At 41.6% G+C, this 115343-nt stretch carries 98 protein-coding genes and 1 pseudogene (2 of these 99 cut by a window edge); 83 read left to right on the plus strand and 16 right to left on the minus strand.

The features are described from left to right. Nucleotides 1–242: the 3' portion of a peptidase M56 gene (locus MKX60_RS14290; protein ID WP_341060136.1), read on the plus strand. 289 nt of this gene lie to the left of the window's left edge; 242 of the gene's 531 nt are visible here — the last part of the coding sequence; its start codon lies off the left edge, out of view; its stop codon occupies nt 240–242. On the opposite strand, the gene MKX60_RS14295 is transcribed toward MKX60_RS14290, so the two are convergent. Beyond that, nucleotides 212–760: a MepB family protein gene (locus tag MKX60_RS14295; RefSeq protein ID WP_341060137.1), complete on the minus strand. Its 549-nt coding sequence runs from the start codon at nt 758–760 to the stop codon at nt 212–214. The two genes, MKX60_RS14290 and MKX60_RS14295, sit on opposite strands and share 31 nt — an antisense overlap. Before the next feature lie 119 nt (nt 761–879). Here MKX60_RS14295 and MKX60_RS14300 point away from each other — a divergent pair, with 119 nt between their 5' ends. The 11 genes from MKX60_RS14300 (at nt 880) to MKX60_RS14345 (ending at nt 10503) form a co-directional block, all read left to right on the plus strand. Beyond that, nucleotides 880–1767: a phosphotransferase family protein gene (locus MKX60_RS14300; RefSeq protein ID WP_076286589.1), complete on the plus strand. Its 888-nt coding sequence runs from the start codon at nt 880–882 to the stop codon at nt 1765–1767. A gap of 191 nt (nt 1768–1958) precedes the next feature. Continuing rightward, complete coding sequence (locus tag MKX60_RS31695; RefSeq protein WP_218640906.1) at nt 1959–2156, plus strand: cysteine-rich CWC family protein; 198 nt, start codon at nt 1959–1961, stop codon at nt 2154–2156. A gap of 87 nt (nt 2157–2243) precedes the next feature. Beyond that, on the plus strand, nt 2244–2810 hold the full coding sequence (locus MKX60_RS14305; protein ID WP_341060138.1) for a 5' nucleotidase, NT5C type: 567 nt from the start codon (nt 2244–2246) through the stop codon (nt 2808–2810). A gap of 156 nt (nt 2811–2966) precedes the next feature. After that, nucleotides 2967–3293, plus strand: coding sequence for a PadR family transcriptional regulator (locus MKX60_RS14310; protein WP_042189881.1), 327 nt, complete (start codon nt 2967–2969; stop codon nt 3291–3293). 6 nt (nt 3294–3299) lie between these two features. Then, nucleotides 3300–4073 (plus strand): permease prefix domain 1-containing protein, encoded by a 774-nt coding sequence (locus tag MKX60_RS14315; protein ID WP_218640907.1) that lies wholly within the window; start codon nt 3300–3302, stop codon nt 4071–4073. Between the two features lie 334 nt (nt 4074–4407). Further along, nucleotides 4408–5031 carry a TetR/AcrR family transcriptional regulator gene (locus MKX60_RS14320; RefSeq protein ID WP_339242482.1) on the plus strand — a complete coding sequence of 208 codons (624 nt, stop codon included), beginning with the start codon at nt 4408–4410 and terminating at the stop codon, nt 5029–5031. Nucleotides 5032–5076: 45 nt separating this feature from the next. After that, on the plus strand, nt 5077–7416 hold the full coding sequence (locus MKX60_RS14325) for an ABC transporter permease (RefSeq protein ID WP_341060139.1): 2340 nt from the start codon (nt 5077–5079) through the stop codon (nt 7414–7416). Between the two features lie 15 nt (nt 7417–7431). Further along, on the plus strand, nt 7432–8196 hold the full coding sequence (locus tag MKX60_RS14330; RefSeq protein ID WP_042189875.1) for an ABC transporter ATP-binding protein: 765 nt from the start codon (nt 7432–7434) through the stop codon (nt 8194–8196). Nucleotides 8197–8219: 23 nt separating this feature from the next. Next, a complete protein-coding gene (locus tag MKX60_RS14335) occupies nt 8220–9251 on the plus strand; it encodes an aminoglycoside phosphotransferase family protein (RefSeq protein ID WP_341060140.1) in 1032 nt (343 codons plus the stop codon). A gap of 14 nt (nt 9252–9265) precedes the next feature. Next, nucleotides 9266–9754 carry a GNAT family N-acetyltransferase gene (locus MKX60_RS14340; protein WP_076286594.1) on the plus strand — a complete coding sequence of 163 codons (489 nt, stop codon included), beginning with the start codon at nt 9266–9268 and terminating at the stop codon, nt 9752–9754. After that, nucleotides 9751–10503: a hypothetical protein gene (locus MKX60_RS14345; RefSeq protein ID WP_341060141.1), complete on the plus strand. Its 753-nt coding sequence runs from the start codon at nt 9751–9753 to the stop codon at nt 10501–10503. The genes MKX60_RS14340 and MKX60_RS14345 overlap by 4 nt, the downstream gene beginning before the upstream one ends. A gap of 23 nt (nt 10504–10526) precedes the next feature. Here MKX60_RS14345 and MKX60_RS14350 read toward each other — a convergent pair whose 3' ends face one another. Next, nucleotides 10527–11792: an MFS transporter gene (locus MKX60_RS14350; RefSeq protein ID WP_341060142.1), complete on the minus strand. Its 1266-nt coding sequence runs from the start codon at nt 11790–11792 to the stop codon at nt 10527–10529. Nucleotides 11793–11841: 49 nt separating this feature from the next. Beyond that, entirely contained in the window at nt 11842–12753 is a 912-nt protein-coding gene (locus MKX60_RS14355; RefSeq protein WP_341060143.1) for a LacI family DNA-binding transcriptional regulator, read from the minus strand. A gap of 311 nt (nt 12754–13064) precedes the next feature. Here MKX60_RS14355 and MKX60_RS14360 point away from each other — a divergent pair, with 311 nt between their 5' ends. Both MKX60_RS14360 and MKX60_RS14365 read left to right on the plus strand, forming a co-directional pair. After that, nucleotides 13065–13616, plus strand: coding sequence for a polymer-forming cytoskeletal protein (locus MKX60_RS14360; protein ID WP_076286598.1), 552 nt, complete (start codon nt 13065–13067; stop codon nt 13614–13616). A gap of 138 nt (nt 13617–13754) precedes the next feature. After that, on the plus strand, nt 13755–14000 hold the full coding sequence (locus tag MKX60_RS14365; protein WP_042189863.1) for a hypothetical protein: 246 nt from the start codon (nt 13755–13757) through the stop codon (nt 13998–14000). Nucleotides 14001–14064: 64 nt separating this feature from the next. Here the strand turns inward: MKX60_RS14365 and MKX60_RS14370 are convergent, their stop codons facing one another. Continuing rightward, nucleotides 14065–14682 carry a histidine phosphatase family protein gene (locus MKX60_RS14370; protein WP_042189861.1) on the minus strand — a complete coding sequence of 206 codons (618 nt, stop codon included), beginning with the start codon at nt 14680–14682 and terminating at the stop codon, nt 14065–14067. Between the two features lie 156 nt (nt 14683–14838). Between MKX60_RS14370 and MKX60_RS14375 the strand changes: the two genes are divergently transcribed. Then, a complete protein-coding gene (locus MKX60_RS14375; protein ID WP_341060144.1) occupies nt 14839–15774 on the plus strand; it encodes a LysR family transcriptional regulator in 936 nt (311 codons plus the stop codon). Nucleotides 15775–15816: 42 nt separating this feature from the next. Here MKX60_RS14375 and MKX60_RS14380 read toward each other — a convergent pair whose 3' ends face one another. From MKX60_RS14380 to MKX60_RS14390, 3 genes are read right to left on the minus strand one after another with little or no spacing between them, the layout of a single operon-like run. Then, nucleotides 15817–17646, minus strand: coding sequence for an ABC transporter ATP-binding protein (locus MKX60_RS14380; RefSeq protein ID WP_341060145.1), 1830 nt, complete (start codon nt 17644–17646; stop codon nt 15817–15819). Next, entirely contained in the window at nt 17643–19484 is a 1842-nt protein-coding gene (locus MKX60_RS14385; RefSeq protein WP_341060146.1) for an ABC transporter ATP-binding protein, read from the minus strand. The genes MKX60_RS14380 and MKX60_RS14385 overlap by 4 nt, the downstream gene beginning before the upstream one ends. Before the next feature lie 42 nt (nt 19485–19526). Beyond that, nucleotides 19527–20654 (minus strand): helix-turn-helix domain-containing protein, encoded by a 1128-nt coding sequence (locus MKX60_RS14390; protein WP_341060147.1) that lies wholly within the window; start codon nt 20652–20654, stop codon nt 19527–19529. A gap of 183 nt (nt 20655–20837) precedes the next feature. On the opposite strand from MKX60_RS14390, the gene MKX60_RS14395 reads away from it, so the two are divergent. The 7 genes from MKX60_RS14395 to rbsB all read left to right on the plus strand — a co-directional run bounded on the left by MKX60_RS14395 (nt 20838) and on the right by rbsB (nt 27427). Beyond that, nucleotides 20838–21314 carry a DinB family protein gene (locus tag MKX60_RS14395; RefSeq protein WP_305953493.1) on the plus strand — a complete coding sequence of 159 codons (477 nt, stop codon included), beginning with the start codon at nt 20838–20840 and terminating at the stop codon, nt 21312–21314. Nucleotides 21315–21738: 424 nt separating this feature from the next. After that, nucleotides 21739–22719 carry a LacI family DNA-binding transcriptional regulator gene (locus tag MKX60_RS14400; RefSeq protein WP_076286636.1) on the plus strand — a complete coding sequence of 327 codons (981 nt, stop codon included), beginning with the start codon at nt 21739–21741 and terminating at the stop codon, nt 22717–22719. 27 nt (nt 22720–22746) lie between these two features. Next, nucleotides 22747–23625: a ribokinase gene (gene rbsK, locus MKX60_RS14405; protein ID WP_076286604.1), complete on the plus strand. Its 879-nt coding sequence runs from the start codon at nt 22747–22749 to the stop codon at nt 23623–23625. Between the two features lie 2 nt (nt 23626–23627). Continuing rightward, entirely contained in the window at nt 23628–24026 is a 399-nt protein-coding gene (rbsD, locus tag MKX60_RS14410) for a D-ribose pyranase (protein ID WP_076286605.1), read from the plus strand. An 18-nt stretch (nt 24027–24044) separates the two neighbouring features. Then, on the plus strand, nt 24045–25526 hold the full coding sequence (locus MKX60_RS14415) for a sugar ABC transporter ATP-binding protein (RefSeq protein ID WP_076286606.1): 1482 nt from the start codon (nt 24045–24047) through the stop codon (nt 25524–25526). Between the two features lie 2 nt (nt 25527–25528). After that, nucleotides 25529–26497, plus strand: coding sequence for an ABC transporter permease subunit (locus MKX60_RS14420; protein ID WP_341060148.1), 969 nt, complete (start codon nt 25529–25531; stop codon nt 26495–26497). A 12-nt stretch (nt 26498–26509) separates the two neighbouring features. After that, complete coding sequence (rbsB, locus tag MKX60_RS14425; RefSeq protein ID WP_076286607.1) at nt 26510–27427, plus strand: ribose ABC transporter substrate-binding protein RbsB; 918 nt, start codon at nt 26510–26512, stop codon at nt 27425–27427. Between the two features lie 68 nt (nt 27428–27495). Here rbsB and MKX60_RS14430 read toward each other — a convergent pair whose 3' ends face one another. Beyond that, nucleotides 27496–29364, minus strand: a complete 1869-nt coding sequence (locus tag MKX60_RS14430) for an LTA synthase family protein (RefSeq protein WP_341060149.1) — start codon at nt 29362–29364, stop codon at nt 27496–27498. A gap of 207 nt (nt 29365–29571) precedes the next feature. Between MKX60_RS14430 and MKX60_RS14435 the strand changes: the two genes are divergently transcribed. From MKX60_RS14435 to MKX60_RS14520, 18 genes are all read left to right on the plus strand, one after another. Beyond that, nucleotides 29572–30123 (plus strand): sigma-70 family RNA polymerase sigma factor, encoded by a 552-nt coding sequence (locus MKX60_RS14435; RefSeq protein WP_076300553.1) that lies wholly within the window; start codon nt 29572–29574, stop codon nt 30121–30123. After that, nucleotides 30113–31411 (plus strand): DUF4179 domain-containing protein, encoded by a 1299-nt coding sequence (locus MKX60_RS14440; RefSeq protein WP_341060150.1) that lies wholly within the window; start codon nt 30113–30115, stop codon nt 31409–31411. The genes MKX60_RS14435 and MKX60_RS14440 overlap by 11 nt, the downstream gene beginning before the upstream one ends. Before the next feature lie 68 nt (nt 31412–31479). Then, on the plus strand, nt 31480–31965 hold the full coding sequence (locus MKX60_RS14445; RefSeq protein ID WP_076120707.1) for a hypothetical protein: 486 nt from the start codon (nt 31480–31482) through the stop codon (nt 31963–31965). A gap of 195 nt (nt 31966–32160) precedes the next feature. Next, on the plus strand, nt 32161–34131 hold the full coding sequence (locus MKX60_RS14450) for a serine hydrolase (protein ID WP_341060151.1): 1971 nt from the start codon (nt 32161–32163) through the stop codon (nt 34129–34131). A 142-nt stretch (nt 34132–34273) separates the two neighbouring features. Continuing rightward, nucleotides 34274–35005: a class I SAM-dependent methyltransferase gene (locus tag MKX60_RS14455; RefSeq protein ID WP_341060152.1), complete on the plus strand. Its 732-nt coding sequence runs from the start codon at nt 34274–34276 to the stop codon at nt 35003–35005. Between the two features lie 65 nt (nt 35006–35070). Next, on the plus strand, nt 35071–35667 hold the full coding sequence (locus tag MKX60_RS14460; protein ID WP_341060153.1) for a hypothetical protein: 597 nt from the start codon (nt 35071–35073) through the stop codon (nt 35665–35667). Nucleotides 35668–35687: 20 nt separating this feature from the next. Beyond that, nucleotides 35688–36227, plus strand: a complete 540-nt coding sequence (cysC, locus tag MKX60_RS14465) for an adenylyl-sulfate kinase (RefSeq protein WP_256721766.1) — start codon at nt 35688–35690, stop codon at nt 36225–36227. A 190-nt stretch (nt 36228–36417) separates the two neighbouring features. Beyond that, nucleotides 36418–38397: an AraC family transcriptional regulator gene (locus tag MKX60_RS14470; protein ID WP_076286613.1), complete on the plus strand. Its 1980-nt coding sequence runs from the start codon at nt 36418–36420 to the stop codon at nt 38395–38397. Nucleotides 38398–38481: 84 nt separating this feature from the next. Further along, complete coding sequence (locus MKX60_RS14475) at nt 38482–39510, plus strand: FecCD family ABC transporter permease (RefSeq protein WP_042189822.1); 1029 nt, start codon at nt 38482–38484, stop codon at nt 39508–39510. Then, nucleotides 39503–40504 carry a FecCD family ABC transporter permease gene (locus MKX60_RS14480; RefSeq protein ID WP_076286614.1) on the plus strand — a complete coding sequence of 334 codons (1002 nt, stop codon included), beginning with the start codon at nt 39503–39505 and terminating at the stop codon, nt 40502–40504. The genes MKX60_RS14475 and MKX60_RS14480 overlap by 8 nt, the downstream gene beginning before the upstream one ends. Nucleotides 40505–40543: 39 nt before the next feature. Next, nucleotides 40544–41629 carry an NAD(P)/FAD-dependent oxidoreductase gene (locus tag MKX60_RS14485; RefSeq protein WP_341060154.1) on the plus strand — a complete coding sequence of 362 codons (1086 nt, stop codon included), beginning with the start codon at nt 40544–40546 and terminating at the stop codon, nt 41627–41629. 211 nt (nt 41630–41840) lie between these two features. Next, the gene (locus MKX60_RS14490) at nt 41841–42620 is read left to right on the plus strand and encodes an SDR family oxidoreductase (protein ID WP_076286617.1); all 780 of its coding nucleotides are present in this window, start codon (nt 41841–41843) and stop codon (nt 42618–42620) included. 138 nt (nt 42621–42758) lie between these two features. Beyond that, nucleotides 42759–43235 carry a GNAT family N-acetyltransferase gene (locus MKX60_RS14495; RefSeq protein WP_076300494.1) on the plus strand — a complete coding sequence of 159 codons (477 nt, stop codon included), beginning with the start codon at nt 42759–42761 and terminating at the stop codon, nt 43233–43235. 68 nt (nt 43236–43303) lie between these two features. Continuing rightward, complete coding sequence (locus MKX60_RS14500; protein WP_076300493.1) at nt 43304–44008, plus strand: class I SAM-dependent methyltransferase; 705 nt, start codon at nt 43304–43306, stop codon at nt 44006–44008. A gap of 19 nt (nt 44009–44027) precedes the next feature. Next, complete coding sequence (locus MKX60_RS14505; RefSeq protein ID WP_341060155.1) at nt 44028–44780, plus strand: DUF4184 family protein; 753 nt, start codon at nt 44028–44030, stop codon at nt 44778–44780. Nucleotides 44781–44949: 169 nt separating this feature from the next. After that, complete coding sequence (locus MKX60_RS14510) at nt 44950–46188, plus strand: ATP-binding protein (RefSeq protein ID WP_042189805.1); 1239 nt, start codon at nt 44950–44952, stop codon at nt 46186–46188. Nucleotides 46189–46313: 125 nt separating this feature from the next. Continuing rightward, nucleotides 46314–46976 carry a DUF421 domain-containing protein gene (locus MKX60_RS14515; protein ID WP_042189803.1) on the plus strand — a complete coding sequence of 221 codons (663 nt, stop codon included), beginning with the start codon at nt 46314–46316 and terminating at the stop codon, nt 46974–46976. A gap of 41 nt (nt 46977–47017) precedes the next feature. After that, nucleotides 47018–47491, plus strand: coding sequence for a GNAT family N-acetyltransferase (locus MKX60_RS14520; protein WP_076300490.1), 474 nt, complete (start codon nt 47018–47020; stop codon nt 47489–47491). 47 nt (nt 47492–47538) lie between these two features. On the opposite strand, the gene MKX60_RS14525 is transcribed toward MKX60_RS14520, so the two are convergent. After that, nucleotides 47539–48948 carry an MDR family MFS transporter gene (locus MKX60_RS14525; protein WP_341060156.1) on the minus strand — a complete coding sequence of 470 codons (1410 nt, stop codon included), beginning with the start codon at nt 48946–48948 and terminating at the stop codon, nt 47539–47541. 86 nt (nt 48949–49034) lie between these two features. Next, nucleotides 49035–49460, minus strand: coding sequence for a MarR family winged helix-turn-helix transcriptional regulator (locus MKX60_RS14530; RefSeq protein WP_076286624.1), 426 nt, complete (start codon nt 49458–49460; stop codon nt 49035–49037). A gap of 223 nt (nt 49461–49683) precedes the next feature. Between MKX60_RS14530 and MKX60_RS14535 the strand changes: the two genes are divergently transcribed. The 5 genes from MKX60_RS14535 to MKX60_RS14555 all read left to right on the plus strand — a co-directional run bounded on the left by MKX60_RS14535 (nt 49684) and on the right by MKX60_RS14555 (nt 54316). Then, a complete protein-coding gene (locus MKX60_RS14535) occupies nt 49684–50205 on the plus strand; it encodes a CAP domain-containing protein (RefSeq protein WP_341060157.1) in 522 nt (173 codons plus the stop codon). A gap of 170 nt (nt 50206–50375) precedes the next feature. Beyond that, nucleotides 50376–51620 carry a stalk domain-containing protein gene (locus MKX60_RS14540; RefSeq protein WP_341060158.1) on the plus strand — a complete coding sequence of 415 codons (1245 nt, stop codon included), beginning with the start codon at nt 50376–50378 and terminating at the stop codon, nt 51618–51620. Next, a complete protein-coding gene (locus MKX60_RS14545) occupies nt 51617–52447 on the plus strand; it encodes an AraC family transcriptional regulator (RefSeq protein ID WP_076286627.1) in 831 nt (276 codons plus the stop codon). The genes MKX60_RS14540 and MKX60_RS14545 overlap by 4 nt, the downstream gene beginning before the upstream one ends. Before the next feature lie 74 nt (nt 52448–52521). Continuing rightward, complete coding sequence (locus MKX60_RS14550) at nt 52522–53706, plus strand: multidrug efflux MFS transporter (protein ID WP_341060159.1); 1185 nt, start codon at nt 52522–52524, stop codon at nt 53704–53706. Nucleotides 53707–53722: 16 nt separating this feature from the next. Then, on the plus strand, nt 53723–54316 hold the full coding sequence (locus tag MKX60_RS14555; protein ID WP_341060160.1) for a hydrolase: 594 nt from the start codon (nt 53723–53725) through the stop codon (nt 54314–54316). 69 nt (nt 54317–54385) lie between these two features. Here the strand turns inward: MKX60_RS14555 and MKX60_RS14560 are convergent, their stop codons facing one another. After that, on the minus strand, nt 54386–55198 hold the full coding sequence (locus MKX60_RS14560; RefSeq protein ID WP_042189788.1) for an undecaprenyl-diphosphate phosphatase: 813 nt from the start codon (nt 55196–55198) through the stop codon (nt 54386–54388). A gap of 276 nt (nt 55199–55474) precedes the next feature. On the opposite strand from MKX60_RS14560, the gene MKX60_RS14565 reads away from it, so the two are divergent. From MKX60_RS14565 to MKX60_RS14585, 5 genes and pseudogenes are all read left to right on the plus strand, one after another. After that, nucleotides 55475–56041 (plus strand): GNAT family N-acetyltransferase, encoded by a 567-nt coding sequence (locus MKX60_RS14565; protein ID WP_341060161.1) that lies wholly within the window; start codon nt 55475–55477, stop codon nt 56039–56041. A gap of 149 nt (nt 56042–56190) precedes the next feature. After that, complete coding sequence (locus MKX60_RS14570; protein WP_341060162.1) at nt 56191–57696, plus strand: hypothetical protein; 1506 nt, start codon at nt 56191–56193, stop codon at nt 57694–57696. A 12-nt stretch (nt 57697–57708) separates the two neighbouring features. After that, complete coding sequence (locus MKX60_RS14575; protein WP_042189773.1) at nt 57709–58467, plus strand: DUF6063 family protein; 759 nt, start codon at nt 57709–57711, stop codon at nt 58465–58467. Then, complete coding sequence (locus tag MKX60_RS14580; protein WP_341060163.1) at nt 58454–62935, plus strand: hypothetical protein; 4482 nt, start codon at nt 58454–58456, stop codon at nt 62933–62935. Before MKX60_RS14575 ends, MKX60_RS14580 begins: the two co-directional genes overlap by 14 nt. A gap of 128 nt (nt 62936–63063) precedes the next feature. Further along, nucleotides 63064–64211: pseudogene (locus MKX60_RS14585) on the plus strand (IS3 family transposase). A gap of 569 nt (nt 64212–64780) precedes the next feature. Here the strand turns inward: MKX60_RS14585 and MKX60_RS14590 are convergent. Further along, nucleotides 64781–66244: an ATP-binding protein gene (locus MKX60_RS14590; protein ID WP_256721762.1), complete on the minus strand. Its 1464-nt coding sequence runs from the start codon at nt 66242–66244 to the stop codon at nt 64781–64783. 205 nt (nt 66245–66449) lie between these two features. On the opposite strand from MKX60_RS14590, the gene MKX60_RS14595 reads away from it, so the two are divergent. After that, the gene (locus MKX60_RS14595; RefSeq protein ID WP_076286559.1) at nt 66450–67172 is read left to right on the plus strand and encodes an MOSC domain-containing protein; all 723 of its coding nucleotides are present in this window, start codon (nt 66450–66452) and stop codon (nt 67170–67172) included. Between the two features lie 83 nt (nt 67173–67255). Continuing rightward, nucleotides 67256–69325 (plus strand): serine hydrolase domain-containing protein, encoded by a 2070-nt coding sequence (locus MKX60_RS14600; protein ID WP_341060164.1) that lies wholly within the window; start codon nt 67256–67258, stop codon nt 69323–69325. 44 nt (nt 69326–69369) lie between these two features. On the opposite strand, the gene MKX60_RS14605 is transcribed toward MKX60_RS14600, so the two are convergent. Continuing rightward, the gene (locus MKX60_RS14605) at nt 69370–69801 is read right to left on the minus strand and encodes a flavodoxin domain-containing protein (RefSeq protein WP_340971244.1); all 432 of its coding nucleotides are present in this window, start codon (nt 69799–69801) and stop codon (nt 69370–69372) included. Nucleotides 69802–70214: 413 nt separating this feature from the next. Between MKX60_RS14605 and MKX60_RS14610 the strand changes: the two genes are divergently transcribed. From MKX60_RS14610 to MKX60_RS14635, 6 genes are all read left to right on the plus strand, one after another. Continuing rightward, nucleotides 70215–70556, plus strand: a complete 342-nt coding sequence (locus tag MKX60_RS14610; RefSeq protein ID WP_340971242.1) for a DUF4181 domain-containing protein — start codon at nt 70215–70217, stop codon at nt 70554–70556. Nucleotides 70557–70782: 226 nt separating this feature from the next. Continuing rightward, entirely contained in the window at nt 70783–71688 is a 906-nt protein-coding gene (locus tag MKX60_RS14615) for a phosphatase PAP2 family protein (protein WP_341060165.1), read from the plus strand. Nucleotides 71689–71772: 84 nt separating this feature from the next. Beyond that, nucleotides 71773–73128 (plus strand): MFS transporter, encoded by a 1356-nt coding sequence (locus MKX60_RS14620; RefSeq protein ID WP_341060166.1) that lies wholly within the window; start codon nt 71773–71775, stop codon nt 73126–73128. A gap of 33 nt (nt 73129–73161) precedes the next feature. After that, the gene (locus MKX60_RS14625) at nt 73162–75426 is read left to right on the plus strand and encodes a beta-glucosidase family protein (RefSeq protein WP_341060167.1); all 2265 of its coding nucleotides are present in this window, start codon (nt 73162–73164) and stop codon (nt 75424–75426) included. A 24-nt stretch (nt 75427–75450) separates the two neighbouring features. After that, a complete protein-coding gene (locus MKX60_RS14630) occupies nt 75451–77151 on the plus strand; it encodes a glycoside hydrolase family 3 protein (protein ID WP_341060168.1) in 1701 nt (566 codons plus the stop codon). 123 nt (nt 77152–77274) lie between these two features. Further along, the gene (locus MKX60_RS14635) at nt 77275–79809 is read left to right on the plus strand and encodes a GH39 family glycosyl hydrolase (protein WP_341060169.1); all 2535 of its coding nucleotides are present in this window, start codon (nt 77275–77277) and stop codon (nt 79807–79809) included. Here the strand turns inward: MKX60_RS14635 and MKX60_RS14640 are convergent. Further along, nucleotides 79804–80601, minus strand: coding sequence for a lipase family protein (locus tag MKX60_RS14640; protein WP_341060170.1), 798 nt, complete (start codon nt 80599–80601; stop codon nt 79804–79806). The two genes, MKX60_RS14635 and MKX60_RS14640, sit on opposite strands and share 6 nt — an antisense overlap. 174 nt (nt 80602–80775) lie before the next feature. On the opposite strand from MKX60_RS14640, the gene MKX60_RS14645 reads away from it, so the two are divergent. The 13 genes from MKX60_RS14645 to nagA all read left to right on the plus strand — a co-directional run bounded on the left by MKX60_RS14645 (nt 80776) and on the right by nagA (nt 98142). Beyond that, nucleotides 80776–82578 carry a cache domain-containing sensor histidine kinase gene (locus MKX60_RS14645; RefSeq protein WP_042189748.1) on the plus strand — a complete coding sequence of 601 codons (1803 nt, stop codon included), beginning with the start codon at nt 80776–80778 and terminating at the stop codon, nt 82576–82578. Continuing rightward, nucleotides 82556–84199 carry a response regulator transcription factor gene (locus MKX60_RS14650; RefSeq protein ID WP_341060171.1) on the plus strand — a complete coding sequence of 548 codons (1644 nt, stop codon included), beginning with the start codon at nt 82556–82558 and terminating at the stop codon, nt 84197–84199. The genes MKX60_RS14645 and MKX60_RS14650 overlap by 23 nt, the downstream gene beginning before the upstream one ends. A gap of 22 nt (nt 84200–84221) precedes the next feature. Further along, nucleotides 84222–85601 (plus strand): carbohydrate ABC transporter substrate-binding protein, encoded by a 1380-nt coding sequence (locus MKX60_RS14655; protein WP_341060172.1) that lies wholly within the window; start codon nt 84222–84224, stop codon nt 85599–85601. A 114-nt stretch (nt 85602–85715) separates the two neighbouring features. After that, entirely contained in the window at nt 85716–87743 is a 2028-nt protein-coding gene (locus MKX60_RS14660) for a DUF5107 domain-containing protein (protein ID WP_341060173.1), read from the plus strand. Nucleotides 87744–87922: 179 nt separating this feature from the next. Then, nucleotides 87923–89335 carry an ABC transporter substrate-binding protein gene (locus MKX60_RS14665; protein WP_076299338.1) on the plus strand — a complete coding sequence of 471 codons (1413 nt, stop codon included), beginning with the start codon at nt 87923–87925 and terminating at the stop codon, nt 89333–89335. 490 nt (nt 89336–89825) lie between these two features. Next, nucleotides 89826–90731 (plus strand): carbohydrate ABC transporter permease, encoded by a 906-nt coding sequence (locus MKX60_RS14670; RefSeq protein ID WP_341060174.1) that lies wholly within the window; start codon nt 89826–89828, stop codon nt 90729–90731. A 15-nt stretch (nt 90732–90746) separates the two neighbouring features. After that, nucleotides 90747–91577 (plus strand): carbohydrate ABC transporter permease, encoded by an 831-nt coding sequence (locus tag MKX60_RS14675; protein WP_076286546.1) that lies wholly within the window; start codon nt 90747–90749, stop codon nt 91575–91577. A 160-nt stretch (nt 91578–91737) separates the two neighbouring features. Further along, entirely contained in the window at nt 91738–92445 is a 708-nt protein-coding gene (locus tag MKX60_RS14680) for a DNA alkylation repair protein (RefSeq protein ID WP_042189737.1), read from the plus strand. Nucleotides 92446–92556: 111 nt separating this feature from the next. Continuing rightward, a complete protein-coding gene (locus tag MKX60_RS14685; RefSeq protein WP_076299336.1) occupies nt 92557–93846 on the plus strand; it encodes an L-cysteine desulfidase family protein in 1290 nt (429 codons plus the stop codon). 196 nt (nt 93847–94042) lie between these two features. Further along, nucleotides 94043–95509, plus strand: a complete 1467-nt coding sequence (locus MKX60_RS14690) for a protein adenylyltransferase SelO (protein WP_341060175.1) — start codon at nt 94043–94045, stop codon at nt 95507–95509. Between the two features lie 38 nt (nt 95510–95547). Continuing rightward, complete coding sequence (locus MKX60_RS14695; RefSeq protein ID WP_341060176.1) at nt 95548–96027, plus strand: DinB family protein; 480 nt, start codon at nt 95548–95550, stop codon at nt 96025–96027. Between the two features lie 163 nt (nt 96028–96190). After that, nucleotides 96191–96976 (plus strand): DeoR/GlpR family DNA-binding transcription regulator, encoded by a 786-nt coding sequence (locus MKX60_RS14700; protein WP_341060311.1) that lies wholly within the window; start codon nt 96191–96193, stop codon nt 96974–96976. 23 nt (nt 96977–96999) lie between these two features. After that, the gene (gene nagA, locus MKX60_RS14705) at nt 97000–98142 is read left to right on the plus strand and encodes an N-acetylglucosamine-6-phosphate deacetylase (RefSeq protein ID WP_341060177.1); all 1143 of its coding nucleotides are present in this window, start codon (nt 97000–97002) and stop codon (nt 98140–98142) included. A gap of 27 nt (nt 98143–98169) precedes the next feature. On the opposite strand, the gene MKX60_RS14710 is transcribed toward nagA, so the two are convergent. Together MKX60_RS14710 and MKX60_RS14715 are read right to left on the minus strand one after the other, a co-directional pair. After that, complete coding sequence (locus tag MKX60_RS14710) at nt 98170–98943, minus strand: AraC family transcriptional regulator (RefSeq protein WP_076299332.1); 774 nt, start codon at nt 98941–98943, stop codon at nt 98170–98172. A gap of 18 nt (nt 98944–98961) precedes the next feature. After that, on the minus strand, nt 98962–99543 hold the full coding sequence (locus MKX60_RS14715; RefSeq protein ID WP_076299331.1) for a LysE family translocator: 582 nt from the start codon (nt 99541–99543) through the stop codon (nt 98962–98964). A gap of 86 nt (nt 99544–99629) precedes the next feature. Between MKX60_RS14715 and MKX60_RS14720 the strand changes: the two genes are divergently transcribed. From MKX60_RS14720 to MKX60_RS14775, 12 genes are all read left to right on the plus strand, one after another. After that, nucleotides 99630–100166 carry a GNAT family N-acetyltransferase gene (locus tag MKX60_RS14720; protein WP_341060178.1) on the plus strand — a complete coding sequence of 179 codons (537 nt, stop codon included), beginning with the start codon at nt 99630–99632 and terminating at the stop codon, nt 100164–100166. Nucleotides 100167–100318: 152 nt separating this feature from the next. Continuing rightward, nucleotides 100319–101323 (plus strand): Gfo/Idh/MocA family protein, encoded by a 1005-nt coding sequence (locus MKX60_RS14725; RefSeq protein WP_076286539.1) that lies wholly within the window; start codon nt 100319–100321, stop codon nt 101321–101323. Between the two features lie 30 nt (nt 101324–101353). Beyond that, the gene (locus MKX60_RS14730) at nt 101354–102271 is read left to right on the plus strand and encodes a helix-turn-helix domain-containing protein (protein WP_231573306.1); all 918 of its coding nucleotides are present in this window, start codon (nt 101354–101356) and stop codon (nt 102269–102271) included. Nucleotides 102272–102288: 17 nt separating this feature from the next. Next, nucleotides 102289–103371, plus strand: a complete 1083-nt coding sequence (locus MKX60_RS14735; protein WP_042189716.1) for a Gfo/Idh/MocA family protein — start codon at nt 102289–102291, stop codon at nt 103369–103371. 141 nt (nt 103372–103512) lie between these two features. Beyond that, on the plus strand, nt 103513–104217 hold the full coding sequence (locus tag MKX60_RS14740) for a response regulator transcription factor (protein WP_341060179.1): 705 nt from the start codon (nt 103513–103515) through the stop codon (nt 104215–104217). A gap of 3 nt (nt 104218–104220) precedes the next feature. Continuing rightward, entirely contained in the window at nt 104221–105603 is a 1383-nt protein-coding gene (locus MKX60_RS14745) for a sensor histidine kinase (RefSeq protein WP_341060180.1), read from the plus strand. 93 nt (nt 105604–105696) lie between these two features. Continuing rightward, nucleotides 105697–106230: a hypothetical protein gene (locus MKX60_RS14750; protein WP_341052972.1), complete on the plus strand. Its 534-nt coding sequence runs from the start codon at nt 105697–105699 to the stop codon at nt 106228–106230. Nucleotides 106231–106358: 128 nt separating this feature from the next. Next, nucleotides 106359–107480, plus strand: coding sequence for an FtsW/RodA/SpoVE family cell cycle protein (locus MKX60_RS14755; RefSeq protein ID WP_341060181.1), 1122 nt, complete (start codon nt 106359–106361; stop codon nt 107478–107480). Nucleotides 107481–107510: 30 nt separating this feature from the next. Beyond that, a complete protein-coding gene (locus tag MKX60_RS14760) occupies nt 107511–108530 on the plus strand; it encodes an LCP family protein (protein WP_149646981.1) in 1020 nt (339 codons plus the stop codon). 177 nt (nt 108531–108707) lie between these two features. Continuing rightward, the gene (locus tag MKX60_RS14765) at nt 108708–109883 is read left to right on the plus strand and encodes an MFS transporter (protein ID WP_341060182.1); all 1176 of its coding nucleotides are present in this window, start codon (nt 108708–108710) and stop codon (nt 109881–109883) included. Nucleotides 109884–110212: 329 nt separating this feature from the next. Continuing rightward, on the plus strand, nt 110213–113254 hold the full coding sequence (locus tag MKX60_RS14770; RefSeq protein ID WP_341060183.1) for an RCC1 domain-containing protein: 3042 nt from the start codon (nt 110213–110215) through the stop codon (nt 113252–113254). 270 nt (nt 113255–113524) lie between these two features. After that, nucleotides 113525–115343, plus strand: the 5' portion of a protein-coding gene (locus tag MKX60_RS14775) for a GNAT family N-acetyltransferase (RefSeq protein WP_341060184.1). The gene runs 1358 nt beyond the window's last position; 1819 of the gene's 3177 nt are visible here — the first part of the coding sequence; its start codon is at nt 113525–113527; its stop codon lies off the right edge, out of view.

Genomic DNA, 115343 nt, shown 5'->3' on the forward strand with positions numbered 1-115343 from the left:
ATGGCTCTGATCCACAAATCATTGAACTGACACTAGAGGGGTTAAAAGCGGAAGAGAAAGCACGATTGATTGTGCCTTCTGCTGATCAGGAAGAGGAATGGAATCATCAGGCCGCTATTATTTTGAAATATCCAGAAGCGGTGAAAATAGGAGATTCTTTGTACAATTATTTTATTTTATGGGCGGATATAAAACATGTGGAGGACATAGGTCAGACTGTTCGATTTACTGGAAAACCGTAAAGTGTTTGCACACGAAGAAAGTCTGCTGGCTTAATTACCGGTATTTCTAGGAAATATTCCAACTGCCATTTTTGTGTTTTTTGAGCTTGACGACTCGTGGGATTATCCCATGGCGGGTACACTCGTAGTGCTCTTTTGCCACCCTCACCTTTATTGGATAATATATCTTGTTTACCTAGCACAGCTTTTGGAAATACAAATTGACCAAAGTGATTCTCATTGCGCGTACTTATAACGAAGAGATCAGCAGTATCTGATATATCATAGGGTTGGATGGGGCCATCTCCAATTCTCTCCCATAACGTGACAAACTGCCCGATCTTTGTAGGTGTGATTTTTGCAACACGGAATCTAATGGATAGCGCGTTTAAATTAAATATATACGCCCCATAATCAGCATTGTGTGGTTCATGAATGAGGTCAGAGCAATCAAGATTACACGGGTTATATACAAGCTCTTGGGTAGCAAGCAGATCACTATGAATGATACCTGAAAAGCTGTGATTCTTAAATTTCATCTGTTCAAATCTCCCGGTTGAGTTCCTTAGAAACTCCTAATGTTCTCTATCTTAATGCAAGAATAGGGAGTTCACAACCGTGAACAGAGCACCTTTCCCTTGAGACTGGAGGTAGTCGTATGAAATCCATACATAAATTAATTGAAATTTTTAAGCTGAGTGTTTTGAATATAGAGTCTGTTCCAGAGTCGTTTAGTTCTGAAGTGTATAAACTTACTCTTAATAATCTAGACAACGTATACGTGAAAATTCCATACAACAGGGATAAACTGGTTCGCGAATTTGAGATGCTTGAAAGACTAAAGGGTGTTATACCTGTTCCAAAAGTATTGGATTTCTGGGACGGAGATAATAGAAGTGTCGGTGCATTGCTTCTCTCCGCTATAGATGGGGTGCCGTGTACGAGTAACATTGATCAGAGTCTGGCGTTTCAAATCGGTAATTATCATGCCATGCTTCATGAAGTTACCATGCCAGCGTATGGATGTTATGGATCCGATGGTTTTCAGATGGTAGAGAACAATAGCTGGAGATTATACCTGAAAAATAATTTTGAAAAGTGGAAAGAACCTTGTAAGGAACTCCTTCATCCTGATTTATTTGAGAAATGTATTACTCACTTTGATAGCGTATATTCGGCGTTACCTGAACCTGATGGGCCTTGTGTTGTTCATATGGATTTTCGACCAGGCAATATATTAATAAAAGATAATGAAGTCGTTGGTATAATTGATTACGAGAGCGCTCGTGGTGGTTCCTCTGAAATTGATTTTACAAAAATAAACCGATACGTCTGGGAAGTGAACCCGCTAACACGGCTCCCTTATGTGCAAGGCTACGAATCGGTTCGTCCTTTACTTGATCTGGAAGCTATAATACCGTTTTATAGTTTTTATGATGCTTTTAGTGCGGTAGTTTGGTGTAAAACCAGAGGGATTGAGAACAATAAGGCATTTCTTCAGGAAAGTATAGAGGTATTGCAAAGGTCTATAGAAGGAATGAATTGATGGGAAAAAATGTGAAATGACTTTATTGCATGTTGGGAAGTGCTGTGCTTGCTTTATTGAATAATCCTATGCTTGGTAACGCTAGACTTAGAATGTTCAGAGGCGGTTATGAAGGAAGTATTTGAATTTCAAGGAAAAGAAAAGTAAATAAATAGAAGTGAAATGTTTAATCGTATGGGGGAGTAGAAGCTTTGGAAATAAAAAATAAACAAGTTGAACAACGGTATTGTCCTTTATGTAAAGAATTAAATCATTGTGGTGCTAATAGTGGTGATTGTTGGTGTTTTCATACGGAAATTCCTGCAGAACTACTAGAAAGGGTGCCTTTGGAACTGAGAGGTAAAGCCTGTATCTGTCAAAGATGCGTAGAGGCGTTTAAAAAACATTAAATTGAAATTTAACTAACTCAAGACGAAAACAGTAATTATATTGTGTATACTTAAATAGTAATATAAAAAAACATATGGGGGACACAGATGAGAAAGCCTATAATTGCAGTTGATATGGATGACACGATATGCCATCTAGTCAAACGAGCTATATACCATAACAACAATGATTTCCCCACTCATGTACTGAAGTACGAGGAAATGCTTGATTGGAATACGGATCATTTACGTCATCCAGATTGTACACAAGATGTATTCTATGGGCGGCCTGGTTTATATGAGGAGCTTGAATTATTCGACGAGCATGTTGTAGGTGAAATGGAGAAGCTGCACAATGCTTATGATGTTATTATTGTTACGGCGGCCCAGCCCAATGCAGTTGTTGAAAAATGGAACTGGCTGCAGAAGCATATGCCGTTTATTCCCATCGAAAATTTCTTCCCATGCAAACGAAAGAATCTTATTAATTATGATCTTCTGATCGATGACGGGGTTCACAACTTGGTTCCTGCATTGCAGGACGGAAGGAAAGTACTCTGTATTCCGCATCCATGGAATTTGAGAGCTCGTGAACAATATGGATTTCCATTATTGACCTCCTGGGAAGGTGCGAAAGAGAAGATTGATCAGATTTTTGGAAATTCAAGAGACTAGCTGATTTGAGGAGAGTTGCTCATATAGAGCAATTCTCTTTTTTTATGCTTTTTAGATTTTTTTGCCTATTTTTTTCGTGACTACTTCATCTGTCGTAGTAATTATGGTATACTGCAACTACTACGACAGATGAAGTAATCATAGGGGGTACCATTTTTGATCAGCAGTGATGTTATACGTGGTTACAATGATACGATGATCCTCTACATGCTGCTCGATGGGGAATCCTACGGGTACGAGATTTCTAAGAATATCAGGCAGCTGACTCAGGAGAAGTATGTCATGAAGGAAACAACGCTGTATTCCGCCTTTACCCGGCTGGAGAAGAACGGGTACATTGAATCCTTTTATCTGGATGAGAGTCTTGGCAAGCGGCGCACATATTACCGGATTACCCCGCTGGGTCTCGCCTATTACCGAGAAAAATGTGAGGAATGGAAGGTTACGCAGGAAGTTGTAAACCAATTTATCAAGGAGTGGTGATAGTGCATGGAGACGATCATAGTATATCTGGATAATATGTTTGCGGGTCTACCGAAGACTCCGGAACTGGAGCATTTGAAGCAGGAGCTGCTGTCCGGGATGGAAGATAAGTACCTGGAGCTGAAGCGGGATGGCAAGTCTGAGAATGAGGCGATCGGTATCGTTATTTCGGAATTCGGCAATATTGAGGAGCTGACTGCTGAGCTAGGCATCCGTCCAGCCGGACAGGAGAAGACTGTGCCCATGCTTAGTGAAGAAGAGGTTTATGCTTATGCGGCTGCCAAACGTAGCTCTGGATTATGGACCGGTCTCGGTGTTTTTCTCTGCGCATGCGGGGTGGCGCTGTTGATTACTCTTAGTACATTGTTTGAAAATAATGCTGATATGGCTGATAAAGGTTCGATGCTGGGGATGGTCGGAATGTTCGTGCTGGTCGCTGTGGCCGTTGGGATGTTCATTTATAGCGGCATGAAACTCGAGCGCTTCGAAAGTCTAGAGCAAGGCTTTCAGCTACCTTATGCGCTCAAAACGGCGCTTCAGCGCAGTCAAGCCCTTTATGCTCCGACTTATCGCCTTGCTTTGATTGTGGGCGTCTGTCTTTGTGTGCTGTCGCCGACCTTTATCTTCGCAACTTCTTATGTCAACGATGATTTCGCTGCTTATGGAGTTTCTGCCTTTCTAGTGATTGCAGCAACTGCGGTGTTCTTGTTCGTCTATTATGGAAATATCCAAGAAACTTATACGAAGCTACTGAATGAGCCACATATCGATGCAAAGTAGAAGGGAAAAGAACAATTTGTGAGAGGGCTGTGTTGTGGCCGTTGGCGACGGCGATTTTTCTGTTTACGGGCTTTGTCTATGGGCGATGGGACGTTAACTGGGCTGTATTCCCAATTGCTGGCATCCTGTCCGGTATGTTCAGCAATGTGTATCATATTCTAAAGCGCAAAAAAGTCTCCTGATTATGCTGACTGCACATTAAGGTAACCTCATCCTTTGGAGGTTACCTTTTTTCTTTTGTCCAATTTGCTGGAACATCATTGACATGATGTATTAAATGTATTTAAATGGAATAGACCGACGGTCGGTCTATAAAAAGGAGGACTCAGAATAAATGAGAATTTCCAAAGAAGCGGAAGAACGCAGAAATGAAATATTAGATAAGGCAGAAATGCTTTTTTTTACGAAAGGTTATGCGAGAACTACAGTGAACGACATCTTGCAGGAGATCGGGATTGCCAAGGGCACGTTCTACTATTATTTCAAGTCGAAGGAGGAGGTTATGGAAGCAGTGGTCACACGATTCATCGATGCTGGAGTAGACGTTGCGAAGATCATTGCTGCTGATTCAAAGCTCTCCGTACATGAAAAGCTACTACAAATCATAATGGCACAGAAACCTGATTCGGAGAGAAAAGGTCACATGATTGAACAGTTTCATCAAGCTGAGAATGCACTAATCCATCAGAAAAGCTTGGCTGAAACTATTTTGAAGCTAACACCTGTGTTGACAGAGGTGATTGAGCAGGGAATCGAGGAGAGCTTGTTTCACTGTCCTTATCCTAAAGAAACGATGGAATTTCTGTTGGTTGCTTCACAATTTTTATTGGATGAAGGGATTTTCAAGTGGCAGCCGGAAGAGATCATTCTCAAAATTCAGAGCTTTATTTATATTATGGAGACTACGTTGGGAGCTGAAAAAGGAAGCTTTTCCTACGTAACGCAAATGTTTGAGTAAGGTCCGTGCAGGGAGGATGAATGAGACGTAGGGGAGAGATCGTCAATGCTGCTACAAATTGTGAAAAAAGATTTTCAAAGAAATAAAATCATAACGATCGTCTTATTTATTTTTATGATGTTATCGGCGTTACTTGCTGCTTGTGCTTCTCAAGTCATTATGGAATTGTCCGGTTCTTTAAGTCATTTGCTGGATAAATCAAAGGCTCCCCATTTTGTTCAAATGCATGCTGGTCCAATAGATAACGCAGGTATTCAAAAATTCGCCTCTACAAATCCACTTGTTAAGAATCAACAGACAGTAGAAATGCTAAGGATAGATGGCTCGAAGATTGTCTTGGGTAACAGCAATAAGTCGGAAGAGAACAGCGTAATGGATATAGGTTTTGTTAAGCAGAACCCATCATTTGATTTGCTGCTGAACTTAGAGAATCAAGTGATTAGGGTAGCTGAAGGAGAAATCGCAGTTCCTATTTATTATATGAAGCAGAATGATCTGAACATTGGTGATCAGGTTACCCTTTCCAATGGACAGTTAGATCAAAAATTTATTGTTACGGATTTTGTTCGAGACATCCAAATGAATCCAGCTATTGTTAGCTCTAAGCGCTTTGTCGTAAATGACACGGATTATAATGTACTTAAGAAGAACCATGGAGAAGTTGAGTACTTAATTGAATTTCAAATCACCGATTTAAGTAGACTTAGCGAGTTCCGGAATATCTATCAATCCTCAGATATGCCCGCTAAAGGACCAATGATAGACTATCCTTTGTTTAAGACGCTGAATGCGCTGACAGATGGGATTATTGCAGTTGTCATTATTTTGGTAAGTATCCTTCTTATGATTATTGCCGTCCTATGTTTAAGGTTCACGATGATCGCGACTTTAGAGGAGGATTATAGAGAGATTGGCGTCATGAAAGCAATTGGGATCTCACAGCGAGATATTAGAAGGATCTATTTGGCAAAATATATGGTGATGGCAGCATGCGCTTCACTGCTAGGATATTTATTATCTTTGGGTGTGGTGCGATTGTTTACAGCGAATATCACATTGTATTTGGGGACTGCTCCGAAAACGATCCTTCAGCCTATTGTTCCAGTCTTAGCGGTCGGTTTGATCTTCGGCATGATTGTGTTCTTTTGCAGAGTTATTCTTAGAAGGTTTAATCGTATAACAGTAGTAGAGGCTTTAAGGTCAGGGACTGTGGGGGAGTTGAAAGGCAATAAAAGTAGAATGGTGCTGAGTAAGCGCAGGCATATAAATGTGAATGTTTTTCTTGGCCTAAAGGATGTTTATGGACGCTTCACCATATTCGGATTGCTATTCTTCGTATTTGTGATCTGTCTGTTTATCATTCTTGTGCCAGTGAATATATTAAATACCCTTCAGTCCCCTCGGTTTATTTCTTATATGGGTGTAGGTCAGAGTGACATGAGAATCGATTTACAGCCATCTGATCAAATAGAGAAGCGATTTAATGAACTGATAACGACGCTAAATAAGGACTCCGATATAGCTGAATTCTCACCATTAATTACTTCTCGATTTAAAGTGCTAGGCAGCGATGGCGTATGGGAGAATATTAATGTTGAAACAGGAGATTTCTCTATTTTTCCGCTCACCTATGTTAACGGAGGAACCCCTGAAAGTGGGGATGAGATTGCCCTTTCTGATCTGAATGCCAAGGAATGGAACAAAAGGGTTGGGGATAGCGTTCTTTTGGAGGTAGATGGCACTTCGAAAAAATTGACGGTTAGCGGGATCTACCAAGATATAACGAATGGAGGTCGAACTGCAAAAGCCCGATTACCTTATGACCCGAAGTCCGTGCTATGGTATATCGTAGCTTTAGATGTGAATCCGAATGTTTCCGTTCAGGAGAAAATGGATCAATATGCAAAGTTATTTTATCCAGCCAAAGTTACTCATCTAGAAAGCTATTTATCTCAGACGCTCGGGAATACGATTCGCCAATTAAAGCTGGTCACTGGCTTATCCATTGCCATCTCGATATCAATTTCAGTATTGATTACAGCTTTATTTCTAAAAATGCTGCTAGCGAAGGACGTCTCGCAAATTGCAATTTTGAGAAGCATTGGCTTTACGTTAGAAGATATTCGAAAGCAATATCAGGTAAGGCTACTACTGGTTTCTGGTCTTGGAATCATTCTCGGAACCTTTGCAGCTAATACCATCGGTCAAAAATTCACTCAATTACTCGGATCCTTTATGGGAGCATCCCAAATACAGTTTGTAGTTAATCCGGTAATAGCTTATCTTGTTCTCCCTCTTTTTTTCATGCTCATTGTAGCACTCACAACCGTAGTAAGCACGATATCGATGAAGAAATCCAATTTATCTAAACTGATTGTCGAATGAGGGTGAGGTGGTAGTATGTTCATATTAGAGACGAAGGGTTTAAATAAAACCTTTGTAACCGGGCAAGGAACCCCGCAGACGGTATTAAAAGATGTTCATCTACAGGTATCAAAGGGAGAATTCGTAGCTATAATGGGGCCTTCTGGCTCAGGGAAATCAACATTGCTCTATACGATCAGCGGTATGGACCGGATGACTTCAGGAAGTGTTGTTTTTAAAGGGCAGGACATCAGTGGTCTTTCTGAGAGTGAATTAGCTGAACTGCGTTTAAATCAAATGGGATTTATTTTTCAGCAGATGCATCTTTTAAAAAACCTGACTATTCGGGACAATATCATCTTATCCGCTTATCGAGCTAAAATCGTTAGTCGTAGAACCATCAATAACAGAGCCGCTGAGTTAATGAAAAAAACCGGAATCTCCGCACTCGCTGAGCGTGATATTACACAAGTGTCGGGTGGACAACTGCAAAGAGCAGCGATCTGCAGGTCAATCATCAATGAGCCTGATATTCTATTTGGTGATGAGCCAACAGGTGCACTGAACTCTAAAGCTGCTAGTGAAATTATGGAGATATTAATAGATATTAATCAGACGGGTACAACGATTCTACTGGCTACACATGATGCGAAAGTCGCTGCTCAGGCAGAACGTGTCCTGTATATGCTGGATGGCAGCATAGCTTCTGAGCAATGGCTTGGTAAATTCAATCGCATAAATGGGGACTTAAAAGAGCGGGAAGAGAAGTTGTCGGCTTGGTTATTGAAGTTGGGATTCTGATTGATAGGAAAGGGATACATAACATGGGAAATCTGAATTATAACTTAAATTTCGAAATGCTATGTGCAAAATACGGGTTAGGTCATTTAAAAAATGAACCAGAACAGGTAACAGGTGGTCTTCTACACAGAATGTATCGTCTACAAACGGACAAAGCGCTCTATGCAGTGAAAGCTCTAAATCCTCAAATTATGCATCGGGATACAGCCATGAACAACTATACTCTTTCTGAAAAGGTTGCAAATATGGCTTATCAAAATGGGATAAATGCAGTACCAGCTATCGTGTCCAAAGATAGTTTTATGCATGAATTCGAGGGTCAATTCTATTTATTATTTCCATGGGTCGAAGGTAAGGCATTGCCATCAGGAGGTATTAATATAGGGTGTTGTAAAAAGATTGGCGAAAACCTTGCTAAAATTCATAAGATCGATTTCGCTACACTTCTTGATCATCATCCTAATGAAAATCTTGAGGCAGTAAATACATCCACTGTTCGTTGGAATGAATATGCACTAAAAGCAAAACAGGATGGTTTGGAATGGTCTAGCTTGCTAATAGATAACCTGAACCAAATAAATCATTGGGAACAACTTGTAGATTCTTCAGCGGAACAATTATTAAATCATATGATTATCAGCCATCGGGATTTAGATCAAAAAAATGTACTATGGGATGAGCATCAGATACCCGTTATTATTGACTGGGAAGCAGCAGGACCTATCCATCCAACCCAAGAGCTAATAGATGTAGCCCTTTATTGGTCAGGCTTTGAATCGGGAAGTGTAAGCAAAGATGCTTTCTGCACGCTCATTAGTACCTATCGGGAGCAAGGTGGCGAGATTTATGCTAACTGGTCCGACGGGCTAAACTATGGTTTTCATGGGAAGCTAGAATGGTTAGCTTATAATGTCAGACGATCACTCGGACTGGAGAGTACAGATGATGCGGAGCGAGAGCTTGGAACCCGTGAAGTAATAAATACAATCACTGCTTTAAATGACTATGATCACTTTATTCCTCAGTGTATCGAATGGTGTAACCAAGACTACTAAAGGAGAACTTATATATGAATGTAGTAAACGCTACTATGGAGGATATAAGAGGATGGCTGGAGCTGGCGGCAGAGGTGGAGTCCCTTTTTGGGCCGATGGTAGATGATCCGAATTTCACTCTAGCGTTAGAAAAAAATATCAGACGACAAAGCGCTTTTTGTGTACGAGAAAACAATGGTTCGCCAGGTTCAAGATTACTTGGAGCTGTGTTATTCTCTTCATCCAATGCCCCTAATTACAAGATTGGGTGGTTATCTGTTTCAGCAATAGAGAGAAATAAGGGTGTAGCGACAGTACTTCTTAACTATATTATCGAAAGTATCGAAACCCCAGCAGAGATATTCGTTACTACTTTTGGTGAGGATCATCCAGAGGGCCAACCTGCTAGAAGATTTTATCAGAAGTTTGGTTTCTTTCCTTTGCAGGATGGGGTTCCAAATGGCCTCGAAGGTGGCTCAAGACAAAATTTCAAGCTGACGATCGCTCACAAGGATTCATTATGAAAAAAATAATTTATTTATCGGTGATTTCATTTTTCTTGCTAGCGATTTCTTTCAGCCCATTGTTCAACTATATCCGTGAGTATATGATTTCAGATCAAATCAATCAGCGTTATGAGATCAACCATGCTGAGAAAGGGTATAACACGTTAAACGTTCAAGAACTAACGGTTGATGATAAGCATATTAAGATCCAAGAAGAAAATACAGGCAGGAAAGCAGAGTTGACACTTTGGGATGAAGAGGAGAGTGTCCCGCCTGGAGATATTGTGAATGTTCAGTTTTTATTAAATGGTCAAAAAATCTCAACCCCTGATGAAATATGGTTGTCTAATCGGGAACGAGGAAGCAGATATTTCTCATGGATAGATATCCTTACTGTTACGGATCGAAAGACTGGCGAGAAAGAAATTAATATAGTCCAAAGACTTACAGATGATAGTCAGCCGATGGAAAAGAGAAAATGGAAAATAATCACGATCTCACATGACGGCAGTATAGAAGAAAAGATGCTGAGTTATGCTCAAAGAAGTGACAATCATCTAGGGGTGAAGCTTATCGAGTTCTCGGGTACATCACTTATGGGTATGGGCTACTATTCGGATATTACTAAAAGTTATCCAAGTGTATTTTTCCCTCTAATTTATCCATTTTTAACAGGTGTCGTGGGAATCTTCTTATTGATCATTATAGTTGTTCAATTACTGATCGAGCTTCATAATAGGCGCGTTATTAGGAAAAATGGGCGATAACGGTCATAAGATATGTTCTAAAATTACTTATAATTTCGAATCACCTTTAACTTGGTCAAGGTTAATAAAGCAAACAGTAGTAGCAGGACTCCGATGGAACCCATGACAGGGGCTGGACTGAAGTGATCGGACAGGAATGAAACAGCTGTAAGACCAAGTGAGGGTGCTACACTCATAATGGAGCCTAATACACCGAAGACTCTACCTTGTATATCCTCCGAAACTTCCAGTCTGAGGATTGTATTTATCAGCAATGTACAGAATGAGAACATAAAGCCAATTAGAAGAATGATGGGAATGGCTAAGGCAGCAGTAGTGACGAACGATAGCAGGAGGTACAGGGGACCCAGACATAGCAGTCCAGTCATGATAAAGAAGCCGCGATTCTTTAATTTAGAGCCGAGAAACAAGATCATGCTGGAACCAATCATATAACCTAGAGGAATACAGGCTTCCATGAGTCCAAACTGAAAGGGACTAGAATTCCATACTTTGACGGCCATAACTTGCGTTAGCATCAGTGAAGGCATAAAGAACAAAGTGAGCGTAGGAAGCATGATGATTATTGCTCGGGCGAAGGGGTATCTCCAAATATAACGAACGCCATCCGCAAGATCCTGTGTGAATTTTCTTTCTTCTTTAGGTCCGGTATTCACTCGGTTTGGGAGTGGAAGGGAGCGGACAGCAAGAACTAGTAGAAAGGAAACTAAAAATGTAGCTCCATCAAATAATATGGCATCTGCCGCTCCAAAACTTGCTACAAAAATACCTCCAGCCGAATACCCAATCGTCCTACAGATGTTCTCCGACAGGTTCAGAATCCCGACTGCTTTTTGCACATGTTCTTTTCCAACTACAGTGGTAATTGAAGCTTGATACGCAGGGGATTGGAATAATGCTGAGACTGTCGTAAGTCCCGTTAATATGGCCACGATAATGAATGATGTAGAAGACATGGAAATGGTCAGAGCAAGCGTAACTGCTAGACCGCAGCTTATCAAATCAGTGATTAACATAATGGTTCTGCGATTGATCCTGTCTGCGAGTGTGCCTCCTATCGATCCGAGTAAAGAACTGAGCAATAGATTGATTATCGTAATAATGGCAATCATTTTAGCGCTTCCGGTCGTCTGAAGTACCCATAAACTTAAAGCAATGCTGTGAAAGGTATTTCCAAACAAAGAAATGGAATAGGAGCTGAGTAGCAGCATAAATCTCCGGTTTCCCCAAAGGGTTGGGTAGGATTGAGCGGTGGTGGATGCATGTTTTGCTAATACAGGATCTGTCATGGGTAACTCTCCTCTCGACTTAAACGCTTAAGTGAATATCGAAAAAAAATTAATCAACAAAATAACGATTATTCTCTTGTTTGGAGTAGTCAGGACGATGTAATAACTCCTGCATTAGTTCAAAAGCAGTGGCTGATTTATCCCCAGTGAATATGAATTTCTGAACGTCTTCTCCAAGCATTTCTGGGCAATTACAGGTACATAGAACAGAAAGACGTGCGAATACCCCGGATTTTTCAACACAACTTCCGATAAACTCATTAATAACTATGGCCTCTTTGTAGATCCCCTCCGATAAGATTGTATTCAATTCTTCCATATTTTGAACTTTGAATATTGCTTTCTCAGGTAAAGGAAGACTATCTTGGATAAAGTTAGTGAGCAGGGAGTTATTTAAGCTCTCCATAATTAAACAAACCTGTGAAAGATCCTCCGGCATTACCTTCCGTAGAGCTGAACGATAATTGTAAAGAACTTGCTTAAACAGCTTATCTTCAATCATGCTGTCGATCAAAATCAAGGGGATACCTTCTACAAAATGTTTGGAAATCGAATAGAAGGATTCATCGTGCACATCGATCAGAAAGACGGCTTCGAGCTTTCTTTCAACGATGATATTCAGAGAAGGATGGTCAGTACCAAGAGAATATAGCAGCGTATGATATCCGGCATCCGTTAAACGCTGTTCCAAAGCACGAATAAATGTGAATTGGGCATAGAGTTTCCAAGGTGGCATATAAGCAGAATTATGGACAAGTACCCCTACTAATCCCGTTTTTTTATTGGCAAGCGAACGGGCTGCTAGATTAGGAATGTAATGAAGTTCTTCGGCAAGTGACAGAATTTGATTGCGGGTCTTCTCAGGAATGGTTTGGTTATCGACGCGGTTCAGAACATAGCTTACAGTCGCAACGGAGACATTAGCTTGTAGCGCGATGTCTTTCATTGTAGTCTTTTTCACCAGTAAACTTCTCCCTTGCTGAGATATTTATTTCCAAATATTATCATTAACACTTGAAAAGAGTCAACGATTGACTTTATACCAAGAAGCAAATGATGCTTGTGTTCATTTTTATAATTTGGGTAAATAGATATAAGAACCTAAATCAGTCAGCGAGAAGAGGTGTGACTCATGGGAACGAATCTTAATCGGGAAGAGAGCGCGCTGTGAAACCGCTTTAGATATTGACACAAATTTGTGAAATTATTCACTTAATTATTAAGAATTTTAATATATAATTAATTCATAATCAAAATTAGGGGGAATCGAAAATGAGACTATTTAAAATGATTTTAGTGGCTGGGGTTTCGGTAGCAGTATTGGCAGGTTGTGGAGCAAATGAGGATAAAGCAAACAATTCGGCGGCAACTTCAGCTCCGGCTGCTGAGCAGACAGATGCTGTCACTACAGCTTCGATCGTGAATCAAGCAGATGCGTTTACTAAGGCTGTTAGCAAAGATGGAAACTGGATTGTTGCGATTCTAAATGATGTAACGATTTCTGATGAGGTTGTTGTAGCTGGAGAATTCCGAAATAAAGGAGCCGCAGATGGCGACATCTACCGTAAGATTGCCCTTTATTCGCAAGATGCTGATCACAAGATCACTGCTACTTATACACTAACCGTGCCAAAGTTTACAGTACAAAGTGAGAATTTGAAAGTTGAAGGCGGAACGATTAAAGGCGATGTTTATGTAGAAGCGAAAGGCTTTACTCTGCCTGAAACCGCCACTATTGATGGTAACCTCTATTTCGCAAGCGAAGATCTGAAAACATCAGCTGTTATTGATGGAAAAGTGACTGGAACAACAGAAGTTAAATAATTTCGTAATCAACTTATACAGTAGAAGCCAATCCATAGACTATGGGTTGGCTTTTTTCTTTTTGTGATTATGTGATCTTCAGTTGATTTTCTTAATATTGAACTTATAATATTACTACCACTACTAGGAGGAACACATATGTCTAAGGAGTATTCACGCACATATATCGAAAGTGTAAAGCTTGAAATGTTAAATAGATTGGGACTTAAGCAAGTGTTCTTTAAGGAGCAAATAGGTGACGGCCTGATTTTTGAAGCGGTTGGTTTTGATAAAGGGAGCAAGCATCGTTTTTGTGTTAGACCGAAGACGAAAACAATTGACGAATTTATTTCAGGAAAATGGATGAAGGTCCGCAGCTTTACAATCAAAAGTGTGGAAATTTAAAATTGAAGTCTAAAAAGGGAACCCCATTTAAATCGGAGTTTCCTTTTTTATTTTTGAGAAGGATTCATTGATAATGTGAAGTATCGCCGTACAGATCGATGGTTGTATTGTTGTCAGTTAGGGTTACTTTACACAATGCTGTAGAGAGAATATCCGGTAGTTCCCCTAATTCCTGCAATGATTTATTGAGAAAATGAGCCATAATTACTTTCAGGGTCATCCGATGCGTGACAATAAGTACCTCATGTCCTTCATTATCGTTAATGATACGCTCAATAGTCGGCGTTACTCTTTGTTCAAGCTGACTATAGGTCTCACCTGGGGCTAGAGGAATAAAAAGATCAGGTCTGGTGAAAAAATGGGTGTACTGTAATGGATATTCTTGTTCAATCTGATCTGTGTTCATTCCTTCCCAAATGCCCATGTTAATTTCCATTAATGAAGCTTGCTGTTGAATCGGTAAACTCCGATTTCCTCGTAAAATCTGCGCAGTATGCAATGCTCTTGGACTAGTACTAGAATAAATGGCTCCTAAATTCTCACCTTCCAAACGTTCTCTCAACCATTCCGCTTGCTGTTCACCCAAGGTTGTTAACGCTGAATTTTGATGTCCTTGCATTCTTTTCTGCAAATTCCATTCGGTCTGCCCGTGACGGGTTAGAAATAATACTGTCTCTTTCATTAACGAAACCTCCCTTTTGAATAGTTGTAAGTATAAGATAAATAATTATAAATAAACAATATATAATAGTTAATATTCATAATGTATAGTTATAGTAAGAAAGCCGAAAGTCCGTTAAACAATGATTTTATTTTATATAGTTAGGAAGAAATCAGGATGAACTATCATGTATTAAAATTGTTTTATTATGTTGCAATAACAGGGAGTGTGACCAAAGCCTCTGAACGTTTGCACATCAGTCAACCCGCTATATCAGCGCAGATCCGCAAATTTGAACGGGAGAATAATATCGTATTATTAGAGGTCATAGGAAAGAGAATGGTGCTAACACCGATTGGGAGAAAACTGATCGAACCACTTGAAAAGTTATTTGCTATGGGTGAACAGGTACAGCAGATTATTGAGGATTATCATAAATTTCCTGCGGGCCATATTCGGATTGCAGGTAATTACCTGGCCACAAGCATACTCATCCCCCGGTGGGCATCATTATACAAACAATCTTTTCCGGAGGTTAAAATTCAGATCTCTACTGCTAATTCTCATGAAGTCATGGAACAATTAAATAACTTTGAAGCAGATGTGGCGATTTATAGTGATATGGCGTTTCCTTCTCATCATACAGGGGTGTTCGAACATCGTGAGTTGTACAAGGACGAGTATGTGTTCGTAGTTTCTTCAAATCATTCTTTAGCCAAGCAGGAGGTTAGCTTTGAGGAAGTGATGGCTGAGGCATTTATTATGAGGGAGGAAGGTAGTGCAGCCAGAGAGAGAATTGTACAATTATGTGAAGAAAGAAAGGTACAACAACCGAAGATCGAACTGCAATTTAATGGAGTAAATGAGGTTATTCAAGCCGTGATTGCCGGTTATGGGATTAGTTTTGTATCTGCGTTGTTAGCAAAGCCTTATCTTGATCAGGGTATGTTAGCCAAGGTCGAAGTGGAAAATGTAATCTCAAAGCATTCGATATGGATGAGCCACAGAAAGAAAGAGCTTCAAGAAAGCTATATCCAGTCATTTATTAAGCTCGTCATGAAACAATTAAAAGAAGCGGATAATTTATACTCGGTTCCAACGCATACACCTTAATTAAAATAACTTATGAATTACGATGTATGCATTGAACTGAGATCAAAGATTGGAATGTAATTGAAGCAACTCAGGTGCACTAATGTCTTCTGCTTCAGAAGATTTAAATTGAATGTTATATAATTGTGAGTATAGCCCATTCATTTCTAATAAAGACTCATGTGTACCTTCCTCAACAATCGAACCCTGATTTAACACGATAATTCTAGATGCTTCACGTATGGTGGATAGTCTGTGTGCAATAACCAATGTGGTTCGATTCTTCATTAACAAATCAAGAGATTGCTGAATCATTCGCTCAGATTCGTTATCGAGTGCGGAAGTTGCTTCATCTAGAAGAAGGAGTGGAGCATCACGAAGAAAAGCTCTGGCAATGGCTATGCGTTGTCTTTGTCCACCAGATAAAGTCGATCCATGTTCACCTAGGATAGTGTCATAACCATGGGGCATCTTCGTAATAAACTCTTCTGCACCTGCGAGCCGAGCGGCTTCTCGAATATCCTCTTCGCTAGCTGTACTAGAACTGAAGGCGATATTGTCTCGTATAGTTCCTGAGAACAAATAAGGGGTTTGGGGAACATAGGTAATCATTGCACGTGCTTCTTCAAGCTGATCATGTACAGACTTTCCATAAACCGTGATGCTTCCTGCAGTAGGCTCATAAAGTCCATTACATAATCGAACGAGCGTCGTCTTCCCTGACCCGCTTGGCCCGACAACCGCGATAGTTTCTCCATGTTGTATATGAATATTAAGCCCTGTAAATAGGGAGGCTTCATTATCCGTTTTACCCGAATAGTTGTAGTGGACATCCTCTATTTGTAATGCAGCTACCTCTACGGAAGCGAATGTTGATGAGCTGGATTCTGGCAAAGGATGAGTAGCTCCTTCATCAGGTGCATCAAGTATAGCGAATACGCGGTCAGCTGCACCTAAAGCCTCCTGGACACCTCCCCATGTTTGAGACATATGGACAAAAGGCCATTGAACCCTACCCATCAAAATAATAAAAGCGAGTACTTCACCTGCTGATGTTCCGCCACTTAGAGCTGATAACGCAATTAAAGCGGCGCATGTCACCATTACGAGATTGTTGATAAAGGCAGAAGATTGCCATAAGAGACCATTTAGAAGCGATTTTCGCAGCTGCATTCTTCTTAACTGCTCACGTTCTAACGCATATTTATTTAAGAGAGTTTCTTCAAGCGAAAAGGCTCTTACGACCTTCATTCCTTGAAGCGTTTCTTGTAAGATTCCTCGTAATTCCGCCTCTTTTGCATATATTTGAGTAGATAATTTTCGTAATCTGCGATCAAAGAAACGTCCGGAAAGAAAAACAAGGGGACCCGATCCAAGAGCTAACAGGGCGATCCAGACATCCATTTTAGCCAAATATAGAAAGGAAATGAAACATAGAAGTAGATTATAGCCTAGATCGTATACGATGCTGTTTATCATCCCCATGGCCATCCCTGCATCCTTAGTGTTACGAGAAGTCAAATCACCTGAATGCATGGACTGAAGGTAACGGAATGGAAGTCGGTGACTTTTATCAAACAGCTTCGCACGAATATCCCAAGCCATCCGACTTTGCATAACAAAGCGGAAGTAATGCTGCACCATAAGACAGCAGATAATGATGACACAAGCAATGGCACAGATTACAGTTATACGTGTTAATGCATCCATATTGGCGTTGTTGATCGTATCAATAAATACTTGCTGAATGGCTGCAAATCCTATGTCCATTACGAGTTTAGCAGAGAGCAGGAGTACAGCCACAATAAATCCAATTCGATAAGGGCTAGCGTAAGAGATTAATCTACGCAGAGCATACCCCAATTTTAGATTCTTGGATTCCATCTCATTCATATCTCTACCTCCCTGACCAGAGTAGAAATATCAGCCTTCTTCATTGAGGTCTCAACCATATTGTAATACTGTCCTTGTAAAGTCATTAACTCCAGATGAGTCCCAGCTTCAACAATAGAACCCGCCTCCATATAATAAATGTGATCTGCATCTCTGATGGTAGATAGTCTATGCGCGATAACAACCGTTGTACGATCATGCATGAGTTCTTGCAGGGCCTGGCCGACAATCTCCTCATTATGGCTATCAAGTGCAGCTGTGGGTTCATCAAGAAGGAGAAGCTTAGGCGCTCGGACAAACGCTCTGGCAATAGATAGCCGCTGCCTTTCACCGCCAGATAAGGTATGGCCCCGTTCCCCAATGGAAGTCTGATATTGAAGGGGGGTTCTCATAATAAATTCATGTATCCCCGCACTTTTTGCTGCTTTAATAATTTCTTCATAGGTTGCGTCAGGTCTTCCCCATGCAATATTTTCATATAGAGTTCCAGTGAACAGATAAGGCTCTTGAGAAACATAAGCCAAATGATTACGCCAAGACCGAGGGGGAATGCTGCTTAACGGCAACTTACCAGATTGGATGACCCCTTCATTAGGTTCATAGGTTGCGAGTATTAATTGAAGGAGGGTGCTTTTTCCACTGCCACTAGGACCGGCAAACGCAGTTACTTTACCTGGTTCTATGGTTAGATTAACGTTAGTTAATACTTGATGATTACCATAATGAAAACCTACATTCTCAAAGGTGATAGGGTACAAGCCACTAATTGCTTGGTTGTTATTCATCGACATTTCTTTATGAGAATCTTCCTGATTACATTCACGGCTTGCGTCTTCTTCTGGTAAATCAATGACTTCAAACAATCGTTTACCTTGCGCCAGCGAGGCTTGTAATTCTGTCCATAGATTAGCCAGCTTTGATACAGGGTTTGTAATTTGCTCGAAACAAATCAGAAATGCCGCCACTGCTCCCACATCCAATCTCCCTTGGATAACTAGATATCCGCCGTAGGAGAGAACATATAGCAATCCACTAAGAATAACGGCAAAGGGCATATTATAGCCCACAGCTTCTAAGCGTGTGACAGGTAAATGAATGTTGAAATATTGCCTAACACGTTGTGTGAATTGATTATGCAGCTTAGGTACAAGGGAGAAGGCACGCACAACCTCAGCACCCTGTACCGTATCTTGAATAAACATTTGTTGAGCGGTTTCAATTTGCTGTCTTTGCTCGTGCATGGAACGTAGGCGGGAAGTGAAGGGAATCATCACAAGTGGAACAAGCGAGCAAATCAATATAGTTCCGAGCGTTAAGACATATTGGAGTGAGAGCAGATAAGTTAGGAGAAATGTAATTTGCATCAGATTACTGAATAGTTCAATGGTCTTCTGATTGATACCTTGCTGAGCAGCTGGGGCAGAATCATTGATACGACTAATGAGATCAGCAGAATGATAACGATCCAAATCTTTCATCTGTACGTTTAATAATCTAGCTAGCAGTGATACCTGAAGCTTGGAGGTCGACTTGAATTCAAGCACACCTGATAAATAAGTCAATAAGAAGCTGGCTAAAGCATCTACAATAACGATTATTAGAGCAAAGATAGCACCAGACATCAAAAAGGACATGTTCTGATTCGTAGCAGCGTTGATTATACGTCGTAAAGATTCGGCTATCCCAACTGTTGCAAGGGAAACGACGGCAGCTAAGAGACATAATATGAGGTACCAGCCTAAATAGGGTTTTCCAAGTTTCAGTAAACGCATAAAAGTGTTAGAAACTACTTTGGATTTTTTGATCGAGTCTGCTTCTATGTTTGTAGATCCATTCAATTTAGACCCTCCCCACTATGGTTTTAATTTGCTGTGGTTCACTTAAAAGATAGGAGGTTCCTCATCGAGCATGACTTTTGTGGTGACGGCAAGTAATTCTCTCAATTTATCCATTCGAAGATGGTAATATAATCGATGATCGGTTCTTTTTAGTTCGATAAGGTCTAAAAAAAATAGGAAGTTGGCATGATAAGTTACTGCCGCGGGCGTTATGCCAAGTGCTGATGCAATTTCTTGTCCATAGTGAGGGCGATTCCTTAAGAGCAGCAAGAAGTCTAAACGTCGTTTATCCGAGAATGCTTTTAAAAAAAGTTCAGTTTTCTCTCGATCAGCAGCTGGTCCGAATACATGATCATTAAAAATGCCGAATATAACCCAAGCGATACGAGAACTTCCTGCGTAAAAGAAGAGAACATGATTCCCAACTTGTGAGAAAAAGCTGACATGAAAAGTAGTGGGAACATCATAAACTGCAGGTTCATTTTTGTTGATATCACGAATGAATCTTTCAGGATTCGCTAGGAACAAACCTTCATAACGCTGAGAGGCTTGTTCAGACTCCCTTCTTAACTCCTCTTTCCAAAGTGAAAAAACATCCTTGTAGAACTGGTTTAAGAGCTGCATATAACGTAGCTTAGTTTCTTCGGGATAAGCAAGGCACTCTAGTAATGGCCCCTGCGCTTCAATCACATCCAGCTGCGGTTTTGTTCTTGCCACAAGCTCAGCCATTAAGCGGGTATCCTTCTTGACGATTTCCCAATCGTTTCCTTCTAGCAACTCATCTAATTTATCGTAATACACACCATATACCATTTCAGCGACTACCTTTTCTGCAGGACTCTTTTCCAGTCGATTTATCCATGCTTCAGCTGTTTGTGGTTCTGGACAAGTGCAAATGGATTCATAGAAAGCAAAATCGAGTGCTTTATGAAAAAAGTTGTACTGGAAAAAAAACTGAAGTTCTCGGTAGGAGTGAGGTGACAACCGTGCTCGTGCATCTTTATGATAAGACAACGCTTGTGGGTCCATTTCAAGTTTGTAATCCTCAGCTGCCTTAAGCAACTGCTCTTCACAAGCAATCATTCCCATAGAAACAATGAATTCCAAAGCTTCGTTGTACGCAAATTTTATGTTCGAAAGTAAGGTGTCTTTCATGTTATCTTCCATCATAACCTCCAATATTTCTCGTTATAGAATTTAAATGTTGGGATGATACGACTAATATTTAATGATGACTTAATGTTAAAATAAACCATTCATTTTCTTTTGTAAAGGAATATTTTACAATTCGTACTAACTGCTAGGATTCGGTTGTCGTGCATGGTAAACTATGGATAAAAAATAGGAGGGGCCATGATGGAGCCAATCGTGTTCAAACAAATTGAATTTGTACGTAGTGTTACTGTTCGTGCAGTTGAAGAACTTTCCGAGGAACTACTAGATATCATTCCACAGGGCTTTAATAACAACGTTAGATGGAACTTGGGACATATTTATTTGGTGCAAGAGAAGTTCGCTTTTCATTCCGCTAGGGAGCTTATGCAATTGCCGGAAAGCTTTGAACGATTATTTGCAAAAGGTACTAAACCTGCAGAGTGGAGCGAGAAACCACCAACACTTGAAGTGTTAATTGAGATGCTTTCGGAGCAACCCAAACGTATTCAGGAAGCTATGCACAATCGCTTAAGTGAGCAAGTAACCCCTCTTACAACGGGTAGTGGATTAACCTTAAATACAATCGGAGAATTCATAAATTTCACGCTTTACCATGAAGGGATGCATTTTAATACAATCAAACTATTAAATCGATTTGCTGATAAAAGACTTTAGAGATCTTTAGTAGACAAAAGTCTAAGGTCAAGGAGGTATTCGATGGAGGTTGGAAGAATTTTAGGTATTGCATATAATGTGATCCCAGTTAAAGACTTGGAGAAATCTGCAGCTTGGTTTGTGAAACATTTGTCGTATCACTTCATAACAATTTGAGTTCTGAAGATGTGAAAGTCGGAAACATTAGCGATGAAGGTGAGTATGGGAAGTTTTTTGTATTTGAAGATCTGGATGGTAATTTATTTGATGTCTGGGAACACCATGATTGTGAACTGGTTTATTAGCCTCACAAAGGATAGCGAGTTCAATCGATATCCTTTGTTATATATTGGAATGAAAAAAAATTTGTAATGAAAACGGTTTTATGATAATCTAGTTAATGTAATACATGTAACCGGTTACACATTGGGGGATGAAATGAATGATGATGACGATTAAAGATGTTGCTAAAATAGCTGGAGTATCGGTGGCAACCGTTTCTAGGGTGTTAAATGATTCTGGTTATGTGAATATCGATACTCGAAAAAAGGTTGAGGCAGCAATCAAAGAAATGAATTATACCCCTAATGAGGTTGCAAGGTCTTTGTATAAACGGAAATCCAAATTAATCGGACTTCTATTACCTGACATTACGAACCCATTCTTCCCGCAATTAGCACGTGGGATAGAAGATCAGATGCAGGAGCATGGTTATCGGATAATCTTTGGTAATAGTGATGAGAACGAGGAAAAGGAATTCGATTATATTCAAACCTTTATCCAAAATAATGTCATTGGCATGATCTCATCCACTAATTTTCCTGAGAAAGATATTTATTCTAATTTAAAAATTCCGGTTGTATTTCTTGACCGTACTTCTAATGACAGTCCCTCCGTATATGCAGATGGCAGAAAAGGCGGACGCCTTGCTGCTCAAGAAATCATTGCACGGGGAAGCACCAAGATTACAGTCATGCAAGGACCGGCGCATATTAAACCGGCGCAGGATCGATTTCAAGGTGCGATTGAAGTACTTGATGAAATGGGAATCACTTATCAAGTGATCCAGACTTCATCTTTCTCCCACACGGAAGCGGAACAATGGGCTGTAGAGTTATTTGATAAATATATAGACACAGACGGCGTAATTGCAAGTAATGATATCGTGGCGACAGCAGTTATTCATGAAGCACATCGCTTAGGTAAAAGAGTGCCACAGGATCTCCAAATCATTGGATTCGATGATATCCCACTTAGCAGCCTGTTGTCTCCTTCGTTATCCACTATCCGTCAGCCTGCACATGACATGGGCCGTGAAGCGGCTGGTTTACTTATTAAGTTAATTGAGCAAGATAAAGTAGAAGATAAAATCATTCAATTACCCGTCAGCTTTGTGGAGCGGGAAACAACAAGAAGTAAAGAATAGATGACAACATAAGAAAGGTTGATGGACATGGCTAAGATTTGTGTAATTGGAAGTTGTTCAATGGATTTGGTGGTAACCTCATCTAAGCGACCTCACGCAGGAGAAACTGTTCTTGGAGAGAGCTTCGCTACCGTTCCAGGAGGCAAGGGAGCGAATCAGGCCGTAGCTGCTTCGCGTTTAGGGGCAGAAGTTATGATGGTTGGTTGTGTAGGTGAAGATTTCTATGGTACGGAGATCATGGAGAATCTTAAGAGAAATCGGGTTCTTACCACCAATGTGGAACCGGTTACACATACCAAAAGCGGTACTGCTCACATCATTTTAGCAGAAGGTGATAATAGTATTATCGTTGTAAAAGGAGCTAATGATTCAGTTACTCCTGCTTTGGTTGAGCGAGCACTTGATGCTATTAAAGGATCTGATATGGTGCTAATCCAACAAGAAATACCCGAAGAAACGGTGTCTTTTGTAAGCGAACTTTGTCATAAATTTAATATCCCTATGCTGCTTAATCCGGCACCTGCGCGTCCCATTAGTGACGCGATTATAGAAAATGCCGCCTATCTGACACCTAATGAACATGAATGTACGATTTTATTCCCTGGGATGAGTACTACAGATGCCTTACGGAAATATCCAAACAAGCTGTTTATCACAGAGGGAAGCAATGGCGTACGATTTTACGATGGAGAACAAGAAGTTCTGGTTCCTACTTACAAAGTTAACGCTATAGATACGACAGGTGCTGGAGATACTTTTAATGCGGCATTTGCAGTTGCTTTAGCTGAAGGCAGCTCCATTCTGGATAGTGTAAAGTTTGCCAATCGAGCGGCTTCCTTATCCGTTACTAAATTTGGTGCACAAGGTGGCATGCCGACAAGAGCAGAAGTGGAGGCGAATCTTTAGTTATGAAGAAACAAGGGATATTAAACAGTCATATTTCCAAAGTGCTTACTGACTTAGGCCACACTGATACAATTGTCATCGCAGATGTGGGGCTTCCAGTTCCACCAGGTGTTCCGAAGATTGATTTGGCGGTTAAACTAGGGGTTCCTAGCTTCCAAGATATCGTTGATATCATTTCGGAGGATATGGTCATCGAAAAGGTGATCGTTGCAGAGGAATTAGAGACTGATAATAAAGTCACCTCTCAATACTTGAATAATAAATTTAAGGAAATACCGATAGAAGCATATTCACATGAGCAATTTAAGCAGCTGACGATGCAGGCTAAGGTTATTATTCGCACGGGTGAAGCTAAGCCGTATGCAAACTGTATTCTACAAGCTGGGGTCTATTTTGGATAAAAAGGGGGTTCTAAGTGTATGCACATTACGATGAAAGATATTCATAAGTCTTTTGGCGCTAACCGTGTATTGACCGGTGTGGATTTTGAACTTAAGGATGGTGAAGTTCATGCCCTGATGGGTGAGAATGGCGCAGGTAAGTCTACGCTGATGAATATTCTGATCGGTCTGCACCAACGTGACCAAGGCACCATTCGTATAGATGATCAGGAGAAATACTTTACGAATCCCAAAGAGGCAGAACAATATGGAATCGCATTTATCCATCAGGAGCTAAATGTATGGCCAGATATGACGGTTCTGGATAATCTGTTCATTGGCAAGGAACGAACATCCAAATTCGGCCTGTTAAATAGGAAAGAGATGAAAGCGTTAGCAAATGAACAGTTTGCTAAGCTCTCTGTGACCATTCCTTTGAACCAAGAGGCGGGGGAATGTTCAGTAGGTGAAAAACAGATGATTGAGATCGCTAAAGCGCTTATGACTCATGCGAAAGTTATTGTTATGGACGAACCTACCGCTGCATTAACCGAGAGAGAAATACAGAAACTATTTGAAGTCATTGCCTCGTTAAAGAAAGAAGGCGTCTCTATCGTCTATATTTCGCATCGGATGGAAGAGATTTTTACGATATGTGATCGAATCACCGTTATGCGAGACGGGAAAACCGTAGACACGAAGCCCATTCCTGAAACTAATTTTGACGATGTAGTTCGGAAGATGGTAGGTCGTGAATTAACGGACCGGTTCCCTGAGCGTACTTCTAAACCCGGAGAAGTGGTTCTTGAAGTTAAGAATGCTTCAAAGAAAGGGCAATTTAAAAATGCTAATTTCTCTGTGCGAGCTGGCGAAATCATAGGATTCTCTGGATTAATGGGATCTGGACGTACAGAGATGATGAGAACCTTATTCGGATTAGAATCATTAGACCAAGGTGAGATTTGGGTGAAGGGACAGAAGATTACCATTCGGAATCCCAATGACGCTATGCAAGCTGGAATCGGCTTTGTTACAGAAGACCGCAAAGATGAGGGGTTAATCCTAGATTTCTCTATTCGAGATAATATGGTACTGACGAATTTATACGACTTTGCCCCTAAAGGTGTAATCAATGCTAAGAAGGAACAAGAATTCGTGGACATGCTTATTAAACGGCTACACATTAAGACACAATCATCATCCACTTTGGTCCGGAATTTATCTGGGGGTAATCAACAGAAAGTAGTTATCGCCAAATGGATTGGTATTGGCCTCAGTGTTCTTATCCTTGATGAGCCTACACGCGGCGTCGATGTTGGGGCAAAACGGGAAATTTATCAGCTTATGAACGAATTAACTGAACGTGGTGTCGCCATTATTATGGTATCCTCAGAACTTCCTGAAGTCTTAGGGATGAGTGACCGCATCGTAGTTGTTCATGAAGGGGAAATCAGTGGAGAACTTTCACAACAGGAAGCTACGCAAGAAAAAATCATGACGTTAGCTACAGGGGGGCAATAGCAATGACTACTATCAAAGATGAGAGTGTAAAGAAAGGTTTCCAAATCGGGCAAATCACGCAGAAATTAGGGCCATTACTAGGGTTAATCATTCTAATTATTATCGTAACCGTGCTGAACCCAAGCTTTATGGAACCCCTTAATATACTGAACTTGCTTAGACAAGTCGCAATTAATGCGCTTATCGCTTTTGGGATGACTTTTGTTATTCTAACGGGTGGTATCGATTTATCAGTAGGGTCTATTCTAGCTTTATCCAGTACCTTCACAGCCAACTTGATGTTGTCAGGCTGGGATCCAATCTTAGCTATTGTTGTGGGTTGTTTAGCGGGTGGACTGATGGGGATGGTCAACGGACTGATGATTACGAAAGGCAGAATGGCGCCGTTTATTGCTACACTGGCGACCATGACTATTTTCCGCGGATTAACGCTTGTATACACGGACGGTAATCCGATCACAGGTCTTGGTGACAGCATGACGTTCCAATTGTTTGGTCGTGGATATTTACTAGGAATACCTGTACCTGCTATCACGATGATTATAGTATTCGCTGTGTTGTGGATTGTACTGCATAAAACGCCATTTGGCCGTAAAACGTATGCTATTGGGGGTAATGAGAAAGCTTCCATTATTTCAGGGATCAAAGTAGACCGCATCAAAATAATGATCTATTCCTTAACCGGTATGTTATCAGCATTGGCTGGTGCCATCTTGACCTCTAGATTGAACTCAGCGCAACCAACAGCAGGTACATCCTATGAGTTGGATGCGATCGCGGCAGTAGTATTAGGGGGGACGAGCTTAACAGGTGGCCGTGGACGTATCGTAGGCACATTAATTGGTGCTCTTATTATCGGGATTCTGAACAATGGCTTGAACTTGCTCGGCGTATCATCATTTTACCAAATGGTAGTTAAAGGGATCGTTATTGCGATTGCTGTACTCATAGACCGTAAGAAAGCCGTATAAGGGGGATTCCATATGAAAAAGCTCACATTAATTTTTACTTCCTTACTCTTGATTCTTATGACGGGCTGTTCCTTAGAGCCTCCAGAGTGGGCAAAGCCGAACAGCGGCGGGGGCCCAGGGAATATGAAGATTGGATTATCCATTTCTACCTTGAACAATCCGTTCTTTGTATCTGTTAAAGATGGAGTTTTGGCAGAAGCTAAGAAGCTTGGTATGGAGGTTCTCGTTATCGATGCGCAGAATGATTCGGCCAAGCAAAGTAATGACGTTGAAGATTTAATGCAAAAAGGTGTAAATGCGCTGTTGATCAATCCAGTAGACTCTTCAGCGATCTCGACGGTTGTTCAGACAGCTAACAGTCTAGATATTCCAGTCGTTACTTTGGACCGTTCTGCAGATAAGGGAGACATTAAAGCCCTTGTTGCCTCTGATAATGTAAAAGGTGGATCAATGGCAGCTGAATATATTGTAGAGCAGCTTGGAAAAGGTGCAAAGGTTATAGAACTAGAAGGATCACCGGGAGCATCAGCTACCCGTGAACGCGGGAAAGGATTCCATGAAATTGCCGACACGCAGCTTGAGGTGATTGCGAAGCAAACTGCTGATTTTGACCGTACGAAAGGGTTGACCGTTATGGAGAACCTTCTCCAAGGAAATCCAGATGTACAAGCGGTTTTCGCTCATAATGATGAAATGGCTCTTGGTGCTATAGAAGCGATTCAGAGTTCAGGTAAGAATATTCCTGTCATCGGTTTTGATGGAAATGAAGATGCACTTAAATCCATTGAGGCGGGTAAACTCACAGGAACCGTTGCTCAGCAGCCTGCATTAATTGGGCAGTTAGCGATTCAAGCAGCGAAAGACGTATTAGATGGCAAGACGGTTGAGAAACTGATTGCCGCACCTCTAAAACTGGTCGTAAAAGAATAAGTAAATGACTATAGAAAAACACTGCATTCGCCGATTTGGTGAGTGCAGTGTTTTTGATATATATAAGCTTATTTTTCCTCAATTACTCTATCCGGTAACTGTGTTACATAACTATCTGATAGATGGAGAAGCTCTAAAGCACGATCGAACTCATCCTCGGTCGTTTGTTGCGTGTGGTTACCATCTCCAGATAAGGTATAATGCTGACCATCCTCGAAGCCACTGCCAGATAGGAAGAGCTCTTCATTATTTACGAACGATCCTGTTGGCAAATAATAGCGCTGAGGAAGTAGGTTATAAGTTGATTGATTCAATAAATCTTGTCCGAAATGAATATGATCCGCAAGAGAAACACCCAATAAATTAGATACAGTAGGCAAAATATCCACTTGACCGCCCAACTGTTCTTTTACACTTGGCGTTGTAATCCCCGTCGCTGATAGGATCAACGGAATATTAATTAATTCGCGTTCCGTATATTCATGACCAAGGATTTCCTGTAATAAGACGTGATCGCCCTCTTTTAGAGAGAAGATAGGAAGTCCGCGGTGATCTCCGTACAATGCAATCAAGCTGTTATCCCATACCCCATTTTGTTTGAGCTCATCAATAAAAAGTCCAAGTGCATAGTCAGCATAATTTTGAGCACGAATATAATCCCCGACTAATGTTCCTTCGAATCGTTCTGGAAGGGCCATTTTGTATTTATCCTCAGGGATCGAGAACGGATTATGCGCTGACATCGAAATAACATGGGAGTAGAATGGCTGATCCTTCTGATCCATCCTTGCTAGCTCTGCAGCTGTTTTCTCATACAACACCTCATCAGAAGCTCCATAAAATACCGTGTCCTCTTCACCATAATATTCCTTATCGTAATATCGATTAAATCCTAAGGCAGTATAAAGCTCGCCACGGTTCCAAAAGTCGACTTCATTGGTATGGAATGTTGCCGTATCATAACCTTGCGCTTGAAGCAGCTTAGGTAAGCTTGGAAGCTCTTTTGGCGCATACATTTGAGTGGCTGGACCATCAGGTGGAACATAGAAAGAAGTATTTACAATGAATTCGGCGTCAGAAGTATTTCCTTGTCCAACCTGCTGGTAGAAACGCGGAAAGTAATAACTGCTAGCCGCAAGCTTATTCATATTCGGCGTAATTTCTACTCCATCAATCTTTAGATTGATTAAGAAGTTCTGGAAAGACTCCATCTGAAGAATGACCAGGTTCTTTCCTTTGGCGGCTCCAAATTGAACCGGATTTGAGGTTGCTTGAATTCCTTTGGTCTCGTTAATCGCTGCTTGTGTAATCTTAGCGACGTCGATTTGTTCTTCTTCTTGATTGGCTAATAGAGAGTAAGCTTCATAATTGAGAATGCCCATTTGCTCGGCTTTAACGGTTTCGTTCATACTGGCTCGGTTAGGAAAAATATTCATTGCGCAAATGACGATGGAAACACAGAATAAGATCGCAACCGCTTTCCGGTTACTTTTACGCGACATGGCTTTTTTCCAATTAAGTGCCTTCTGTTTTCTCAACATGACCAAACCAATGACAATGATATCCACAAAAATAAGCATATATTGCGGACGCATGACCGAGAAAATACTTTTCTTAACGGCTCCAACTTGCTTGACCTGATCTAATACTTGTGAAGTAGCAATAATGCCAAAATGATTATGATATACAATGAGTGAGAAAAATAGTGTAGTGATCAACACATTGACCAGCATGTAGATGGCAATTTTTCGTTTCGTTGCGAACCATTCAATCAAGCAAAAGACTAGAAGCACAAAAGGGATTTCTTTAAGCCATGTGGTCCACGTAGGCCCGTCTTCAAAGAGAAAATACCAAGCAAAATAACTTTTAACTAGCATAATGAGAGAGAAAAATAATAGGGATCTTTTACTGAGTGTACGAGGTTCTTTAAACGGCATCTCTTATGCCCATCCTTTTCTTTTAGATTAGTTCATTCTATTACTTGAAGTGTTTAAAATCAACTAGATTGGGGTATAGAAGAGACTTATTTTCCTTAATATTACATTTAGGTGAATGAAACCATACATAGTATAAAAAAAGTTATTTTTATGGGAAATGAACTTTTTAAGTTACTCCTAACTCTTATAGGGGAGAGAGGTGAAGGCATGGATGTTGCTCGTTGGGTGAAAAAAGCCAAAAAGGGGAATAAAGAAGCATTGCTCCACTTAATCATGTCTGAAAAAGACGTTTATTATAGGCTAGCGTTCAGCTATATGGGGAATGCGCATGATGCCATGGATGCCATGGAGGAAATGATCGTCACACTTTATGAAAAGATCGGTCAACTAAAGAAAGAGGAAGCATTTTATAGCTGGAGTAAGACGATTTTGGTGAATGGCTGTAAACGACTACTTCATAAGCGCGGCAAGCTGGTGCTGTTAGAGGATTGGAGTAAGGTTGACGATAGGGAAATAGGCCAAGTAGTGAGTAGTAATGATCCTTATCGCAGAAGTGAGCAGCAAATGGATATGGAGACCTTGTTGTTACAAGTAAATGAACATCAGAGAGAAGCGATTCAATTAAAGTATTTTCATGATCTCGATTATCAAACGATAGCTGACATTACGAAGGTTCCGATAGGAACGGTTAAATCAAGAATTTACCATGGATTACAAACGCTCAAAAATCAGTACAGAGGTGATGTTGATGAACAATAACGTCGAGCAACAATTAGCTGATGAAAAGACACGCATAGCGTCCATTACCGCACCTGAAGAATTAGAAATGAGATTAAGAAAGGCTTTGAATTCGGATCCCGCAAAAAGAACGAAAAGAATAGCACCGATTTGGAAGGTTGTTGCGGTTGTTTTATTGGTGACAGTGATTTCTGGACAAAACTACAATGCTTTTGCTTATTATGGAAAACAGCTTTTTGGCTTTGATGAATTGCTTAATGGCACAACTTTACAACAGCTAAATGAAAAAGGGTTGGGCCAAAACATCAACAAGAAAACTACGTTACTAGACGGAACAACTCTTACCATTAACGGAATTATGGCGGACGCCAATCAATTCATTATGTATTACACCTTAACTAACCCAAATGGACTAGAGGATATGTCTGTAGACGCTTTTAGACCCTCAAAAATAAGTGGTTTTTTAACCGATTCTAACGTAGTAAGTGGTACATCATTAATCAATGAAGGTCATACGGAGATTAAAGGTCAGATGTCGTTTGACAGCGTAAATCCATTTTCAAAAAAACTAACGTTACACTTTTGGCAGCAGCTAGTAGAGAACGGCCAGATGAGCGAAGGAACAGTTACGTTCCCTTATAACCCTAATGAGGCCATGGAAACTCAGATTAAACAATCGATCAATAAAAAGATTAAAGTCGACAAAGGTACGATTACCTTCAAATCAATCACAGCTACACCAACGATGACTGTAGTAAAAGGGAAGCTGGATGTCGATAGTTTTGATCGAGTGAAGCTTGGATTACATGGGATACAATTAATTGTCGATGGAACACCTGTTGAGATCCTGGGTAGTGGTAATCAAACCTCATTAGGTGGAAGAACATTTGATATTCGCTTCGACACATTGCCTAAGGAGCTACATTCCATGCAGCTAGTCGTTAAAGAGTTTCCTGGATATCAAAAGCTGGAAGCAAAGTATTCCCTGACTTCCCTTAGTGATAAGCCATTTATGTTGGGTGATAAAGAATTATGGTTAAAAGATGTCTCCAAAACCTCTCAAGGCATCGAAATAACAATCGCTTCTGACGATGATGTAATGCTGGATGGTGTGTCTATAGAAACGAACAACGAGAGTACATCTTTAAAAACAACGATTAATCAAAAAGAGACAAAGCAAGTGGACGGCAAACTAATGAAAGAACGAACTTTATTATTTGATACACAAGCAGAGCCTGAGTCACTACTAATAGAAGGGATGCACTATTTGAAGATATACAATAAAGTGATTGAGATTCCAGTAAAGTGAAGAAATGTGCAATATCCATTTTTTATAACATATGGTAATCTATATGGACGTGAGAAAAGGAGGGGCACATGGATAATACAGAGGTTTATAGAGTGAGGCGTCCGTCGTTAATACCACTTCTGGTGTATATCAGTCTGCTAATGGGGATTCAATTATTTCAAATTTATAATCTAAACTATCGCTATACAAGTAGTGACAACTTAGTGCTTTCTTGTTTACTTTATGGTCAGGCTATTTTGTGTTTCATTGTTGCAATTGTTTTAGTCTACAGGATATTTACGATCAGAAGAGTTGTTGAAATTCAGATTCAACCGGAATCTATATTAATAGAAGATCTAGGAATAGAAGCAGAGCGGATTAATGACATATATATAAAAGGATATTTTAGTCCTGTAGTTGGGATTAGACCTAAAGTGAATAAATTTGTTCCTTATAAATTATGCTTTAATTTTCTGTCACAAAAAGATGAAGATGAAATAATGAAACAGTTAAAAGCTTGGGCCGAACGAAATCAGATCAAAGTAACTCATAAAAATTTTTCGAGATGGTTATAAGCTCTTCTAGACTAATATACGAAATGAAAGACACTGACTCCTTGTTGGTGTCTTTTTTTTGATTAAATCGTTATGTCATATGACATGTAACGAAGCTAATTGGTGACAGAACGTTTCTAGCTAGAATGACAATCCGTTTGTGATACTCAGAACAGGTTTACTATTTACAACTAACCCTATAGAGGAGAATGGATTATGAAGAAAAAGACACGCAAGCTTAGCGTCATCGCACTATTATTATCAACAGCTGTATTTACAGCATGTTCAGCACCAGTCTCCACTAACGCAACCAGTTCGAAAGGATCTTTTAATGGAAAAGAAATCGAGGCTTTCGCGGACCCTATATTTGCGCAGAAAATGAAGGAATACAATGTGAACGGATCCAATTTTGTAGTGGTTAAAGACGGAAAGGTGCTCGTGAATAAAGGGTACGGATATGCGGACAAAGAAAAGAAAACCCTTGTTGATAAGAATACCGTCTTTCAGATCGCATCCGTGTCGAAGACATTTACCGCTTTAGCAGCTTTGCAGCTAGTGGAACAAGGAAAGATGAATCTTGATCACGATATCAATGCGTATCTTGGCGGAATGAAAGTACCAAATGAAACGGAAACTCCGTTAACCTTAAGAAATATGTTATCTTACACAACGGGCTTTGATTACCCGGATAAAGCTAACTTTGTTGCACCGGAATATGTAGATCAGGACATCCCCATGAAAAAGTTTATGACGGAGCATATGCCGACTGTCGTTCGGACGCCGGGTGAAGCGTATACCTATGATAATTTTGCCTTTTTACTTGCGGGCTATGCGATTGAGAACGTAAGTGGTACCCCGTTTTATAAGTATATGGAGAACCATGTGTTCAAACCGTTAGGAATGAACTCTACTAGTGCTCGATTTACCCCAGAGCTTTTAGCTAGAATGGCCACGCATTATGGACCAGATGGTAAACCTCATCCAACCTTTGGGCATGCGCCTACCGATGGGCCACAGGGCAGCATCCTTTCCACAGGAGAAGATATGGCTAAATATTTAACTCTGTTTCAACAACAAGGTAGTGTGAATGGGAAGCAAATCATTAGTAAAGAAACCACGAAGATGATGCAAACCTACTCTGTATTTGCGAATGAATCGCTTCCGATGACGACGGTTGGAGGATTTGAAGGGTATCGTAATGATCTGATGAATGGCTATCATGTGGTTCTCAAAGGCGGAAATATGCCTGGTCATCAATCACTGATCGTATTATTGCCAGAGGAGAATACCGCTTTCTACATGTCCTATAACAATGACACAATGATGAGCTTAGACATTTATGAAGCCTTGATGGATCACTATTTTCCTGAAAAGAAAGCACCAGAGGCGCCAACGTATCTCCCATTGCCTGCATCAGAAGCTACTAAATATACTGGAACTTATTTGAACACCAGATTCTATTTCTTGAAATCGAACTTCACCTATGCAGATGGCAATCTGATTATGGAGACTGGAACAAGCGGTACACATACGTTACGAATGATTAATCCGCTATTGTTCGAAGATGAATTAGGTAACAAATTGGCCTTTAAAAAAGATCATAAAGATCAGATCGAATACTTTTATTATACGAATCCTAATAGCCCAGACTTTGTTTCAGATGCTCGTAAGGTTCACACGAAGCCAGCATTCGCTGATGTATCTGAGGAGAGCGTTTATAAATCTTACATCGACAACCTGTATTCGCTTGATGTGATAAGTGCTAAATCTGGCAACAATTTCGAACCACAGGGAACGATGACGCAAGGTGAGTTTATGGATGCTCTAATTCTTGCCCATGGATGGTACGGCTTTCCTCATTTAATTGAGGGGAATAAAGAATTAACGAAAAAAGGAATCCCTGGTTTTGATCGTAATGCTGTCATCACAAGACAAGTAGCAGCCGTTATGATTCAAAATCTAAAACAAGCTAAGCAAGCTTCAGAAATTACGCTTAAAGGTGACACAGACTCATGGGCCACTGATTCGATCATAGCATTAGTGTCACAAGGCATTGTAGATCCTGATACAAAAGTGAATGATGACGGGTCTGTCGATTTTCGTTCTAAAAAGCCTTTGCTTCGCCAAGAAGCGAGTGCTTTACTTGATCTTGCTTTTGGATACTATACGTTGCCAATCAAACACTAAGAATTGGACACCTCAGAGAGACTCTTTGGGGTGTTTTTTTTAATGATAGGTTTAAGAGCTAAATGAAATTATCGGTAGTATAAGGTTGTTTTAAATGCTAAAATTACCCAAAAGAATTTTCTTACAGCAAGGAGGTATTCTGTTGGATTACAAAGGGTCATCGGTGTATGACAATGAAGATTTTTTCTATAACTATTTATTGAGAAGAAACAGAGCGGATAGCCCAAATAACATTATTGAAAAGCCGGTTATATATGATCTTATGGGCGATGTACTTGGGAAAAAGGTGCTCGATTTAGGATGCGGGGATGCTAAGTTCGGATATGAGTTGCTTGAGCAGGGATGTAACTTTTACGAAGGTGTGGAAGGTTCAAGTACTATGGTCAAAGCGGCAAAAGAACTGTTAAATACATCTAAACGTGAGATTCACCATGCTACTATGGAGAGTTGGAATTACCCAAAAGAGAAATATGATTTGGTAATCTCTCGATTGGCTATTCATTATTTACAAGACCTAGAACCAATCTTTGATAGTATCCGTAGTGCGCTTATCCCTAATGGTCAGTTTATTTTTAGTGTACAGCATCCGGTTCTAACATCATCCATGAAAAGTGCAACAACTTCCGAAAGAAAGTCGGACTGGATCGTCGATAACTATTTTGAAATGGGTAAGAGAATGGAGCCTTGGATTGGAGAAAGTGTAGTTAAGTACCACAGAACTTTTGAAGAGTATTTTCAGTCACTGAAACATGTTGGATTTAAAATAGAGGATATTAGAGAATGTAAACCAAATCCTCAGTTTTTTAATAGTGAAGGAGAGTATAATAGAAGGATGAGGATCCCACTTTTTCTCGTGTTTAAATGTATAAAATAGTTTGTTGAAGTAACGCTAGTCTAATGAGCATATGAATGAAAAGAATTGCAATAAGGAGGACTAAGATGAAACGGATGCAGTACATACGCCCAACCGAGCATTACGATCAAAGAATTACTGATATCGATGAGCAGATTTGTGCATTGATAAAACAACGTAAGGAACGCTCGGATAATAATCCAGGATTCCCATCTTTTGAGTATATTTCAGATTGGGCGGCGAAGTTTGAACTCTACGAGGATTTCTTGAAAACGGTATTTGGGACATTATTTGGTGAAGATCATTTTAAGCCGATGGTCGAGCCAACGGATTTTAGAAAACATATTGCTGTTCTACAATCTATTGAGGCAGATGAGTTCTTCTATACACTGACCTCTATACGACAATACAGTAATGCAAGTGTTGTCACGCTTAGTATAGATTGGGATATTACCTCTGAATTATTTGCCAATAAACTTAACCATTTTGAGCTGTGTATAGGAGAAGCGTATGACAGTAGAATGACGAATGCCGGAAGTTCATCAGGACATGCAGCTTATAACTACGTAGTATCTCCGCCCCTCCCCGACGATATCTCCGGTATTAAATTAGAGTTCAGGGAATTTAGTTCACCCTTAAAGAAGGACGGGACAGGTACTGAAATTGTGTTTAAGCTAGAATAACTATACAAAGTATTTTAACAATAGAATCTAGCAGGAAGAGGTACGTATCTATGAATCAAATGATCTGGCTAACTGGACTATCGGGTTCAGGTAAATCTACGCTTGCAGAGGAACTGAAAAATCACATTGAGAATTGCTACATTCTGGATGGTGATACATTGAGGAGAGGTATTAATCAGGATCTTCAATTTAGCGAAGAAGATCGATTGGAAGTTGGTAGAAGAATTGGTGAGATTGGTAAGATTCTGCTTGATGCGAACCTGAATGTGATCGTTGCCTCGATCTCTCCCTACCGCTCTACACGCGATAAGGTCCGTTCTCTCATAGGGGATTCCTACAAGGAAGTTTATGTTCAATGTCCTTTGGAAGTATGTGAGGAGAGAGATCCGAAAGGTCTATATAAACAAGCAAGAGCCGGACAAATCAAGCATTTTACGGGTATTGATTCTCCATATGAGGAGCCCGTTAGCCCGGATGTGATCGTAGAGACAGACAAGTTTTCCTTAGATGAATGTGTGTCGAAAATCCTTCAACACACATCAGCTATGGGGAGCAAATAAAACATTTATTAAATTTGATAGAAAAGACGAGCAAACCATCAACGGTTGCTCGTCTTATTTACGTTCCATTGTCAGTAACACCGCTGGAAAATAGTTCTGCGAATATCATTGTAAATGATAATCATTATCATATATGATGGGGGTATAAATCTCTCAACATGGAGTGATAGAGAAGGGGGAGCGCAAGACGGTGACATTGAATGATCAAGCTTTGCTATGGAATCAGGCATTCATCAAGATCATAGATATACGACATAGAAGAATGGAACAAGACGAGGAGCTGCATGCGTACAGAATGCCCTCAAGCGTCTTCTTATATGTGACTAGAGGTAGCGCACATCTCCAACTGGACGGCATAGCACACCGCGTCAGCCGGTTTTCCTTGCTCCATGGGGGCAAGGGTCTCTACCTTGATATTACGGCAGATGAGCTGCTGGAATACTATATTATTTTGTATAAAGCGGTACTAGCACTACCATCCCGTCAAGAAACGATCAAGCTGATGGAGAAGCACAATCCGTTTCAAATGCAATATGTATTTAAGCCCCATTATCCGATTTCCGTTTTCCATCATGTCACCTCCATGAGCAAGGAGTGGCATCGTTCAGATCTACTCAATAAGCTTCAAGTTAAAGCGATATTTTATCAAATGGTTTATGAAATTCTAGAGCAGATGGAACGCCAGAATATCATAGCCGTTAAGCCTGACTTGGTGGCCCAAGCGGTTCGTTATATTCATGAACGCTATCGGGAGCCGATAACGCTTGAGACGCTGCTTGAACACCTTAGTTGCAGCTCCAGACAGCTACTGCACGCCTTTAAGAAGCAAGTGAGAACGAGCCCGATCGATTATTTGATTCAATTGCGGATGAGCAAAGCGAAGCAGTTGCTTCTATCCACAGATTTCACGCTGAAGGAAATTGCCGAGAGTGTAGGCTATACCGACAGCTATTATTTCAGCCGTATCTTCAAGAAATACGAGGGTGTTTCTCCCACCAGCTTTAAAGAAGCAGCGTTGCAACAGGAGCAGCGTCGAAATAATCCATCCTTCGTGTTCAGATCTCCCATTGTTGCTAGAAGGCAGCAACGTTATATTGGTAATGAGTTTGAGAATCATTATCAATATAAAAGAGAAGGGGAAATACCGATGTATCGTAAGTCAAGAACAACAATGGCAGCAACCTTATTATTTTGTTTCGTTCTCTTTTTGAGTGCATGCTCGACAGGGGGAACGAATGTCACACCGACAAGCAACAGCACTTCTACTAATAATGTTGCAACTTCCGCAAGTCCAGCTGCGAGTCCGTCGACGGATGTAAGTAATGACACAAGAGTGATTAAGCATGCGATGGGGGAAGAAACGCTTACCGGCGCCCCTGAACGTGTTGTCATATTGACCAATGAAGGAACAGAGGCACTTTTGGCACTGGGCATCAAACCGGTCGGAGCCGTTCAGTCTTGGATTGGTGACCCTTGGTACGACCATATCAAGAAAGACATGGAAGGCGTTACGGTTGTGGGAGACGAGCTTCAGCCGAATATTGAATTGATCGCGAGCCTCAAGCCGGATCTGATTATCGGTAATAAGGTCAGACAAGAGAAAATCTACGATCAATTAAAGCAGATAGCTCCGACGATATTCTCCGATGACCTGGCAGGAGATTGGAAGATTAATTTCAAGCTCTACTCCGAAGCTTTAAACAAGCAGGAAGAAGGAGCGCAGGCGATGGCGGACTTCGATAAACGAGTTGCGGAAGTCAAGGCGAAGCTCGGTAGCAAAGCAGACACGAAAGTGTCGGTGGTGCGCTTCTCCGCGAAACAAGTGCGTATTTATCAGAAGCAAACGTTCTCCGGCGTGCTCTTGAGCCAATTAGGAATTGCACGGCCTGAATCGCAGGATAAAGACTCCTTTATCGAAGTTATGACCAAAGAGACGATTCCTAGCATGGATGGTGATGTTCTCTTCTATTTCGTGTCGGAGACTCCGGGCAAGGACGATGCATCGAAGGTCGTGGAGGAATGGAAAAAAGATCCGTTGTTCCAAAATTTGAGCGTTTCAAAGAACAAAAAGGTGATTCAAGTCGATGAAGCAATCTGGAACTCGGCAGGCGGATATGAAGCAGCCAATCTGTTGCTGGACGAACTCGTTAAATACTTTGATGTGAAATAATAAAGGCGGATCGAATCAACAAGCTGGCGCTGTATTCGCGTCAGCTTGTTGACGATTCCGGCAGTTTAGTTGTTAAGACTGCCAATGAATAGGAGGCTCGGTGCAGACGTGAATGGTTCTTTCCTAAGCAAGCGAAAGCTCGCCGGCCTAGTTGTCGGTGCAATTTTGCTTCTAATTAGTATGTTATGCAGTGTATTGTATGGTCTTCATCAATTCAGCTTGAAAGATCTATGGCTGGCTTACAGTCAATTCAACGGTTCGAACGAACATCTTATTCTGACGAAGGTTCGTGTTCCCCGAACCCTGATTGCGGCACTGGTGGGGGCAAGTTTAGCAGTAGCCGGGGCAATTATGCAGGTTCTGACAAGAAATCCGCTGGCTTCGCCCTCTGTCTTCGGTGTAAATGCGGGCGCTGTGCTATTTATTGTCATCGGGCTACTCGTATTCGGTTCCTCGTTAACGATGAGCGGCATGGTCTGGCTTGCTTTCGCAGGTGCGGTCGCAACATCGGCGGTTGTCTATACGCTTGGATTGCAAGGAGGCGGTTTCGAGCCTGTAAAGCTGACCTTGGCCGGCGCTTGTATGGCAGCTTTCGCTTCCTCTATTACATCCGGCATTATTCTAATTAATAAGCAGTCGTTGGAATCAGCCCTATTCTGGATGATCGGCTCTGTAGAAGGAAGAAATCTGGAGCATTTATTGATGGTTCTGCCTTATATGGCAATAGGAATGACGATCTCACTATTACTATCGGGCTCGTTAAATATTATGGCGATTGGAGACGATAGCGCGAAGAGCTTGGGACAGCGTCTAACGCTGGTCCGCGTGCTGTCGGCTACGGCAATTGTACTATTGGCGGGAAGCTCGGTAGCAGCAGCTGGTCCGATTGCTTTCATAGGACTTATTGTCCCTCACTTATGCAGATACATCGTTGGGCATGATTTTAGATGGCTGCTTCCTTATACCGCATTAGTTGGGGCGATTCTTTTGGTGACTGCGGATTTAGCATCGCGCTTTATTCTGGAATCCAGAGAAGTTCCGGTTGGTGTCGCAACGGCGATTATCGGCGTTCCCTTTCTGATCCATGTGGCTAGGAGGAAACAGCATGCTTAAAGCGCGTATAGCGAAGCATTCGTTCTTGTTGTTTTTAGGTTTAACTTGTATCGTTGCCGCCTTGTCGCTCCTTAGTTTATCCGTTGGGGGAGTTAGCGTACCATTAAAAGAGGTACTTGCTTCTCTTACGGGGCGAAACGCAGAAGCCAGTAACCTGATCATTATGCAGTTCCGTTTGCCTCGAATAGTAGCCGCTATACTCATTGGCGCAGCATTGGCAGTAGCGGGTGCGCTATTACAGGGCGTCATCCGCAATCCTCTCGCTTCGCCCGATCTGCTGGGTGTAACCGGAGGGGCATCGGTAGCTGTGGTTGCCTTCATGACTTTCGTGACCGGGTACAGTATCCACTGGGTACCGTTCATTGCCATCGGCGGCGCGTTGGTTGCGACAACTATTAATTATGTATTTGCTTGGAAAAAAGGTGTTTCGCCGTTTCGGCTGGTGCTGATCGGTATTGGCATTTCTACCGCAATGGGCGCGCTCACTACGTTTCTGCTAATTAGCGGGCCGGCTTATTTGGCCGCACAAGTGCTGAATTGGATGACGGGAAGCATCTACGGCACCAATTGGAGTTATATTGAAGTGCTGTGGCCGTGGGTAGCGGTATTCATTCCTTTATCGCTACTGCTCGCGAAGGAATTAAATGTGCAATCCTTAGGTGAGGATGTCGCTCGCGGGCTTGGAAGCAGGCTTCAGTTAAGTCGGATGATTCTCTTATTTTATAGCGTTGCACTTGCCGGTGCTGCAGTTGGCGTAGCCGGGACGATATCGTTCATCGGATTGATGGCACCGCATATCTCCAGAATGCTTGTTGGAAATTCTTACAAGCTGATCATCCCGGTATCCGCGTTAATAGGTGCAATCATTCTACTGTTGGCGGATTTGGCAGGAAGAATGCTTTTTCAACCGCTAGATGTTCCGGCAGGCGTGTTCACAGCAGGCATTGGAGCTCCTTTTTTCATGTATCTGCTGTTTAAGCGCAAGAAGATTTAGATCTTCTTTCAAGAGGATGAGAACAGAGGGAGGCAAAGAATGGGTCAAAAATTGGAGCTTTTTGACGTAACTATAATCGGTGGAGGACCGGCAGGGTTGTATGCTGCCTTTTACAGTGGAATGCGCGACATGAAGACGAAACTGATTGAGGCGAGAGAGGAACTCGGAGGAAGGACATTAATGTATCCGGAGAAGATCGTCTGGGATGTCGGCGGCATGGCCCCCGTTCGCGCAGCACAGCTGACAAAGCTCATGATCCAGCAAGCTCAAACTTTTGATCCGACCATTGTACTGGGTCAACAAATTACCGGGTTAGAGAGATTGGTGGATGGCACGATGCGTATAACATCTGCGACCGGAGAGCAGCATTGGAGCCGGACGCTGATTTTGGCCATAGGCCATGGTGCGCTAAAGCTTGCTAAGCTTAACCTGCCCGGAGCGGAAAATTACGAAAAGGATAATCTCCATTATAACGTTACGGATGTGGCAAGCTTTCGCGGTAAAAGAGTGCTAATCTCTGGAGGCGGTGATTCAGCTGTAGATTGGGCTAATGAACTAGTAGGAATCGCTTCAGCGGTCACGCTCGTGCATAGGCGGGATCGATTCAGTGGTATGGAACGGAATGTGAGGCGGATGAAGGCATCGAACGTTCAAGTTCTTACGCCATATGCCATTAAGAATTTATACGGGAATGGCAATCGCCTTGATGCTGTTTCAATCGCCCCATTAAATGCGGACGGGGAATGGACGGATGAAACAGAACAGGAGCGTCTTGCGGTGGATGCCGTCCTAATTAATCATGGGCTACGCGGGGATTTAGGTCCTATTGTAGATTGGGGGTTAGTGAGAGAGAATTGGAATTTTAATGCGGACGAGAAGCTGGCAACCAATCTTCCGGGAGTGTTCGTGGCTGGAGATACGGCAAATTACGGCAGCAAGCTTTATCTTATTGCCGGAGCTTTTACGGATGCAGCGTTAGCCGTGAACAGCGCCAAGTTGTATATCGAGCCGGATGCGTCAACAAGAGCGCAGGTCTCCTCACATAACAGTAAGTTTGATGTGAAGAACAGGGCGTTAGAAATTGTAGAGGAACGAAGCCGAAGGGATGACTTACAAGAGGTTTAACTTCATTAATTATTTTGGAAATTTTATCTATGTTTGATGCAGAATTTCAGCTACTATTGTTAAAGGATAGAACAGTAACTGTTCCTGCATTAATGCACATAATTAATAAGACGGTACACTATCTCCCTTATAGTTTAGTGATGCTGAATCTGCTTATGTCTATGGATCTCTACCTATCTATCCTTCTAATTTATGATCGGAGATGGTATAGATGAACTCATTGAAAAATAAAATTGCAATCGTTACTGGAGCAAGCAGATCCACAGGAATCGGAACAGCCATATGCCGTTCACTTGCAAGCCAGGGGGCAGATATTTTCTTTACGCATTGGCATCCTTTTGATGAAACAGAAGGGAATGGTGGAGAAAAGGAATGGCCGGAGCAACTTTGTGCAGAACTGAAAAGCTTGGGAGTCAGGGCGAGTCACATGGAAGCAGATTTTTCCAATCCTGAAATCTCAATAAAGATTATGGATCAGGTAGAACAAACTTTAGGAAATGCTTCCATTTTGATTAACAATGCAGCTTATTGCGTGCCCACGAATTATCAGAACCTGAGCATCACTTCGTTAGATCAACACTATGTAGTGAACAATCGTGGCACGGTTTTACTCAGTACTGAATTTGCCAGAAGATTCGAAAAGAATCATTCAAAGGGGACTCCAGGTAGAATTATTTTTATGGTTTCTAAAGGGCCTGACCCTGATAACCTGGCTTATATATTGACAAAGGGTGCATTAATTGGATTAATTGAACCTCTTTCTGTTGGTTTAGCTCCGCTACATATCACAGTTAATGGTTTTGATCCGGGTCCTACGGATTCCGGGTGGATAACGAATGAGATGAAAACTCATTTTTTGCCTATGTTTCCAATGGGAAGAATCGGGTTGCCTGAAGATGCAGCTAGAGGCATTAGTTTCTTAGCGAGTGATGATTCGCAGTGGATTACGGGGCAAGTGATAAAGTCTGAAGGTGGATTTCTAGGAAAATAAAGACATGAGTATTTCATCCTGGCTACCGATTGAACGGTAGCCTTTTTTAGTTAGTGGGCAGACTATCGCTACAAAACATGGAAATTGATGATATAATATCCAAACTCAATAATTTAGATATGAAGGGAGAAGCCCATCATGATTACTCTCAGAAAGATCACACTAGAAAACCGACGTGCCATTTTCAATTTGGAGGTTTCAGACGATCAACGTCGCTTCGTAGCTTCCAATTTATCAAGCATGGCTTCGTGTTATGTCCTTGTAACCAATGGTGGTCATCCATTTCCGTTTGCGATTTACGCGGATGAAGAGCCGGTTGGTTTTGTGATGATGACTTATGGAATCACTGGATATGAAGTGCCATCCTTTGTAAATGATAGCTATTGTATCCTGCGACTAATGATTGATAAACGATACCAGAATCAGGGGTACGGCCGAGAAGCCATGACAAGAATTTTAGAATTTATCCGCACTTTACCGGCTGGCCCCGCACAATATTGTTGGATTTCTTATAAGGCTGATAACTTGCCCGCTAAAAGGCTCTATGAAAGCTTCGGTTTCCGTGACAGCGGCGAAATTATTGAAGAAGAGCTAACAACCATATTGCGACTTTGATTTGTTTTCCACTTTTCAAAGGTAGTTTCTTCAGCATTATGCTTAATTTAGAAAGCCCGAGGTGTGATATGGAAAGAGTAGCGAATATTAGAACGGAAGAGAAGAGATATCATGACATGTGTTACGATAGTTATAATTTATTCGAGCCAGGTTCCTGGCTACATAGACCCGTACAAACGGCAATCGATCTTTTAGAAGCCTACACCGATCAAGAATATTTAAGTGTACTAGATTTAGGATCTGGGATTGGTAGGAATAGTATACCTATAGCGGAATCCATGAAAAATAGAAATGGTAAGGTTGTTTGCGTGGATTTATTGGAGTCGGCCATAGAAAAATTAGAGAGTTATAGTCAGAAATTTGGGGTAGAACCCTTTATTGTGACAAAATTATCAGACATTGAACATTTCGTTATCGATAAGGAAAAGTATGACATTATTTTAGCAGTGTCTTCTTTGGAACATGTAAGTTCGGAAAAGGTACTTCACAGAAAACTTAATGAAATGATTTGTGGAACAAAAACAAATGGGACCAATTGCATTATTATCGGATCGAACATACAAGAGGTAAACCTTGAAAATGGACAAGAATTAGATCCAATGTTTGAAGTGAATTTATCTACAGAAAAAATGCTGGACTTATTAGTTCATCAGTACACTGAATGGGAAGTTCAACAACAATTTGTAAAACAATTAGAATATGAAATTGAAAGAAACGGACAAGCTGTAAAACTTACAATAGATTGTATTACCTTTGTTGCTAAGAAGTTATAAATAACACTAGGAGATGGTTATGCCTTTTACCTTTGCTCATCCTATATTTGCACTTCCGTTTAAATATGTGAAACCAAAATATTTTAGTACTACAGGCTTGATATTAGGAAGTATGTCGCCTGATTTTGAGTATTTTATTATGCTTGAGCCCTATCAAAGTATAGGCCATTCTATAACAGGACTATTTTTGCAGGCGATTCCCCTATGTGTGATCCTTGCAGTGATTTTCCATGTCATCGTAAAGGAAATATTAGTATTGCATCTTCCTTCAACTTATAATATTGATCAACGAGCATACAATACCTTAAGCAAGTGGAGATTGAATCCTAAGGGCTGGGTAGTGTTTATCCTATCTGTGATAATTGGTTTTTTAACTCATGTGTTCATCGATGGATTTACACATTTCAATGGTTACTTTGTTGAGCGATACTCCCCTCTAAGAGACCTAATGATTTATAATTTCCCTCTTTATAAAATACTGCAGCATTCTTTTTCGGCATTCGGATTAATCATGCTAACCTGGATGATAATTAGTTCTTTGTATCGACACCATGAAACGATAACGACAATACCAGCGGTTTCTACGAAACAAAAGATTGTTTTCTGGACATTAGTAGTTGTTGTAGCAGTTGTTTTGTCCAGTATAAAGTTATTTTTTAGTTCGAGCGGGAATATAATCGGTATTCTTGTGGTTTCACCTATAACGGGGATATGCTTAGGAATTGTACTTGCATCGCTCATTATAAGCGTGCTACAAACAACAAAACAATAAAAATCATCGCTTCATCAAAGCATCCATAGGGTGCTTTTGTTTTTTATTATTTTAAAAATGGTTGAGAAATACATAGTTAATAAGGGGAACTTTACTTATAATATTATTTTAGCGTATTTTTCCAGTACGCTGTATTTTAAGCAACACTAGGCTGAAAGGAAGTTATCCCTTGTTTGAGACTTTGCTTTTGAATTTCTTGTTTTTATTGTTTCCAATCTTAATTTTTCTACTTTTCTTTGAAAATCGTGCTTTTGCTTATAATAGTAAGATTCTAGTTCTACTGTCGGCAGTGACCATGTGTCTCTGTATAGCCAAACCTTTTAAACTCGATATGGGCTTTATTTTTGATTTGAGATATATCCCGTTTATCATTGTGGCTCTTTTTGGTGGATACAAGAACGTTCTACCGCTATATATCCTTTTAAATATCTATCGATTCTATGTGGGGGGAGAGGGTACGTTACAATCCTTTCTTTTCGCCACTTCAATCCTGATTCTGGTTCCTCTATATAGTAAAAAGTTCTTAAAACTAGATTCGAAAAGTCGCATCATCGCGGCAACAATAATTTCTTTTCTGACGATGGGATTTTACCTAATTATATTAGGTTTTACACAGGGGAGTTTAAATAGGGAATATTGGTTTCTTACCTTAAATGCCTTTACGACGCATGTCGGGGTGATGTGTATCAATATGATCTTAATAGAAAAGATTATTACTAATATTAAGAATCGCGACCGAATTATGCAATCTGAAAGATTAAATGTCGTGAGTGAGCTAGCGGCAAGTGTATCACATGAAATCAGAAACCCGCTTACAGTGACCAGCGGTTTTTTGCAGCTGTTGAATAAATCGAAGACGATCACAAGGGAGGAGAAACAGTACGTAGAGTTATCTCTATTAGAATTACAGAGGGCTGAAAAAATCGTGAGTGACTATCTCTCATTTGCTAAGCCGCAATCTGATAATATGGTTTATTCCAACATGCAGGAGGAGGCAGAATATACTAAAAATATCATCATGCCTTATGCCACTATGCACAAAGTAGAGGTTAAATTTAATTTTAATAATTCACTATTCAAAAATTATGATCGGAACCAAATACAGCAATGTCTTATTAATCTATATAAAAACGGAATCGAAGCCATGAAGGAAAAGGACGGTGGTACGCTGTTCATCGATATTTCGGAAAAAAAACAAAATATTATTATCAGTATTCGCGATACTGGCATTGGAATGACAAAGGAAGAAATATCGCGTCTCGGTAAACCGTATTATTCGACCAAAGCCGAAGGGACAGGACTGGGAATGCTTATGGTCTACAGTACCATTGATAAAGTGAAAGGCATTGTTGAAGTTGATAGTGAAAAAGGTAAAGGCACAACGTTCCTTATCACCATTCCAACATAAGGGCAAGTTGCAGAGCGTCTCGTTTGCTGTTTATCCCCCACTAGGAGTGTGTAATACCTTTCATGAAAGGATTTCGTGTCATAAGGGCAATGACCCTGTGCGAAGTCCCATCTGGAGGTGCAGTAATGGAGATATTTGTAACTATAGGTGTCAAACTGATCATTAGTTTCTTTGGTTTGTGGATCATTACCTTTATTACTGGCCGCAAGACGCTTAGTCAATTGACGCCACTTGATTTCCTGTCATCATTGATTTTAAGTGAGATTGTAGGGAATACGATATATGATAATGAGGTGAAGATCTGGCATCTGCTGTTTGCGCTTTTCATCTGGACCGCTTTGTCTTATTTGTTTGAAAAGGCAACGACCCATTTTGTGAAGTTCGGGAACATGGCGGAAGGCCGGACGGTGTTGCTTATTGACGATGGCAAAGTGAATCAGGATTTGATGGAGAAATACGATATTGAGTTTACCCAACTGCTGTTTATGCTGCGGCAGCAAAATATTTTTTCTCTAAGTGAAGTGAAGTATGCTCTGCTCGAAACGAATGGCTCTCTGTCGATTATGCGCAAGTCTGAAGAGGAGCAATCGGAGCAGTCTTCCTCTTTTTCCATTACAGTTATTGATAAAGGTAGGCTGCTGGAAGATTCGATGCGTGGCAGACCGATGAATAAGATACAGATCCAGGAATGGATCAGGGAGCATGGCTATCAATGCGTTGAGGACATTGCTTATGCTGAATACAAGGAAGACGGATCACTCTATATCATACCTAAAAACAAACCATAAACCTTGTTAATAGTAATATATTTTAATGGAGGTACATCTTTATGGGGATTTCTTTATGTAAAGCAGACGTAAGTGATGCGGAATTTATTCATCAAATGCAAGTCAAAGCCTTTATGCCATTACTGGAGAAATATAAGGATTATGAAACCAGCCCAGCCAATGAATCCGTAGAACAAATGATAAACCGAATTAATCAGTCTTTTACAGATTATTATATAATTAAGACTTCTGATATTGCTGTGGGCGGTGTCCGAATCGTTAAAAAGGAAAACAATACTTACCGTGTCAGCCCCATATTTATTATGCCAGAATACCAGGGGATGGGGATCGCTCAGCAGGTTTTTGCAATCATTGAACAGAGATATAATGACGCGAAAAAATGGGAGCTGGATAGTATTGAGCAAGAGCAGAGGAACTGTTATTTATATGAAAAGGTAGGATATAAACGAACAGAAGAAACAAAGCGAATAAACAATAAATTAACTTTAGTATTTTATGAAAAATATATGGATTAAAATTTAGACAGCGGACAGCTCGTGTCCACTGTCTTTTTTGATTAAAATTAATAAACTCTAATACGCTTCACAAATAACGATAAAATTAATCCGATAACTGCAATTGTTGCGATAAATAAGTATGCATGTGTAATTCCTGCGGTTAAAATTTCAGGCTGTGCAGCAGTTGGATGTGTATTAGCGAATCGTGTTTGTCCGCTAGACATTAGTGTAACAGCGAACGTTGTACCAAGAGCACCTGCGATTTGTTGAAGTGTGTTCATAACAGCAGCCCCATCCGGATAGTATTTCACGGGTAACTGATTTAAGCCATTGGTTTGAGCGGGCATAATGACCATAGCTAATCCGATAAACATAGCGCAGTGTATTAAAATAAAGGTCAGGTTACTGGTTTCAGTAGAATTGCTTGTAAATAGAAAACCTGCAATGGTTGCGATGGAGAATCCAAGCGGCAGCAATAATTTCGGACCGAATTTATCAAATATTCTACCCGTAACTGGAGCCATAGCTCCGTTAATCACACTGCCTGGAAGGAGTAGAATTCCTGCAGCTGTAGCTGATAACAATAAACCTCCTTTTAAATATAACGGTAATAAAATGGCAGAGGATAAGATGATCATCATTCCTAAAAAGACCATTATCAGACCTATTGTAAACATAGGATATTTAAACACTCGTAAATTTAGCATCGGCGTTTCCAACTTAAACTGTCTTAATACAAACAGGATTAAGCTGATGACACCAACGATAAGAGGCAGATAGACAATGATTTCACTTAAATCATGATCAGCGATGTTGCTAAATCCAAATACGATGCCACCAAATCCGAAAGTAGAAAGTAGAATAGATAAAATATCTATTTTAGGTTTAGAGATTTTGGCTACATTTTTGATAAATGTTAATCCGAAACCAAATGTAAATAATAATAAAGGTAAACTTGTCCAAAAGATAAACTCCCAGCCAAAATGATCCACGATCAAACCAGACAAAGTTGGTCCGATGGCCGGTGCACACATAATAACAAGTCCCATCATCCCCATGACAGTTCCACGTTTATGTGCAGGGAAAATTATTAGAATAATGTTCGTCATTAGGGGCAGCAATAAACCAGTTCCCAAGGCTTGCACTAAACGCGCAATTAATAAGGAGGTGAAATTGGGGGAGAGGGCAGCAATTAAAGTACCAATGATAGATAATAACAAGGATGCTGTGAATAATTGTCTAGTGGTAAACCATTGCATTAATAGGGCGGATATCGGAACGAGGATACCTAATACAAGTAAATATCCTGTGGTTAGCCATTGAACCGTTGAGGCGTTGATTGAAAATTCATCCATTAAGTTGGTAAAAGCCATATTTAAGGCGGTTTCACTAAATAGCCCGACGAATGCACCTAGCATAAGTGAGAAGGCCATTAGGGCGGGACGTTTAACTTGAACAGCTGCTGTTGATTCCATGATAGGGATAAACCTCTTTTCAGAATTGATTCGTATTATTTTTGAAGAATAGATGATATGTCAACTATAGAGCGGAGGATATGCATTTATGCCTCACTTACATTATTCTGCACACGAGTTAACAAAGTTGTTAGCGCTGAGTACTCCGCAGGAGAGAATCCTGTCGCTATAATTTCGTTTAATTTGATTGTCACCTCATTGATTGTAGTCTCTAATTTCCTGCCTTCGTCTGTGACAAAAACATTTACCGAACGACGGTCTTGCATACTTGTTACTTTATGAATGTACCCTTTGTTCTCTAAGCTAGCGATCATTCGGGCAACACTGGCTTTATCCTTCCCAAGTTTATTAGCAATCTCGTTCTGAGATAGACCTTCTTTCTCAAGCAACAAAGCCATAAGTAAATGTTGTTCAGGCGCAAGCCGAACGGGTGCAAGCAATTTCGTTAAATAATTGGCTATTTCTAAGTGTAAATCTCGAATCACTAATCCTAGTGGGTCTTTGGAATCCATGTGATCTCTCCTAATCAAAATATAGATGATATATCAACGTTCATGATTTGTTTATATTAACATAAAGTAACTAATACAAGTCAAGTTAAAGAAAAATCAAGTTAATAATTCCTCGGTACTAGCTCACGAATAGTAGATCTATTAAAAATTTATAGATTTTAGTACAAGCGTGAAGACCTCTTCCACAATATATTGTTATAAATACATTGCTGGAGGGGAATTTATGAGAAAAAGAATATCATCAATAAGAGGAGTCAAGAGTTCACTTTCTAAAGGATCAACGCTGAAACGCACTTCGAGTAAACCGACGAAAAGAGTAGGGAAGTCAAGAATTCATATTAGACAAGCTAATGCGTTTGAACTACAAGTATTTAGATTGGTCAACGAAGAACGGACGAGTAGAGGAATTGCTGCCTTAACTCTAAATACGCAGCTTACTGATCTTGCAGTTTTGAAATCAAGAGATATGAGGGATAATAATTATTTTAGCCATACCTCTCCAACTTATGGCACCCCATCTCAAATGTTAGATCGATTTGGAGTGGCTTGGCGTGCTTATGGAGAAAATATCGCGGCGGGCCAAGCAACACCTGAAGCAGTAATGAGAACGTGGATGAACAGTACTGGTCATAGAGCTAATATTTTGGATCCTCGCTTTACGGATATTGGGGTTGGTTATGTAGGGGGAACTGCTACAAGTCAATATCAACATTATTGGACACAACTGTTTATTCAGAAACCATAAGAGATTACAGAGAAGCCACTCTATAATGAAATACGCCTCTGATTGTGTGTCTAACCATTGAGGTGAAGTTCATTTATGGGGTGGTTTGTCTTGTGTTTTTGAACTGCTTTACAGAAACCTTTCTGGAAGAATGTCGTCTAACAAGATATGGAATTTTGAGGAGGGGAACTATGCGTAAAAAATGGATACTTATAGGCGTCTTGCTGCTTATGGCAATCACTCCATTGATTGATGTCACAAAGGTACAAGCCGCAAAAGTATTGTTTGACGGAACTAGTAGTGCGGAGCAACTAAAAGCACTAGCTTCGATTAATAAAATTCGGCAACAAATGGGGTTGGATGATGTGAAACTTGATCCTGCCCTCGTTAAGGCGGCGATTAATCATGCTCGCTACGCTAATGCTAATTTTACGATAAAGTCTGAAGGCGATTTATCTATAGAAGTGAAAGGTCGTGAGTTCTTTACCCAACAAACGCCTAAAGAGAGAGTGTTAACTTCGGGTTTTAGCGGAGAAGTACCGGAGATTATGGAAACCGTATATATGAAAGAGCGGGCCTATGATGAATTTGATATGGCTTCAGAGATTAACGAGCTAGCAGTTATGCATGATCGCAGGGAAGTGATGCTGACCCCGGCAGTTGCTTCTATTGGCATTGCACGAGTGGGTAAGTCTACCGTGATTGTTGGTGCTGTGAAGTCAGAAGGCGTAATGATTACACCAGCGACTGCGAGCGTATTTCCTTATGATGGAATGACGCGAGTGTGGGCAGGCAACATTTACAAAATGAATGCACAGCAGTTAATTCAAGGAGAAGCTACAACACTTACGGTGTTTAGTAGTCTACGGGATGTAGCAGACCTAAAGGCTAAACTAAGCACACAGGCAGGCAACCGCCACATTAGTATCCCGCTTAGTGTGAAGAAACTCAATTCTGGTTACGGGTATGTACTAACAGCGCAGCGTCAGTTGAGGGGGGATCGGGAGTATACCGCGGAGGTTTCATTTCAATCTGGTGGCAAAACGCTAGTGAAAAAATGGACCTTTAAGACAAGCCCATTCCTGTATCAGTTGAACATTGATGATATGCCACTTCTATCAGCACCGCCGCTAAACATTGTGAATGGCATTTCAGAAGTGCCCATGCGTTATCTCTTTGAGTTATTTGGAGCCAGGGTAGAATGGAACAAGGCAACTCGCACGATTACCGCTGAAAAAAATGGACTTTCTCTGAAGATGACCATCGACGATCATACAGCCTACATTAATGGACAAGCTGTGCAGATGAATAGCCCACCTCATCTATACGGTTACGCGACCTATGTTCCTCTCCGATTTATATCCGAAACGTTCGGATATGATGTAGAATACGATCCGATCGAACGTTCGGTGGACATTTGGACAGGTCTTTTATGAATATAAATAATCTATTTTTCCACATACTATATTGTAATTATAGATACTTCAACGACCCCAAGAGAAATTGGAGCAAGCTCGTTAGAACCCTTCAGCATCATGAACTTCTCTTAGTGACTGGAGGGAAGGGCAGTTTTATGATGGAGCGAAAACGACATTCGTTTAAAGCTGGTATGTTATTCTATATTTCTCCAGATGTTAAGCATTCAATAGAGATAGATGCTGAAGATCCCTTATGCTTTCTGTCCGTTCATTTCAACTATGCGAAGGTGAGCGTGAACGAGGAGAACTGGGGAATTAGTGGTGATGTGGATTCACTCCATTTGCAAGCTGTATCCGAATTGAAGGATTATTATCAAGTGGAAGATATCTTCGGACAAATGATTCAGAGCTGGAATACTAAGCTGCCAGGGTATGAATTTGTAGCGAAGACTTTGTTACAGCAGCTTATCATTGCAATTGCTCAAAATACACAAAAACAAAGTCAAAATTACTCCACTTCATTAAAGGTGGAAAAAATTATTAATTATATGCATCAAAAGATCAATGAGAAAGTTAGCTTGAGCGAATTGTCAGATTTGGTACAGCTTTCACCTGCTTATTTATCGAGAGCATTCAAAGAGATTACAGGTTATTCGATCATTGAGTTTTTTAATAAAATGAAAATTGATAAAGCGAAAGAGCTGATTCTTGAAGGGGACATAAAAATCAAAGCGGTTGCGCAAACCCTTGGATTTACGGATGAATTTTATTTCAGCAGAATTTTTAAAAGAATGATAGGCATCAGCCCTTCGGAATTTCAGAGCAAAAATGTCCATGGAGTTTAGAATAATGCATGGTATAGAGCCAATCTGACTGTTAATATGAGGTTGTTATTGTTAGCAGAAAGAAGGCTTTTTTTATGTCCATGTGGAAAAGGAATTTGATCGTTTGCTGGTTTGGTATGTTTGTAACGGGTGTAGGTATGAGCCAGATTGCGCCAGTATTGCCACTTTACATTAAGCATCTTGGCGTGGATAATGCCGATTCCGTTGCTCAGTTTTCTGGCATTGCTTTTGGGATTACCTTTATCGTTTCAGCCATATTTTCACCCATTTGGGGACTGGCGGCAGACAGGTTCGGACGGAAACCAATGCTTTTGCGGGCAAGTCTTGGGATGGCGATTGTGATCAGCTGTATGGGTTTTGCACCTAATGTGTATGTATTAATTGCACTAAGATTATTACAGGGCACAATAACGGGTTATAGTACAGCTTGTACTACATTAATCGCAACTCAGACGGATAAGGAACATGCAGGATATGCTTTAGGAACCCTTTCAACAGCCAGTATTGCTGGAGCCTTGCTTGGCCCAACGATTGGTGGTTTCATTGCAGAAAGCATGGGTTTACAAAGTTCATTTTTTGTTACGGGTGGACTGATGTTGGTTGCCTTCATTACAACGGCTTTGTTCGTGAAGGAATCTTTTCATCGTGAAGATAAAAAGACGCTAAGTATCAAGGAGGTCTGGAGCAGTGTTCCAGAGAAAAGCCTAACGCTAACCTTGTTTGTAACCTTCTTTATTCTAACTGTTGCTTTATACTCTGTAGAACCAATTATTACGGTATATGTTACTCAGCTCTCCAAGAGTGCTAGTCATGTGGCTCTGCTTGCAGGGATGACCTTCTCAGCTTCAGGGCTGGCTAACATTATTGCTGCACCAAGGCTTGGCAAGTTGTCTGACCGAATAGGTGCTCAAAAAGTTATACTAGTTGCGCTTATAGCGGCAGGACTTCTGTTTATCCCACAAGCGTTTGTTCAGAATCCTTGGCAGTTAATGGGTCTGCGTTTTCTACTAGGATTAGCGGCAGGTGGGTTAATACCTTCTGTGAATATCCTCGTTAAGAAAATAACACCAGATGCGCTTACAGGCAGAGTGTTTGGATTTAACATGTCGGCAGGTTATCTTGGCACATTTGCGGGTTCGGTTCTAGGTGGGCAAGTGGCAGCCTGGTTTGGGATCCGAGATGTATTCTTTATTACGAGTGTTTTGCTATTGATAAATGCAGGCTGGGTTTATTTTAAAGTATATAAAAAACTAAGCTAAAATGGGAGAGAAGACAATGGAAGACTTAAAGAGATCAGAAACTGAATGTATTGATGCAAAGAAAACGGCGCTGGTTGTAATCGACTTGCAAAATGGAATTGTTAACATGCCGAATAAGGCTCCACATACAGGTGAGCAGGTGGTTCAGAAGGGCAGCAGTTTAGTTCAAGCCTTCACGGAAAAGGGGGCATTTGTGGTACTTGTAAGAGTATCCTCGTTAGATGGACAGGATATGTTAAGACCTCAAACAGATCTGAACATGAATGCAGGAGCCATTCCAGAAGGTTGGGATACCTTGGTACCTGAATTATCTGACTTCAAAAACGCACATGTGATATCTAAACGTCAGTGGGGGGCATTCTTCGGAACGGATCTTGATTTACAGCTACGGCGTCGTGGTATAGATACAATTGTCTTGTGTGGTATTTCTACATCCATAGGTGTGGATACGACAGCTAGAGAAGCTTATCAGCTTGGTTACAACCAAGTTTTTGTGGAAGATGCAATGACTGCTTCTACGAAAGTAGAGCATGACTATGTGTGTAAAACCATTTTCCCTAGGATCGGCAAGATTCGGTCGAGTGTTGAAGTAATATCCCTGTTAAAATAGGATGAAAAGCCCTCATGCTCTCTGTAATCCCAGAGATTGTCATGAGGGCTTTTGTTTGAAATCATGTACTTACATGAAGATAAGGAGTAGTATCCCAGCCAAGAAGCAGTAATAAGAGAAGTACTTCAAATTACCTTTAGCCATAATCCCCATAAACCAGCGCATAGAAAAATACGTAACGATTAGTGTAGTGATAAATGCAATTAAGTATGGAATTGCTAGTTGCGCTCGGTTCGGGTCACTGGCAATATCAGATGCCCCCATAACAAGTCCGCCCAGACTGATTGGAATATACAGCATAAAAGAAAAGCGTAAAGCAGTTTCTTGCTTCATTCCCACAGCAATGGAAGAGATGACCGTTGCGCCTGAGCGACTTATTCCAGGAATAAGAGCTACAGCTTGGGCAAGTCCGACTATGACTGCATCCTTCGCTTTTAAATCCCCATCTTGTTTACGACCGCGAAGATTACGAATTAACCATAAAGCAACCCCGGTTACCAGCAAGGCGATGGACACGGTGTGTACTGACGAGAAGATCTCCTCAATTTGGTCCTTAAAGAACAAGGCTACGATAACCGCAGGCATGGTGCCAATGATAATGTACAAAGAGAACATAAAATCTGACTTATATTCCTCTTTGCGGGTCAGAATAAATTGAACGAATCCAGTGATCAATCTTCCGATATCTTTGCGGAAAATAAAGCAAATCGCAATTAGAGAAGCCGTATTTGTTAGGATTTCAAATGATAGCCCATTCTGTTTTAAGCCTAGCAATTTCTGCGCGATGATTAAATGGCCGCTCGAGGAAACGGGGATTGGCTCAGTTGCCCCTTGAACAAACCCTAGAAACAAGTATTTAAGCCACAGTATAATATCTTCCATTTTTCCTCCCAGTATTTTTGTAATCTTTTTAATCATATCTCATTCAATGAAGAAATGACAATAGAACCATCGTGCCATATCTAAGTTCATCCCCTTAAATGAGGACTTGACTGAACCAGTTATAATATTCTTGAATGGCTTGTACACTAACCGAGCCTATCGCGAAAGTAAACTAAATGAGGTGGAACTATTTGTAGTTCATTAATTAAAATTCATCGGCAGGGCATTCCGAAAGCCGCCAGCGTTCTGGCAGAAGCCTTCGCAAAGGATGATCCATTGTATCAGCATATTTTGCCTGATGAAACAACCAGACTCCGCGTTTTAAACATTTTTTTTCATCGTTATATTGAGATGTTGTATCCTTATTCGGATTTACTAACGACGTCAACAAATTATGAAGCTGTCGCCTTGGTGTTCCATTCGGAGCGTCAGAGCGGGACATTGATTTCGAACGTCAACTATATGAAACAAATTGGGCTTGCGGTTCTCAAGTGTTTACCGATTTGCCGAATCATTGGTGTGCGAGGATTTATTCGAGGGTTAGCCACTTTGAACAGTATGAGCTCCTTATGGTTATCGATGTTTGGAGATCAGAAGTATATGCATTTGGATATGCTTGTAGTGCAAGAACGTTACCGTGGGCAAGGATATGTATCAAAAATTATGATGCCGCTGCTCGCCGAGTGCCGCGAGAAGAATGCATTATGCACGTTAGAGACACAGACGCCAAGCAATCTACCTATCTATGAGCATTTTCAGTTCCGCACAGTTAAGGTTATCCCCTTACCCAACAGTACATTAGAGCAGTATTGCATGGCATGTACTCTAGATTCTGCAGAGTAGAAATGCGTGGATAGAATCTATTATTTTGTTTAACAATAAATAGCATAACCTTCGATGAATTGATATAATAGAAACATATATTCGCGTACTTCAGAACCCTATACGGATGTATACGGGTTTTATTTTTATTTGGTGAGGATGGCAGAAAGATGAATTGGTCGGATTTTGGCGAACGAAATAAACGATTGAATCCCCTATGGAATCTGGGGGCTGGGATGAACCTTGGCGAAATCCAACCGTACAAAGAAATGATATCTTTAAGCATCTTGTTGCAAGTCTATTATTTGGAGCTAGAATCCAATGAGAGAAGATCCAAGGAAGATATAATAGCGTTGACTTGGACTGCATTGGAACGGTTCAATATTGCGAATCTCGGGACTACCGAATCCGTAGAACGTTTAGTAGATGGCCTGCTCTGGAGCGGAAATGGTGGGGATTTCGAATCCTATTATTATGATGATGCGGCTCGGCAAATGTCTGTGCAGAAATATAAGTATTTCATGGTGGATGAGGATGCGACCCGCAGTAGCTGGGAAGAGAGCGGCAGAACAATCTATCGTCTCTCCGAATATGCCATGGAGCTTATTTTTATGAGTCATGAGATTATTGAAGAGTTCCAGATCAGCATCAAGCTGCTCGAGATTCAGATGCATATTAAGCATGGACGTGTAACTCGGGCGCTTCAGGATGTGAATGAGCTTATCTCCCGGGTTAGGAAGATGACTCATGAGCAGCAGGAATACCGGAATGCATTGCGCCGTAACCCGAAGCATATTTTTAGTGAATTCGGAGTGGCCCGGCATCAGAGACTTGAAGAAATTCATCAGCAATTCGATGAAGAACGCAAGCATTTTGATAATATTCATCGTTCTCTGGCCCGGCTAGCCAATGACGAGAAAGATGTGATCGACTTTAATGAGATCCGTATTCTTTCTGAACGAGTCGAGCTCTCAAGGCGTGTACACGATGAGCTGGCTGAGATAGTCTTGAATATTTTCGAGGTGGAGACCAACTTAAGATTGAACTTCCCTGAACTATTCTGGGGAGCCGCCGGCTTTAATTTTCGTACGCATGTATGGGAGGAATGGGTTAAAGAAGAGGGTCTGCCAAGCGGTGACAGCTTTGAACTGCTGCTCGGCGGATTGTTTGCTCCGAATCAGGATTTTGTCTATCCACTTCCTTGGGCTTGGGAGGAACAAGAGGTTGGTTTTATCCCGGATATAGTAATAGATGAACTTGAAGATGAGCACTATGCTGAGAATGCTCAATATATTCCTAAAGGTATTCCATGGACGGAAGTCGTTGAACTGTGGAAGCCTGTGTTCAGTGCACTAGCCCAGCGAGGGAGCTTTACGTTTACTACAGAAGCTTTTACCGAGGAGGAATTAACAAGATGGGCACGCACACCAGATGCTGTCGATCTGTGGGTGCAGTTTTTTCATTCAGAGATTGTAGTACAGGAACAGGCTCCGGAGAACAGCAACGGATCTGATGAATGCCAGCTGCTAATCAGGTACGTACTAGCGGATGATCCTCAACTGGAGAGCTTGCACGGCAAGCTGTTGCGGACGAGCATTGCGCAAGAATCAGCCCTAAGGGTACGCTGGTCTGGTCTAGACATGAGCCCATATACTATTACGATCGTGGAGAGGTGAGAGGTTACTAGCATGAGTTATACACTAGAACAGGTACAGCAAGCTTCACGGCTATTTTTTGAATTACTTCGTAAAAAAGTAATCCCTCTCGATGATCCTGCGGCAGCGGAATGCCTGCAGGATGCAGGAACATATGATGCGCTTCAATATGTTGCCAAGGAGGCAGGCTGCCGAGTGATGAATTCGGGACACCGTCTCCATTTGTTGGTCAATCCACTCGGGTCAGTGTTCGCCACCAACTTTACCCAGTTGAAGAATAAATACTCACGAATTGAACGCAAAACTCATTTACATATCATTAATATCATCATCCTTGTGTTTCTGGCCGAGATGGATCAGGACGAGACTCACTTTAAGTCCGGGCAGGACAGTATGTCCTATATACAGATATCCGATCAGGTGTCTTCACTTTTCCAAGCATGGATGCAGATGGATGATGAAGGCCGGTTTAGTCAGCAGTGGCGCTTGGATATCCAAGCGATGTCGAAGGTGTGGACTAACCTCTATATGCAAACTAAGAGTCAGGAAGAGAGCGATCTTCTGACAAGAGGCGCAGGCTCACGAATTGGGCTGATTCATGAAGGCATGAAGCTCCTGGAAGAGGAGAAGCTCGTGTTCATCTCGGAGTCAGAGAAGCGGATATTCCCACGGGAAGAGCTTTATGAGAGAATGCGGTATTTATATCATGATGTTGACCGGTATCAGGAATTGAAGAAACTCATCGGACGAACTTTAGCTGAGAAAGACGGTGCTATTAATGCCGCGGATTGAACGCATACGGATTACAGGACTTAAATATGAGAAAATGCTCAAGAAATATGATGATATGATTCTGGACCTCTGTAACGAAGAGGGGCCAAGCAATACGCTTATTACGCTTATGAATGGTGGCGGGAAGGGCGTACTGCTGCAATCCATATTTCAGTTATTAATGCCTAAAACACCATGGGGAAAAGACAGTGAGAACCAGGTGGAAGCATTTTTTCATAATCATAAAAAACAACTTAAACCTTATACCTTTCATGTAGCTATCGAATGGCATCTGGACAACAATGAGCGTAATGAATATATGACGACTGGTATTGCTATGACGGCACATAACTCACTGGATCAGCAGGATATTAAAGTGGATTACCTTCTATACGCACTTACCGATTATGGCGATGCGTCTGAACTCACCCTTTCGACGTTGCCACTCTTCGATGAAGAGACTGCTGAACCTACGAGTTTTGAAACGATCCAGCAATTTATACGAGATCGGCGGGGAGAAATTGTACCTTTCGGTAGCCATAGCTCGGATTTAAAAAGATATTATGATTTCCTGGCTACCCGGGATATCCATATCGCCGAGTGGCGCAATATGCGGCGGATCAATGGGGAAGAGGGTGGTATTAAAGGTTATTTTAAAAAGAATGACGCCTTTACCAACCATAACTTATTCGAAAAGCTAATTATCCCTGAGATTGGCTCCAGTCTAAATGAGGGACCCAAAGAAGAAGACAATACGCTGCAGCGGATGTTTATTGACACGGCGACAGTAGCTCAACGTCTACCGATGCTTGAACAGCGGGAACAGGTCTATACAGAGTTTCTTGGCATGGCTGCACCTTTATACGAGCTGGTGAAGCTAGGAGTAGAGGCAGAGAGTGTTGTTCAAGAAACTGAACTTCGTGGGCGTCAGATCTATACGGTTATTCATGAAGAACAGAGAAATGCGGAAGAAGAGCGAAGTAAGGTTGGTAATGAACTGGCTGGTCGTTATCAGGATGCGAAGCAATTGCGATTTGAGACGGACAATCTAAAGTATTTGCGCAGTAAGGAAGAAATGGAACTGAAACAGGAAGAGTTCAAAAAGCTTAGTGATGATCAGAGACGTGCACGTGGACGGCTGGACGATTCCAAGACTCAGGAGAAAAAGCTTGAAGTGGCTCATTTCTTAGCTAAACGTATGCTCCACACACGACAAATTGAGCAATGGCAGAAAGAAATTCAAGCGATCGAAGGATCTCTGGAGATGAAAGAACGTCAAGAGGTCATTCAGACGGCTAAAGAAAAGCTTCGTAAACAATGGGATGTGGTGTCAAGCCTCTGGCAACAAACGATCAGAGGATTTGGAAACGCTGAGCGAGCACTGACGACTGAAGAAAAAGGTCTGCGCAAGGAGCGGGAGAGCTTCCTGTTGGAGTTAGCAGGCCTGGATATCCAGATTAATGAATTGACGCTATCTATCCGTCAATATACAGAAGAACTCGGAACATTCGCAGCTCAGCATGGTCAGGACGCTGCACATGCTCCGGTGGCGGCGCTTCAACGTACGATTTCAGCTGCCAAAACGATACTTCTGGATATGGAAGTGCTAGACGAACAGCATAAAGAGGCAGAGAACCGAAAGCTGGCACTGCATAAGAATCACGCAGAACTCAGCGAGAAGCATCGCTCTTATGAACGAGAGGTAGACGAGCTCGGGGCACTGCTTGATTCGCAGACCTATAAAGAATCACAATTATGGTCACAGATTGTTGTTCTACTGGAAATGTTTGATGAACATAATCGTTTGGGAGCTACTGGCCTTTTTGAAGAGCAGGATACGATTCAACTACGATTTATCCGAAAAATGGATGAAGTGGAGCAGCAAACAAAACGTTCCAGACGAGAGTACTACAATCAGCTTATGGACGTGGAACTTCAGAATCAATCCTACTGGCTGCCGAATTCAGATATTCTCGCGGTCAAGGATACACTCGATTCGCTCAAGATTCAATCCACACCGGGCAGTTCCTATTTAAATGATCGTCCATACCTTGAACGTGAGGAAGAACTAGAGCGCCATCCACTCCTTCCTTATAGTCTGATTGTTACCCGGCGCGAAGCTGATAAAATCAAACCGGATTTGCTGAAGGACACGCTGCTGAAATCAGCGGTGCCAATCTTTATCCGTGAAGAGATGGTAGCTTCAGATCCAGTATCTTTTAAGCTTCTAGCTAACCAAGGCCCACAAATGGTACTGGAGCCAGATCGGTTCTTAAACTTTAAGAGCGGTATTCAGGCAAAGCTTAAGGAGCAAGAACAAGTGCTTCAGGACGCGGAGGCTTATTTATCGAAGTTGAAATCTGTGCGTCAGGAATATGAGCGGTTATATCAAACAGAGAACACTGTGACGATTACAGCCAAACGCAATACCCTTATGAAACTGCAGAGTGAACTTCAGCAGAGCATTATCAGTCTGAGCAACGAGATTAATGAGAACGATAGCACGCTTGCTCGGATCGGTCGGGAACTTATCGAGAATAAAGCGCTTAGTGCAGAGCATGAGCAGAGAGCAGCAGCGTTGCAAGGTTGGATTGAACGTTCGAAGAAACATGAGCAGGATCAAAAGGAGAAGAAAAAGTATACAGATCGTAAGAGTCTAGTGAGCAAAGAGCTTGCGAGTAAGGACCAGCAACTCGAGCATCTTGAAGCGCAAATGGTAAGCCTTGGCGGAGAGCGTGAGAAATGGATGGGTGATGCCAAGTATGCTCTGTTCCCTAGACTGCAGCATTGGTTCCCTGAAATTGTATTTCCGACATATCATCAGCTTTCGGATGATATGGAACCCACATCAATAGATCCCGTAGAGCAGAACCTTCTGTTGCAACAGCTCAGTACCGTTGAAAGTCTGCAGCAATCGCTGACGGAGAATGAGCTTGAAATTCGAACAAGAGCCGCCCAGATTAAAGCGGCGAGCGAAAATCTAACGGAGCTTGAAGCCAGCCTGAATCAAGTGGATGAGAATTGGCGGAAGGTAACAGAGCCTGCTGAATCTACTGAATCCATTATGGCTGCAAGAAACCGTCAAAAGTCGGAAACTGCTTCACTGGAAGAAGACTATCAGATGGTTCACGATTCTTTCATCCGTTGCCAGACCGAATTGGAGAATTTGCAGAAGGAATTGCGTAAGGTAGAAAAAGGAATCAAAGAGAAACATGAGCGTGCCGTGGAAATTTGGAATGAGCAACTCGAGCAAAAAGAGGCGGACATTCAGGAGCGTTTCCAAGAGAATGAGCTCATGCTTAACCAGTGTAAACGATCTTTGGAACGAATGGATGCGTTTATTCAGACGTTATCCAATCAAATCAAGATCATGAATGCGCATATTGAGGATCGGGTCAATCTACGGACTGTGCCAGAAGAATTAATGCTGAGCGTAAGAGAAGGCTGTGAGTCACTGGTTGCTGACTGGCTTCTTCGTATTAAGGATAGCCGAGTTAGACGGGACGAGGTTTCCAGAAAGGTGAAGGAAGAGAAAAATTCATTAACCGGAAAACTTGCCAAAAACGAACGGAATTCTGAACTGGAGACCAAGATTCTAGATCGATTAAATACGGTTCATTGGGATAACTTCGCTATTGCTCAGCAAGTTCTAGATTCGATGTTACGTAGTTCACGCGATCAGATTGAGAGCATTCAAAGCGATAAGGAGGATATGGATCTGTCCCGCAAGATGTGGGTAGCCCGTGCTTCTTATCGTGTAGTACAAATCATTGATATTATGAAGCGAATGGAACGTCGGATGATTATTCATAATGAGAATAATTATGCCTTCCCGCTAGTACGCCTGAATTATAAGAATATCAATATACCGAGATCAAGCGATGAGGTAGAGCCGATGGTCAGCGACTATTTCAATCGTTGTATCCATGAATTGCTCTCAAAATATCCAAAGATTGAACAAGTGCCAACACTTATAATCAAAGAGGTTATTAATGACGGACGAATCGTCTATGCGGCGCTTCAGAATCGCTTCCCGATTCTTCAGGTATATAAACCAGTAACGGAAAATTACTTCCTCTACGCCGCTCCGGAAGACTACCATTATTCCGACTGGGAAATCATCAATCGGGGTGCGCTGGATGAGGCTGTCGGCAGTGGTGGACAGCGCCAATCTGTACAGCTGCTGGTAGCAATGATGATCATGACACATAAACGTGTGAATCGTGAGAACAAAGGGTGGACGGTCTTTTTATATGACAATCCTTTTGGAGAAATGGTTTCTAATAACGTGCTTGATCCCGTATTTGAAATTTCTAAGGCTCTAAAATTTCAGTGGCTGATTGTAACACCACCGGAGCTAGTGAAGAATGACGTTAGCGTTCGCTTTGGTGTGTACTGGCAGCTCTATTTCGGAGGCGTTAAAGGGGATATGTTAGAATCCACCCTAGTCAAGGGAGGAAGAAAGCTCATTCCTGTTTCACTTTTTTGACCCCTTGTATCCATAATGAAAGAAGCTCTAGTAGCATAATGCTGCTGGTATTATCCCCTCATGGTTGACAGTGAAAAAAGAGCACATGGTATCATGTGTTTAACACAGTCGACCGGAGGGGATTTTTCATGGCTAAAAAGGGGCAGACGTTTACGAAGTATTCAGAAGAATTGAAGAACGAGGCGGTTCGACTTCACTTAGAGGAGCATATGAGCTATTCACAAATTCTAGAAAAACTCGACATCAAGAGCGATGCTCAGTTGGTGAGGTGGATACGTAAATTTAAAAGTGGGGAGACCTTTGAGGACCGACGTGGAAAAGGTGGAAGGAAACATTTTGACAGTAAAGACGAAGAAATCGCGTATTTGAAGGCACAGGTCGAATACTTAAAAAAGCTCAATCCCAATCTACATGGGGAGGGAAGTTGGATACAAATACCCGGTGCCAATCCATTCAAGAAATGAGCGAGCGATACCCGATTGTTTGGCTGTGCAAACTGGCTGAATTGTCCCGGGCTGCATACTACAAATGGAAAAAGACCTCTGACCTGCGGGAAGCACGCCAAGAGAAGGATACGAACCTTAAGGAACATATCTTAGCCATTCATCGGTTACGTCCTGCCTATGGCTATAAGCGAATGCGTACAGCGCTTCGAAAAGAGGGATTTCCCGTAAACCATAAGAAAGTTCGCAGGTTGATGAGAGAGCTAGGCATCCAATCAGTGATTCGCAAGAAACGCCCGTTTGCCGGGCGTAAGCCTTCTGTCTTATTTCCAAACGTACTCAACCAGGAATTCACAGCCCACGCTCTTCAGTAAAAGTTAGTCACGGATATTACCTATATCCGTACAGGCCACGAATTTGTCTACTTATCTGTAGTGATGGATCTGTACAACAACGAGGTTGTGGCTTGGAGAATCTCTGTCCGTAATGACTTGAAGCTAGTGGTAGATACTGTGAAATCTCTCCAAGACTCAAAGGCTCTCCTGCACTCTGACCAGGGCTTTCAGTACACTACTCGGACGTATGCCCAGATTTTAGAGGACAAGGGTTTGGTCGGTAGCCACTCCCGGCGGGGGAATTGCTACGACAATGCTTGTATAGAGTCATTCTTCTCTCACCTTAAGACCGAAAAATTGTATTTGGAGAAACCCAAGAATCTTGAAGATGCTGAACATTTGGTTAAGGAGTACATCCTTTACTACAACAAGGAACGCTTCCAGAAAAAACTCGGCGACCTGTCTCCGGAAGAGTACCGGAACCAGATCGCCGCTTAAAAGGCTTCTTTTTTACTGTCTACTTGACGGGGCTATGACCACTGCTGGAGCTTCTTTTTCGTTATACATTATCCTTATCTTTCTCGCTTATAACGCTTACCGGCCTTAAAGGACGCCGAAGGCGTATATGCTTACTATAATAGAATTAATAAAATTTCGAGACTGCGGAGAAATGTATGCGAAAAACCGAATACAATGTGCCGCCGGTAACGTAAACGAGCCGAATGTATGCGGAAAACCGAATACAATGTGCCGACAGTATCGTTAACGAGCCAAATGTATGCGAAAAACCGAATACAATGTGCCGCCGTAACGTAAACGAGCAGAATGTATGCGAAAAACCGAATACAATGTGCCGCCGTAACGTAAACGAGCAGAATGTATGCGAAAAACCGAATACAATGTGCCGCCGGTAAGGTAAACGAGCCAGCACCGTTATTCTCCCCAAATTACCCGGGAATGGGCTTGTTATTAGGGAATAAGTGCAATATGGTCCGTTAAGCGGAACCTCACTACGAAGGTATGGATACTAGTATGAATGAGGATCATTCATTGCGGCACTTCATATGCTATACCGCAGCTTCCTCTGGCTCTAAAATTTTTGGAATGGTTACCGTAAATGTAGTGCCTTGCTCAGGAACACTTTCTACACTGATCGCTCCGCCATGATTATGTACAATATTCTGCGTGATCATAAATCCAAGGCCTGTTCCTGTTTCTTTTGTCGTATAAAATGGTTTACCAAGTGCTTTAATCTGTTCCTCTGTCATCCCGCAACCTTCATCTTGCACGCTGATTCGGGCTTCACTTTCATTTGTAAGCACATGAATATATATGTTTCCTCCACTATTCATTGCTTCCATCGCATTTTTGAGTAAATTAATAAATACCTGTTTCAGCTGATAAGCCTCACCATGGATCCAAATGGAGTGATCTGTACAGACAGGGAGGATCTGAAGGTTTTTCAGTGCAGCTTGTCCATTCATTAGTGTGGTGACTTGTTCTAGTAAAGATAATAAATCCACTGGTTTACTGATATGCGTCGTTTGTGGCTTGGATAAGACCAGCAGCTCGTTAACGATAAATTCGATGCGTTTCAATTCTGACTCAATAATGAAAAAATATTTATCATTCATGCGCTCGGAAGAGCGAAGCAGCTTCATGAAGCCGTTAATGGCGGTAAGCGGATTTCTGATTTCATGCGCGATTCCAGCAGCTAATTGCCCTGCAGTAGATAATTTCTCGGATTGGATTAGCCGTTCTTCTTCCAGCATTTGCTGAGAGACATCTTTAAAAATTCCGATAAATGCCATGTTTCCATTGAAAATAATCGGTAATGTGAATCCATCCACAAATTTCTGCTGACCGTTTAAGCAATTAATTAAGTAGCAAACAGAGCCAATCGTGTCACCACTGTAATACCTTTCCCTTCGTTCTTGGAGGATTGCATGGTTGGTAAGGTCTACAATATTAGTAGTGGATGTACCCACCAATTGATTCAGGCTCTCCGCATGGATTAACTGTAAGCCCGCTGAATTCACATACTGAATAATCCCTTTTGCTGTAATAACAACGGTCAGAGGTAATCCCTCCAGGAGTTGCAGGAATGATTTATCTTTTTCTAGTAGACTGCTTTCCGCTTCTTGTAGCTGAGTTTCTATATGCCTGATCAAGGTCTTGTTCTCAAATTGAGTAAAATAATATAGGGGTGCACCATTAGCTCCCGAAACGATAGATATGGAGATCTCTATTGATAACAGCTGTCCGGTTGGTAGGTAGTAGGCCTGTTGGAATCGATGCGGATGGATGTTCATAGAGGAAAGAGACCTTCCAAGCTCAGCAATTTCATGGATCTGACTTAGAAGGGTTCGGACGGATGGTGAAGGTGTTATTAACTCGTTATGATCATATCCCAATAGGGTACTTAGGGCTGAATTCCATTTTAGGAACGTTCCATCTAACGAAACTAGAGCCATTCCAATTACAGCATGTGTAAAAGCAAAATCAAAACTTTGGAATTCATTGGACCGCACTGCTATTCACCTCTCATATTCTTTCCACTATATGTAATAGTCATAGTATAAAACATATAATCAAATAAAATATATAAATTTTTATGTGATCGAGAATCGTTCGAAATAGCTATGTGTTGTTGTGAAAATAAGGGTGCAAGAGTCAAACGATTTCAGTTAGAATTAAAGGATATGTTGTATTTTTAGAAAGTGGAGGCGTTGTGCCGTGGAATCAATCGTTGGTGAAATCAGAGAAATTAATCGCTATCCAGTCAAGTCATTTGCAGGTGAACGATTGGAAACCTGTGTAATAGAACCGTATGGAATGTTAGGTGATCGCTTCTGTGCCTTTTATGATGAGTCAAAAGAGGGCTGGTGGCGGTATTTTACGGCTAGAAATAATCCTAAAATGCTTACCTACCAAGCGCAATTTATCAATGGAGAAATTCATGTAAGGGCTTCGGATGGACGAACCTTTGGGTGGGATGAGCATTTATTGGAAGAAATCCAAAGCCAAACTAAAACGCGAATTACCATGTCTAGTATAAAAGCTTCACATCCACAGCCAGAGCACCCGCAATTGTTATCGGTGGATGGCGCCAGTATTTTACTCATTACGGATGCTAGTTTGAAGAAGCTAGAGGCTGCGTGGGGACATTCCTTAGATCAGCGCCGGTTTCGTGGGAACTTTGTTATAGCTCTAAGCGATGAATCTCTTTTCGAAGGGGATTGGATCGGGCGGCAGCTCTCCATAGGAGATGTTCAGCTACAGGTAGATAGTTTTTGTGAGAGATGTATGGTTATCACGATGGACCCGGATAGTCAGGAAAGAGACCCTAAATTATTGAAAAAACTAAACCAAGAATTTGAACTACACTTCGGAGTGTACGCTTCTGTAGTTAAGACAGGGGAAATCAGAATTGGAGACAAAGTAGAATTAATGGATTAGATAATGATATAAACGTCCTTTACATTCTCATATGGATAATTTACCCTTTAAAGGAATGGAAAATTCATAGCGGGAGGGAATGTATGAAGAAGAAAATAATATCCCTGTTGATGGTATCTTTACTTTTAGTAGTTTATCTTCCAACGAATGCATTAGCAGCGGATAGTAGCAAAACGCAAACATATGTGAACACTCAGAAGGTCGCAGCAGAGAAGGCAGCATTCTTAACGGAAAAGATAGGAACGACAAGTCTCCAATATGCTCTTATCGATGGCGATAATATCGTTATGAGCGGCACAGCTGGATACAGCCATGTGGAGAGCAAGACAGCACCAAGCACTACAACGATGTATGGAATTGGCTCGACGAGTAAAATGTATACGACCGCTTCTATTATGAAGCTCGTTGATCAAGGAAAGGTAGATTTGGATGCACCTGTCGTATCGTATCTGAATAATTTTACAATGGAAGATTCACGCTATAAGCAAATCACCGTACGAATGCTGCTGAATCATTCATCAGGTCTTGGGGGTTCGAACTTATCAAACTCTTTCTTATTCAATGATTCTGATTCTATCGCCAAAGATAATTTGCTAGCGACTTTGACAACTCAACGCCTAAAGGCAGATCCAGGAGCCTACTCAGTATATTGTAATGATGGATTTACGCTGGCGGAGTTGATTGTTGAGAAAGTTAGTGGAATGGACTTCACTACATTCATCCATCAGAATTTTATAGGTCCTTTAGGGCTTGGGCATACGAAAACGCCAGTAGATTCTGTGGATTCTAGACAGCTGGCAAGTGTATACAATGCTACCTACCCTGCCGCTTTACCCCAAGAGACGATTAACGTGATTGGAACAGGGGGCATCTATTCTACGGCTGAAGATTTGGTGCGATTTGCAACTATTTTCACTGGAGGATCGAAAGAACTTCTATCAGAAAAATCAGTAAAAGCGATGGAGCAAGAGGAGTACAAGCGTGGAATGTGGCCAAAAGGAAAAGATAATTCGTTTGCGTATGGATTGGGCTGGGACAGTGTAAATTTATATCCATTCAATCAGTACGAGATCAAAGCTCTGACAAAGGGTGGGGATACAACTCTGTATCATACTTCACTTGTTGTATTGCCTGATCAGCAGATGGCAGCAGCTGTGGTATCTTCTGGTGGGGATAGCACAACCGATCAGATGCTTGCTAACGAAATATTGCTCAGTGCGCTACAAGAAAAGGGAGTTATCAAGGAATTAAAACCTACACCTACATTTAAAGCTTCGAACAAAGAGGTTATGCCGCAGGAATTGCTGGATTATGCTGGTGTCTATGCGGATTCTACACAACTGATGAAGATAGAGATTAGTAAAGCTGGGGAATTGAGTGTATCTTCGATTATGGCACCTACATTTCCAGGTCAGAAATTTTCGTATAATACAAACGGTGAATTCTTAGATGCAACGGGTACTAATAAAGTCAGCTTTGTGAAGGAAAGCAATGGACGTGTCTACCTTTGGATTCAAGGGTATGGGGTCATTCCAGGGCTTGGTGAGACTGCTCTTTCTCAATATTCAGCTGAAAAGCTAGAGGCAAACGCTTTATCCAATGAGGTCTTGTCAGCTTGGCAGCAGCGTCAAGGGAAATTGTATTTTGATGTCAGCGAGAAGTATAGCTCACAATTTTACATGAGTATGCCAGTAGCTGGAATTGCTATGTTCCCTGATGCACCGGGCTATATGGGCTCAAATAAAATAACTGGGCCGAATAAAGCTGAAATGACCGTGCAAATTCCAACTTTAGGTGGGCGCGATCTTGCGGATATTGTTTTTGAAAATAAAGAGGGCGTGGAGTATCTCAAGATTGGAAACCAATTATTTATAACGCAGGATGCCATTAAACCTATCTATGCCGGCCCGCAATCATTGGTAACCATTCAAGCAGATGGATATGCGAGATGGTATGAAGTACCTGAGACAGCATCAGGCAAGTTGATGACAGTAGGGCTACCACCTAAAGGTTCCTTTGCTGTTTATGATGCGAATGGTGTGTGTATAAATTTCTCTACTGTCAGTGGTCTTACGAAAGTTAAACTTCCGAATAACGGGAAAATTGTATTTGTAAGCGATGTGGGTGCGAAGTTTGAATTGACAATCAAGTAGTAATAAACCATTCAATTATATTTTATTAGAAAATTCTATATTCCCTATTTAAAATTCTTAGAAAACTCTTTTATTTTATCTACAAAAATCCCCTTGAGCTGATCAGTACCTTCTTTGGGAGCCTTATAGGCTTTATAACCGCCAAAGGATTCGATGCAAACCGCAGCTTTCTTTAGATCATCCGGAAAATTCTTCTCAATTAATTCCTCCGTAGTCTTTGGTTTTTCGTTACAAATATAGTAGCCCATCTTCTTATTTAGTAACTCATCTTTATTTTTTTTGATAAAATCACGAATCGCTTTATATATTTTCTCGTCTCTTACTCCAGCACCTAAAATAATGCTATCAAATGCCTCAAGACTTGGCTTCTCTATTTCAATATTACAGATCTTACTCTGAGGAAGCTCTTCTGATAATACCTTTGCGCATTGCTCTGTTGCCCCTGATTTTGTAGCGTATAGAATAAGTACTGCCATTGTGGTCCCTCTTTTCAGTTTAAATTGTTCAGGTTTCAAAATACCCTCGCAAATCGAATATCTTGATAATCGAGATATTATCTATACTATCGAAAATGCAGATCTTTTGTCAAGTTAGCAATAAGTTCTCATGCGTTAATCAAACACCCTTATTATGGTATCATAGGGATAATTACGCTATCACTAACTACATCTTTTAAGAATCAAACGATAAAGAGGGGAGTGGAGATAAGTTGAGTATTATCGTAATGCTAGTCATCTATTTTTTGCTTGGAGTATTCGTGATTAAATTAGGCATCGATAACTCTAGAAGTACGCAAATATCAAAAGAAATATTAAATGAGTTAAGAGAAATCAAAGAACTAATGATAAGAAATAAATATGAATAACTTCTTAGAAGGAGGGCATCAGGATTGATCATTCCATTTTTATTATTAATTATTGCTTTTTCTGGTTTTTTTCTAAGGATATGGATTGTTGGCCCGGATAAAGAAAAACTTTCTGACGAAGGTAATGAGCTAAATATAAAAGGTAAATTAATACTCGGACTTATTGGATTAATTTCGGTAATTGTCATAATGATAGCTGATGGCGTACAGGGGATGGGAATGAAGTGGTTTTGGATTGTATTCATAATTATTTCCCTAGGATTTCAGTCATTTATTGATTGGAAATTTTTAAAGCATACGAAACAACATATCGTTTCACTGATTTTGTTAGTTGAAGGTGTGGTGTTAGTTTATTTCCTTTTCTAATCGTTTGTACCATAAAGCCTAATCTCCTGTCGCGTGCACAAGGGATTAGGCTTTTTTGCTTATTGTAGATAAACGATCCTTTTGATGTATTGATCACTTTTTCACATAAGAGGAGGGTTAAAATCTACCCTAGTTTTAGTTATTATTCGCCTATCCGAATTCATGAATGGAGCTTTATAATCTCAAATGTAAGCGTTTCCTAAATGGCTACAAAGGGGATGAGGAGATGACGACAAAAGGGACAAAACGTTTTATATGGGGATTTCTTATAGTATGGGTCATGTTAATGACGATCTTTACGTTTAATGATCTGAATCTATCCAAAGCTCTGTATAACGAACATGAATCGTTGTTTGGTTGGTTTTTTGAGGTATATGGAGAACATCCAGCTTTTCTAGTGTTATTCGCAGCTGGAAGTATTCTATTTAGTACGGTTAGAAATGAACGGTTGATAAAGAAGATTATGGTCCGTCTGGTGTCCGGATTATTCATCCTACTTAGTGGATTTGGTATTATAACGATTACTTTAACTCGTGGGTATGGGCTGGATGGGGATCATGTTATGATCAACAGTTTAATTATAACCGTACTCTTTGCAACGTTGTGTCAATGGCTATTGAACCGTATAGCTGTTCAAACGCTAAGACAGTATAATCGTGCTGCTTGGGCAGCTATCGTGATCGTATTCGCGGAGATTCTGCTTGTAAATGTCCTCAAAATCTTTTGGGGAAGGATGCGTTTTCGTAATATGGAGGGCGATTATTCTCTATTTACAAGCTGGTTTCTCCCCCAAGGCATTCAAGAGAACGGCGTCACAACGGAAGCATACAAATCCTTTCCTTCGGGTCACTCTGCCAATGGCTGGACCATGATGCTGTGGATGATGTTTATGCCTTTCGCTAATAAATGGCGCAATATCATGCTTGTCTGTGCGGTAGTGTGGGGAATCAGCACCTCGACTAGCCGCGTCATTATGGGAGATCATTTTGCAACGGATGTATTATTTGGAGCGTTTATTACAATTACTTGTATGCTGCTGTTCTGTAAGCTCTTTAAGGTTGATCTGTATCCTAATAGTCAGCCTAACGCTACCGCTCTGTTAAAAGATAAAAATGCCCCCTATTTTCGTTAAAATACGGACAGTTTAAAAGAATCAGCTTCAGTACAATGCAATTAAGAAAGCGCTAACAAAATGCGGCGCAGGGGAGATGGTAGTATGAATGAAAATCAAATGCCATGGAGAGAGCGAATCAGTTATGGGCTAGGGGATACCGCGTCAAATCTGATATTCCAGATGACAACACTTTACCTCATGTACTTCTATACGGATGTGTTTGGTCTGAACCCTGGTGCGGTAGCTGTGGTATTTCTTGTTGCACGGGTAATCGACGCGATCGTCGAGCCGTTCATTGGTGCCATGATTGACCGCACGCAAACAAAGTGGGGGAAATGCAGACCCTATTTTCTTTGGCTTGCTGTTCCTTTCAGCTTGACTGCAGTACTTATGTTTTTGACGCCGGATTTTGGTGATACGGGCAAACTTGTATACGCATACATTTCGTACACCGTGCTCGGTATTATGTATTCCGGTATTAATCTACCACTGTCTGCAATCCTGCCAAGTCTGACTAGTAATTCTAATGAACGTACAGTGATCAATACGGTTCGTATGATATTCGCCGTGATTGGGGTTGTTACAGTTAGTGCTGGAACGATGCCGCTTGTGAAAGCTTTTGGTGGTGGCGATCAAGCAAAGGGTTTTCTGGTCACCATGATCTTGTTCTCAAGCATTGCACTGCTGCTGTTTCTAAACATGTTTGCGAACACTAAAGAACGCGTAAAAGCCATTGATGAAAAACCGCTTCCGATGCGAGAAGGTGTTAAAGCGCTCAAAGGCAATGTACCTTGGTTGATCATGCTTCTGATGAGCTTGTTCTTGTGGATCACAACATCGATACAAGGACAGACCAGCATTTATTATATGACCTATTATATGAAAAAGCCTGAACTCATTCCTATCGTGAATTCCATGCAATTATTGATGATATTTTCGATGGTGATCGCTCCTTTTGTAGTGAAGAAAATTGGGAAAAGGAACACAATTATTATGGGATCAGTGGTTTCTATCATTGGCTACCTTATTGCAATTACTGGGGGGAATGCCCTTTCTGTTCCGGTGCTGTTGGCAGGGCTTCTTATAAGCGGGCTTGGCATGGGAGTAGGAGCAGGTCTGATTTTTGCAATGATGGCCGACACGGTTGATTATGGGGAGTGGAAATCAGGTGTTCGGGCACAAGGCCTACTTTATTCAGCTGCTAGTTTTGGGGTTAAGGTGGGGATGGGACTCGGTGGAGCACTTGGTGGGGTGATATTGTCGATGGGTGGTTATGTAGCTAACTCCACGGCGCAGTCAGAATCCGCATTAGATGCGATTTCATTTAACTATTTGTGGGCACCGATTATTGGCCAAATTATTATGATTACTTTGCTGTTGTTCTATCGTCTTGACAAGGATCAACCCGTTATGATGCGTGAGCTTGAGGAACGTCGCAATTCTTCTATCGCTATGTAAAGAAACTAGTCATTCATAAGGAGTGAAATGAACATGGTACCTAACATTCAAGAAATTATTGCACAAATGACTTTAGAGGAAAAAGCAGGTCTTTGCTCAGGACTAGATTTCTGGCAGACAAAAGCCGTCGAACGACTAGGTATTCCATCCATCATGATGACAGATGGTCCACATGGTCTGCGTAAGCAAAAAGCTGGGAATGATCATTTGGGTATATTCGATAGTGTCCCTTCTACTTGTTTTCCGGCAGGAGCTGGAATGGCTTGCTCTTGGGACCGGGAGCTAATGAAGCAGGTAGGCGCAGCCATTGGGGAAGAGTGTCAGGCAGAAGATGTCTCTATTTTACTGGGGCCTGGAGCTAATATTAAACGTTCACCCTTATGCGGCCGCAATTTTGAATATTTCTCTGAAGATCCGTATTTATCCTCCGAGATGGCAATAGGCCATATCGAAGGCGTTCAGAGCCAAGGCGTAGGAACTTCGTTAAAACACTTTGCTGCAAATAATCAAGAGCATCGGCGTATGTCTGTAGATGCAATTGTAGATGAGCGTACACTAAGGGAAATCTATTTGGCGAGCTTCGAAAGCGTTGTGAAAAAAGCGCAGCCATGGACCGTTATGTGCTCCTACAATCAGGTGAACGGTGAGTATGCTTCAGAGAATCCGTATTTACTCACGGATATATTAAAAGAAGAATGGGGACATGAAGGGTTCGTAGTTTCTGACTGGGGTGCGGTGAATGAGCGAGCTAAAGGCTTAGCTGCAGGTTTGGAGCTAGAAATGCCGTCAAGTAATGGTGCCGGTGATCAGAAGATTATCGATGCGGTTCAGAGCGGAACATTATCTGAAGCAGCACTGGATCGTGCGGTGGGTCGCTTGCTTTCTATTATTTTCAAAGCTGTTGAGAATGACAAAGAAAATGCTTCTTATGATCCTGAGGCACATCACCAATTAGCTAGAGTTGCTGCCAGAGAAAGTATGGTGCTACTCAAAAATGAGGATGGGTTGCTTCCTCTGAAACGTGAGGGCTCCTATGCCGTGATCGGTGATTTCGCCCGTAATCCACGGTATCAAGGTGGTGGAAGCTCACATATCAAGCCAACTAGGTTGGATGATATATATTACAGCCTTCTAGAAGAAGCGGGTTCATATGCGAAATTGAGTTATTCTCAAGGTTATGTTTCTGATAGCGATGAGCCGAGTCTGGAACTTATTGGGCAAGCCATAGAAGCCGCTGCACAAGCGGATACGGCGATTGTGTTCGTCGGATTGCCAGAGCGCTATGAGTCTGAAGGCTACGACCGGACTCATCTTCGTATTCCAGAGAGTCAGGTCCGCTTGATCGAAGCAGTCGCTGATGTTCAGCCTAACACTGTCGTTGTGCTGAGTAACGGATCGGCCATTGAAATGCCTTGGATCAGCAACGTCAAAGCTGTGCTTGAGGGTTATCTAGGTGGGCAAGCGCTTGGTGGTGCCATCTCCGATCTGTTATTCGGAAACGTAAGCCCATCAGGTAAGCTGGCAGAGACCTTCCCTTTACAGCTGGAACATAATCCTTCCTACTTAAATTTCCCTGGCGAAGGAGATACTGTTGAATACAAGGAAGGATTGTTCGTAGGATACCGCTACTATGATGCTAAGCGGATAACACCTTTATTCCCGTTTGGATATGGTCTCAGCTATACAACATTTGCATACTCTGATCTTTCGGTAAGTTCGCACTCTTTGAAAGATACTGACACGCTGCAAGTAAGCGTGAAGGTTACCAATACTGGCGCTATGCAAGGCAAAGAAGTAGTACAGCTATATGTAAAAGACGTACTCAGTAATGTGGTGCGGCCAGAGAAGGAGTTAAAGGGCTTCGCGAAGGTAGATCTGCAGCCTGGGGAAACGAAGCAGGTAAGCTTTACGCTTGATAGCAGAGCGTTTGCTTATTATAACGTGAAGCTGAAAGATTGGCATGTGGAAACCGGTGAATTTGAAGTTTTGGTGGGAGCTTCCTCCCAAGAGATCCTGCTTGTTGAGTCTGTGGTTGTTGAATCAACTGTATCCCTCGCTAAATCCTATACCCGTAATTCAACTATAGGTGATCTTATGGGAGATCCACAGGCTGCTGCTATTATTCAAGCCATGCTGTCACAAGCTGGTGAGATGATGCCCATGCTTCAGGATGGCTCGGAAATGATGATCGAGATGATGCGCAACATGCCGATTCGTGCAATGGTTATGTTCAGTCAAGGTGCTATGACGGAACAAGGGTTAGATGAGCTGATTAATCTATTGAATTCCAATAAATAAATCTGGGAGAGTGAGATAAAAGACATGATAGATTTGAAAGCTAAACCGTTTCATCTAGATGATGAGGGGATTAAATGGGTGGAACAAACCTTAGCCTCTCTGGATTTGGCGGGCAAGGTCGGGCAGTTATTTTGCCCGATCGGGTTCACCGATGATAAGACGCAGCTGGCACTTTTGACACAAGGGATTAAGATTGGCGGGATTATGTTCCGTCCCGGCCCAGGAGAGCTGGTGCAAGAAACACATCGCTACTTACAGGATACATCGGATATTCCGCTGCTAATTGCAGCTAATCTTGAAGCAGGAGGTAATGGTTCTGCGGCAGAGGGTACTTTCTTCGGTAAGCAGCTGCAAGTGGCGGCGACGGATAATACCGAAATGGCTCGTAAACTTGGTATCATTGCCGCGCGGGAGGGTGGTGCTGTAGGCTGTAACTGGGCTTTCGCACCCATTCTCGATATCGACTATAATTTCCGTAATCCGATAACCAATGTTAGAACATTCGGTTCTGATCCGCAGAGAGTAGCTCGCATGAGCAAGGCGTACACCGAAGCGATTCAAGAGCATGGCATGGCCGTATCTATTAAACACTTCCCTGGGGATGGCGTTGACGAAAGGGACCAGCATTTGTTGACCTCTATTAACTCACTTTCAGTGGAAGAGTGGGATGCTACCTTTGGGAAGGTATACGCGGATTGTATAGAAGCTGGCGCACATACGGTTATGGTAGGGCATATCGCTCATCCCGCCTATTCCAGAGAATTACGTCCGGGGATTACAGATTTGGAGATTATGCCTGCAACGTTAGCTCCTGAGCTTTTAAATGATTTATTGCGTAACAAGCTCGGCTTTAATGGATTAATTACTACAGATGCTACGCCAATGGCGGGATTCACGATGGCAATGAAGCGGGAGCTAGCGGTTCCGACATCCATCGCTGCGGGTTGTGATATGTTCCTCTTTAACAAGAGTTTAGAAGAAGACGTTGCCTATATGATGAAAGGAATTGAGACCGGCATTCTGACGGAGGAGCGCGTGAACGAAGCAGTGACTCGTATTCTTGCAGTGAAAGCTGCGCTGGGACTTCATAAGAAGAAACAACAAGGCACGCTCGTTCCAGAAAAAGAAGCCCTTGCCGTCCTTGCTTGCGAAGAGCATGTGCGTTGGGCTCAGGAATGTGCAGATGAGTCAGTAACATTAGTGAAGGATACACAGGAGATGCTCCCCATTAGTCCTGAGAGTCACAAACGTCTACTTGTATTCACACTAGGAGGCGAGGAAGGTTTATTCGGAGGGGCAGATATTGCACCGTACTTCATTTCCAAGCTAAAAGAGGAAGGATTCGAGGTAACGCTCTTTAATAAGAGTGAAGTTGATTTCAGTGCCATGTTCGGAGGTGTAAAAGCGTTAACGGATCACTATGATGCTGCGGTCTATATCTCAAATCTGGAGACCCATAGTAATCAAACCGTTGTACGGATTAATTGGGCACCTCCATTTGGGGCAGACATGCCATGGTTTATTCAAGAAATGCCAACGATGTTCATTTCTGTAGCGAATCCTTATCATTTGATCGACGTCCCGCGTATACCAACGTTCATTAATGCCTATTCACCAAGTAATTATGTGGTAGATGCACTGATTGAGAAGCTTGTGGGGCGTTCCTCCTTTAAAGGAGTTAATCCTGTGGATCCGTTTTGTGGCTATTGGGATACACAACTATAATTAGAATTCATAGAGATCTGTAATAGTATCAAGCGATTGAATAGGATAGTTCTATTCAATCGCTTTTTTTATAATATAATAGGGCATAAGACATATATTGAGAGAGTGAGAGGAGGGTGCTAGTTGCAAAGCTACACCTACGAAAATATTGAGATGGACGATCATCTTCCGGTCCACATGTTTTTGCACAGTACCCATCAGGTCCCGAATCATTGGCATGATAGCATTGAAATATTATTCGTACTCAAGGGGAAACTTGAACTTTTCACAAAGGACAGATTTAGAGAGTTAAATGAAGAAGATTTGTTCTTGATTAATGCTAATGAAATTCATGCGATTAAAGCTGAAGAGAATAATTTGGTGCTAGCGCTGCAAATTCCAGTTTCTTATTTACTTCTGATTGAACCTCAGATCGAAAGAATGTTATTCGATTGTAATTCTGCGGCTGCTAGCTATGAAGAACAATCTAAGTTTGATGAACTTCGTACATTGCTGGCTGAGATGATGCTGCTCCACAATAAGCGCCCACAAGGGTATCATCTACGCATACAGTCCTGTCTTCTTAATTTAACTTATTTACTCATGCAAGGATTTCGTGAACAAGACCAAAGTCCTGAGAAACATGATGATAAGCATCGTGAACGGCTATTGCGAATTACCTCTTATGTCAAAGAGAACTACAATCGGGCAATTAACATCCAGCAGTTGGCCCTTCAGGAGTATTTGACCGTTCCGTATTTATCGCGTTTTTTCAAAGAGTATATGGGTACTTCCTTTACCAAATATGTGAATGCGGTGCGTTTGGATAAAGCTGTAAAAGATTTGACGCTTACCAATCTATCCATCACACAGATCGCTCATGATCATGGGTTTCCCAACCTGAAATCCTTTAATGCGGTGTTTAAAGAGTTCTATCGACAGACGCCTGGAGAATACCGGAAGACCGTCTTGGACGGACGCAGTTCATTTCAGAAAAGCAGTGTGGCCCAGTTTAACTACTTTGACATGAATCCCACACAGGCGTTTGAGTCGCTATTCAAATATCTGCCTAACAAGAATTTATCAGCTTCTTCCAATCTACCAGTTGCCCTTCATATACATAAGCAGACCCATGAGATTTCGGTAAAGTCTAACCAAAGCAAGGAGCTTGCGCATACTTGGAAGAAGCTCATAACGGTAGGAAAGGCCAAAGAGGTATTGTTTGCAGAGGTACAAAGACATATCAAGCAAATGCAACAGGAGATTGGGTTTCAGTATATACGGTTTCACGGTATTTTTGATGATGAGATGATGATTTATGGCGAGAATGAGCGGGGAGATGTGAGCTTAAACTTTGCTTATAGTGATTCATTATTTGATTTTTTACTGTGCTCCGGATTGAAACCGTTTTTAGAGCTCTCTTTTTTACCACGCCAGCTTGCGGGAGAGGGAGCTACTTCTGTTTTTTATAAAAAGAGCTTTGTGGGTAGTCCTAAGGACCTCGGTAAGTGGAATCAGATGATTCATCAGTTTATTACACATTACATCCATAGATATGGCATTCATGAAGTGAGGCAGTGGTATTTCGAGGTGTGGAACGAACCGGAAATCCATATTTTTTGGCCAGATACTTATGAAGCTTACTGTGAGCTGTTCATTTCAACATTTCAAACCATCAAATCCATAGATTCTGAGCTACGTGTGGGGGGGCCAGGTGTTTTATCTCTTACGTTAATGCAGTCAGATTGGCTGACAAGGTTTATGAATGATGTGTGCAGACGAGGCGTAAAGCCTAATTTTATATCCTTTCACAGTTATCCGTATGATGAATCGTTAAGATCAACTCAAGTGATTCAGGTGGATTATGAAGAGAATCCGGATGTGTTGTTTCAGACAATAGAGCTTTCAGCGGATACAGAATATTTATCGCGAGTCATTATTAAATTGAAGAAAACCGTATCGGAAGCTATGGGAAGTGATGTTCCTGAACTGCATATGACAGAATGGAATGCCACAGGCTCTCACCGTGATTTAGTGAATGATACATGCTTTAAGGCAGCCTATATCGTGAAAAATGTACTGGAAAATATGGATGGTCTCCATAGTTTTGGTTATTGGACGGCTACGGATTTGCTAGAGGAGTTCAAAATGTCGTCAGAAACGTTTCATGGAGGTTTGGGGCTGATGACATATAACGGGATACCAAAGCCATCCTTCTACGCGTTTAAACTACTTGCAAAATTAGGCCGCCAATTCATTCATCAAGGGAAAGGATATTACATTACTAGTAGTGATATGGGGCTGCAGGTGTTGATGTATGCTTACGCGCATATCGATTCATTGTACCAAAAAGGTGATGCCTCGCTCATTAATCGCACGAATAGATACGATGTGTTCGAAGAAGGTGGAGACATAGAGTTGACGTTGGAGCTTGCAGATATTCAGCCAGGCTCGTATACGATCAAAAGACATACAATTAACAGGCAAAATGGAAGCGTTTTCGACCTGTGGGTACGAATGGGGGCGCCTCATCCTATAGATGCTGACACCCTTAATTATTTGAAGCAAGCCAGCTGCCCGCAACTGACCTTTGAACAAGTCGAAATAACGAGCACCTATTCGTTAATTAGTAAGTTGTCTCCGCATGAGGTGCAGTTGGTGGAATTGATGCGCTTATGATGGGTTATTTACAACTGGACAGAATCCTGGGTTCGTTAGACAAAGTTCCTCGGAGTATTGCGGTTGAAGCTTGGATAGCTCTGTGAAATAGTAGCTGATCATATGATTACCACTTGCCGATCCATTCTGAAATGACAGTGATAAAAAAGTGTGGACATGACTGTAATAGTACTTCGTTTCCCGTTTAGGTAGCCTGTATACATGTGGAGGCGCGTAGGTAACAACATCAAAGAGATTGGCATAACGGTAACTCTTGCGGACATATTGTTTAAAAGCATTAACGAAGTTCGGATCGCCTACACGTGGTGAACCATAGGTGTACAGAATAGGTGAGATGTGCGAGGTGTTGGCCGCAAGATCAATAGCACATAAAGTGGCGAGTGCTCCGCCAAGACTGTGACCAGTAATGTATAAGGTCTTATCGGGAGATAACTTAGCGAGTGTAGAGATAATCCCATCGCGCGCTGATGAGTAGATATTCGTGAAACCGCGGTGGGTAAGGGTATCTTCTTTAATGTAATTGAATCTCTCTTGTGAGGCCATAACGTTTGACATCCAATCGGTTGTGGAGCTGGTTCCTCGGAAGGCAACGATAATCTCTTGTGGAGATTCCAAAATAAATCCAAAGCGTTCCCACACCTCGCTGATAGATCTTGCTTCAATCGTATCCACGATCTGATAATCTAATGGAACGACGAACGAACCCTCTTTATTTGAGAACTGCGCATAGGTCTGTCCGCAGATAGCAGCTAGAAAGATAGCCCTTTGCTCTTGATCATTTTTGGTACCCATGTGCATCCCGCCCTTCTTCCTAAACTATATTAGGGGGACGAGGGAGAGATTCCTATATCATGCGAGACCCTGTACTAATGTGAAAGGGCTAAATTCTACACCGCTTGAATACTTACTTCAGATGATCTGTTATTAGGAGGTTTATCGATATGAATCTAACTTTAGTGTACGTAAATGATTAAATTACTTCGAAAGTCAAAAGTTCAGCGACGCTTAATGATTTCATTTCTGCTGCTGGCTATTATCCCACTGTGCACCTTCGGCTTTCTAGCTTACCATAAATCGAATGAAGCAATCACCTCTAAGACAACTACCTTTGTAAATGATATATTACGCCTCTTAGGAAGCAAGATCGGAACAGAAGTGGCCAAATATGAGACTTTCGCCGATCAAATCATGTTGAATGGAGATATTCAGCAAGCACTGCTCCGCTACAATAGATTGAGTGATCTTGATATTAGTAACATACATAAGAAGTTTGAAGACACTGTGTTAAGCGATAAATTTTGGCTGTTTGCTACAATCAAAACACTACAGATTCTAACTAATAATGGACAAGTTCTGTACGATTATGGATACGAAGAATTTACTACAGAGGATAAACAGCGAATATTTGCTCAGGCCAAACAGAATAAAAGTGCAGATATCTGGACCACAGCCCATACGACAGCTGGTGATAATATCCTTTCATTGTCTAGGAGGATTCCACTTTCATATGGATCGGGTGAAACTGTAGGGTTCGTCATTATGGGGATTGATGAGGAATTATTCTCACAGATTTTGTTTGGAAGCATTAATATGGGACAGGGTAGTGAACAAATCATTATGAATGATGCAGGAGAAATATTGACGAGCAACAACCACTTGTTTCAGTCGGATCAAGATTTGGAAGCTAATCGTACTTTAAATCATTTGATTAATTCCCGTATGGAGACGGGGACAGTAACGCTGCGGGCAGAACCCTACTTTTTCTTAAATACACATAATGAGGTACTTCATTGGAATGTAATTAGTTTAATTCCGCAAGCCTACTTGAATATGGGATCTGTAGAGATTAGAAATGAAATGTTCTTCATTGCCGTCATATGTGTAGTTGTTTCATCCTTATTTGCAACCTTCATCTCTGTTAGTATCTCCACCCCCCTTAAGAAGTTGGTGAGTGGAATGAACCAGGTCATGCGAGGTAATTTAAAGGTAGAAATAAACGACAATCATCCAGATGAAATCGGATACCTTTCAGGGAAATTTGAAGCCATGATCGAGGAAATCAAACTATTGATTGACCGTGTGGAGCAAGAACAGGCACAGAAGAGGGGTATTGAGCTACAAATGTTGCAGGCACAAATTAATCCGCATTTTCTATTTAATACATTGAGTTCGTTAAAATGGACGGCGATGCTAAGTCAGGCGGATAGTGTAAGCAATGGTTTAGGTGCACTGGCTGAATTACTTCGAAGTACAATTGTTCAGAAGAATGAACGGATAACGCTTGGGGAAGAGCTTCGGAACATCAAGAACTATGTAGTTATTCAACAAATTAGATACGGGATGTCATTACAGGTTGATGTGCAAATTCCTGAACAGTTATTAGATACTCAAGTGTTGAAATTTTTGCTTCAGCCCATTGTAGAGAATTCGATTATTCATGGACTAAGCGGCGAGAATATGGAACCTAGAATTACAATGACTGCTGAATTGAACGGAGAGGTGTTAAAGATTAAGTTAAGCGACAATGGGAAAGGGATGAGTGCTGAGAAGTTACAGGAGATATTGCAACTTAAAGATAATCATTCAGAGAATCGATTAGCAAATATCGGTATTGGAAATGTACGGGAGAGAATCAAATTACATTATGGAGACCCCTATGGATTAGAGATTTGGAGTAAGCCTGATCAAGGCACGGATGTTATCATCACGATACCTTATATTTCTACACTTCAGGAGGACTCAGCTGATGCGGATACTAATTGTGGATGATGAGAAAATAGTGAGGATTGCACTTAGTACACTAATTAAATGGGATGAATATGGTTTTAAATTAATGGGTGCTGTTGCAGATGGATACAAAGCTCTTGAGGTCATAGAGACAGAATCGATCGATATCGTGATTATGGATCTAGTGATGCCTAACATGGATGGACTTGAATTAATCCGAACGCTCAACGAACGCAAATTCACTGGGAAGTTTGTGGTGCTTAGTAATTATGATGATTATGCTTACGTGCGGGAAGCCATGAAACTTGGAGCAGAAGATTATATGTTGAAGCTGACGCTTAAGCCAGATGAGCTGATTGTCTTGCTGACGAAGATCTCGAAGCAATTATTAACGGAACGAGAGCTTAAAGAACAGGACATTCATATGAAAATTAAGCTTAATGAAACGCAGCTTCAGCAACGGAACAGCATATGGAGAGAGCTTCTTTTAGATCAGGAGCAGGACATGGTTTATTTGTTACAAGAAACACAGAAGTACGGGATACCCTTCGATAGACTTGCTGGTAATCTTATTATGATAAGAATCGATGATTATGTGGAGGCGCTAAGTAACGGCAAAATTAATAACAAGAGGCTACTTAGCTTTTCTATAGCGAATATTGTGAAAGAAACCGTGTCTGATCACTTTGCATTTGATTTCATAGAGATGGAGAGTAATCAGTATATTGTTATAGTTTATGAACAGAACGGTTATTCTGACGAACCCAGTTGGTTACTGTTGATGAATAACTTAGTGCAGATGCTTAAGCTGTATTTGAATTTAAGTGTCAGCATTACATTAAGTGATGCATTCGTAGGTTTGAAGCAGTTGAGAGAACAATACACTTTGTGTCTGCGAGCATCTACAAACAACTTTTATACGGGGCCTGCATCTGTCTTGGTTGCTGGGCATTCAAAGTTAACCCAGTCACTACACTCCATTAATTATGTGGAATGGTTGGATCAAGTCAAAGCAGCAGTTGAAGTAGGGAACACAAAGCTAGTATTGGAGAATATAAGCATATTATTTAATGAGGCAAAACAAATCAAATGGGACCCTTCAGCCTTAAAATTTCACCTTTTGGGATTATTATCTGACCTAGACAACTTGATCTTAAAATGGAACACACAAGTACTATCATCCACTGAACAAAATAGGGTAGGGGCAACAACGCTCTTAGAGAGTTTTGAGAGTGATATTTCACAAGCTGAGTCTATGGAAGGGCTTAGTCTATCTATTGAACAAGCGATGCAGGAAGCCATCAATCTATTGTATCAAGTTAAAAGTAATATTTATCGCAAAGAAGTACTTCGAATCACGGAGATTTTGCAGGAGAATGTTGAGAATAAAATAACGCTTGACCGTCTCGCTCAAGAAGTAAATATGAATGTTAATTACTTATGCCGTGTATTTAAGCAAGATACGGGTAGAAGCATTGTTCAATATATGAATGAACTAAAAATCAATAAAGCGATTGAATTGTTAAAGCTTCCGGATACGAGGATTAAAGAGGTGGCTTCACAAGTGGGGATAGATGATCCGTTTTATTTTAATCGAGTATTTAAGAAGATCGTGGGGCTTAGTCCTTCAGATTTCCGAAAGAAATTACTCGCAACTAAATAAGTCCAAGGAGGAGGCACCTGTTATGAAATATGTGGAATCTATTAAAAAGAGTTTAATTTTCGCAGGTGTGATCCTATTATTATGGGCTAGCGCAGGATGTACTCCTTCAGATTCGAGCCTGAGCAAAATACAATCCTCCCAAGTGAAACATGAGTTTGCGAACAAAATTCTGAACTTAGCTGTATTTGAGGGAGGGCAAGGAAAGGATTATTGGCTCGCGGTGAAACAACGATTTGAATCAGACTATTCAGGGGTAACTGTTAATTTGACTGCAAGCCCCAAGATCATGGAAATACTTAAACCGCAAATCGCAGTTGGTAATCCACCCGATATCATTTATATCTCACAGAGTGAGACGACAGGTATGATTGAAGAAATGTTGAGAGATAAATTATTACTCGATTTGACGGATGTATTTGAAGGGAATGCTCTTGATAATCAAGAACCTCTTAAGAATAAAATGCTGGATGGTATTTTAGATTATGCTAATCCCTTAGGGGATGGAAAAATTTATGCTGCACCGTTCTATACCTCTCCAATGGGGCTAATCTATAACAAGACTCTTTTTGAGAAAAAAGGCTGGAAGCTCCCAGAGACATGGGATGAATTCTTGAAGTTAGGTGAGCTCGCTAAGAAGGATGGAAGATCACTATTTACCTACCAAGGTTTGTTTCCGGGTTATTTAGAGTCTATTTTCTGGCCGTCAGTGGCATCTGTAGGGGGGATGGAAGACGTCTGGAAGGCGGAAAATTATGAGAAGGATGCATTTAGGTCCGATTCCGTCAGACAAATAGCTGAGGTGTTGAGTGCTATAGCACAAAAAGGTTATGTCATGCCAGGAACCGTTAAGTTAAGCCATACACAAGCACAGGCTGCTTTTCTACAAGGTAAGGCATTGTTCATTCCTTGCGGAATATGGATAGAGAATGAAATGAAAGGCACTCCACGCGAAGAAGGATTCGAATTTGGTTTTCTCGCACCACCTGTGTTTAATAAGGGGGATCAGAGGTATGTCATGTCCTATTTGGATAGCTTGTTTATTCCCGCCAAGGCGAAGAATATTGAACTTGCCAAGGAGTTCCTGCGTTATCAATACAATGATGATATCGTTCAATTAAATGCGGAGAAATCCAAAGGTATAGTCACGGTTAAAAATGGTCTGGAAATCGTAAAGCCGTACACTTCTCCAATATTCTATGATTCCGTTCAAATATCTCAAAAAGATGTAGCACCGATTGTTTTTCAATGGAAACAAGCATCGCAGCTAGTCATCAAAGACGTAGAGGCAATATGGAACCCCATAACTGGCCTAATGAGCAATATGCTGACTGTTAAACAGTGGCAAGATGAGGTTGAGAAAATAACCAAGAGTGTGCGGGAATTAAGTTCTTCTAAAGAATAAACCTGTTTATTGAGTGTCCTAAATCGTACAGGTTTTGTTCAATTCTGTTAATGGTAGCTTTAGCATTTAGCAGTGTAAAATTGGATTAACTATATGGGATTGGATGTGACGTGAATGAGTGTAGTCATTTCAACATTAACTCTTGAAGGTGCATTATTAGAAGGAGAGAATCCTCTTCCGATGTTCAGAAACAGAGACCATCATACAAAAGTAGGAGATAATGGTACACTTACGCCAGAATTGAGACAGCAGCTGGGTGAACATACAGGTGGGAGATATTTACCTTATCGCATGCAGGATCGCTATACACGTGAAAGAAAACCGATGGTTATGAAGTCGATTGTATTGGAAAATGACATCTTAAAAGCAGTCTTTTTACCTGAGTATGGAGGTAGACTCTATTCGCTTAAAGATAAACGTACGAACAAAGATATATTGTATACAAATCCTGTCTTTCAACCGGCTAATTTAGCGATTCTAAACGCTTGGTTCTCTGGAGGGATTGAATGGAATGTGGGACAGGTAGGTCACACCTTTACGACCGCCTCTCCCGTGCATGCTGCCAAATTGATGGATGATAAGGGCAATGAATTTCTAAGAATTTATGAATATGAGCGTTGTAAAAACATTTTTTGGCATATTGATTTTCATCTTCCTCAAGGGGCTAAGGAGCTCTCTGTCTATGTAAGAATCATTAATGATAGCAAAGCGTCGATTCCTATGTATTATTGGACAAATATTGCAGCACCGGAAACCTTGCAATCAAGAGTATTCTCATCCACTAGTAAGGTTATCTATATTGATCACCAAGTGAAGGGGTTTGGATTGGGAGATTTGCCAGTGCTTCCTTCAGTTCCAAATGAAGACTCGTCATATCCAATGAGAATTCCTTTCTCTAACGAGTATTTTTTTCAGACAGAAGCAGATTATAAATCCCCGTGGGAAGCAATTGCCTATGAGGATGGTAGTTTATTCTACGAACGTTCGACTAGCCTCTTAAGATATCGTAAATTATTTTGCTGGGGCAACCATGCAGGTGGTAGAAGATGGTGTGATTTCTTAGCGAAGCCAGGCGAAGGTAATTATGTTGAGATACAAGCAGGGCTTGCTCCAACACAGATGCATGGACTAGACATGCCTGCAAATTCAATATGGGATTTCACTCAAATATTCGGTATTACTCAGGTGGATGCACATAAGGCAAATCAAAGCGATTGGTCTGAGGCTCGGGATTTTATTGAAACGCAAGTCAATGAACAATTGCAAGAAGATGAGGTGTATATTCTTCATGAGAAGTTGCAAGCTTATGCTAATTTAACACCATCAGAACTATTGCACTCAGGCTCAGGCTGGGGAGCACTTGAGGACATTCGTAGAAAAGCTCATAATGAAAGGTCGATTCCGGATGGATTTCTATTCTTGGAATCCAGTATTGCAGCACCGCAACTTCCATGGTTAGCCCTGTTACAAGAGGGAGGTTTGCCAGTGGGAGATGTGCAAGATATTCCGGCCTCTTGGATGGTCCAAGAAGAATGGATGGAATTGCTTCGTACCAGTCTAGAGCATGCAGATAATCAAATATGGAATTCCTACTTGCATTACGGCATTATGCTCTATGAGTATGGAAAGGAAGATCAAGCAATAACTGCATGGTATCAATCGCTTGAATTGAAGCCGTCTGCTTGGGTTTATCGTAATCTGGCGATTACCTCTGAACAGAGAGGAGAGGCAGATCAGGCTCTGGTCTATTATGAACTGGCGTATTCTTTATACAATGGCTTTCCTGACAGAGCATTTGCAGATGAGTATATTAGCATGTTGATTAGAAATAAACAATTTGCTAAGGCTTGGAGTGTGTACGAATCACTTCCTGAAGAGTTCAGGCAAAGTGATCGTCTCCAAATTATTATTGGAGCTGCTGCTCAGGAGTTGGGTCATAATGAATTCCTATTATACTTATTCCAGAAAGAATTTGCTGTGATTCGTGAAGGCGAAGTTACGATTGTGGAGCTGTGGTATAAATTTCAAGCTAAAAAGCTAGCGGAGAGCCGAAATACTGTATTATCTGAAGAATTAATGAAGGAAGCTATCACCCTATATCCACCGCCTAATAACATTGATTTTAGAATAGTGGGAGCTTAACCAAGAGAGAGTTTCGATGATTTTAATCGAAGCTCTCTTTTTTTTAGGATGCTGAAGGTGATTAAAATTTAGATAAAATTGTGCATGCTTTGTTCAATATCGTCGATGTTAGACCTGAGTTGCTTCGTTATATACTTACTTGTGAAAGCACTTTCATATTTGAGGGGGATGCTACACACGTGAAAAAAAGACAAAAGAAGCTCACAGGTTTGTTGCTTGCTATGTCGATGGTTCTAACGTTATTGGCTGGTTGTGGATCAAGCAATACCACGAACAATGCTGCCCCGCCTGAAGCAACTAAGGAGAACACCCCTACAGCTACAACTGAGGCTACCACCGAAGTTAAAGCTTCTGGACTAGAAGGTAAGGTAGTATTCTGGTCGATGTGGAGCAGCACTGAACCACAAGCGAAGGTTATTGAGTCTGCAGTTGCTGAATTCAAGGCGGCTAATCCAGAAGTTGAAGTGGATCTGAAATTTACCGGTCGTGATATCTTAAAATTGATCAAGCCTGCTTTGGATGGAGGAGAGCAAATTGATATCTGGGAAGCCGATCCAGGTAGCCCAGCTGGTATTCAAGGGATGAAAGATTACGTTATGAAGCTTGATGATTTGCTTGCGGAGCCATCCATCGGAATGGAAGGCAAGTCAGTAAAGGATTCAATGATTCCAAGCTTGTTAAGCTGGATACAATCGCTATCCACAAAGTACGGTTTAGAAGAAGGTATTTATTCGATTCCGCAGCAACCGTATGCAGTACTCTTTTTCTATAACAAGGAAGTGTATGAGAAGGCTGGGATAACAAAAGCACCTGCCACTTGGGAAGAATTCCTTGCAGATGCTGAAAAAATCAAAGCAGCAGGTTCAGCACCGCTTACCTTTGATGACGCATATCGGGACTTATTTATTGGATCCTATCTGGCAAATGCGATGGGGGCAGATTGGGTAAGCCAGCTTGTGCAGGATAAGACCGGTGAGATGTGGAATGATCCAATCATTCTTCAATTCGCTAAAGATATGGCTAATTTAAACGCTAAAGGTTTTTTCTCTAATAAAATTGCCGGAAGTAAATATCCTGCGGCTCAGCAAGATCTCGTGCTTGGTGGTTCTGCTGCTTATCTAAATGGAACATGGCTTCCGAATGAAGTGCTTGCCACCTCAGGACCAGATTTCAAATGGGGCACGTTTCAATTCCCAGATGTTCCAAATGGAAACGGTAAAGGTGGAAAACAAGGGTTGATCTTTGGATCTCAAGGGATGTTCATTAATAAATCGAGCAAGAATGCAGAGGCTGCTTTTGAGCTTATCAAACATATCGTTAGTAAGCAGATACAAGAAAAAATGGCGAAGGATGCACTTGCGATCCCAGCAACTATTGATTCTGAATGGCCTGCGATGCTTGCTGAAGCAGAAGCTGCTTTTCTAAATGCAAAAGAAAATATGCCTTGGGGTGGAGGTATTGGTGATGGAGGCGACTTTACGCTTGCTACCATTGTGCCTACCTTCATGGAACTCATCACTGGCAAACTGAAGCCAGAAGAATTCGGGCCGAAGCTAAGTGCGGAAGCTAAGAAATTCTACGCTGGTAAATAAAACATGAGTTGAACATAAGGTTTATAGAGGTAAGGATCAGTCGTGACTGCGATGAATGTTTGGACTTCCAGCCGCTGTTGTCTCAAGATTTCTTGATTTACATCGCTTTTAGCGGTTGAAATCCAGAGACAAAGGCGGGCGCTATCGCTCTTACAGTTCCAAAATTCCCCTCCGTCACTTCGTTCCCTTTTCTCGAGTCTTTTTGTTCAATCTAGATTTTATGTAAATCTATATGTGGCGGTCAATAGCGGCAGCTGCATATAGATTTTTTTAGAGTATTAGGAAGAATAAGTTATGATTTATGCGTTCTTTTATTCTGGTACTTGAATAAGGACTCTAACTAAAAATTAGACCGGTTGACATGGCGTGTGGACAGAGCGGAGGTCGGAAGAACCCTCCGAACCCGTAGCGGTTGGTTCATAAACGGTCAACCGCTAATTTTGGTTTTGAGCCTTATAATTTCCTTGAAAATGATGCGGGGGATACAAAGATGAGAATTAGTAAACCGATTATGATGCTATTCCTTCTGCCTGCTATCCTGGTTTATATGTCGATCTTTTTTTATCCAACCTTGCGGGCAGTGTTTATGAGCTTTTACGAGATATCTAATATAAACAGTAGTATCAGTGAATGGAAATTCATTGGTTTAGACAATTACTGGGGGTTATTTCATAATTCCTATTTTTTAAATTCTTCATTAAATGTGCTTAAGATTTGGATTATTGGTGGACTCATTGTTTTCGTTATGGCTTTTTTCTTCTCAGTGCTTATTTCCTCCGGCGTTCGTTTCAAAGGCTTCTGGAGAGCCTTGATTTACCTGCCTAATACTGTATCTGTTGTTGTCATGTCAGTAATATGGCTTCAGTATGTGTATAATCCGACCTTTGGATTGTTGACACATGTATTTCGCCTTCTTGGACTTGAACAATTAGCCAATATTCAATGGACGGATGACCAGCATATATTTTTATCCATGCTGATCGCTTTTTGTTTTGGATCAATTGGTTATTTCTTATTAATTCTTGGTGCGGCCATGGATCGGATTCCTAATGATTACTACGAAGCAGCATTATTGGAAGGAGCAAACACAGTATATCAGTTCTTCCATATTACTCTTCCGTTACTCCGTGATGTGTTTAAGACCACGCTGGTGTTATGGACGGTTACAGCCATTAACTTCTTTGTATGGTCTTCCATTTTCGGGAGAAATGATCCACATACGATGACTCCTGGCTATTATATGTACTTGAAGGTATTTGGTGGGGAGAGAATTTCTGATACGCAAGCTTTCAATGTTGGAGCAGGGGCTGCGATTGGTGTGTTGATTACTGTTGCAATTATTGGCTTTTCCTTCTTGATTGGTCTGTTGTTTAGGAAGGATCGTTTAGAATACTAGGAAGGAGGAGACAATATGCGTCTTCACTCAATCACTCGAATCATACGATATGTTCCATTAGTAGTCTGGCTTATCTTTACAATTATTATTTTTGGATACGCATTCCTTGCTTCACTCAGCACAACAAGAGAGATATTTACGAACAAACTACTGGCGAGCGGATTTCATTTCTCTAACTATACCCGATTATTCGAAGAAACGAAGATCGGCTTGTACTTTTTGAACAGTCTAGTTTATACGGTAACCTCTTGCGTAGGTATTATTGTTGTTGCAGCTCCGGCTGCTTATATATTGGGACGAATTCAGTTTAGGGGAAAAAGGTTAGTTGATTTAATGTTTATCTCGGCATTATCAGTTCCGGGGCTACTGATCTCGATCCCGTTGTTTTCGTTATTTTATTCATTGAATTTAACAGGCTCAACATTTACGTTAATCTTTGTATACATTTTTACGAATGTCCCTTTTGCTGTATTTTTGCTTACAGGGTTCTTTGCATCCATTCCGAAAGAATTGGAGGAATCAGCAGCGATCGATGGATGTGGGCCGATTAAAGCTTTTATCAAAATCATCTTACCTATGGCACAGGCTGGTATTTTGACGTTAACGATTTTTAATGTGATGGGGATCTGGAATGAATATTTTTATGCTCTGATCTTTGCTAATAATCCGGATCGACATCCAATAGCATTAGCTCTTCAATCCATCGTAGTAGGATATACGAATACTGGTAATTACTCGGGTATTTTTGCTGCATCACTTCTGGTGTTTCTGCCCACGTTTATACTTTATCTTCTTGTGTCCAGAAAGATCGTTGCTGGAATTACAATCGGTTCTGTAAAAGGTTGAGGTAATAACCACCTAATAATATAGGTGGTTATTTGCGCACCCATAAGTATTCCTTCGGAAACTTAACTTGCGACAAGGAAACCCATACAGTACACTTTCTTTAACTAGTACAAACCTAAGATAGCTTGGGAAAGAACTTTGAAAAAGGAAGTGTTAAATAGTGGATTTAGAGATGGTCATGCAGGAGCTGGAAGCGCTTGGCAAGGAACGAACCAAGAAAATATATATGTCTAATGGAGCAAAGGAACCGCTATTTGGCGTGGCTACCGGAGCAATGAAGCCAATCTTCAAGAAAACCAAAATAAATCAGCCATTGGCTGAGGAACTTTACGCGACTGGGAACTATGATGCCATGTATTTTGCCGGCATCATTGCTGATCCCAATGCAATGACGGAAGCGGATTATGACCGATGGATGGATGCGGCTTATTTTTATATGCTGTCCGACTTTGTAGTGGCAGTAACCTTGGCAGAAGCAGATATTGCACAACAAGTTGCCGATAAATGGATCGCGAGTGGTGAAGAGCTGAGAATGTCAGCGGGCTGGAGCTGTTACTGCTGGCTGCTTGGCAGTCGGCCGGATGTTGAGTTTTCCGAAAGCAAGCTTGCTGGTATGCTTGAGATGGTGGAAAATACGATTCATGATTCTCCAGAACGTACCCAATACGCAATGAATAATTTCATGTACACAGTGGCCGTATCTTATTCGCCACTTCATGATAAGGCCAGTGAAACCGCAAGAACTGTAGGGCCAATTGAAGTTGATAAGAATAAGGCAAAGAGTAAATTGATTCACGCGTACGCAAATATTCAAAAAGCAGTCGACAAGGCTCGGCTTGGTTTTAAACGCAAGCATGTAAGATGTTGATCTAGCAGAAGCTTCTAGAGAAGAAAAAGGAAAAAGGATTCCCTGAAACTTCACTCTGCGTTACTATATAGAAATGACTCCAAGTGGGAGAGAGAAGGGGGAAAAGCATACATGGGCAACTTATTGGAAATTTTGCACAAGGAAGTCGTACCGGCAGAAGGCTGCACAGAGCCGATCGCAGTTGCGTATGCCGTCTCCTTGGCGGCAGAGCTTCTCGAGGAAGAAATAACGGGGATTCAGCTGCATCTCAGTGGTAATATTATTAAAAATGCAATGGGAGTGGGTATCCCTGGGACAGGCCAGACAGGTCTGCCTATCGCAGCAGCCCTTGGTGCGGTGGTCGGACGTTCGCACAAGGAGCTGGAAATCCTATCAGGCCTGACTCAGGATGAGCTAAAGCTGGCAAATGACCTGCTTGATCGAAAGCTGCTAAAAGTGGAGATAATGGACACTCCTGAGAAATTATATATTGAAGCACAGGTGAAGACAGAGAATCATACAGCGACTGCCATCCTTGCTAAGGAACACACTAATATAGAATATCTGGCTCTGGACGGGAAAAAAGTGACACCTAAGAAGTCTAAAGCAGATTGTGGCAAGCCTGGACTTTCTGATACTGAAGCTTATGAAGGCTCTGTAGATCGGATATTCGAGTTTATAACTACGGCTCCATTTTCAGACCTTAGCTTCCTCTTGGAAGGCGCTCGGATGAACAAAGCGATTTCCGAAGAGGGACTCCGAGGCGATTATGGGTTGCAAGTAGGGAAGAAGATGAATCAGCAATCTGCTGTGAATTTGTTCGGCAATGATGTAGCGAACAAAATAATAGCGGCTACTGCTGCGGCTTCAGATGCTCGCATGGATGGCAGCGCAATGCCTGTGATGACAACAGCGGGCAGCGGTAATCAAGGCATCGCCTGTACGCTTCCTGTTATATCTTTGGCGGAATTACTTGGCAAGGATGAAGAGACGCTAGCTCGGGCGCTTGCACTAAGTAATCTGGTCACTGTGCATATCAAGCATTATATTGGGCGGTTGTCGCCTTTATGTGGTTCAGGAATTGCAGGTGGAGTTGGAGCGAATAGCGGGATCATTTATCTCATGGACGGCACTCTTGAGCAGATCAAGCATGGGATACAGAATACGATAGCCTCTTTATCAGGCATGATTTGCGACGGTGCAAATTCAACCTGTGCGTTGAAGATATCTACCTCCACCAATACGGCGATTCAGGCAGCCACACTGGCGATGAACAATATTGCTCCTACAACCAAGGATGGAGTTATTTTCGAAGAGGTGGAAGACACTATCCGCAACATGGAGCGGCTGGTTCAGGAAGGTCTGGCGGATACTGACAAGACCATCTTAAATATCATGCTCTCCAAAGGCGGAGCGAATTAGCTTCCTTTAAGGTAATAACAGGTTAGAACATCATAATTTAAGACCGTCTGGTTCCCTACATGAATGGCAGGAGACTGGGCGGTCTTTTTATCTATTCAGTAAGGGTATTTGTTATTGCGAAGATTTGCATTAAATTTTAACATAACTTATTCTGAGATCATAAAGGCATAGACTGATGGTATAAAAAGGAGATATTATGACGGAGAAGATAGATATAGGATGGAACTTTGAGAACAGTTATGCTCATCTGCCGGAATTCATGTTTACAAGGATCAAACCAACTCCTGCGCGTAAGCCGGAGTTAGTTATTTTAAATGAACCATTGGCTACTGCCTTAGGGCTGAATAGCACAGCACTACATAGTAAGGAGGGTGTTCAGTATCTTGCAGGCAATGAAGTTCCTGAAGGTACTGTAACGCTTGCTCAAGCGTATGCTGGACATCAATTCGGACATTTTACCATGTTAGGTGACGGCCGAGCTGCGCTGATTGGTGAGCAGATCACACCCCAAGGTGAACGCGTAGACATTCAGCTTAAGGGCGCGGGAAGAACACCATATTCTCGTGGTGGCGATGGCCGAGCCGGACTTGGACCGATGCTTCGTGAATACATCATCAGCGAAGCCATGCATGGTTTAGGTATTCCTACCACTCGCAGCTTGGCAGTGGTAACTACTGGAGAAACGATCATTCGAGAAACAGAGCAGCCTGGTGCTATTCTGACCCGAGTGGCTGCAAGTCATCTACGGGTGGGGACCTTTCAATATGTTGCAGCGTGGGGTACTGTTGAGGATGTCCGTACTCTGGCAGATTACACATTACAAAGACATTATCCGGAAGCTGTTTCTCAAGAGAATCGTTATCTTTTCCTGCTTCGGGAAGTGATTGGACGTCAGGCTGAATTAATTGCCAAGTGGCAGCTGGTAGGATTTATTCACGGAGTAATGAACACCGACAACATGGCGCTTAGCGGAGAAACGATTGATTATGGTCCTTGCGCCTTCATGGATGTGTATCATCCAGAAACGGTATTCAGTTCCATTGACCAGCAGGGTCGTTATGCCTATGGCAATCAACCGGGTATTGCCTCTTGGAATCTCGCGAGATTCGCGGAGACTCTCCTGCCATTGCTGGCTGATGATCAAGAACAGGCGATTCAGCTCGCTGAAGAGGAAATTGCAGATTTTAAAGAGCGGTCTTACCATCACTGGCTCTCAGGTATGAGGGCGAAGCTCGGAATCTTCAACGAAGAGGTAGAGGATGTAGCGCTAATTGAGGATCTGCTAGATTTGATGCAGAAATATCGGGCAGACTATACCAATACCTTCCGTGCCCTAACTTTAGAGAAGCTGGAAGAAACCGCTCTGTTTGGTGCAGCGGAATTTACGAAGTGGCAAGAGTTATGGCAGGCTAGACTTAGCAGACAGCAGCAATCGAAAGAGGTTTCGCTGCAGCTAATGCGCAATAGTAATCCTGCGATCATTCCGCGGAACCACAGGGTAGAAGAAGCGCTCCAAGCGGCAGTACAACAGGAAGATTACAGTGTGATGGAGCGATTGCTTAAAGCTCTTTCCAATCCTTACGCGTATTCCCCTGAACAGGATGAATACTCGGCACTACCTGAGGAATCAGCACGTCCATATCGAACCTTCTGCGGCACTTGATTTGCTGATAATGATCTAAATAATGAGGTGAAGTAAGAATGTTTCATGCATATGATGTTCTGGCTAACCAGTTGCTAGCTAATGCGAATGATCCAAGTTGGTATGTGCCCTTTGAGGTAGCCGTAAAAGACTTAAGCGAAGAAGAAGCATTTTGGAAAGTAACGGAAGAAAGCAATAGTATTGCTGAGATAGTGCAGCATCTGCTCTACTGGAATGAAACTTGGCAAACAAGGTATAAAGAAAAGAGTATCCATGCGGTTCCTTCAGTGGATAACAATAATACCTTTGTCGTTGCAGAAGGAGTAACGTTCCAAGAGCTTCAACAACAACTCTTAGAAGTTCTTTTACGTTGGCAGGAACTGATTACAAAGGAACAATTGGATGCCGATGTTCAAGAATTCCAAGGCAGTCAGTGGTGGGAAGTAATAGGCAATGTGACAACACATAACGCGTATCACGTGGGGCAAATCGTTTTTATTCGAAAGATCCAAAAGAGTTGGAATCGCACTATGAAGTGAATTGAAGGACGTTAACGGATGTACATTCATCTGGCTAACGTCTTTTTTGCGAATATCAATGAAGATAAGTTGCGAAAATACTTACATATACTTATAATTACGTATTTAATACTTGCAAATACTTACTTAATAACTTATGATGACTTTAGGAGGTGCATACATGATGTTTCAAGAGGAGAGATTGTTAAAAATACTCGAATATTTGAAACAACACCAATCGATGAGTGTTCAAGAGATCTGTACGCAATTTGATGTATCCAGAGATACCGCACGTAGGGATATTGTTAGATTAGTACAAGAAGGTGTTGTGATCCGAACGCATGGAGGGGTATCGTTACCTGAGTTACAAAAAGAATTGTTATCTTATCAGGATCGATTGATCGATGAATCTGAGAGTAAGCAGAGGATAGGGAAGGCTGCGGCGCAGCTTATCCAAGATCATGAGACTGTGATTTTAGATGTATCAACCACCGTGCAGTTTGTAGCAGAACAGATCAGCGCGAAGGATATTACGGTTGTCACGCACTCGATTGATAACGTAGGGATCTTGTCACAGCGGGAGGATCTGCAAATTTATGTTCTTGGTGGTTACTTGAATGTGAAAAACCGCTTGTTATATGGCCCTTCTATTATCGATAAACTTAGTGAAATCCGTGCTAATAAAGCCTTTATTGGAGCATCCGCGATCCGTGCTGATGGACTCTATTATCCATATGAAGAAGATGTGCGGGTGAAGAGAGAAATGGCCCGAAGATCAGATCAAGTCATCTTAGTGGCTGATCACACCAAATTTATTGGCAAATCATTTTTCCGTCTAGACTTTGAGTTCGTTGACATTCTAATTACCGATCGGGAACTCCCCAGTGAGATCAGAGAAATTCTAGATCAGAAGAACATCACAGTGATTGAATGTCCAGAAGAAACTGAAGAGGCTCGAGAGCAAGACTGATAACAAAACAGAGGAGGATATTTATGTCTTATATTCTGCAAAATGTACAAGTGGCGCTTCAGAATCGTATTGTCCCAGCGGCTAATGTGTGGATTTCTGAAGGGAAAATCATAAAGATAGATACAGAGGATCTTTCGATTCCAGAGGGACAATATGAACGGATCGATGGTGGTGGCCATTTATTAGTACCCGGGATGATAGATGTTCATATTCATGGCGCCAATGGCTTCGATATGATGGACGGTACGGAAAAGAGTATTCAAGAGGTCTCAAGTGCTTGTGCTTCATCTGGCTGTACCTCATTTCTGGCTACATCTGTGAGTTCTACGCTAGAAGATCTTTTAGAAATGATTCGTAGTGTCAAGCGTGTGATTGGACATGAAGTGGGCGCAAAGATCGCAGGTATTCATTTAGAAGGACCTTATTTGAACCCGAAGCGAAAAGGAATGCAGAACGAAAAGTATCTACGCCATCCCAACTTAGAGGAAATGAACCTGATTTTTGAAGAAGCGGGTTCACTCATTAAGATGGTTACAATCGCTCCGGAGTTGCCGGGAGGGATGGAGCTCATTTCCTTTTTGAAAGAAAAGGGTGTAGTTATAGCCATCGCTCATTCGGATGCCACATATGAAGAAGCTAAACAAGCCTTTGCGTCGGGGGCAAGTCATGTTACGCATTGTTTTAATGGCATGCGGCCTATCCATCATCGAGATCCAGGGGTAATTGTGGCTGCTTTTGAAGAGAAGCATGTAAGTCTTCAAGCGATTGTGGACAACGTCCATCTGCATCCTGCAATTATTCGATTAATGCATACCTTGAAAGGACCAGAAGGAATGGTCTTGATTACAGATGCACTGCAAGCTATGGGATTAGGTGATGGGGATTATATGTTTGGAGGCCATCATGTTACGGTATCCGAGGGGGTAGCGAGACTGAAGGATGGAACGCTAGCTTCAAGCACAGTGACTATGAATGAAGCCTTACGTTATACTGTCGAAACTGGAATTCCATTGGTAGACGCCGTAAAGATGGCTTCAACTACGCCGGCCAATATTCTTGGACTTCAACAAAAGGGGACAATAACATCCGGCTTTGATGCTGATCTGGTCCTCTTGGATGATGAATTTAAAGTGTGCTGGACAATGGTGGATGGTCAAATTTTATAAATCATGATGAATACAGGTTACTTCTGCTCAATGCAGTTGTAACCTGTATTCATGTGCGGTTATGCCAAACACGCTTTTAAAATGCCGGTTCAAATGAGTTAAATCCACAAATCCACAATCTACTACAGCGGCATAGATATCCTTAGTTTTCTCAATGGACTGCTTGGCATGCTCTACCTTGCAATTCAAGAAGAATTGATAAGGTGATATTCCTGTATGTGTCTTAAACTCTCGGATAAATTGATATTTGGAAAGTCCAAACTCTTTACAGAGATCATCTAGTTTTAGTACATGTTCTAAACTGCAGTACATCATTTCCTTTGCTTTTTTGACAAATTTATTATTTATCCTGTGCTCTGTAACTAGTTCAGTATTAGATACTACATGAACCAGGTTTAACAACAGCTCACTGCACAAGGACTCCTCTTTGCCATTCTGGATGGCATGACTTAGCGCTAATATGCACTGTGCCAATTTGTCATCGTATAGAATGGGAGAGGCGAAGCGAAGTTCTTTTTTTCCAAGGATCTCTTGTATCAAGGTTGGTTTGATATATAGCATGACATAATCAATACCTGCTTTATCATATGAATTGCCATCATGCGTTTGCTCTCGATTAAATAGCATTACGCCATTTTTATGAGAGGATTGCAAGCTACCATCAAGGTTATATTGCTGAATGCCACGTAAGGTGACACCGATTGCGTATTCCTCATGGCAATGTTTTTTATAAGTGAAATCACTCATACTAGCTGACAATGTTAGGATATCTGCTGACTTTTTATAGTTGAATTTCTCCACGCTCTTAACCTCCACGACTTATAGGATTCCCGATATCATAATGGCAGAGTATACTAAAAATAGTGCCATCAGAGTATTTAGAACTTTTTGGTGATTTTGCAGAAATGCTCTGAAGATTGCCCCAAATACAACCCATGTCGTAAAAGCAAAAAATCCGATCACAGTTATAATTATAACAAACATAAATAAGGTGAGAGAAGAAGTATAGAATGGCATTACATAGCTGGGAATGACTGTTAAAGTAAATAAGAGCACTTTAGGATTCACAAGTTGCATAAGTAAACCCGACCGAAAATTGGCATTTGGATTAGGCTTGTCTTCCATTGCACCCATTTTAAAGATTTTATAAGCAAGATAGAGCATATATATACTTCCGACGACTTGCATAATGATCAGGATATTTGGGATGACCTCCACCAGAACACGATTCATCAAGGTAGAAAGGATAAGCAATAGACCAAAAGCCATCGTAGCCCCGTATACATACCGCATGGTTTTCTTAGCCCCTGAATGTTGCACGGAAGAAAGAATAACAATATTGGCAGGACCGGGTGAACATGTAACTACAATGCAATAGAGAAGAAAGGAAATTATATTCATGATGACCTCCAGTAAAAGTTGTCTTATGAATATAAACCTCATAACTTGATTGTTTATAGTACATTATTGCAGAGGAGATCAACATAATGAATGAGACAAAACATTTAACTATTAGTACACTCACTGAGGGCGATTATGTATCTACATGCCGGGTATTTGAAGAATCAATATCGGATGCCTTTAACAAAGAAGGATTAGGTCACTTACTAGAGGATATACAAAGTGAAACCGATCATAAAAAGCAAAAGGCGCTATCTTCACTGGAAAAGGCAAACTCGGATATTTATTTCTTTACCGCTAAAATCAATGGGAAGGTTGTGGGTACGATTTCCTATGGTCCCTGTGGTGAGACTATTCAAATCTGTGCAGAACATCAGTTGGATCATTTGGGGGAATTGGGGAGTTTATACGTGTTGCCAAGCTATCAGGGGCAAGGGATTGGTTCGGCATTAATTAAGAAAATGATGATATTTCTAAACGAACAAGGGATCGAGCAATTTTGTTTGGACAGTGGCTATAAACGTGCACAAATCAAGTGGAAGCGTAAATTTGGGGAGCCTTATAAGGTAGTAAAAGATTATTGGGACCCGATTCCGATCATATGGTTTGGTTGTGTAATGTAAGAAGTGATTAAATGGAAATTGTACATCATATGAAACGATAGCGTCGTAATATTATATATATAATGTCGCATTTTCCTACTAATAAAGGGTTTTGTTCTGTGATATTTTATTAGTAGATGTCAGAATAACATATATACGGGAGGCACAAGCAAATGACGATTAGAATTGGTAAGATTAGCTATTGGCATGTACATGCCTGGGACTATACGAAGCAAGCTCAAGAACATGAGGATACTGTATTGGCTGCAGTTTGGGATGAAGATGCAGAGCGTGGGAAAAAAGCTGCCGAAAGCTTAAATGTTCCTTTTTTCGAATCACTGGATGACCTGCTTGCGCAAGAGGATATAGATGCCGTCATAGTGGATGCGCCGACCAATGTGCACAGAGATGTAATTGTTGCTGCGGCTAAAGCGGGCAAACATATTTTTACGGAAAAAGTAATTGCCCCCACACATAAAGAAGTTGAAGAGATCATAAGCGCAGTGGAAGAGAACGAGGTGAAGCTGACCGTATCCTTGCCACGTCTAAATGATGGATACGCATTAACGATTCAAGAGGTTCTAAGTCAAGAACTGCTCGGAGAGATTACTTACGTTAGAGTTCGCTTATCTCATAATGGGGCTACAGAAAACTGGCTTCCCGATCATTTCTATAGCTTGGAACAATGTGGTGGCGGAGCTTTGATTGATCTGGGCTGTCATCCTATGTATTTGACGAAGCTTTTCTTAGGTCAAGATGTGACCGGTGTAAGTGCTAATTTTGGTTATGTAACGGGCAAGGAAGTAGAAGATAATGCAGTGGTAACATTATTTACGGATTCAGGAGCAATTGGTGTGGTCGAGGCTGGTTTCGTGAATAGTCATTCGCCGTTTACCATCGAGGTACATGGAACCGAGGGGACTCTTCTTTACGGAACACCAGAGGATAAGCTTCTTCTTAGAAGTAACAAATCCGCTGACAAAGAGGAAGGATGGAAAGAAGTAGCGCTACATGCTAATCGTGAAAGCGCATTCCATCAGTGGGTTAATCATATCCAAAAGGATACTTTCGCCACCGAGAATGTTCAAATTGCTGTGGAGCTCACGAGATTAATGGAGGCGGCGAATCGTTCTGCTAAAGAAGCTCGTATGATTCGGTTAGCAGATCTAGACGCTTAACCGGTCTCCACCTGTTAGGAGGATTTAACATTGAGTAACTTTCCCTATGAGATGATGTTTGAGAAGCATGATATGCTCGAAAGATTGGATATTTCAATCCAATGGGGACATTACGAGATAACAGTTCTTAGATTTCATTTGACCTCTTTTCCGCCGGGAAGAGTCATAGATTTCCATAATCATTCTGAATTCGAATTTCATTTTATTCCTAGAGGAAAGGGAGAAGTGACTCTTGGCGATTTAAAATACCCCTTGTCTGAGGGAATGTTTTATTTAACCGGACCGGGTGTCATGCACCGCCAAGAGGCGGATCCAGATGATTCTATGGAAGAACTGTGTCTACATGTGGACATCAAAGAGAAGATCAGAGAGGAGGTTGATCCTTGGGAGGTTGCGGAGGCTGAGACCTGTGTTCAGAAGCTAAAGCAGCTACCACTAGTTCCAGCGCAAGATTATCACAGCGCTATGAAATGTTTTCTTGAAGCCTATGAAGCTTGTGAAGGTAAACTAACGGGATATTACACTTCCATTAAACATCTCGTAATCAGCATTTTATTAAAGGCAGTAAGAGCGTATGATGCAGGTGGAATTCGAACAGAAGCACCTGTTAGAGATATGTCAACTTATCGGTACCAATACGCCATTCAATATATGGAAGCTAATTATTCAGGAGCTGTTACCTTGGAGAATGTTGCTGAAAAGCTGAATATTAGTTCAAGGCAGCTGCAGCGAGTGTTTAAACAAGTTAACGCCGATCAATCTTTCAGTAGGGCGCTTGAGGATATAAGGTTGAAAGCGGTCTGCCGTAAGCTTGAAGAAAGCAATTGTCCGATCGAACAAATCGCTCAAACGGAAGGGTTTACGAATGCTACATATTTGCATATTGTCTTCCGCAAGCGGTTAGGCATGACTCCAGCAACTTATCGAAATACAAAACAAACTAATTAGAAGTGAGGGTGAAAGATATGAGTAAAGTGTTTCGCGTAGGAATTATTGGATGTGGTGGAATTGCGAATGGCAAGCATCTTCCAAGTTTGAGCAAGCAAAGTAAAGTGGAAATCGTAGCTTTTTGTGACATTATTAAAGAACGTGCTGATGAAGCAGCGGAGAAATACGGTACTAGCGAAGCTGCTGTATATACGGATTACACAGAGCTATTAAAAGATCATTCGATTGATATTATTCATGTGCTTACGCCGAATGATGCTCATGCAGAAATTTCAATTGCAGCCCTTGAAGCAGGAAAACATGTTATGTGCGAAAAACCAATGGCCAAGACGGCAGCAGATGCCAAACGAATGGTGGAAGCAGCGAAACGTACAGGCAAGAAACTAACCATTGGATATGACAACCGCTACAGAGAAGACAGCTTATATTTGAAAAAAGCATGTGAGTCCGGTGAGCTTGGTCATATCTATTTTGCAAAAGCACACGCCATCAGACGGAGAGCGGTACCGACATGGGGAGTATTCCTCGATGAAGAGAAGCAAGGTGGAGGACCTCTGATCGATATCGGAACCCATGCGCTGGATCTAACGCTGTGGATGATGGATAACTATAAACCAAAAGTCGTGCTGGGCACCAAATATCACGAACTGTCTCAAAAAGAAGAGGCCGCCAACGCTTGGGGACCTTGGGACCCTAAAAAGTTCACCGTGGAGGACTCAGCCTTTGGGATGGTCGTAATGGAGAATGGCGCTACAATTATGCTGGAAGCGAGCTGGGCACTCAATTCTCTGGATGTGCATGAAGCGAAATGCAGCTTGAGCGGGACTGAAGCAGGTGCAGATATGAAGGATGGACTTAGAATTAACGGAGAGAAATTCAGCAAGCTGTACACTAATAAAATTGAGCTTGGGGCAGGCGGCGTGGCTTACTATGAAGGTAAAGCAGAAAGTGCACCTGACATCGAATTAAGAAAGTGGATCGAGGCTATTGAACAGGATAAAGACCCGGTTGTAACACCTGAACAGGCATATGTTGTTTCGCAAATATTAGAAGCGATTTATGAATCTGCACAAACGGGTAAGGCTGTGTATTTGGATTAGATTTTTGACAAGCATAGAGATATAGAGTAATATCCACTTGTGATTTAATTACAGGGATCTGAGACAAGACTCTCTCTTTACTGGGAGAGTTTTTTTGTTTTTTTTGCATGTTTGAATACTGGGTTATAGGGGGGGGAGAGCATGAACACTGTAGAACGCAATCAAGTACTTATTGTGGAAGATGACGATAATATTAGACGGTTTATAGCTATCAATTTAACGAATAATGGGTTTGTGGTTAGTGAGGCTGCTTGTGGAGAAGCAGCATTGCAGAGCTTTGAGACGAACCGGCCAGATGTTATTGTTCTGGACATCATGTTGCCGGATTTAAATGGGTTTGAGATCTGCCGGAAGCTAAGAGAGCAGGATCCTGGGGTCATTATCATTTTTTTAACAGCACGAGGACAAGATCTGGATAAAATCAATGGCCTTGAAATGGGTGCCGACGATTACATTGTGAAACCTTTTAATCCATTAGAACTGGTGGCACGGATCAAAGCGATATTGCGTCGTACAGAAACAGCTTTAAAACCGCAAAAAACTATCCTTCAAGCTGGACCGATTCGCCTGGATTTGAACTCGAACAAGATGTTTAAGCACGATGACATTATTGAATTAACCCCGAAGGAATTCCAGTTGATGAAGACCTTTTTAGAGCATCCGGATACAGCACTATCTAGGAATGAATTAATGAACCTGGTTTGGGGTGAGGATTTTATTGGTGATCCGAAGACAGTAGATGTTCACGTGCGTAAGCTAAGAGAGAAGATTGAAGAGGATGCCTCTAACCCGCATTGGATTGAGACTGTATGGGGGCTCGGATACCGCTTTAGAAAGGATGGTTGAAGAATGGGTATTCAGAAAAGATTAGTAGGAAGCTATTTTGTAGTGATCTGTCTTACTGTGCTCATTCTTGAGATTATTCTTAATTTATCTGTACGTTATTATTATTTTCATAATATAGAGCAAACCCTGATGAATCAAGCAGAACTGTCGGCTTCTTTTTATCAGCAATATTTTAGCGACGAGGATTTAGAGGCACAATCGGATAGGTTGTTAAAGGGCTTTGCCAGCCATTCCGATGCACAGGTACAGATTATTAATGCTGAAGGTCGGCTGTTGCAGGATTCTAATGGAATCCAAGGCGATTTTACGATGACAGATAATATGGATGTGCAAGCAGCCATACAAGGGCAGCCTGACAGTTGGAAGGGTGAGGACCCTGTAACCGAGGAAGCTATTTTTACGGTATCCTATCCTTTACAAGCCAAAGGTAACATCGTTGGGGAAGTAAGGTTTGTTACCTCCTTAACGGAAACGATACATACAGTTAATCAAATTGCGGTTTTGCTGATCGGGGTAGGTTTGCTCGTGATTGGTATTGTCACCTTGCTTGGATTATTACTATCTTGGACCATAACCAGATCCATTAAAGATCTGAAACAGGCAGCAGACCAAATGTCTGAAGGAGATTTTAGCATAAGAGTACAAAAGCGCTATCAAGACGAGCTTGGTTCCTTGGCAGATACATTGAATATGATGGCCAGTCGAATCTCGAAAAGTGAACAGCTTAAGAATGATTTTATCGCATCCGTATCCCATGAACTGCGTACGCCATTGACCTCGATCAAAGGCTGGGTAATCACCTTGAAGGCGGGTGGGGAGAGTAACCAGGCTCTGTTTCATGATGGGCTAGATATCATTGAATCTGAAAGTGACAGGTTAACTCATATGGTGGATGAATTATTGGATTTCTCCAAATTGGATAACGGAAGAATCGCAATTCACCTCACAACTGTGGATCTAACAGAGCTGTTGCAGCATATTGGCAGACAACTCACCCCTAGAGCAACCCGACAAGACATCTTGCTTCAAGTGAAAATAGAAGAGAATCTGCCTGTCATTCAAGCTGACGAGAATCGTGTGAAGCAAGTCATGATTAATCTCATTGATAATTCGCTCAAATTCACTAGTTCCTCAGGTCGAATTCTTATTACTGCCCATACGGTTCCAGGGAAAGTTGTAATTACAGTTGAGGATACTGGGTCAGGCATCGCAGAAGCGGATTTAGAGAATGTGCGGCGAAAATTCTACAAAGGGGATCAACAGGCGTCAGGCAGCGGTTTAGGACTGTCCATCTCGGAACAGATCATTACATTGCATCATGGCGAGCTGCGAATAAGCAGTATTTTAGGCAAGGGGACGATTGTCCAATTTGACTTGCCGATATAAATAGAGCTCAAATTTAACTATTTCATAACCACTTTCATCTCTTTCACAGATAAAATACTATATATGCGGACAAGCGAGGAGTCGATGATCCAAATGCCGAGCAAATTCATAAAAATAGGTGCTATGTTAACAACGATACTTTTGCTCGGAGGATGCGGAGTGCCGGCAACACCAGGAGAGCTCATTAAGCCTCCATCATCAGAAGCAAGCCTGCAGCGAGACAAAACGAGCCAGGAATTTATCAAATGGCTTCCCGACAAAGCTCAATTGATAACTCCGTTGGATGGACAAGAGGATAATGCTATCTCCTTTGGGGATATGGATGGAGACGGTATCGACGAAGCAGTAGTTGTATATGAGTACAGCAAAAACAAAGGTTCTTCTATAAAAGCAATGCTGCTTAGGCAGGAAAATGAAGCGTGGCAAAAGATTTCGGAGGTTGAGGGGTTTGGGTATGGTCTGGATTATGCCGGATTCTATGATGTCGATGATGATGGCCATAACGAACTCGCGCTGGGCTGGTCATTGGGCGAGGCGGGGAACGGACTGGATATTTATACGCTGAGTGAAGATAAATTAAAGCTGTTATCGAAGAAGGCGTATCAGGACAAATTTGATCTGAGATAATCATTCCACTTTATAATCCGCTGCACTTCAGCTTCATCTTGAAACAAGATGTATTAGTGCTCAGGCGGATTATTTATGATGCTCATTTTACAACAAGAAAAATACAGAAATTAAATAGAGGTTGTATCATGTTTCTCACCACCAAAATTGCAAAGCTGGACAGATCAGTACTGTTTCTCGTAACATGCCTAGTTGGTATTGGTACTGTTGCTATTTATGGCGCGACTACGGATACACGGTTAGATGGTCTTTACATCAGTTCGTTGTATTTATTTGCTTTATTTTGCATACCCATGTTATTCATCGCATTGGTAGATTATAAGATTCTATTAGGCTGGTTAGCGTATCTCTTTTATAGTGTGGGTATTGGTCTACTTGTGCTAGTCAAGCTGGTTGGGGAAAACCTCAATGGTGCCGTGCGTTGGTTAAGTATTGGAAGCTTTCAGCTCCAGCCCTCCGAACTGGCAAAAATATGTACGGTGCTGCTCATTGCTCATCTATTGGGTAAACGAGAAGGACAGCAGCTTCGCTTTTTTCAAGATTTAGTGCCGGTTTGTTTCGTTTTTTTTATTCCTTTTATTTTGATCATGGATCAACCCGATTTGGGTACAGCGCTCGTTTTTGCGGGCATATTGCTTAGTATGCTTTGGATAGGTAACATCCGTGCTCTATATATGATCTTGATCCTCGGTGTGGTGATTATTTCGATTGGCACGATACTATGGCTCTATTATGCCAACTTCGATTTGTTATCCAAGATTGTCGAGCCCCATCAATTGTCACGAATTCAGGCTTTTTTGGACCCGCAGAGTGATCCCGATAAATCTTGGCATGTCAAAAACGCAATGATAGCCATTGGCTCCGGTGGATTATCGGGTAGTGAAGGTATTTTTTTGCGAAAAGGATATATTCCATACGCGTATTCCGATTCGATCTATGTAGTCATCGGTGCAAAATACGGTTTTATAGGTTCATCCATTTTGCTGATACTATATTTATTGCTCGTCTATCGAATGATCTTTATCGCACTCGAAAGCAGGGATCGTGCAGGGGCATATGTTGTCACCGGGTTTATCGCCATGATTATCTTTCAAGTTTCTGTTAACCTTGGAATGCATCTTGGATTACTGCCCCTCACGGGGATATCCTTGCCGTTTATTAGTTATGGAGGTAGCTCGTTACTTACTAATATGATTGCGATTGGCATAGTGCTAAGTGTGAAAGTCCATAAGGATGAAAGCACGGATTGAAAAAGCTACTGGAACTGAGTGGAGGGAATTATGACTAACAAACGCAAATGGACAACAACTCGTAAAATTCTGACGAGCATTGGACTTATCTTAGGCGCAACGATTATCGGAATTGGAGTATATGCAGGGTATTTATACAAAAAGACGGATAACGCGATAGAGCGCATGGCTGCTCCAGTCAACGTCCAGCCAACCGCTGCCCCAGAGGAAAAAAAGGAAACGGTATCGGTTGAACCTATGATTTTTCTGCTTGCCGGGGTAGATAGTCGGGACGGTGGTGGTGGGGTAATGAATACGGATGTTCTAATGCTTGTCAGCTTCAATCCTGACACGAAGTCGACGAGTTTCTTATCTATACCGAGGGATTTGTTGCTAAAACCTAAATCGTTGCCCTCTCGCAAAGCTAATTATTATTATGCTTACCATTACATAAAAGATAAAACTGAAGCTATCCCTAATACAAAAGAGTTTTTCAGCAATTTATTAGGTCTGCCAATTGATCACATGGTTGTGGTGAATTTTGATGTGCTGAAGGAGACGGTGGACTTGCTTGGCGGGCTAACCATTGATGTCGATATGGATATGAAATATATCGATTCGGCAGATGGAACGAACATCGACTTAAAGAAGGGCTTGCAGAAGCTGGATGGCAAACATGTGCTTGATTTTGTGCGTTACCGCAAATCGAATCAAGGAACGGCTGAATCCTCCGATTTTCAGCGCAATGATCGACAGCAGCAAGTAATTAAGCAGATTCTCGATAAGCTGGGGAATTTCCAAGGCGTGTCCCAATGGGGGAATGTATTGGACATCATCGGTGAAAATGTGAAGACTGATATTCCACAAGCAGATCTCCAGCAATGGTTGTTGAACTTCCCTAAACTCAAACCAGATCATATCAATTCCTTACATGTGGAATCTCTTTGGAAGAGTCCATACGTGTATGTGAATAAAGAGGATCTTAAACAAGCACTTACTACTCTGAGTACGGAAGCGGGTGTTAGCTCCGAAAGTTCATTGCACCTGGAGAATATTGGAACGGTAGATTGAAAGACTATCACTTAAACTGCTCTTAGGAGCAGTTTTTTTGTGTACCACTAATAATCCCGATAACCAGTAAAGTAATCCGCCAACGGGTAGAGGCCTGACTTCCAGGCGTAGTACCATGAACACAGCGATTATGAGTCGTATATTGTTTAGGTTTACTTGAGAGGAGAAGGGAATTTCATGAAATACAGACTGGGTATTATGTTTCTAATCGTACTTACAGGGATGATATCGATAGCCGCATTTAATCCGATTATTGGCCCGCTTGCTCGAAATTTGGGACTTAGTGATTTTCAATCAGGATGTTTGGTATCGGTAGCGGGACTTTGCTGGCTGCTCGGAGGATATTTCTGGGAAAAACAAACATTCATGAGCCGAAAATGGCTGCTCGCTTCGATTATGTTCGTCTACATGGCAACACTAGTCATTTTTGCACTGCTGGCTGATTATGCAGTACATGCTGAGAGTAAAACAAGCCTATTTTGGAGTTTCTTTATACTTCGCGCAATCGCCGGTTTTTTCTTTGGAGGTATTCCGGCATTAGCACAAGCTTATGTTATGGGCTGGAGTACAAAAGAGACCCGTACTCAGGGAATGGCATTATTCGGTGCAGCCAATGGACTTGGCTTCGTAGTAGGACCTGCAATGAGCGGAGGAATGGCTTCGCTGGGACTCACCTCACCAATGTACGCCGCAGCGATATTATTATTCACCTTGGCTATTTTATTTCTAGTGTTTATTCCTAAAGAAAAGAATATCGAGATCGAACGGCAGGCGATTTCACTTTCACCCAACGACAAACGGATACGCCTCTATTTATGGATTGGACTATTGCTATCGTTTGCTCTGAATATCGTGCAGGTTACTATCGGATTTTTTGTGCAAGACAGCCTTGGATACAGTACCCAGCAAGCCACTCAGTTAATTGGAACGGGTCTGGCTATCTCGGGAGTAATGGTGGTGCTCTCGCAAATTGTGATCAGCAAATATCTCAAATGGCATCCTAAGAAGGTGCTGCTCGTAGGGCTATTATTTGTGGCTTTGGGTCTGCTAGGCTTATTATTGTTTATCAGATTTGCTTATGTGGACTTTACATTCTTGGGAATTGGCATCGGTTTTACATTGCTTGGCTACAGTGCGGGTGCTTCAATGGCGGTTCAAGACCATGAGCAAAGAAGCGTTGCTTCCTTTATTGCGGCCCTTCAAGGTGGAGGATCATTCATAGGTCCAGTTATAGGCACAGCTTTATACACCGCTAATATGGCACTTCCTTACTCTTTCTGCGTGTTGTTGATTTGTATTGTAGGTATCGCGAATTTGAAAAAAAGATCAGCGGATCGTGTGGAGAGTTGTTAAATAGAAATGCTGCTCATAGAGTAGATTCGAAGCTGTCGAGGGAGTCTCGACAGCTTTTTTATGATTACTACGCAAAATAAATTAGCAGATTCGGAATTCATGGTCTTATTTACGTTACTCCATAGTTTTACAAAACCTCCTTTTTCTCAATAAGTTATTTATGGAAACGATAGTATAATATTCCTAAAGGGAGAGTGATGAAGTTTAATACAGCAAGAGGGTTCATGAATTTGGGATTCGTAAGAAACATTGCGTTTATTAAGGATGCGAAGGAGTTTAGAGAACATACTATGAATTTATTTAAGAGAGTAGTCCCAAGAGATATAACATTGATAGTTTTAATACTACTGCTAATTACTGGAACATTTATTACCGCAGTTCCTTCTGCTAAAGCCTTAGAAGTAGGGAATCAGGATGCTAATACCGGTGTGAAAGTGCAAAAGATTGTTGCCAGCAATCTTCAATCCTATGCTTTAGATACCCAAGGAAATCTGTGGGCTTGGGGTCAATATAATAACTTTGGGGAGATAGGGAACGCAGCTCCTCAAGAAGTTTCTTTCTTTAAAGATAAGCCAATTAAAGATATTCAAGGTGGTAACCAATTTCTACAGGTGCTTCTAAAAGACGGTACGGTATGGGGACGGTTTAACTATTCAAAAGATACTGCATCATTTAGTCAGATTAAGGGGCTTAAGCAGATCGTACAGATCAGCGATGCCGAGGCATATGTTTATGCCACACAGAGTGATGGTACCGTCTGGATGTATGTGCCTTCTGAACCCGGCAAATCAGCGGTAAAAAGACCTGAGCTTTCAAATGCTGACTTTAAGGCATTCTTTGATACATACGCTATTAAAAACGACGGAACAGTGTGGAGTATAGGCAATAAATCATCGGTTCCTATCCAGGTTGAAGGTCTTTCTAGTATCAAGAAGATTATTAATGGACAAACGAACCAGCCCAATTATGCCTTGTCAGAGAATGGACAGGTATGGGGCTGGGGTGTCTCAACCATTTACACTTCAAGTCCAAACACAGGTGTAATCAATCTCAAGCTTCTGCAGGGAGAAGAAGGTGCAGTTGAACGGATTGAAGGGTTAGAGGGCATTCAGGATATTACTTCTGGAGAGAACTTTTACACCGTTCTGAAAGAGGATAGGACAGTCTGGGCCTGGGGTTTCAACGATCGAAACCAACTGGGAGATGGGACCACCAAGTATTCTGTGCAACCGGTCAAGGTTTCAAATCTGAACAATGCCGTTGGATTGAGCAGCGGATGTATGGCGGCTCATTCTTTTGCGCTTCTAGCGGACGGAAGTGCTGTAACTTGGGGAGATAACTCCAAGCAGCAGTCTGGTACTGGTTCAGATCAAAAGACTATTGCTACTCCGCAAAAGGTTCCCTTTTCCGCGTTAACAGGGGACGCAGAGAGACAGTTCACATTTACTTTTGATGGTGTTAAGGGAAACGAGCTAGGGCAAGCTGCAAGCAATGGTAAGGGTCTGATTATTATTCCTAAGCTGACGGGTTTCCTTGTATCTAAAGATGGAGGTGCAACCTGGAGTACAAGGCCTTTACCGATCAATTCAAGCAAAATAAGTATCACTTATCAACATGATCGCTTCTTTTTAAGTGATCAGAATTTAAGCGTACCTCATCTGTATTATTCTCTGGATGGAGAAAAGTGGATCGAAACAGCAGTTGAACTACAGTCATCGGTTTTGAAATCTTACACGATCACTTGGCAGAATAATCAATTCATTCTGTTGTCTTATCCGGATCAGACCATGAAGACGGAAGTTTACACTTCCACGGACGGAATCATGTGGAACTTGCAAGGAACGGTTGGTGAACGTCTGGATCAGATTTACTGGAACGGTAAGCGTTATTTGATGACTTACGGGGGATATACGTACTATGGCTCCGTGGGTACTCGGAATCAATTCATTTATATTCCGAGTGATAAACGAAATGTTGAGCTAATTGTATATACATCCGATAATTTAAACCAGTGGACCCAACAGTCTGGTAAAGTAAATAACAATCTAAAATATAAAGCAACAATAAATGGAAAACCGATTCGTAACTATTGGTTGACTTTTGATGAGCTTCAGTCTGATGGCACACTTGTATTTTATGATACCGAAGGCAATAACCTCAGTACTAAGGATGGGATTAATTTCAAGCTTGTGAGAACTTCAGATATGTTCTCCGGTCTGTACAGCCGTAGCGAAATATTCTGGAATGGCAAGCAATACCTAATCTACGCTACTCGATTTCGCGAAGAAGGTATAGTGTTTGTGTCCACTGATAAAGTGAATTGGCAGCAGCAGAAAATTCCTAATATGCCTCTGGGGATGATGGTGACCTATACCGGGAAATATTTTGTTGGTTATTCGGGTACCCGTCTGGCCGTATCCAAAGACGGTTTAAAGTGGGATTTAAAGCAGAGTGGGAAGCCAGATGCTTCCTTCAATCAGGTTGTAAAAGGGAATGGAACATATGTCGCCGTTGGATCACTCTATACGTATGCAGTTCCAACTGTTGCAACTAGTAAGGACGGAAAGAATTGGCAGCAGATTCTGCTGGGTAACAGGGAGGATACTACAGTAAACGGTCTGACCTCCGTGGCTTGGAACGGTAACGTTTTTGTAGCGGTAGGATTGCAATATGCCTGGACATCCAAAGATGGTATTGCTTGGAACAGAAACAATAAGCCTCTGGATGCCGAAATGAAACATGTGGTTTGGACTGGCAAACAGTATGTAGCTATCGGGCATGCTAAAGGCAATGATAAGAAGTCGATGATCTACTCTTCAGAGAACGGAACAACTTGGAAAAAAGTCTATGACTGGTCTGGTAAGCTGACGGACATTGCAACTCATAACGGAACCACTGTTGTAGTCGGAACTAATGGCAGTAAAGCCATCGTTGTGCAGAGTACTAATTTAACCAAATGGAATCTGCAGACCTTTACGCTGGGGAATGATCTTCCTAATTGGAAGCAACAGCAGAACGACTATGAAGAAGCTTACACTTTCTTAAATGTACAATGGGCGAAGGATAAATTCATCATTGTATCGGATCATATTTATAGCTCAACTAATGGTCTGCAATGGACAGCAGTAAAGGGACAATATGATGAATATATAAAAACCCATGCCGCCAGCAGTAACGCTAGTAGATTAGTCTGGACAGGAAAAGATTACCGGTTCATAAGCAGCAACAGAATTGGAGTCTCGAAGGATTTAAAGAGCTGGAACTTCTATGAGCATAATGAATTTTATAATTTTAATGAAATGCTTTGGACAGGAACTGATATGTTGGTGACCGGGGCTGGTGGATTGCTAGTGCATTTACGCGAAAACTAATAGATTAAGTAGCGGTCGATCCTCACAAGTGATTGAAGCTATTAGAAACCTTATGAAAAGACGAAACGTATTACATCAGTAACTATGCGTTTCGTCTTTCTGTATGCATGGAGCAAATGTCCAGCTAACGAAATTTTGGAGCAGAAAGTTTATTTTATCAAGTTTTTTACCTCGTAACAGTCTTCCAATTAATAGTATAATAAGAACTCGTAGGAGTTATTTGAATAAAGTTGTATACATACTCTATTTGAGGAAGAAGGAGCTGAGAACATGACTGTTAAGACTACAGCGGAACAAATCCGCATTATAGAATATGATCCTTCTTACGCTAAGGCGGTTGCAGAAATGTGGAACCGTAGCAACGAAAGCTGGGGTGGAGGCACCAATCAGAGAACAGAGGATACAGTACGCCGCGAGATGGAAATCTCGTCCAATCTGAATGTGTTTCTCGCCGTTGATGGTGAGGAAGTGGTTGGTTTCTGCAGTTTTGCCCATTACCGTCAAGACGAAGGAGCTTTGTATGTCCCATTGTTGAATGTACGACCTGATTATCACGGATACAAGGTAGGTCGTAATCTGATTTTGAACGCTGTTCGCACAACAATTGAAGCGGGCTGGCCACGTCTTGATCTGTTTACTTGGGCAGGCAATACGAAGGCCGTACCGATGTATAAGAAATGTGGATTCTTTTGGGAAAAAAATGAGGATTACGTTCATCTGATGAACTTTATTCCGACGGTTCTGCAAACGGAAGCACTCGCTCCTTATTTTGAACAGCTGGATTGGTATGCAGATAGTACCCGTGAACTGCCCATTCAGCCGGATGGTCGCCGGGAGCGTGGTTTTGATTTCTTCGATTACACTTGGCAAAAGGGAGAACTCTCCTTACGTGCAGAATTCGAGAAGACCGGTCGCGGCCTGACGGCTCTTGATACACCTGACTATGAAATCTCCACGGAGATTGACGATCACGATCTTGTATTCGGTTCCACCTACAAGATTCGCTATCACATCAAGAATCGTTCGGCGTCTGATCTGGCTATTGAGATCAAAGGCCAAAATGACAAGAATATTCGTTTTGGCTTGTCTGCTGCACCAACACTCGCGCCAGGAGAAACAGTTATCGTAGAAGGTGAGTTCGAGCTTGATCCGATTCGTGAAGAGCAAAACGACAAGAAGACTCACCCCGTGGTTATGAGCAAATGGATCATCGGTGGCAAGCGCGCTGAGTTCCGCATAGGTGTTGCTCCTAAATTCCCGCTGAAAATGATGATGGAGTTGCCAACACGTGAGCTGTATCCGGGTCTTCCCGCTGAGCTATATTTGAATGTTGAGAATAATTTTGCAGCGGAAGCGGAATTTTCTTTTGATTTGCCAGAGGAAGAATTTTTGACTTGGGCGGATCGGACAGTAAGCTTCTCGGTTCCAGCTAAAAGTAAGGCTTCCATCCGAGTACCCTTTACCCTAAATTCATATGCCCTTTATTCACGGGATATTGAGGTGACGGCCGTTCCGGCTGGAGAGAAGGCAGTGTCCTTCATCAGCAAATTATCTGTGCTATTGAAAGGAACACATGGCCGCTTTGGTGGGGAAAACGGGGATCAGTGGGTGGCTGTAAACGGCACCTACTCCGTACATCTTAATAATAACGACAATGGGATGTGGATTGAATATCCCGGCTCGAGCCATAATTTCTGGTTGACCCATCCGAAGTTAGGTAAACCATTCGCCGAAGAATTCTCGAAGAAACAGGCTAAAGAAGTAAAGATCTATTCCGAAGGAGAGGGCCAAATTCTAGAGACTCTTTATGAATCGGATGAATTCCCGGGTCTGGAGATAAAAAGAGTGGCTAAGCTCTTTGCAAACGGAATCGCTGAGTTTTATAGCGAGGTACGCAATACTAGTAACCAAACGTTGGAAGAGGATATGTATCTGCTAACGAATTTCGGATTTTTTGGCAAACGGCTCATCCTGCCTTATCAGGGTCATTACGTAGATATGGGCGATGCTTATTCGGGTGATCCGAGTTATTGGGACAGCGCTCAAATTACGGAAAATTGGTTGTTTAGCAAGGAAGAAAATGTCACAT

This window comes from Paenibacillus sp. FSL R5-0914 (genome assembly GCF_038004525.1).
Taxonomy (GTDB): Bacteria; Bacillota; Bacilli; order Paenibacillales; family Paenibacillaceae; genus Paenibacillus_AQ.

Coding starts and splice junctions, on each gene's coding strand:
- MKX60_RS14295 (WP_341060137.1), bottom strand. CDS start 760: ATGAAATTTAAGAATCACAGCTTTTCAGGTATCATTCATAGTGATCTG.
- MKX60_RS14300 (WP_076286589.1), top strand. CDS start 880: ATGAAATCCATACATAAATTAATTGAAATTTTTAAGCTGAGTGTTTTG.
- MKX60_RS14305 (WP_341060138.1), top strand. CDS start 2,244: ATGAGAAAGCCTATAATTGCAGTTGATATGGATGACACGATATGCCAT.
- MKX60_RS14315 (WP_218640907.1), top strand. CDS start 3,300: ATGGAGACGATCATAGTATATCTGGATAATATGTTTGCGGGTCTACCG.
- MKX60_RS14320 (WP_339242482.1), top strand. CDS start 4,408: ATGAGAATTTCCAAAGAAGCGGAAGAACGCAGAAATGAAATATTAGAT.
- MKX60_RS14325 (WP_341060139.1), top strand. CDS start 5,077: ATGCTGCTACAAATTGTGAAAAAAGATTTTCAAAGAAATAAAATCATA.
- MKX60_RS14330 (WP_042189875.1), top strand. CDS start 7,432: ATGTTCATATTAGAGACGAAGGGTTTAAATAAAACCTTTGTAACCGGG.
- MKX60_RS14335 (WP_341060140.1), top strand. CDS start 8,220: ATGGGAAATCTGAATTATAACTTAAATTTCGAAATGCTATGTGCAAAA.
- MKX60_RS14340 (WP_076286594.1), top strand. CDS start 9,266: ATGAATGTAGTAAACGCTACTATGGAGGATATAAGAGGATGGCTGGAG.
- MKX60_RS14345 (WP_341060141.1), top strand. CDS start 9,751: ATGAAAAAAATAATTTATTTATCGGTGATTTCATTTTTCTTGCTAGCG.
- MKX60_RS14350 (WP_341060142.1), bottom strand. CDS start 11,792: ATGACAGATCCTGTATTAGCAAAACATGCATCCACCACCGCTCAATCC.
- MKX60_RS14360 (WP_076286598.1), top strand. CDS start 13,065: ATGAGACTATTTAAAATGATTTTAGTGGCTGGGGTTTCGGTAGCAGTA.
- MKX60_RS14365 (WP_042189863.1), top strand. CDS start 13,755: ATGTCTAAGGAGTATTCACGCACATATATCGAAAGTGTAAAGCTTGAA.
- MKX60_RS14370 (WP_042189861.1), bottom strand. CDS start 14,682: ATGAAAGAGACAGTATTATTTCTAACCCGTCACGGGCAGACCGAATGG.
- MKX60_RS14375 (WP_341060144.1), top strand. CDS start 14,839: ATGAACTATCATGTATTAAAATTGTTTTATTATGTTGCAATAACAGGG.
- MKX60_RS14380 (WP_341060145.1), bottom strand. CDS start 17,646: ATGAATGAGATGGAATCCAAGAATCTAAAATTGGGGTATGCTCTGCGT.
- MKX60_RS14390 (WP_341060147.1), bottom strand. CDS start 20,654: ATGATGGAAGATAACATGAAAGACACCTTACTTTCGAACATAAAATTT.
- MKX60_RS14395 (WP_305953493.1), top strand. CDS start 20,838: ATGATGGAGCCAATCGTGTTCAAACAAATTGAATTTGTACGTAGTGTT.
- MKX60_RS14400 (WP_076286636.1), top strand. CDS start 21,739: ATGATGACGATTAAAGATGTTGCTAAAATAGCTGGAGTATCGGTGGCA.
- rbsK (WP_076286604.1), top strand. CDS start 22,747: ATGGCTAAGATTTGTGTAATTGGAAGTTGTTCAATGGATTTGGTGGTA.
- rbsD (WP_076286605.1), top strand. CDS start 23,628: ATGAAGAAACAAGGGATATTAAACAGTCATATTTCCAAAGTGCTTACT.
- MKX60_RS14415 (WP_076286606.1), top strand. CDS start 24,045: ATGCACATTACGATGAAAGATATTCATAAGTCTTTTGGCGCTAACCGT.
- MKX60_RS14420 (WP_341060148.1), top strand. CDS start 25,529: ATGACTACTATCAAAGATGAGAGTGTAAAGAAAGGTTTCCAAATCGGG.
- rbsB (WP_076286607.1), top strand. CDS start 26,510: ATGAAAAAGCTCACATTAATTTTTACTTCCTTACTCTTGATTCTTATG.
- MKX60_RS14430 (WP_341060149.1), bottom strand. CDS start 29,364: ATGCCGTTTAAAGAACCTCGTACACTCAGTAAAAGATCCCTATTATTT.
- MKX60_RS14435 (WP_076300553.1), top strand. CDS start 29,572: ATGGATGTTGCTCGTTGGGTGAAAAAAGCCAAAAAGGGGAATAAAGAA.
- MKX60_RS14440 (WP_341060150.1), top strand. CDS start 30,113: ATGAACAATAACGTCGAGCAACAATTAGCTGATGAAAAGACACGCATA.
- MKX60_RS14445 (WP_076120707.1), top strand. CDS start 31,480: ATGGATAATACAGAGGTTTATAGAGTGAGGCGTCCGTCGTTAATACCA.
- MKX60_RS14450 (WP_341060151.1), top strand. CDS start 32,161: ATGAAGAAAAAGACACGCAAGCTTAGCGTCATCGCACTATTATTATCA.
- MKX60_RS14460 (WP_341060153.1), top strand. CDS start 35,071: ATGAAACGGATGCAGTACATACGCCCAACCGAGCATTACGATCAAAGA.
- MKX60_RS14475 (WP_042189822.1), top strand. CDS start 38,482: ATGAATAGGAGGCTCGGTGCAGACGTGAATGGTTCTTTCCTAAGCAAG.
- MKX60_RS14480 (WP_076286614.1), top strand. CDS start 39,503: ATGCTTAAAGCGCGTATAGCGAAGCATTCGTTCTTGTTGTTTTTAGGT.
- MKX60_RS14485 (WP_341060154.1), top strand. CDS start 40,544: ATGGGTCAAAAATTGGAGCTTTTTGACGTAACTATAATCGGTGGAGGA.
- MKX60_RS14490 (WP_076286617.1), top strand. CDS start 41,841: ATGAACTCATTGAAAAATAAAATTGCAATCGTTACTGGAGCAAGCAGA.
- MKX60_RS14495 (WP_076300494.1), top strand. CDS start 42,759: ATGATTACTCTCAGAAAGATCACACTAGAAAACCGACGTGCCATTTTC.
- MKX60_RS14500 (WP_076300493.1), top strand. CDS start 43,304: ATGGAAAGAGTAGCGAATATTAGAACGGAAGAGAAGAGATATCATGAC.
- MKX60_RS14505 (WP_341060155.1), top strand. CDS start 44,028: ATGCCTTTTACCTTTGCTCATCCTATATTTGCACTTCCGTTTAAATAT.
- MKX60_RS14515 (WP_042189803.1), top strand. CDS start 46,314: ATGGAGATATTTGTAACTATAGGTGTCAAACTGATCATTAGTTTCTTT.
- MKX60_RS14520 (WP_076300490.1), top strand. CDS start 47,018: ATGGGGATTTCTTTATGTAAAGCAGACGTAAGTGATGCGGAATTTATT.
- MKX60_RS14525 (WP_341060156.1), bottom strand. CDS start 48,948: ATGGAATCAACAGCAGCTGTTCAAGTTAAACGTCCCGCCCTAATGGCC.
- MKX60_RS14530 (WP_076286624.1), bottom strand. CDS start 49,460: ATGGATTCCAAAGACCCACTAGGATTAGTGATTCGAGATTTACACTTA.
- MKX60_RS14535 (WP_341060157.1), top strand. CDS start 49,684: ATGAGAAAAAGAATATCATCAATAAGAGGAGTCAAGAGTTCACTTTCT.
- MKX60_RS14540 (WP_341060158.1), top strand. CDS start 50,376: ATGCGTAAAAAATGGATACTTATAGGCGTCTTGCTGCTTATGGCAATC.
- MKX60_RS14545 (WP_076286627.1), top strand. CDS start 51,617: ATGAATATAAATAATCTATTTTTCCACATACTATATTGTAATTATAGA.
- MKX60_RS14550 (WP_341060159.1), top strand. CDS start 52,522: ATGTCCATGTGGAAAAGGAATTTGATCGTTTGCTGGTTTGGTATGTTT.
- MKX60_RS14555 (WP_341060160.1), top strand. CDS start 53,723: ATGGAAGACTTAAAGAGATCAGAAACTGAATGTATTGATGCAAAGAAA.
- MKX60_RS14560 (WP_042189788.1), bottom strand. CDS start 55,198: ATGGAAGATATTATACTGTGGCTTAAATACTTGTTTCTAGGGTTTGTT.
- MKX60_RS14570 (WP_341060162.1), top strand. CDS start 56,191: ATGAATTGGTCGGATTTTGGCGAACGAAATAAACGATTGAATCCCCTA.
- MKX60_RS14575 (WP_042189773.1), top strand. CDS start 57,709: ATGAGTTATACACTAGAACAGGTACAGCAAGCTTCACGGCTATTTTTT.
- MKX60_RS14580 (WP_341060163.1), top strand. CDS start 58,454: ATGCCGCGGATTGAACGCATACGGATTACAGGACTTAAATATGAGAAA.
- MKX60_RS14600 (WP_341060164.1), top strand. CDS start 67,256: ATGAAGAAGAAAATAATATCCCTGTTGATGGTATCTTTACTTTTAGTA.
- MKX60_RS14605 (WP_340971244.1), bottom strand. CDS start 69,801: ATGGCAGTACTTATTCTATACGCTACAAAATCAGGGGCAACAGAGCAA.
- MKX60_RS14615 (WP_341060165.1), top strand. CDS start 70,783: ATGACGACAAAAGGGACAAAACGTTTTATATGGGGATTTCTTATAGTA.
- MKX60_RS14620 (WP_341060166.1), top strand. CDS start 71,773: ATGAATGAAAATCAAATGCCATGGAGAGAGCGAATCAGTTATGGGCTA.
- MKX60_RS14625 (WP_341060167.1), top strand. CDS start 73,162: ATGGTACCTAACATTCAAGAAATTATTGCACAAATGACTTTAGAGGAA.
- MKX60_RS14630 (WP_341060168.1), top strand. CDS start 75,451: ATGATAGATTTGAAAGCTAAACCGTTTCATCTAGATGATGAGGGGATT.
- MKX60_RS14640 (WP_341060170.1), bottom strand. CDS start 80,601: ATGGGTACCAAAAATGATCAAGAGCAAAGGGCTATCTTTCTAGCTGCT.
- MKX60_RS14645 (WP_042189748.1), top strand. CDS start 80,776: ATGATTAAATTACTTCGAAAGTCAAAAGTTCAGCGACGCTTAATGATT.
- MKX60_RS14650 (WP_341060171.1), top strand. CDS start 82,556: ATGCGGATACTAATTGTGGATGATGAGAAAATAGTGAGGATTGCACTT.
- MKX60_RS14655 (WP_341060172.1), top strand. CDS start 84,222: ATGAAATATGTGGAATCTATTAAAAAGAGTTTAATTTTCGCAGGTGTG.
- MKX60_RS14660 (WP_341060173.1), top strand. CDS start 85,716: ATGAGTGTAGTCATTTCAACATTAACTCTTGAAGGTGCATTATTAGAA.
- MKX60_RS14670 (WP_341060174.1), top strand. CDS start 89,826: ATGAGAATTAGTAAACCGATTATGATGCTATTCCTTCTGCCTGCTATC.
- MKX60_RS14675 (WP_076286546.1), top strand. CDS start 90,747: ATGCGTCTTCACTCAATCACTCGAATCATACGATATGTTCCATTAGTA.
- MKX60_RS14685 (WP_076299336.1), top strand. CDS start 92,557: ATGGGCAACTTATTGGAAATTTTGCACAAGGAAGTCGTACCGGCAGAA.
- MKX60_RS14690 (WP_341060175.1), top strand. CDS start 94,043: ATGACGGAGAAGATAGATATAGGATGGAACTTTGAGAACAGTTATGCT.
- MKX60_RS14695 (WP_341060176.1), top strand. CDS start 95,548: ATGTTTCATGCATATGATGTTCTGGCTAACCAGTTGCTAGCTAATGCG.
- MKX60_RS14700 (WP_341060311.1), top strand. CDS start 96,191: ATGTTTCAAGAGGAGAGATTGTTAAAAATACTCGAATATTTGAAACAA.
- nagA (WP_341060177.1), top strand. CDS start 97,000: ATGTCTTATATTCTGCAAAATGTACAAGTGGCGCTTCAGAATCGTATT.
- MKX60_RS14715 (WP_076299331.1), bottom strand. CDS start 99,543: ATGAATATAATTTCCTTTCTTCTCTATTGCATTGTAGTTACATGTTCA.
- MKX60_RS14720 (WP_341060178.1), top strand. CDS start 99,630: ATGAATGAGACAAAACATTTAACTATTAGTACACTCACTGAGGGCGAT.
- MKX60_RS14725 (WP_076286539.1), top strand. CDS start 100,319: ATGACGATTAGAATTGGTAAGATTAGCTATTGGCATGTACATGCCTGG.
- MKX60_RS14735 (WP_042189716.1), top strand. CDS start 102,289: ATGAGTAAAGTGTTTCGCGTAGGAATTATTGGATGTGGTGGAATTGCG.
- MKX60_RS14740 (WP_341060179.1), top strand. CDS start 103,513: ATGAACACTGTAGAACGCAATCAAGTACTTATTGTGGAAGATGACGAT.
- MKX60_RS14745 (WP_341060180.1), top strand. CDS start 104,221: ATGGGTATTCAGAAAAGATTAGTAGGAAGCTATTTTGTAGTGATCTGT.
- MKX60_RS14750 (WP_341052972.1), top strand. CDS start 105,697: ATGCCGAGCAAATTCATAAAAATAGGTGCTATGTTAACAACGATACTT.
- MKX60_RS14755 (WP_341060181.1), top strand. CDS start 106,359: ATGTTTCTCACCACCAAAATTGCAAAGCTGGACAGATCAGTACTGTTT.
- MKX60_RS14760 (WP_149646981.1), top strand. CDS start 107,511: ATGACTAACAAACGCAAATGGACAACAACTCGTAAAATTCTGACGAGC.
- MKX60_RS14765 (WP_341060182.1), top strand. CDS start 108,708: ATGAAATACAGACTGGGTATTATGTTTCTAATCGTACTTACAGGGATG.